At 70.6% G+C, this 115,343-nt stretch carries 100 protein-coding genes, 2 tRNA genes and 2 pseudogenes (2 of these 104 cut by a window edge); 51 read left to right on the top strand and 53 right to left on the bottom strand.

Annotation, left to right across the window (positions count from 1 at the left end; translation table 11 throughout):
* The 4 genes from ACTRO_RS28545 to ACTRO_RS48295 form a co-directional block, all read right to left on the bottom strand.
* Positions 1-1,626: the 5' portion of an LCP family protein gene (locus tag ACTRO_RS28545; protein ID WP_034267988.1), read on the bottom strand. The gene continues 192 nt to the left of window position 1, outside the view; 1,626 of the gene's 1,818 nt are visible here — the first part of the coding sequence; its start codon is at positions 1,624-1,626; its stop codon lies beyond the left edge, outside the window.
* Positions 1,623-2,312, bottom strand: a complete 690-nt coding sequence (nadD, locus tag ACTRO_RS28540; RefSeq protein ID WP_084316590.1) for a nicotinate-nucleotide adenylyltransferase — start codon at positions 2,310-2,312, stop codon at positions 1,623-1,625. The genes ACTRO_RS28545 and nadD overlap by 4 nt, the downstream gene beginning before the upstream one ends.
* A 91-nt stretch (positions 2,313-2,403) precedes the next feature.
* The gene (locus ACTRO_RS47555) at positions 2,404-2,550 is read right to left on the bottom strand and encodes a hypothetical protein (protein WP_157436505.1); all 147 of its coding nucleotides are present in this window, start codon (positions 2,548-2,550) and stop codon (positions 2,404-2,406) included.
* Positions 2,551-2,655: 105 nt separating this feature from the next.
* Positions 2,656-2,808 carry a hypothetical protein gene (locus ACTRO_RS48295; protein ID WP_169739956.1) on the bottom strand — a complete coding sequence of 51 codons (153 nt, stop codon included), beginning with the start codon at positions 2,806-2,808 and terminating at the stop codon, positions 2,656-2,658.
* Positions 2,809-2,938: 130 nt separating this feature from the next.
* On the opposite strand from ACTRO_RS48295, the gene ACTRO_RS28535 reads away from it, so the two are divergent.
* The 11 genes and pseudogenes from ACTRO_RS28535 to ACTRO_RS28485 all read left to right on the top strand — a co-directional run bounded on the left by ACTRO_RS28535 (position 2,939) and on the right by ACTRO_RS28485 (position 15,291).
* The gene (locus ACTRO_RS28535) at positions 2,939-4,018 is read left to right on the top strand and encodes a M48 family metallopeptidase (protein ID WP_034267985.1); all 1,080 of its coding nucleotides are present in this window, start codon (positions 2,939-2,941) and stop codon (positions 4,016-4,018) included.
* Positions 4,019-4,020: 2 nt separating this feature from the next.
* Positions 4,021-4,509, top strand: coding sequence for a glutathione peroxidase (locus tag ACTRO_RS28530; protein ID WP_034267982.1), 489 nt, complete (start codon positions 4,021-4,023; stop codon positions 4,507-4,509).
* Between the two features lie 206 nt (positions 4,510-4,715).
* On the top strand, positions 4,716-5,660 hold the full coding sequence (locus ACTRO_RS28525; protein WP_211244439.1) for an SDR family NAD(P)-dependent oxidoreductase: 945 nt from the start codon (positions 4,716-4,718) through the stop codon (positions 5,658-5,660).
* Between the two features lie 233 nt (positions 5,661-5,893).
* Entirely contained in the window at positions 5,894-6,700 is an 807-nt protein-coding gene (locus tag ACTRO_RS28520; protein ID WP_245594517.1) for a TIGR03936 family radical SAM-associated protein, read from the top strand.
* Between the two features lie 147 nt (positions 6,701-6,847).
* Positions 6,848-9,856 carry an Rne/Rng family ribonuclease gene (locus tag ACTRO_RS28515; RefSeq protein WP_051451528.1) on the top strand — a complete coding sequence of 1,003 codons (3,009 nt, stop codon included), beginning with the start codon at positions 6,848-6,850 and terminating at the stop codon, positions 9,854-9,856.
* A 305-nt stretch (positions 9,857-10,161) separates the two neighbouring features.
* Positions 10,162-10,479 (top strand): 50S ribosomal protein L21, encoded by a 318-nt coding sequence (rplU, locus tag ACTRO_RS28510; protein ID WP_034267977.1) that lies wholly within the window; start codon positions 10,162-10,164, stop codon positions 10,477-10,479.
* 5 nt (positions 10,480-10,484) lie between these two features.
* A complete protein-coding gene (rpmA, locus tag ACTRO_RS28505; protein ID WP_034267974.1) occupies positions 10,485-10,736 on the top strand; it encodes a 50S ribosomal protein L27 in 252 nt (83 codons plus the stop codon).
* Positions 10,737-10,861: 125 nt separating this feature from the next.
* Entirely contained in the window at positions 10,862-12,247 is a 1,386-nt protein-coding gene (gene obgE / locus ACTRO_RS28500; protein ID WP_084316589.1) for a GTPase ObgE, read from the top strand.
* 54 nt (positions 12,248-12,301) lie between these two features.
* The gene (proB, locus tag ACTRO_RS28495; RefSeq protein WP_051451527.1) at positions 12,302-13,417 is read left to right on the top strand and encodes a glutamate 5-kinase; all 1,116 of its coding nucleotides are present in this window, start codon (positions 12,302-12,304) and stop codon (positions 13,415-13,417) included.
* Between the two features lie 7 nt (positions 13,418-13,424).
* Positions 13,425-14,753: pseudogene (locus ACTRO_RS28490) on the top strand (glutamate-5-semialdehyde dehydrogenase); the annotation flags it as partial.
* A 139-nt stretch (positions 14,754-14,892) separates the two neighbouring features.
* Positions 14,893-15,291 (top strand): SCO2583/SCO2584 N-terminal domain-containing protein, encoded by a 399-nt coding sequence (locus tag ACTRO_RS28485; RefSeq protein WP_157436504.1) that lies wholly within the window; start codon positions 14,893-14,895, stop codon positions 15,289-15,291.
* A gap of 109 nt (positions 15,292-15,400) precedes the next feature.
* On the opposite strand, the gene ACTRO_RS28480 is transcribed toward ACTRO_RS28485, so the two are convergent.
* From ACTRO_RS28480 to ACTRO_RS50470, 5 genes are all read right to left on the bottom strand, one after another.
* Complete coding sequence (locus ACTRO_RS28480) at positions 15,401-17,092, bottom strand: glycerol-3-phosphate dehydrogenase/oxidase (protein ID WP_034267962.1); 1,692 nt, start codon at positions 17,090-17,092, stop codon at positions 15,401-15,403.
* Positions 17,093-17,208: 116 nt separating this feature from the next.
* On the bottom strand, positions 17,209-18,315 hold the full coding sequence (locus ACTRO_RS28475) for a GuaB3 family IMP dehydrogenase-related protein (RefSeq protein ID WP_034267960.1): 1,107 nt from the start codon (positions 18,313-18,315) through the stop codon (positions 17,209-17,211).
* 64 nt (positions 18,316-18,379) lie between these two features.
* The gene (gene guaB / locus ACTRO_RS28470) at positions 18,380-19,882 is read right to left on the bottom strand and encodes an IMP dehydrogenase (RefSeq protein ID WP_034267957.1); all 1,503 of its coding nucleotides are present in this window, start codon (positions 19,880-19,882) and stop codon (positions 18,380-18,382) included.
* A gap of 231 nt (positions 19,883-20,113) precedes the next feature.
* On the bottom strand, positions 20,114-20,725 hold the full coding sequence (locus tag ACTRO_RS28465; protein WP_034267954.1) for a response regulator transcription factor: 612 nt from the start codon (positions 20,723-20,725) through the stop codon (positions 20,114-20,116).
* Between the two features lie 266 nt (positions 20,726-20,991).
* Positions 20,992-21,360: a MerR family transcriptional regulator gene (locus tag ACTRO_RS50470; RefSeq protein ID WP_084316588.1), complete on the bottom strand. Its 369-nt coding sequence runs from the start codon at positions 21,358-21,360 to the stop codon at positions 20,992-20,994.
* A gap of 125 nt (positions 21,361-21,485) precedes the next feature.
* On the opposite strand from ACTRO_RS50470, the pseudogene ACTRO_RS51115 reads away from it, so the two are divergent.
* A pseudogene (locus ACTRO_RS51115) lies at positions 21,486-21,800 on the top strand (WhiB family transcriptional regulator); the annotation flags it as partial.
* A gap of 411 nt (positions 21,801-22,211) precedes the next feature.
* Here ACTRO_RS51115 and groL read toward each other — a convergent pair.
* Together groL and groES are read right to left on the bottom strand one after the other, a co-directional pair.
* The gene (gene groL, locus ACTRO_RS28450) at positions 22,212-23,834 is read right to left on the bottom strand and encodes a chaperonin GroEL (protein ID WP_034267949.1); all 1,623 of its coding nucleotides are present in this window, start codon (positions 23,832-23,834) and stop codon (positions 22,212-22,214) included.
* 130 nt (positions 23,835-23,964) lie between these two features.
* Positions 23,965-24,261 (bottom strand): co-chaperone GroES, encoded by a 297-nt coding sequence (gene groES / locus ACTRO_RS28445; protein ID WP_034267947.1) that lies wholly within the window; start codon positions 24,259-24,261, stop codon positions 23,965-23,967.
* A 343-nt stretch (positions 24,262-24,604) separates the two neighbouring features.
* Between groES and ACTRO_RS28440 the strand changes: the two genes are divergently transcribed.
* From ACTRO_RS28440 to ACTRO_RS28430, 3 genes are all read left to right on the top strand, one after another.
* Positions 24,605-25,612 carry a hypothetical protein gene (locus ACTRO_RS28440; RefSeq protein ID WP_034267944.1) on the top strand — a complete coding sequence of 336 codons (1,008 nt, stop codon included), beginning with the start codon at positions 24,605-24,607 and terminating at the stop codon, positions 25,610-25,612.
* A gap of 76 nt (positions 25,613-25,688) precedes the next feature.
* Positions 25,689-26,087: a globin gene (locus ACTRO_RS28435; protein WP_034267942.1), complete on the top strand. Its 399-nt coding sequence runs from the start codon at positions 25,689-25,691 to the stop codon at positions 26,085-26,087.
* A gap of 277 nt (positions 26,088-26,364) precedes the next feature.
* Positions 26,365-26,853 carry a GNAT family N-acetyltransferase gene (locus ACTRO_RS28430; RefSeq protein WP_051451526.1) on the top strand — a complete coding sequence of 163 codons (489 nt, stop codon included), beginning with the start codon at positions 26,365-26,367 and terminating at the stop codon, positions 26,851-26,853.
* 32 nt (positions 26,854-26,885) lie between these two features.
* On the opposite strand, the gene ACTRO_RS28425 is transcribed toward ACTRO_RS28430, so the two are convergent.
* The 6 genes from ACTRO_RS28425 to ACTRO_RS44045 form a co-directional block, all read right to left on the bottom strand.
* The gene (locus ACTRO_RS28425; protein ID WP_034267939.1) at positions 26,886-27,257 is read right to left on the bottom strand and encodes a cupin domain-containing protein; all 372 of its coding nucleotides are present in this window, start codon (positions 27,255-27,257) and stop codon (positions 26,886-26,888) included.
* Between the two features lie 127 nt (positions 27,258-27,384).
* On the bottom strand, positions 27,385-28,032 hold the full coding sequence (locus tag ACTRO_RS28420; RefSeq protein WP_034267936.1) for a DUF8185 domain-containing protein: 648 nt from the start codon (positions 28,030-28,032) through the stop codon (positions 27,385-27,387).
* On the bottom strand, positions 28,029-28,505 hold the full coding sequence (locus ACTRO_RS28415; protein WP_157436886.1) for a thioesterase family protein: 477 nt from the start codon (positions 28,503-28,505) through the stop codon (positions 28,029-28,031). The genes ACTRO_RS28420 and ACTRO_RS28415 overlap by 4 nt, the downstream gene beginning before the upstream one ends.
* Positions 28,506-28,524: 19 nt before the next feature.
* Positions 28,525-30,189, bottom strand: a complete 1,665-nt coding sequence (ettA, locus tag ACTRO_RS28410) for an energy-dependent translational throttle protein EttA (protein ID WP_034267934.1) — start codon at positions 30,187-30,189, stop codon at positions 28,525-28,527.
* A gap of 74 nt (positions 30,190-30,263) precedes the next feature.
* Positions 30,264-31,937 (bottom strand): GTPase, encoded by a 1,674-nt coding sequence (locus tag ACTRO_RS44050; RefSeq protein ID WP_051451525.1) that lies wholly within the window; start codon positions 31,935-31,937, stop codon positions 30,264-30,266.
* 58 nt (positions 31,938-31,995) lie between these two features.
* On the bottom strand, positions 31,996-33,669 hold the full coding sequence (locus tag ACTRO_RS44045; protein ID WP_051451524.1) for a P-loop NTPase family protein: 1,674 nt from the start codon (positions 33,667-33,669) through the stop codon (positions 31,996-31,998).
* A gap of 200 nt (positions 33,670-33,869) precedes the next feature.
* Here ACTRO_RS44045 and ACTRO_RS28395 point away from each other — a divergent pair.
* From ACTRO_RS28395 to ACTRO_RS28385, 3 genes are all read left to right on the top strand, one after another.
* Positions 33,870-33,942 (top strand) — tRNA-Arg (locus ACTRO_RS28395).
* 73 nt (positions 33,943-34,015) lie between these two features.
* The gene (locus ACTRO_RS28390; RefSeq protein ID WP_157436503.1) at positions 34,016-34,972 is read left to right on the top strand and encodes a hypothetical protein; all 957 of its coding nucleotides are present in this window, start codon (positions 34,016-34,018) and stop codon (positions 34,970-34,972) included.
* Positions 34,973-35,214: 242 nt separating this feature from the next.
* Positions 35,215-36,120 (top strand): M48 family metalloprotease, encoded by a 906-nt coding sequence (locus ACTRO_RS28385; RefSeq protein WP_425394864.1) that lies wholly within the window; start codon positions 35,215-35,217, stop codon positions 36,118-36,120.
* A 27-nt stretch (positions 36,121-36,147) separates the two neighbouring features.
* On the opposite strand, the gene ACTRO_RS28380 is transcribed toward ACTRO_RS28385, so the two are convergent.
* The 6 genes from ACTRO_RS28380 to ACTRO_RS28355 all read right to left on the bottom strand — a co-directional run bounded on the left by ACTRO_RS28380 (position 36,148) and on the right by ACTRO_RS28355 (position 42,962).
* Complete coding sequence (locus tag ACTRO_RS28380; RefSeq protein WP_211244436.1) at positions 36,148-37,140, bottom strand: ABC transporter permease; 993 nt, start codon at positions 37,138-37,140, stop codon at positions 36,148-36,150.
* A 31-nt stretch (positions 37,141-37,171) separates the two neighbouring features.
* Entirely contained in the window at positions 37,172-38,149 is a 978-nt protein-coding gene (locus ACTRO_RS28375; RefSeq protein ID WP_211244435.1) for an ABC transporter ATP-binding protein, read from the bottom strand.
* Positions 38,146-39,381, bottom strand: coding sequence for a LolA family protein (locus ACTRO_RS28370; RefSeq protein WP_034267928.1), 1,236 nt, complete (start codon positions 39,379-39,381; stop codon positions 38,146-38,148). Before ACTRO_RS28370 ends, ACTRO_RS28375 begins: the two co-directional genes overlap by 4 nt.
* Positions 39,382-39,480: 99 nt before the next feature.
* Positions 39,481-40,065 carry a DUF1990 domain-containing protein gene (locus tag ACTRO_RS28365; protein ID WP_034277120.1) on the bottom strand — a complete coding sequence of 195 codons (585 nt, stop codon included), beginning with the start codon at positions 40,063-40,065 and terminating at the stop codon, positions 39,481-39,483.
* A gap of 124 nt (positions 40,066-40,189) precedes the next feature.
* Positions 40,190-40,681 (bottom strand): YajQ family cyclic di-GMP-binding protein, encoded by a 492-nt coding sequence (locus tag ACTRO_RS28360; RefSeq protein ID WP_034267925.1) that lies wholly within the window; start codon positions 40,679-40,681, stop codon positions 40,190-40,192.
* A 112-nt stretch (positions 40,682-40,793) separates the two neighbouring features.
* Positions 40,794-42,962: a S53 family peptidase gene (locus ACTRO_RS28355; RefSeq protein ID WP_063628088.1), complete on the bottom strand. Its 2,169-nt coding sequence runs from the start codon at positions 42,960-42,962 to the stop codon at positions 40,794-40,796.
* A gap of 351 nt (positions 42,963-43,313) precedes the next feature.
* On the opposite strand from ACTRO_RS28355, the gene ACTRO_RS28350 reads away from it, so the two are divergent.
* Together ACTRO_RS28350 and ACTRO_RS46110 are read left to right on the top strand one after the other, a co-directional pair.
* A tRNA-Tyr gene (locus tag ACTRO_RS28350) sits at positions 43,314-43,394 on the top strand.
* A 133-nt stretch (positions 43,395-43,527) separates the two neighbouring features.
* On the top strand, positions 43,528-44,655 hold the full coding sequence (locus ACTRO_RS46110) for a ketopantoate reductase family protein (protein WP_084316584.1): 1,128 nt from the start codon (positions 43,528-43,530) through the stop codon (positions 44,653-44,655).
* 42 nt (positions 44,656-44,697) lie between these two features.
* Here ACTRO_RS46110 and ACTRO_RS28340 read toward each other — a convergent pair whose 3' ends face one another.
* Positions 44,698-45,066, bottom strand: coding sequence for a hypothetical protein (locus tag ACTRO_RS28340; RefSeq protein WP_051451520.1), 369 nt, complete (start codon positions 45,064-45,066; stop codon positions 44,698-44,700).
* A gap of 374 nt (positions 45,067-45,440) precedes the next feature.
* Positions 45,441-45,674, bottom strand: a complete 234-nt coding sequence (locus ACTRO_RS51505; protein ID WP_425394889.1) for an integrase core domain-containing protein — start codon at positions 45,672-45,674, stop codon at positions 45,441-45,443.
* 411 nt (positions 45,675-46,085) lie between these two features.
* On the opposite strand from ACTRO_RS51505, the gene ACTRO_RS28330 reads away from it, so the two are divergent.
* Positions 46,086-47,006, top strand: coding sequence for a phytanoyl-CoA dioxygenase family protein (locus ACTRO_RS28330; RefSeq protein ID WP_051451519.1), 921 nt, complete (start codon positions 46,086-46,088; stop codon positions 47,004-47,006).
* A 143-nt stretch (positions 47,007-47,149) separates the two neighbouring features.
* Entirely contained in the window at positions 47,150-48,637 is a 1,488-nt protein-coding gene (locus ACTRO_RS28325) for a GMC family oxidoreductase (RefSeq protein ID WP_051451518.1), read from the top strand.
* Positions 48,638-49,206: 569 nt separating this feature from the next.
* On the opposite strand, the gene ACTRO_RS28315 is transcribed toward ACTRO_RS28325, so the two are convergent.
* Positions 49,207-50,970, bottom strand: coding sequence for a glycoside hydrolase family 13 protein (locus ACTRO_RS28315; protein ID WP_084316582.1), 1,764 nt, complete (start codon positions 50,968-50,970; stop codon positions 49,207-49,209).
* A gap of 774 nt (positions 50,971-51,744) precedes the next feature.
* Here ACTRO_RS28315 and ACTRO_RS28310 point away from each other — a divergent pair.
* The 3 genes from ACTRO_RS28310 to ACTRO_RS28300 all read left to right on the top strand — a co-directional run bounded on the left by ACTRO_RS28310 (position 51,745) and on the right by ACTRO_RS28300 (position 54,935).
* Positions 51,745-52,950, top strand: a complete 1,206-nt coding sequence (locus ACTRO_RS28310; protein ID WP_051451517.1) for an ABC transporter substrate-binding protein — start codon at positions 51,745-51,747, stop codon at positions 52,948-52,950.
* A gap of 120 nt (positions 52,951-53,070) precedes the next feature.
* Entirely contained in the window at positions 53,071-54,039 is a 969-nt protein-coding gene (locus ACTRO_RS28305; RefSeq protein WP_034267918.1) for a carbohydrate ABC transporter permease, read from the top strand.
* Between the two features lie 2 nt (positions 54,040-54,041).
* Positions 54,042-54,935, top strand: coding sequence for a carbohydrate ABC transporter permease (locus ACTRO_RS28300; protein ID WP_034267915.1), 894 nt, complete (start codon positions 54,042-54,044; stop codon positions 54,933-54,935).
* Positions 54,936-55,090: 155 nt separating this feature from the next.
* On the opposite strand, the gene ACTRO_RS28295 is transcribed toward ACTRO_RS28300, so the two are convergent.
* The gene (locus ACTRO_RS28295) at positions 55,091-56,113 is read right to left on the bottom strand and encodes a LacI family DNA-binding transcriptional regulator (protein WP_034267913.1); all 1,023 of its coding nucleotides are present in this window, start codon (positions 56,111-56,113) and stop codon (positions 55,091-55,093) included.
* A gap of 264 nt (positions 56,114-56,377) precedes the next feature.
* Here ACTRO_RS28295 and ACTRO_RS28290 point away from each other — a divergent pair, with 264 nt between their 5' ends.
* The 7 genes from ACTRO_RS28290 to ACTRO_RS28260 all read left to right on the top strand — a co-directional run bounded on the left by ACTRO_RS28290 (position 56,378) and on the right by ACTRO_RS28260 (position 65,000).
* Positions 56,378-57,400: a LacI family DNA-binding transcriptional regulator gene (locus tag ACTRO_RS28290; RefSeq protein WP_034267910.1), complete on the top strand. Its 1,023-nt coding sequence runs from the start codon at positions 56,378-56,380 to the stop codon at positions 57,398-57,400.
* Positions 57,401-57,543: 143 nt separating this feature from the next.
* On the top strand, positions 57,544-59,229 hold the full coding sequence (locus ACTRO_RS28285) for an ABC transporter substrate-binding protein (RefSeq protein ID WP_034267908.1): 1,686 nt from the start codon (positions 57,544-57,546) through the stop codon (positions 59,227-59,229).
* 108 nt (positions 59,230-59,337) lie between these two features.
* On the top strand, positions 59,338-60,417 hold the full coding sequence (locus ACTRO_RS51500) for an ABC transporter ATP-binding protein (protein ID WP_034267906.1): 1,080 nt from the start codon (positions 59,338-59,340) through the stop codon (positions 60,415-60,417).
* A complete protein-coding gene (locus tag ACTRO_RS28275) occupies positions 60,414-61,394 on the top strand; it encodes an ABC transporter permease (protein ID WP_034267904.1) in 981 nt (326 codons plus the stop codon). The genes ACTRO_RS51500 and ACTRO_RS28275 overlap by 4 nt, the downstream gene beginning before the upstream one ends.
* Positions 61,395-61,397: 3 nt before the next feature.
* Complete coding sequence (locus ACTRO_RS28270) at positions 61,398-62,366, top strand: ABC transporter permease (protein ID WP_051451516.1); 969 nt, start codon at positions 61,398-61,400, stop codon at positions 62,364-62,366.
* Positions 62,367-62,446: 80 nt separating this feature from the next.
* Positions 62,447-63,478, top strand: coding sequence for an oligopeptide/dipeptide ABC transporter ATP-binding protein (locus ACTRO_RS28265; protein ID WP_034277105.1), 1,032 nt, complete (start codon positions 62,447-62,449; stop codon positions 63,476-63,478).
* A gap of 1 nt (position 63,479) precedes the next feature.
* Positions 63,480-65,000: a GH1 family beta-glucosidase gene (locus ACTRO_RS28260; RefSeq protein ID WP_084316581.1), complete on the top strand. Its 1,521-nt coding sequence runs from the start codon at positions 63,480-63,482 to the stop codon at positions 64,998-65,000.
* 223 nt (positions 65,001-65,223) lie between these two features.
* On the opposite strand, the gene ACTRO_RS28255 is transcribed toward ACTRO_RS28260, so the two are convergent.
* From ACTRO_RS28255 to ACTRO_RS28245, 3 genes are all read right to left on the bottom strand, one after another.
* Positions 65,224-65,439, bottom strand: coding sequence for a hypothetical protein (locus ACTRO_RS28255; protein WP_034267901.1), 216 nt, complete (start codon positions 65,437-65,439; stop codon positions 65,224-65,226).
* A gap of 183 nt (positions 65,440-65,622) precedes the next feature.
* Positions 65,623-66,117 (bottom strand): hypothetical protein, encoded by a 495-nt coding sequence (locus ACTRO_RS28250; RefSeq protein ID WP_034267898.1) that lies wholly within the window; start codon positions 66,115-66,117, stop codon positions 65,623-65,625.
* Between the two features lie 73 nt (positions 66,118-66,190).
* Complete coding sequence (locus tag ACTRO_RS28245) at positions 66,191-66,580, bottom strand: chorismate mutase (RefSeq protein ID WP_084316580.1); 390 nt, start codon at positions 66,578-66,580, stop codon at positions 66,191-66,193.
* Between the two features lie 176 nt (positions 66,581-66,756).
* On the opposite strand from ACTRO_RS28245, the gene ACTRO_RS28240 reads away from it, so the two are divergent.
* The 5 genes from ACTRO_RS28240 (at position 66,757) to ACTRO_RS28220 (ending at position 70,896) form a co-directional block, all read left to right on the top strand.
* On the top strand, positions 66,757-66,951 hold the full coding sequence (locus tag ACTRO_RS28240) for a hypothetical protein (RefSeq protein WP_084316579.1): 195 nt from the start codon (positions 66,757-66,759) through the stop codon (positions 66,949-66,951).
* Positions 66,952-67,086: 135 nt separating this feature from the next.
* On the top strand, positions 67,087-68,538 hold the full coding sequence (locus tag ACTRO_RS28235; protein ID WP_034267892.1) for an SPFH domain-containing protein: 1,452 nt from the start codon (positions 67,087-67,089) through the stop codon (positions 68,536-68,538).
* A 248-nt stretch (positions 68,539-68,786) separates the two neighbouring features.
* On the top strand, positions 68,787-69,245 hold the full coding sequence (locus tag ACTRO_RS28230; protein ID WP_034267890.1) for a hypothetical protein: 459 nt from the start codon (positions 68,787-68,789) through the stop codon (positions 69,243-69,245).
* Complete coding sequence (locus tag ACTRO_RS28225; protein ID WP_034267887.1) at positions 69,242-69,823, top strand: hypothetical protein; 582 nt, start codon at positions 69,242-69,244, stop codon at positions 69,821-69,823. The genes ACTRO_RS28230 and ACTRO_RS28225 overlap by 4 nt, the downstream gene beginning before the upstream one ends.
* Positions 69,824-69,879: 56 nt before the next feature.
* Positions 69,880-70,896, top strand: coding sequence for a DUF2804 domain-containing protein (locus ACTRO_RS28220; RefSeq protein WP_034267884.1), 1,017 nt, complete (start codon positions 69,880-69,882; stop codon positions 70,894-70,896).
* Position 70,897: 1 nt separating this feature from the next.
* Here ACTRO_RS28220 and ACTRO_RS28215 read toward each other — a convergent pair whose 3' ends face one another.
* From ACTRO_RS28215 to ACTRO_RS28195, 5 genes are all read right to left on the bottom strand, one after another.
* Positions 70,898-71,548, bottom strand: coding sequence for a response regulator (locus ACTRO_RS28215; RefSeq protein ID WP_034267881.1), 651 nt, complete (start codon positions 71,546-71,548; stop codon positions 70,898-70,900).
* Between the two features lie 61 nt (positions 71,549-71,609).
* The gene (locus ACTRO_RS46105; RefSeq protein WP_157436502.1) at positions 71,610-73,649 is read right to left on the bottom strand and encodes a sensor histidine kinase; all 2,040 of its coding nucleotides are present in this window, start codon (positions 73,647-73,649) and stop codon (positions 71,610-71,612) included.
* 8 nt (positions 73,650-73,657) lie between these two features.
* A complete protein-coding gene (locus ACTRO_RS28205) occupies positions 73,658-74,275 on the bottom strand; it encodes a M15 family metallopeptidase domain-containing protein (protein ID WP_084316577.1) in 618 nt (205 codons plus the stop codon).
* Positions 74,276-74,408: 133 nt separating this feature from the next.
* Positions 74,409-74,621, bottom strand: coding sequence for a hypothetical protein (locus tag ACTRO_RS28200; protein WP_034267878.1), 213 nt, complete (start codon positions 74,619-74,621; stop codon positions 74,409-74,411).
* 9 nt (positions 74,622-74,630) lie between these two features.
* Positions 74,631-75,086: a LytR C-terminal domain-containing protein gene (locus ACTRO_RS28195; RefSeq protein ID WP_169739955.1), complete on the bottom strand. Its 456-nt coding sequence runs from the start codon at positions 75,084-75,086 to the stop codon at positions 74,631-74,633.
* A 427-nt stretch (positions 75,087-75,513) separates the two neighbouring features.
* Between ACTRO_RS28195 and ACTRO_RS28190 the strand changes: the two genes are divergently transcribed.
* Positions 75,514-76,977: a hypothetical protein gene (locus tag ACTRO_RS28190; protein ID WP_157436501.1), complete on the top strand. Its 1,464-nt coding sequence runs from the start codon at positions 75,514-75,516 to the stop codon at positions 76,975-76,977.
* 14 nt (positions 76,978-76,991) lie between these two features.
* Here the strand turns inward: ACTRO_RS28190 and ACTRO_RS28185 are convergent, their stop codons facing one another.
* Positions 76,992-78,731, bottom strand: a complete 1,740-nt coding sequence (locus tag ACTRO_RS28185; protein WP_051451514.1) for a SpoIIE family protein phosphatase — start codon at positions 78,729-78,731, stop codon at positions 76,992-76,994.
* A gap of 216 nt (positions 78,732-78,947) precedes the next feature.
* Between ACTRO_RS28185 and ACTRO_RS28180 the strand changes: the two genes are divergently transcribed.
* Positions 78,948-79,631 carry an alpha/beta fold hydrolase gene (locus ACTRO_RS28180; RefSeq protein ID WP_169739954.1) on the top strand — a complete coding sequence of 228 codons (684 nt, stop codon included), beginning with the start codon at positions 78,948-78,950 and terminating at the stop codon, positions 79,629-79,631.
* A gap of 19 nt (positions 79,632-79,650) precedes the next feature.
* Here ACTRO_RS28180 and ACTRO_RS28175 read toward each other — a convergent pair whose 3' ends face one another.
* Complete coding sequence (locus ACTRO_RS28175; protein WP_051451513.1) at positions 79,651-81,147, bottom strand: DHA2 family efflux MFS transporter permease subunit; 1,497 nt, start codon at positions 81,145-81,147, stop codon at positions 79,651-79,653.
* Positions 81,148-81,204: 57 nt separating this feature from the next.
* On the opposite strand from ACTRO_RS28175, the gene ACTRO_RS28170 reads away from it, so the two are divergent.
* Entirely contained in the window at positions 81,205-81,654 is a 450-nt protein-coding gene (locus tag ACTRO_RS28170; protein ID WP_034267868.1) for a MarR family winged helix-turn-helix transcriptional regulator, read from the top strand.
* A gap of 28 nt (positions 81,655-81,682) precedes the next feature.
* On the opposite strand, the gene ACTRO_RS28165 is transcribed toward ACTRO_RS28170, so the two are convergent.
* Together ACTRO_RS28165 and ACTRO_RS28160 are read right to left on the bottom strand one after the other, a co-directional pair.
* Positions 81,683-82,705, bottom strand: a complete 1,023-nt coding sequence (locus ACTRO_RS28165) for a CU044_5270 family protein (RefSeq protein WP_034267865.1) — start codon at positions 82,703-82,705, stop codon at positions 81,683-81,685.
* A complete protein-coding gene (locus ACTRO_RS28160) occupies positions 82,702-83,313 on the bottom strand; it encodes an RNA polymerase sigma factor (RefSeq protein ID WP_051451512.1) in 612 nt (203 codons plus the stop codon). Before ACTRO_RS28160 ends, ACTRO_RS28165 begins: the two co-directional genes overlap by 4 nt.
* A gap of 200 nt (positions 83,314-83,513) precedes the next feature.
* On the opposite strand from ACTRO_RS28160, the gene ACTRO_RS28155 reads away from it, so the two are divergent.
* Complete coding sequence (locus ACTRO_RS28155) at positions 83,514-84,746, top strand: hypothetical protein (RefSeq protein WP_034267859.1); 1,233 nt, start codon at positions 83,514-83,516, stop codon at positions 84,744-84,746.
* Here the strand turns inward: ACTRO_RS28155 and ACTRO_RS28150 are convergent.
* From ACTRO_RS28150 to ACTRO_RS28130, 5 genes are read right to left on the bottom strand one after another with little or no spacing between them, the layout of a single operon-like run.
* Positions 84,743-86,437 (bottom strand): WD40 repeat domain-containing protein, encoded by a 1,695-nt coding sequence (locus ACTRO_RS28150; RefSeq protein WP_034267856.1) that lies wholly within the window; start codon positions 86,435-86,437, stop codon positions 84,743-84,745. The two genes, ACTRO_RS28155 and ACTRO_RS28150, sit on opposite strands and share 4 nt — an antisense overlap.
* Positions 86,438-86,483: 46 nt before the next feature.
* Positions 86,484-87,353: a nucleic acid/nucleotide deaminase domain-containing protein gene (locus ACTRO_RS28145; protein WP_034267854.1), complete on the bottom strand. Its 870-nt coding sequence runs from the start codon at positions 87,351-87,353 to the stop codon at positions 86,484-86,486.
* Complete coding sequence (locus ACTRO_RS28140; protein ID WP_034267852.1) at positions 87,350-88,078, bottom strand: SUKH-4 family immunity protein; 729 nt, start codon at positions 88,076-88,078, stop codon at positions 87,350-87,352. The genes ACTRO_RS28145 and ACTRO_RS28140 overlap by 4 nt, the downstream gene beginning before the upstream one ends.
* A 51-nt stretch (positions 88,079-88,129) precedes the next feature.
* The gene (locus ACTRO_RS28135; RefSeq protein ID WP_034267849.1) at positions 88,130-88,984 is read right to left on the bottom strand and encodes a nucleic acid/nucleotide deaminase domain-containing protein; all 855 of its coding nucleotides are present in this window, start codon (positions 88,982-88,984) and stop codon (positions 88,130-88,132) included.
* Positions 88,981-89,787 carry a WXG100-like domain-containing protein gene (locus tag ACTRO_RS28130; RefSeq protein WP_034267846.1) on the bottom strand — a complete coding sequence of 269 codons (807 nt, stop codon included), beginning with the start codon at positions 89,785-89,787 and terminating at the stop codon, positions 88,981-88,983. The genes ACTRO_RS28135 and ACTRO_RS28130 overlap by 4 nt, the downstream gene beginning before the upstream one ends.
* 321 nt (positions 89,788-90,108) lie before the next feature.
* On the opposite strand from ACTRO_RS28130, the gene ACTRO_RS28125 reads away from it, so the two are divergent.
* The gene (locus ACTRO_RS28125; RefSeq protein WP_051451511.1) at positions 90,109-91,080 is read left to right on the top strand and encodes a hypothetical protein; all 972 of its coding nucleotides are present in this window, start codon (positions 90,109-90,111) and stop codon (positions 91,078-91,080) included.
* 40 nt (positions 91,081-91,120) lie between these two features.
* On the opposite strand, the gene ACTRO_RS28120 is transcribed toward ACTRO_RS28125, so the two are convergent.
* The 7 genes from ACTRO_RS28120 to ACTRO_RS28090 form a co-directional block, all read right to left on the bottom strand.
* Positions 91,121-91,534: a hypothetical protein gene (locus ACTRO_RS28120; protein ID WP_034267840.1), complete on the bottom strand. Its 414-nt coding sequence runs from the start codon at positions 91,532-91,534 to the stop codon at positions 91,121-91,123.
* A 17-nt stretch (positions 91,535-91,551) separates the two neighbouring features.
* Complete coding sequence (locus ACTRO_RS28115; protein ID WP_157436500.1) at positions 91,552-92,997, bottom strand: hypothetical protein; 1,446 nt, start codon at positions 92,995-92,997, stop codon at positions 91,552-91,554.
* Between the two features lie 90 nt (positions 92,998-93,087).
* Positions 93,088-93,594, bottom strand: coding sequence for a sigma-70 family RNA polymerase sigma factor (locus ACTRO_RS28110; protein ID WP_157436499.1), 507 nt, complete (start codon positions 93,592-93,594; stop codon positions 93,088-93,090).
* A gap of 59 nt (positions 93,595-93,653) precedes the next feature.
* Positions 93,654-94,427, bottom strand: coding sequence for a hypothetical protein (locus ACTRO_RS28105; RefSeq protein WP_034267832.1), 774 nt, complete (start codon positions 94,425-94,427; stop codon positions 93,654-93,656).
* Between the two features lie 35 nt (positions 94,428-94,462).
* Positions 94,463-95,623 (bottom strand): hypothetical protein, encoded by a 1,161-nt coding sequence (locus ACTRO_RS28100; protein ID WP_034267830.1) that lies wholly within the window; start codon positions 95,621-95,623, stop codon positions 94,463-94,465.
* Positions 95,623-97,941 (bottom strand): hypothetical protein, encoded by a 2,319-nt coding sequence (locus ACTRO_RS49150; protein ID WP_034267827.1) that lies wholly within the window; start codon positions 97,939-97,941, stop codon positions 95,623-95,625. Before ACTRO_RS49150 ends, ACTRO_RS28100 begins: the two co-directional genes overlap by 1 nt.
* Positions 97,942-98,118: 177 nt before the next feature.
* Entirely contained in the window at positions 98,119-98,301 is a 183-nt protein-coding gene (locus tag ACTRO_RS28090; RefSeq protein ID WP_157436498.1) for a hypothetical protein, read from the bottom strand.
* Positions 98,302-98,570: 269 nt separating this feature from the next.
* Between ACTRO_RS28090 and ACTRO_RS28085 the strand changes: the two genes are divergently transcribed.
* From ACTRO_RS28085 to ACTRO_RS44030, 6 genes are all read left to right on the top strand, one after another.
* Positions 98,571-100,307, top strand: coding sequence for a hypothetical protein (locus ACTRO_RS28085; RefSeq protein ID WP_157436497.1), 1,737 nt, complete (start codon positions 98,571-98,573; stop codon positions 100,305-100,307).
* Positions 100,308-100,490: 183 nt separating this feature from the next.
* A complete protein-coding gene (locus tag ACTRO_RS28080) occupies positions 100,491-102,125 on the top strand; it encodes a TIGR02677 family protein (RefSeq protein ID WP_034267822.1) in 1,635 nt (544 codons plus the stop codon).
* The gene (locus ACTRO_RS28075) at positions 102,122-103,399 is read left to right on the top strand and encodes a TIGR02678 family protein (RefSeq protein ID WP_211244434.1); all 1,278 of its coding nucleotides are present in this window, start codon (positions 102,122-102,124) and stop codon (positions 103,397-103,399) included. Before ACTRO_RS28080 ends, ACTRO_RS28075 begins: the two co-directional genes overlap by 4 nt.
* Positions 103,396-107,526 (top strand): TIGR02680 family protein, encoded by a 4,131-nt coding sequence (locus tag ACTRO_RS28070; RefSeq protein WP_051451509.1) that lies wholly within the window; start codon positions 103,396-103,398, stop codon positions 107,524-107,526. The genes ACTRO_RS28075 and ACTRO_RS28070 overlap by 4 nt, the downstream gene beginning before the upstream one ends.
* Positions 107,523-108,851 carry a TIGR02679 family protein gene (locus tag ACTRO_RS28065; RefSeq protein WP_034267819.1) on the top strand — a complete coding sequence of 443 codons (1,329 nt, stop codon included), beginning with the start codon at positions 107,523-107,525 and terminating at the stop codon, positions 108,849-108,851. The genes ACTRO_RS28070 and ACTRO_RS28065 overlap by 4 nt, the downstream gene beginning before the upstream one ends.
* 103 nt (positions 108,852-108,954) lie before the next feature.
* On the top strand, positions 108,955-109,314 hold the full coding sequence (locus ACTRO_RS44030) for a hypothetical protein (protein WP_157436496.1): 360 nt from the start codon (positions 108,955-108,957) through the stop codon (positions 109,312-109,314).
* Between the two features lie 179 nt (positions 109,315-109,493).
* Here ACTRO_RS44030 and ACTRO_RS47550 read toward each other — a convergent pair whose 3' ends face one another.
* Together ACTRO_RS47550 and ACTRO_RS28050 are read right to left on the bottom strand one after the other, a co-directional pair.
* The gene (locus ACTRO_RS47550; RefSeq protein ID WP_051451507.1) at positions 109,494-110,078 is read right to left on the bottom strand and encodes a tetratricopeptide repeat protein; all 585 of its coding nucleotides are present in this window, start codon (positions 110,076-110,078) and stop codon (positions 109,494-109,496) included.
* 368 nt (positions 110,079-110,446) lie between these two features.
* Positions 110,447-113,518: a helix-turn-helix transcriptional regulator gene (locus ACTRO_RS28050; protein WP_034267816.1), complete on the bottom strand. Its 3,072-nt coding sequence runs from the start codon at positions 113,516-113,518 to the stop codon at positions 110,447-110,449.
* 120 nt (positions 113,519-113,638) lie between these two features.
* Between ACTRO_RS28050 and ACTRO_RS28045 the strand changes: the two genes are divergently transcribed.
* The 3 genes from ACTRO_RS28045 to ACTRO_RS28035 all read left to right on the top strand — a co-directional run.
* Positions 113,639-113,854: a hypothetical protein gene (locus ACTRO_RS28045; RefSeq protein WP_034267812.1), complete on the top strand. Its 216-nt coding sequence runs from the start codon at positions 113,639-113,641 to the stop codon at positions 113,852-113,854.
* A gap of 139 nt (positions 113,855-113,993) precedes the next feature.
* The gene (locus ACTRO_RS28040; RefSeq protein WP_157436494.1) at positions 113,994-115,016 is read left to right on the top strand and encodes a hypothetical protein; all 1,023 of its coding nucleotides are present in this window, start codon (positions 113,994-113,996) and stop codon (positions 115,014-115,016) included.
* 65 nt (positions 115,017-115,081) lie between these two features.
* Positions 115,082-115,343 carry the 5' end (the start) of an ABC transporter ATP-binding protein gene (locus ACTRO_RS28035; RefSeq protein ID WP_084316573.1) on the top strand. 1,760 nt of this gene lie beyond the right edge of the window, so 262 of the gene's 2,022 nt are visible here — the first part of the coding sequence; the start codon lies at positions 115,082-115,084; the stop codon falls past the right edge of the window.

Genomic DNA, 115,343 nt, shown 5'->3' with positions numbered 1-115,343 from the left:
GTCGCCGCCGTTGAACGTGTAGCCGCCGTTCTGCAGGTCGGCTTCGGCGGCGGAGATCAGCTGCTGCGCCTTCGGGCCGGTGGCGCCGGTGGCGTCCTCGACCAGCACGCGCGCGGCCTGGCCGGCTGACGCACCGGCCTTCATGGTGCCGCCGAGGAGCTTGGAGACGATCGGGGCTGCGGCCGTGTAGTTGAGCGTGTCGTTGCCGTCCTGGCTCAGCGGCAGCACGACCTCGGTGACCTTGCCGGCGGCCTGCTGCGCGGCGAGCGCCGCGAGAATCGGGCTGAGCTTGGTCAGCGGCATCGACGGCTTGGTGATCAGGCCGAGCTGGTTGAGCTGGGCGCTGACGGCGTTGCCGAAGGACGGCATCTTCGTCATCAGCGCGCTGACGACCTGGCCGAAGCGGACCGACTGGGCGCTGTCGGATTCTCCCTTGGCCTGGTACGTGGCGTAGGCGACGGCTTGGGCGCCGCTGAGGGTGACCGTGCCCTGCTTCACGCCCGACGGGTCGGCGGTGGTGGCGGGGATGTCGGTGTTGGTCGTCACGGTCAGGCCGCCGAGTTCGTCCACGAAGATGCCGAACGTGGTCTCGTTCATGGTCATGTCGCCGTCGGGGGTGACCCCCAGGGTGGCGGCGACCTCGGTGTCGTCGGCGGGCGGCTGGAGCGGGCTGCCGGTCATGTCGCCGCCGAACGGCTGGGTGCCGAAGTCGGACTGGATCTGCATCTTGGCCGGGATGACCACGATGGCGCCGGTGCCGCCCACGGCCGAGCCGTCCTGGGCTCCGCCGCGCTTGGTCACCATGAGCGCGTCGCCGATCGAGTTGCCGTCGGCGTCGTCGAGCTGGAACAGCAGCAGGGACTTGGTGGCGGCCGCGGCTGCGGGAGTGCTGCTCGAGCCGCCGAAGACGCTGTACGCGCCGAAGCCGGCACCGGCCAGCACGAGCACGGCCGCGAGCGCGGTCAGCCGGGTGCGCAGGCGGCGGGTGCGTTCGGCCCTGGAGTCGGCGCGGCTCTCGCTGAACTCCAGCCAGCCCTTGACCTCGGGGTCGTTGCCCTCGTCCACGAACGCGAAGTCGCCGGGACGGTAGCCGTCCTTGTCGGCGGGACGGCCGGCGGCGGGGCGGGGGCCGGTGGCGGACGCGGCGGAGGCGTCGTCCTCGTCGAGGTCGAAGTCGAAATTGAAGGCGTCGCCGGCGGGCTCGGGGCGCGGCTGCGGCCGGGTGCGCGGGGCCGGGGCGGCGGACGCGGCGGGGGCCGGCTCGGGCTGAGCGGCGGGCGGCGGTGCGGGTATCGGGTCCGGCTCGACGTACGCGGCGGGGGCGGGCTGCTCCCAGCGCGGCTGAGGGATCTGGTACTCCTGGTAAGGCTGCTGATACTGCGGCGGCCACTGCTCGGCGGCCGCGGGCGGCGGGGCAGCGGGGGCTGCGGGCGCGGCCGGCGGCTGGGCGGCCGATTCGGCGCCGCGCCAGTCGTAGTCGTACTGCGGCTCGGGCGCGGGGGCGTACGTCTGCCACTGCTGGCCGCCCTGCGGCTCCTGAGCCTCGAAGGCGCCGCGCTCGTACTGCGGCTCGCCTCCGCCTTCGCCTTCGACCGGCGGCTTGCGGCGTCGTCCCGTTCCGCTCATCTCGCCTCCTCGGCCGGCTGGTACAGCGAGCGCTTGTTGATGTACTGGACGATGCCGTCTGGAACCAGATACCACACCGGTTCGCCTCGGCGCACCCGCTCCCGGCACGCGGTCGAGGAGATGGCCAGCGCCGGGATCTCCACCAGCGAGGCCTTGCCGAGGGGCAGCCCGGGGTCGGTGAGCGTGTGGCCCGGCCGCGTACAGCCGACGAAGTGGGCCATCTCCACCAGTTCATCGGCGTCGCGCCAGGAGAAGATCTGGCCTAGCGCGTCGGCGCCGGTGATGAAGAAGAAGTCGACGTCGGGGCCGCGTTCGCTGCGCAGATCGCGCAGGGTGTCCACGGTGTACGTGGGTCCGCCGCGGTCGATGTCCACGCGGCTGACCGAGAAGCGGGGGTTGGAGGCCGTGGCGATGACCGTCATCAGATAGCGGTCCTCGGGCGAGCTGACCGAGCGGTCGGACTTCTGCCAGGGCTCGTTGGTGGGGACGAACACCACCTCGTCGAGCGAGAAGAGCGAGCCGACCTCGCTGGCGGCCACGAGGTGGCCGTGGTGGATCGGGTCGAAGGTGCCGCCCATCACGCCGAGGCGGACGCGGCGCCGATCACCTCGCGGCGTGCCCGCGGGATCGGGGGCGCCGACGGTGTGGCGCCTCTCGGTGCTCGGGGCAACGTTGGGGCCGTCCATGCGTCCCGACCCTACCGTCTCTCACCGGCCGGGCGCCCCACCGTGCGGCGGCGGGCGCCCGATCGGCCGGGACAGGCCGCGATCGTCCGGTCTACTTGTCCCGGTTGAGGCGGGTGACCAGGAAGAGCAGGATGAGGAACCCGGCCATCACGCAGGCAGCGTTGAGAGCAGGGTTGATGCCGGAATACCGGTTGGGGGCGGTCCCCTCGGCTACCACGGACAGCACATGTGCGTTCATCGAACCGCTCGATTCCTTCGTCGCGAGTCTTCGGCGCAGCTCGCGCTGCGCACTCGAATATAGGGCCAGGGCCCCGCGGAGTACGCGAGGGGGTGGCCCGGCGGCCTACTTGTGCTCGTCCTTGTCACCCGACTTGACGTATCCGCGCAGCACGAACCACGCGCACAGGCCGACGAAGGCCAGTCCGCCCAGGATGAACACGCGCAGGAAGATCCCGGGCGGGGCGCTGTCCGATGCGATGTCGGCGAGAATGCTCACGGTCGACCGTCCTTAGAAAAAGCGTTACTCGAAGAAAAAGAGTAGGCCTACCCCGCAGCGCACAACGCGCCGGGTCGGTATGTTCGACGTGGGTTTCCAACCAGCGACTCACCCGAGGGGGCTCGAAGCCATGCCCGTCGATACGCAAGACGCCGCGCCGGCTCGTGTACGCAAGACTTTTCCCGGCATCAGCTCACGTGCCTACGAGCACCCGGCGGACCGTGCGGCGCTGGTGGCGCTGCGCAAGCTGGCAGGCTTCGACGCGCTGCTCAAGCTGTTCAACTCGATCATGAACGAGCGCGAAGTGCGGCTGATGCTGCTGGGCAACGCGGTGCAGGTCTCGCGCCAGCAGTTCCCGCGGCTCGACATCCTGCTCGACGACGCCTGCCGGGTGCTCGACGTGCCGGAGAAGCCTGAGATGTTCGTCTCGCAGACCCCGACGGTGAACGCGATGACGATCGGCATGAACAAGCCGGTCATCGTCCTGAACACCGGACTGGTGGAGCTGCTGGACGAGGAGGAGCTGCGCTTCGTCATCGCGCACGAGCTCGGGCACGCCTTCTCCGGGCACGCGGTCTACCGCACGATGCTGCAGTGGCTGCTGGACCTGAGCCAGATCGCCTCGGTCCTGCCCGGCGGCCTGCTCGGCGTCATGGCCCTGATCAGGGCTCTGAAGGAGTGGTACCGGAAGGCGGAGATATCCTGCGACCGGGCCGGGCTGCTGGTCAGCCAGGACATCGAGGCCGGGATACGCACGCAGATGAAGCTCGCCGGCGGCGCGCACCTGCACGAGATGAACCCGATGGTCTTCATCGACCAGGGCCGCGAGTACGAGAGCACCGGGGACCTGCGCGACTCGCTGCTGCGCCTCTCGCTCGGGTCGAGGGGCACCCACCCGTTCCCCGCGGTGCGCGCCCTGGACCTCACCCGCTGGGTCGACTCCGGCGCCTACGCCCGGATCCTGACCGGCGACTACCCGCGCCGCGAGGACGACAACAGCGCCTCGGCGCGGCAGGCTTTCAAGGAAGCGGTGGATTCCTACTCCGAGGGAATCAAGAACAGCACCGATCCGCTCATGTCTAAAGTCCGGGACTTCATGCGTGAGGCGGGCGCGGTCGGCGACCGGCTCGGCGAGAAGATGTACCGGAAGTGGGGCCCGCAGTCCGACCAGGAGTCGGAGCAGGCCGAGCCGGAAGATTCGGAGGATTGATCATGAGCGTGAGCGGGATTCCGATCAAGTCGCTGCAGGGCGAGGACACCACGATCGGCGCGCATCTGGGCAAGGGCGCGCTAGTGGTGAACGTGGCGTCGAAGTGCGGGCTGACCCCGCAGTACACGGCGCTGGAGCAGCTGCAGAAGACCTACGGCGAGCGCGGGTTCACCGTGCTCGGCTTCCCGTGCAACCAGTTCGGCGGCCAGGAGCCGGGCTCGGCCGAGGAGATCGAGACCTTCTGCTCGACCACCTTCGGCGTGACCTTCCCGATGTTCGAGAAGGTCGAGGTCAACGGCCCGGGCCGGCACGCGGTGTTCACCGAGCTGACCGGGGTGCAGGAGCAGGAGAGCGGCGAGGCCGGCGACGTGGCGTGGAACTTCGCCAAGTGGCTGATCGACGCCGACGGCAAGCCGGTGGCGCGGTTCAGCCCGCGCACCACGCCGGATTCGCCGGAGGTCGTCGAGGCGATCGAGCGCCTGCTGGGTTAGCAGCGCCGTCTCCGGCGTCCGTGGGCGGGCGTCGGAGGGCGCGTCGGGGCGGCTGTCGCGGGCCGCTCCGACGGGCCGGGCACGGGAACGAACGGCACGACGCACTCAAGGACGCAGCAGCGCGGCTGCCCGGTGGCTCGGATGAGGGGACGCGATCCGTTCCCGGTCCGGACGGTCCGGCGCCGCCGACCTCGGTGGGGGCGAAGGTGGTGGACAACCTGTCCGGGCGCACGGTGCTGGTCACCGGCGCTTCGAGCGGGATAGGGCTGGCGGTGGCGCGGCAGCTGGCGGCGTCCGGCGCGCGGACCCTGTTGGCCTGCCGCAGCGACGAGCGGGCGCGGGCCGCGGTGGCGGCGATCCGGGCGGCGGTCCCGGCGGCGCGGGTCGAGTACGTCCGGGTGGACCTGGCGAGCCTGGAGTCGGTCGAGGAGGCCGCGGCCGAGATAGCGGACCGGGCCGGCGAGCTCGACGTCCTGGTCAACAACGCGGGCGTGATGACGCCGACGCCCGGGCACACGACGGACGGCTTCGAGCTGCAGATCGGCACGAACCATCTGGGGCACTTCGCCCTGACCGGCCATCTGCTGCCGTTGCTGCTCACCGCGGAGCAGCCGCGGGTGGTGACGGTCTCCTCGCTGGCGCATCGGGCCGCGATGCGCGCGGAGCTGACGGACTTCAAGATTCTCCCGAAGGGCTCGAGCTGGCTGGGCTACGCCCGGTCCAAGCTGGCCAATCTCCTGTTCGCCTTCGAGCTCGACCGTCGCGGGGGCGGGCGGCTCTTCTCGCTGGCGGCCCATCCCGGGGTCACCCGTTCGCAGCTGGCCACCCGCGCGCACGGCGGAAACCGGCGGCTGGTCGGGCCGGTGTTCCGGCGCGGAGCGTGGCTGATCTCACAGCCGACGGAGCACGGAGCCGGGCCGATCGTGTTCGCCGCGACGGCGCGGGCCGCGCTGGCCGCGGACCCGGCGCGACGCGGGCCGGAGCGCGACATGGTCGGGCGGCGGTATTTCGGGCCGCGTGGTCTCGGCGGGGTGCGCGGGGCTCCGGCGGAGGCCGAGCCGAGCGGATCGGCGTTGAGCCGCGAGCTGGCGCTTCGCCTGTGGGAGGCGTCCGTCGCGGCCACCGGCGTGCAGTTCGCGGAGCTCGGATAGACAGCGGCCGGCCGCCCCGGGCCCGGGCGACGAAACCGTTCCACGATGTTCCACGTGGAACATCATGCATCCGCACGCATAATGTTCCACGTGGAACATCGTCGATTCACCGTGGAACGAGCGTGGAACCCTGCCGCTGACCACGGCGCGGCCGGACGTTTTCGCCGGGCGGGGTCCTTCGTGAAAACCTAGGGGCGGGTGGGTCTTCGATAGAACCCGACAGACGGAAACAGGTGAGTTCGCTGGTCGCCAAGACACCCGACGGTCCCGCGCCCCCGCCGGTCGTGCAGCGCGTACGCGTCTGCTACGCCAAGCGCGGCAGGCTCAGGTTCACCAGCCATCGCGATATCCAGCGGGCCTTCGAGCGGGCGCTGCGGCGCGCCGAGGTCCCGATGGCGTACTCGGCCGGGTTCAGCCCGCATCCGAAGATCTCCTGGGCCGGAGCGGCGCCGACCGGCACCGCGAGCGAGGCCGAGTTCGTCGAGCTGGGGCTGGCCGAGAAGGTCGACCCGGAGCGGCTGCGGCGCGATCTGGACCTGGCGCTGCCGCCCGACCTGGACGTGCTCGAGGTGGTCGAGGCCGCCGGCGGCGCCCTGACGGACCAGCTCGAAGCCTCCGTTTGGCGGATCGAGCTGCCGGAAGTCGCGGACGCCGACGCGCGCGCCGCGGTCGACGCCTTCACCGCGGCCGAGCGGGTGGAGGTACGGCGGCTGACCAAGAACGGCGTACGTGTCTTCGACGCGCGCGAAGCCGTCCTCGACTTCTCGACTCTCGACGGGTCGACGTCCGCGTGTGCGATACTTCGAGTGGTTGTCCGGCATACCACCCCCGCGGTGCGTCCCGACGACGTACTGACCGGCCTCGGCGAGGTCGCGGGCCTGGTGCCTCCGGTTCCCCCCAGGGTGACCCGGCTGGCGCAGGGGCCGCTGGCCCAGCTGGCGGCGGACGTGCCGACAGCCCCGGAACGCGGCGCTTCGCCGGAGTCCGGGCCGACGGAGGTCGCGATCCCAGGTGTGGAGAACTCGACGCCCGGGGATTGACTATCCGACCGGCCCGGTGAGCGGACCACGCGTTCCGAGCCGCCACGACTTTTTGCGTACGACGAGCCCCTGCGCGGCGCCGACGCCCTCCCGATGACCGGGTAGGCGCCCCGAGCGCCCGGGGGCCATGACGGGAGAACCGCCCGAATGCTCGACCGTGAGCCTGAAGAGAACAACGAGAACGCCCCCGAAACCCGGGACGCGTCCACCGGGGCCGAGGCCCCGGCCACCCGACCCGCCGCCAAGCGGGTGCGCCGCCGTGCGGCCAGCCGACCGGCCGGATCGCCGGACGCGGCCGCGCCGGCGCCCGACGAGAGCTCCGCGCCGCCGGCCGTAGCCGAGAGCGCGGCCGAGGCGCCCGCCGCCGAAGCCGAGGCTCCTGCCCCGGCCAAGCGCGCCGCGCGCAAGCGGACGACGAAGAAGACCGCCGCCAAGGCGCAGACCCCGCCGTCCGACACCCCCGAAGCCGAGCCCGCCCCGGCCGAGCAGCCCGCCGCCCCCGCGGACGAGCAGCCGGCCGAGCAGCCCGCGAGTGCCGAGGCCGAGGAAGCCGCCAAGCCGGTGGCCAACGCCAAGCGCACCCGCAAGACCGGGGTCAAGCCGGCCAAGCGCGTCTCACGCGCCACCGCGGCTGCCGCCGCCCCGGCCGACGAGCCGCAGCAGCCCCACGCCGACGAGCCGGTCGACGAGGACGGGGCCGAGCGGCTGGTCGAAGCGCTCGCTCAGGCCGAGCCGGAGCCGGCCGAGGAGACCGAGGAGGAGGCCGCCCAGCCGGCCGCCACCACCTCGCCGTTCACCTCCGCCTGGTCCGGCAACCTGTTCCAGGCGCCGGTCGTCCCGATCGCGCCGTTCCGGCAGCCGGCCGCGCCGGCCCCCCGCCCGGAGGAGCCGGCCGAGGAGGAGACGGAGGAGGCCGAGGAGTCCTCGACCGCCGGCTCGCGCCGCCGTCGCCGTTCCCGCAGCCGCCGCCCCGAGTCCGCGGCGAACGCCGCGCCCGCCGAGGAGCAGTCCGAGGAGTCCGAGGAGTCCGGCGAGTCCGGCTCCGAGGAGGCCGAGCAGCCCAAGGAGCGCGCCGCGGCGCAGCACCCGGAGGCGCTCGACCTGCCCGAGGAGTCCAGCCGCCGCCGGCGTCGGCGCCGTCGCCGGCAGACCGCCGAGGACCTCGCCGCCGGTGGGGCGGAGAGCTCGGACGATCCCCCGAACACCGTGGTGAAGGTGCGCGAGCCGCGCCAGCGCCGCTCCTCCGGCGGCCCGGACACGGTCACCACCGAGGACGACGTGATGGGCCTGCGCGGCTCGGTGCGCCTGGTCGCCAAGCAGCAGCGCCGCCGCGAGGGCCGGGCCACCCGCTCCCGCCGCGCCCCGATCGTCACCGAGGCCGAGTTCCTGGCCCGGCGCGAGTCGGTCGAGCGGGTCATGGTGGTGCGCCAGTCCGCCGGCCGCACCCAGATCGGCGTGCTCGAGGACGGCGTGCTGGTGGAGCACTACGTCAACCGCGAGTCCTCGGTCTCGTACGTGGGCAACGTCTACCTCGGCAAGGTGCAGAACGTGCTGCCCTCGATGGAGGCGGCCTTCGTCGACATCAACAAGGGCCGCAACGCCGTGCTCTACGCCGGCGAGGTCAACTTCGACGCGGCGGGCCTGAGCGGCCAGCCGCGCCGGATCGAGGCCGCGCTCAAGAGCGGGCAGTCGGTGCTGGTGCAGGTCACCAAGGACCCGATCGGCCACAAGGGCGCCCGGCTGACCAGCCAGATCTCGCTGCCCGGCCGCTTCCTGGTCTACATCCCGGGCGGCTCGATGATGGGCATCAGCCGCAAGCTGCCGGACACCGAGCGGGCCCGGCTCAAGCAGATTCTGAAGAAGGTCGTGCCCGAGGACGGCGGCGTGATCGTGCGCACGGCCGCGGAGGGCGCGAGCGAGCAGGAGCTCTCGCAGGACGTCGCCCGGCTGGTGGCGCAGTGGGAGGAGATCGAGCGCAAGGCGAAGACCGCCTCGGCGCCGTCCCTGCTCTCCGGCGAGCCGGACCTGACCGTGCGGGTCGTGCGGGACATCTTCAACGAGGACTTCAGCAAGCTGATCGTCTCCGGCGACACGGCCTACAAGACGGTGCACGAGTACCTCACCGGGGTGGCGCCGGAGCTGGCCGAGCGGGTCGAGCACTGGACCGCCGAGACCGACGTGTTCTCGACCTACCGGATCGAGGAGCAGCTGGCCAAGGCGCTGGACCGGAAGGTCTGGCTGCCCAGCGGCGGCTCGCTGGTGATCGACCGCACCGAGGCGATGGTCGTCATCGACGTCAACACCGGGAAGTTCACCGGGCAGGGCTCCTCCTCACTGGAGGAGACCGTCACCCGCAACAACCTGGAGGCGGCCGAGGAGATCGTCCGGCAGCTGCGGCTGCGCGACCTCGGCGGCATCGTGGTGATCGACTTCATCGACATGGTGCTCGAGTCCAACCGGGACCTGGTGCTGCGGCGCCTGCTCGAGTGCCTGGGCCGGGACCGTACCAAGCACCAGGTGGCCGAGGTCACCTCGCTCGGTCTGGTGCAGATGACCCGCAAGCGGGTGGGCCAGGGCCTGCTCGAGGCCTTCTCCGAGCCCTGCGAGCACTGCAACGGCCGCGGCGTGATCGTGCACACCGATCCGGTGGAGCACCCGGGCAAGCGGCCGGAGCAGCAGTCCGGCAAGCAGGGCAAGGGGAGCCAGGGCGGCAACGCCGCCGCGGCCGACCACGACCACGAGCACACCGAGACCTCGGCCGAGGACTCGGGCGCGCGGACGCAGGACGGCGGCGGGGAGCGGCACGAGGAGACGGCGGGCGAGGGTCGGCGCAGCCGGCGCCGCCGCAAGGCCGCCCGGGCCGCCGGCGCGGCCGAGCACGCCGCCGACCAGACCTCGGACGAGCAGACCGAGACCGAGACCGAGACCGCGGAAGCGGTCGAGGCGACCGAGGTCGAGGCCGACGTCGAGGTCGAGCAGCCCGCGGACGAGGCCGCCGAGGCCGAGGCCGAGCCGGAAGACGAGCCCGAGCCGCTCAACCTGCGCGCGCACGCGGAGGACCCGGACTCGCTGGAGAACGCGCTGGCCGACTCGGGCCGCCCGCGGCGCCGGGCGCGCCGCGCGGCCTCCCGCCCGGCCGGCGCCCCGTCCGCCTGAGCCCCGCGCTCCGCCCGCACTGCGTGACCAGCGCGTGAGCGCACCCGCGACCCGGCTTCGGCCGGGTCGCGGCGCGCCGGGCCCGGTTTGCTCCGCGGTGGACCCGGCAGGTAATCTGGAGCGTCGGCGTGTCCTGGCCCTTCGCGGCCGAAGACCCGCCCTTTGTTGACCAGCCTCGCGTTGGCAGACTCCGTGCCCGGAATCCCGGCGGCGCCCCGTGCCCGCCCGCTCCGCGGCAGCCAGGAGATAGTTGCGCGCTGGCCAGATGAGACCCGTGCATCGACGCGGGCAGGAAGTGGTAAATCGTGTACGCGATCGTCCGCAGTGGCGGCAGGCAGCACAAGGTCGCCGTCGGCGACATCGTCGAGGTCGACCGGATCGTCGGCAAGCCCGGCACGGCCGTCGACTTCAAGACGCTGCTCGTGGTGGACGGTGACCAGGTCACCTCCGACCCGTGGGTGCTCGAGGGCGTGAAGGTCTCCGGCGAGATCGTCGCCGAGGTCAAGGCCGCCAAGATCGACATCATCAAGTACAAGAACAAGACCGGCTACCGGGTGCGGCAGGGTCACCGCCAGAAGTACACCCAGGTCAAGGTCACGTCCATCGAGACCGGGAAGAAGTAACCGACATGGCACACAAGAAGGGCGCCTCGTCCACCCGGAACGGGCGCGACTCCAACGCTCAGCGACTCGGCGTCAAGCGCTTCGGTGGCCAGGTCGTCAACGCCGGCGAGATCATCCTGCGCCAGCGCGGCACCCACTTCCACCCGGGCGTGAACGTCGGCCGCGGCAAGGACGACACCCTGTTCGCGCTGGCCGGCGGCGCCGTCCAGTTCGGCACCCACCGTGGCCGCAAGGTCATCAACGTGGTGTCCGCCTGAGCAAGGCGCACGTGAGCGCGTGACCACGGGTCGCGCGACGCGAGATCTTCGGTGAGCCGGGTCCGTCGGACCCGGCTTATCGTTTTTTCGAGAGCAACACCTCTTCATCGTCAGGAGAAGTACCGATGGCCAGCTTCGTAGACCGCGTGGTGCTCAGTGTCGCCGCCGGCAAGGGCGGCCACGGCTGCACCTCGGTGCACCGGGAGAAGTTCAAGCCGCTCGGCGGCCCGGACGGGGGCAACGGCGGCCGGGGCGGCGACGTGACGCTCGTGGTGGACGCCGGGGTCACCTCGCTGCTGGACTACCACTTCTCCCCGCACCGCAGCGCCGGCAACGGCCGCCCCGGCGCGGGCGGGCACCGGCAGGGCGCGAACGGCGCGGACGTCGTGCTGCCGGTCCCGAGCGGCACGGTGGTCAAGACTCGCGCCGGCGAGCTGGTGGCCGACCTGGTCGGCGCGGGTACGAAGCTGGTGCTGGCGCAGGGCGGCGTGGGCGGCCTGGGGAACGCGGCGCTGGCCTCGACCAAGCGCAAGGCGCCCGGCTTCAGCCTGCTCGGCGAGGAGGGCGAGGACGGCGAGTACGTGCTCGAACTCAAGTCGGTCGCGGACGTCGCGCTGATCGGCTACCCGAGCGCGGGCAAGAGCTCGCTGATCGCGGCGATGAGCGCGGCGAAGCCGAAGATCGCCGACTACCCGTTCACCACCCTGGTGCCGAACCTCGGCGTGGTGCAGTCCGCCGGGCACGTGTTCACCATGGCGGACGTGCCGGGCCTGATCCCGGGGGCGAGCCAGGGCAAGGGCCTTGGCCACGAGTTCCTGCGGCACATCGAGCGGTGCGCGGTGCTCGTGCACGTGCTCGACTGCGCCACGCTCGAGTCGGACCGCGACCCGGTCAGCGACCTCGACACGATCGAGGCCGAGCTGGCCGCGTACGAGGCGACCATCCCGGACGACCAGCACGGCGACTACGGCCGGCTCACCGAGCGGCCGCGGCTGGTGGTGCTCAACAAGACCGACATCCCGGACGGCAAGGATCTCGCGGACCTGGTCCGCGCCGAGCTCGAGGGCCGCGGCCTGCGCGTGTTCGAGGTCTCGGCGGTGAGCCACACCGGCCTGAAGGAGCTCGGCTACGCGCTGGCCGAGATCGTCGAGCAGGCGCGCGCCGCACGGCCCGAGGTGGTCGAGGAGCGGATCATCCTGCGGCCCCGGGCCGTCGACGAGGTGCCGTTCACACTGCGCTTCGAGGACGAGCACTATGTCGTGCTCAGCCACAAGGCAGAGCGCTGGATCAAGCAGACCGACTTCCAGAACGACGAGGCGGTCGGCTACCTGGCCGAGCGCCTGTACAAGCTGGGCATCGAGCAGGCGCTGCTGGAGATGGGCGCGCGCGAGGGCGACGAGGTCGTCATCGGCGGCGGCCCGGACGCGGTGGTCTTCGACTGGCGCCCGACCCTCTCCGGCGGCGCCGAGCACCTCGGCCCGCGCGGCTCGGACGATCGGCTTTACGGCTGACCACTCTGTGAAATCGGTTTTGGACCCCTCCCGCCCCGCGGGCACAATGGCCGGGTGAGCACGTTGCAGCAGGTCGTCGCCGCGCGGCGGATCGTGATCAAGGTGGGCTCGTCCTCGTTGACCACGACGGCGGGCGGGCTCGACGGCAGCCGCGTGGACGCGCTGGTGGACGCGCTGGCCGAGACGGTGCCGGGCGCCGAGATCGTGCTGGTCTCCTCGGGCGCCATCGCGGCCGGCCTGGCGCCGCTGGGGCTGACCAGGCGTCCGAAGGACCTGGCCACCCAGCAGGCGGCGGCGAGCGTCGGGCAGGGCCTGCTGATCGCGCGCTACACCCAGTCCTTCGCCCGGCACGGGCGGCGGGTCGGGCAGGTGCTGCTGACCGCGGACGACGTGACCCGCCGCTCGCACTACCGCAACGCGGTCAGCACCTTCAACAAGCTGCTCGAGCTGGGCGTGGTCCCGATCGTCAACGAGAACGACACGGTGGCCACCCAGGAGATCCGCTTCGGCGACAACGACCGGCTGGCCGCGCTGGTGGCGCATCTGGTCGACGCCGATCTGCTGCTGCTGCTCTCCGACGTGGACGCGCTCTACGACGGCGATCCGAGCCTGCCGGGCACCAGCCCGATCCGTGAGGTGCGCGGCCCGCAGGACCTGGCCGGGGTGGCGATCGGGTCGGTCGGGAAGGCCGGCGTGGGCACGGGCGGCATGGTCACGAAGGTGGACGCCGCGCGGATCGCCACCGGCGCCGGGATCCCGGTCATACTCACCACCGCCGCCTACGCCGCGCGAGCGCTGCGCGGGGAGGCGGTGGGCACGGTCTTCCACCGCACCGGAGAGCGCGGCGGCGCGCGGCGGCTGTGGCTGGCCCATGCGACGACCGCGCGGGGCGTGCTGACGCTCGATCAGGGCGCGGTGGCGGCGGTCACCGAGCGCGGGTCCTCGTTGCTGCCGGCCGGGATCACCGAGGTCTCCGGCAATTTCACGGCCGGCGAGCCGGTGGACCTGCGCGGGCCGGACGGCCGGCTGATCGGGCGCGGCCTGGTGAACTTCGACGCGGCCGAGCTGCCCGCGCTGCTCGGCCGCTCCACCCGCGAGCTGGCCGCCGAGCTCGGCCCGCACTACGAACGCGAGGTGGTCCACCGGGACGACCTCGTGGCCTTCCACTGAGGCCCGAAGACCGAAGACCGAAGACGATCGAGCACCGACCACTCCAAGCCAGCTGACTCAGGGATCGATGATGACGTACACGGTGACCGAGGCGGCCGAGGCCGCTCGCGAGGCGGCCGCTGACCTGGCCGTGCGTACCAGGGCGGAAAAGGACCGGGCGCTGCGGACGATGGCCGACGCGCTGGTCGAGCACGCGCCGCGGCTGCTGGAGGCGAACGCGGCCGACGTGGCCCGGGCCGAGGAGGCGGGCACCGATCCGGGGATCGTGGACCGGCTCCGGCTGACCCAGGCCAGGATCGCGGCCATCGCGGAGGCGCTGCGCGCGGTCACCGCGCTGCCCGACCCGGTCGGCGAGGTGGTGCGCGGCTCGACTCTGCCCAACGGGCTCGAGCTGCGGCAGCTGCGGGTGCCGTTCGGCGTGGTCGGGATCATCTACGAGGCGCGGCCGAACGTGACGGTGGACGCGGCCGGCCTGTGCCTGAAGTCCGGAAACGCGGTGCTGCTGCGGGGTTCCTCCTCGGCTAAGGACTCGAACACGGCGCTGGTCGCGGTGCTGCGCGAGGCTTTGACGGCCAGCGGTCTCCCCGCCGACGCGGTGCAGCTGGTGCCCGGCGACACGCACGACTCGGTGACCGAACTGCTGCGGGCGCGCGGCCTGGTGGACGTGGTGATCCCGCGCGGCGGCGCCGCACTGATCCGCAACGTGGTGCAGAACGCGATCGTGCCGGTGATCGAGACGGGCATCGGCAACTGCCACGTCTACATCGACGCCGACGCCGACCCCGACCTCGCGGTGGAACTGCTGGTGGACTCGAAGGCGCAGCGCACCAGCGTGTGCAACGCGGCCGAGACCTTCCTGGTGCACAAGGACATCGCCGACGTCTTCGTGCCGCGGGCCTTGGCCGCGCTCAAGGACGCGGGCGTGACAGTGCACGGAGACGAGCAGATCGCGGCGTACTCGGCCGACGTGGTGCCGGCGGGCGAATCCGACTTCGAGGACGAGTACCTCTCGCTCGACATCGCGGCGAAGGTGGTCGGATCGCTGGAGGAGGCGGTCGCGCACATCCGCAAGTACTCCAGCGGCCACACCGAGGCGATCGTGACCCGTTCCCAGGCCGCCGCAAGGGCTTTCACCGCGCGGGTGGACGCGGCGGCGGTGATGGTCAACGCCTCCACCAGGTTCACCGACGGCGGCGAGTTCGGCTTCGGCGCGGAGATCGGGATCTCCACGCAGAAGCTGCACGCGCGCGGCCCGATGGGCCTGCCTGAGCTCACTTCCACGAAGTACGTCGTGGTCGGCGACGGCCAGACCCGGGCCCGGCACGCCAACACCTGAGCCGACGGTCCGGTCAGCCGAGGTCCGATGAGTCGGCCGGGGCGTGGCGGGACGCGTGGGACGGTTGTATAGCGCAGGAAACACGCCATAACTTCACTGAACCCTACTGATCATGCAACAATTCGGTTACAGTGCGGCAATGGCCGATAGTGAGCTTTCAGGCAACGGTGCCTCGGAGCACGGCCGCATTCCCGGGCAGCGCAGCCGTCACTGCGGAGCCCCCGAAAGCGACGTGGAATGGGTGCCGGCGAACGCCAAGACCAAGGCGGACGCCTGTGTCGAAGAGATCGACTACGTGGAGTTGAACGAGGCTTTCGTGCGCGCGGCAAGGGTGCACGAGGCCTCCGCCGAGGCACGCTGGCTGGAGAGCTTCTTCCAGCGCGACGCCGCGCGACCACGCACCCCGGCCCCCGGGGTGACCTGGACCGTGCGTCCGTCCCGCCGTCTCAGAGCCCTGCGCCCCAGTTCGGTGTGGCTGCTGGTGGGCCTGTTCACCGCCACCGCCTCGCTGCTCGTCGGCCTCGGCACGGTGCGCTGAGCCCGGCCGCGGCCGAGATCACAGGGTCCTGAGCGCAGGACCCTGATCGAGCCGTCGGCCCGGACGGCCCGGCCGCCCGCACGACGCGGACGGCGCGTGCGCCGCGCCGTCAGCCGAGCGTGGCGACCGCCATCGCGGACTCGTCGTCCGGCTGGTCCTGCGCGGCCCGCTCGCCCGCGATCCGGGCCTCGTACGAGGCGACCTCGGCCTCGAGTCTGACCCCGTCCCAGCCGAGCGCCGCGGCCAGCAGCTCCGCCGCCGGACGGGCGGCCCGGACGCCGCGGTCGAAGGTCTCGAAGCAGATCCGGGTGCGGCGGGTGAGCACGTCCTCCACGTCCAGCGCACCCTCGTGCGTGGCCGCGTAGACCACTTCCGCGCGCAGGTAGTCGGCGGCGCCCTCGAGCGGCCGGCCGAGTTCGGGCTCCCGCCGCACCGACTCCAGCACCTCGGCCGCCGCCGTGCCGTAACGGCGCAGCAGGTGCTCGATCCACGCGACATGCAATCCGGCCGAGGCGGCGAGCTTGCCACGGGCGTTCCAGAGGGCTGGGAAGCCGTCTGCGCCGAGCAACGGGACGTTCTGGGTCACCGATGCAGGCACCCGCCGATCGAGGCCGTGTACGGCCGCGTCCACGGCGTCCTGGGCCATCACCCGGTACGTGGTGTACTTGCCGCCCGCGACGACCACGAGGCCCGGCACCGCGTGCGCCACCAGGTGCTCCCGGGAGAGCTTCGAGGTCTCGTCCGACTCGCCCGCCAGCAGAGGCCTGAGACCGGCGTAGACGCCTTCCACATCCGCGCGGCCGAGCGGCGTCTTGAGCACCCGGTTGACGTGCGCGAGCACGTAGTCGATGTCCGCCGCGGTGGCGGCCGGATTCTCTTTGTCCAGCTGCCAGGCGGTGTCGGTGGTGCCGATGATCCAGTGCCGGCCCCAGGGAATGATGAAGAGCACGGACTTCTCCGTACGCAGGATGATCCCGGAGTCGGACTGGATCCGGTCCCGCGGCACGACCAGGTGCACGCCCTTGGACGCGCGCACGTGGAACTTGCCGCGCTCCCCCACCATCTCCTGCACGTCGTCGGTCCACACGCCGGTCGCGTTGATGACCTGCTTGGCCCGGATGTGGTGCTCGGCCTTGGTCAATTCGTCGCGCACGATCGCGCCGGTGACCCGCTCGCCCTCGCGCAGGAACCCGACCACCCGGGCCCGGTTGGCGGCGTACGCGCCGTAGCCGGCGGCCGAACGCACCAGTGTGGCCACGAAACGGGCGTCGTCGACCTGCGCGTCGTAGTACTGGATCGCCCCGACCAGAGACTCCTTGCGCAGCGAGGGCGCGATCCGCAGCGCGTGGCGGCGGGTGAGGTGGCGATGCGCGGGCAGGCCGCGGCCCTGGCCGGAGGAGACGCTCATGCCGTCGTACAGGGCCACGCCGGAGCCCGCGTAGGCCCGCTCCCAGACGTGGCCGGTGAGCGGGTAGAGGAACGGCACCGGGCGCACCAGGTGCGGGGCGAGCCGGTCGAGCAGCAGGCCGCGCTCCTTCAGCGCCTCGCGTACCAGGCGGAAGTCGAGCATCTCCAGGTAGCGCAGGCCGCCGTGGATGAGTTTGGAGGACCGGCTCGAGGTGCCGCTGGCCCAGTCCCGGGCCTCGACCAGTCCGACGGACAGGCCCCGGGTGGCCGCGTCCAAGGCGCAGCCGGCGCCGACCACGCCGCCGCCGATCACCAGTACATCGAGTTCCGCTGCGCTCATCGCGGTCAACGCCGCGTTGCGCTCGTCCGGACCCAGCTTCGCGCTCTGCTGCATGGCGGCAGTTTATTACCCATCAGTAGGCAGTGCCGCCCACCGGCCCCGCGCTCAGCGCGGACCCCGGTGGGCGGCACTCCACTCAGGCGATCTCCGGCCGCGGCCGGACCGGCGCCTCAGCGCACGGTCAGCTCGCAGCGCTGGAACTCCTTGAGGTCCGAGTAGCCGGTGGTGGCCATGGCCCGGCGCAGCGAGCCGAACAGGTTCATCGTGCCGTCGGCCGTGTTCGAGGGGCCGATCAGGATCTGCTCGAGCGTGCCGACCGTGCCCAGGTGGGTGCGCATCCCGCGCGGGACCTCGCCGTGCCAGGCCTCCGCGCCCCAGTGGTAGCCCAGGCCCGGCGCGTCGATCGCGCGGGCCAGCGGGGAGCCGATCATCACGCCGTCGGCGCCGCACGCTATGGCCTTGGCGATCTCGCCGCTGCCGCCCATCGCGCCGTCCGCGATGACGTGCACGTACCGGCCGCCGGACTCGTCCATGTAGTCGCGGCGGGCCGCGGCCACGTCCGAGATCGCGCTGGCCATCGGGACCGCGATGCCCAGGACGTTCTTGGTGGTGTGCGAGGAGCCGCCGCCGAAGCCGACCAGCACGCCGGCCGCGCCCGAGCGCATCAGGTGCAGCGCGGCCTTGTAGGTGGCCACGCCGCCGGCCACCACCGGGACTTCGAGCTCATAGATGAACTGCTTGAGGTTGAGCGGCTCGCTGCGGCCGGAGACGTGCTCGGCCGAGACCGTGGTGCCGCGGATGACGAACAGGTCCACCCCGGCCGCCACCACGGCCTTCGCGTACTGGGCGGTGTGCTGCGGAGAGAGCGAGCCCGCGGTCACCACGCCGGCGGCGCGGATCTCCTTGATCCGCTGGACGATCAGCTCCTCCTGGATCGGCTGCGCGTAGAGCTCGCGCATCCGCCGCACCACCTGCTCGGCCGGCAGCTGGGCGATCTCGCCCAGCAGCGGGGCCGGGTCGGCGTACCGGGTCCACAGGCCCTCGAGGTCGAGCACGCCCACCCCGCCGAGCCGGCCGATGGCCACCGCGGTGGCCGGGGAGACCACCGAGTCCATCGGCGCCGCGAGGAACGGCAGGTCGAGCTCGTACGCGTCGATCTGCCAGGAGATCGAGACCTCCTCGGGGTCGCGGGTCCGGCGGGCCGGTACCAGTGCCACATCGTCCAGGCCGTACGCCTGCCGGGCCCGCTTGGCCCGCCCGATCTCCACCTCAGTCAACGCGGTTCCTCTTTCACGCTTCTGCTCATCGGCACTGTGCGGCTGATTCCCGAGGAAGTTTCTATCACCGGGAGTGGTAGTTGGGCGCTTCGACCGTCATCTGGATGTCGTGCGGGTGGCTCTCGGTCAGGCCGGCCGAGGTGATCCGCACGAACTGGGCCCGCTGCAGGTCCGCGATGGTGCGCGAGCCGGTGTAGTGCATGGCCTGGCCGACGCCGCCGATCAGCTGGTGCGCCACCGCGGCGACCGGGCCGCGGAAGGGCACCTGGCCCTCGACGCCCTCGGGGATCAGCTTGTCGTCCGAGCTCACCTCGTGCTGGGCGTAGCGGTCACGCGAGTAGGACTTGCCCTCGGGCTTGCCGCGCGAGGACATCGCCGCGAGCGAGCCCATGCCGCGGTACTGCTTGTACTGCTTGCCGTTGATGAAGATCAGCTCGCCGGGCGACTCCTCGCAGCCGGCCAGCAGCGAGCCGAGCATCACGGTGTCCGCGCCGGCCGCGATGGCCTTGGCGATGTCGCCGGAGTACTGCAGGCCGCCGTCGCCGATCACCGGCACGCCGGCCGGCCGGGCCGCCTTGGCCACCTCGTAGATCGCGGTGATCTGCGGCATGCCGACGCCCGCGACCACGCGCGTGGTGCAGATCGAGCCGGGGCCGACGCCCACCTTGACCGCGTCCGCGCCCGCGTCGATCAGCATCTGCGCGCCGGACGCCGTCACCACGTTGCCCGCGATCACGTCCACGTGCGCGTTCGCCTTGATCTTGGCGACGGTCTCGGCCAGCGAGCCGGTGTGGCCGTGCGCGACGTCCGAGACGATGAAGTCCACGCCGGCCTCGACCAGGGCCATCGCCCGGCGGAACGCGTCCTCGCCCACGCCGACCGCCGCGCCCACGACGAGGCGGCCCTCGGCGTCCTTGGTGGCGTTGGGGTACTGGTCGGACTTGGTGAAGTCCTTGACCGTGATCAGGCCGTGCAGCCGGCCCTCGGCGTCGACCAGCGGCAGCTTCTCGATCTTGTGCGCGCCCATGAGCTGCATGGCCTCGTCGCCGGTGGTGCCGACCTTGCCGGTCACCAGCGGGGCCTTCGTCATGACCTCGTGCACGCGCCGGCCGTGGTCGGTCTCGAAGCGCAGGTCGCGGTTGGTCACTATGCCGATCAGCAGGCCGGCCTCGTCGACCACCGGAAGGCCGCTGATGCGGTACTTGGCGCACAGCGCGTCCACCTCGGCGAGCGTGGCCTGCGGGCCGACCGTGACCGGCTGGGTGATCATGCCGGACTCGGAGCGCTTGACCATGTCGACGTGCGCGGCCTGGTCGGCCACGGAGAGGTTGCGGTGCAGCACGCCCGCGCCGCCCTGCCGGGCCATGGCGATGGCCATCCGCGCCTCGGTCACCGTGTCCATCGCCGCCGAGATGAGCGGGATGTTCACGGTGATGTTGCGGCTGAGCCGGGTGCGGGTGTGCGCCTCGCCCGGGGCAAGGTCCGAATACCCCGGCACCAACAGGACGTCGTCGAAGGTGAGCCCTTCGAGCGCGAACTTCTCGCTGAAGATGTCGGACGCGGACACGGATGCCTCCCAGGCGGCGAAAGAGTGGGATGCACTCCAGTCTAACCTGGGCGAGCAGTGCCCCAGGACGCTTTCGCCGTACCGGGAGATCGGGCCGGGCGCAACCCGCGCCCGCGGCGGGCGCGGGTCCTCGAACCCGTGCCGCCGCCGATTCGAGCGGTTCTCAGCGGACCAGGCCCCAGCGGAAGCCCCGGCCGCGGAGCGTCGCCCCGATGGCACAGAGGTCGCGCTCTACCTGACCAAGCCCCAACGGAAGCCCAGCGCGACCGCGTGAGCCCGATCGGACGCTCCGAGCTTCTTGAACAGCCGGCGCGCATGGGTCTTCACGGTGTCCTCGGACAGGAACAGGTCCCGGCCGATCTCCGCGTTCGACCGGCCGTGGCTCATGCCCTCGAGCACCTGGATCTCCCGGGCGGTCAGGGTGGGCGCGGAGCCCACCTCGGCCGGCCGCAGCCGGCGCGGGGCCAGCCGCCAGGTCGGGTCGGCCAGAGCCTGGGAGACGGTGGCGCGCAGCTCGGCGCGCGAGGCGTCCTTGTGCAGATACCCGCGGGCGCCCGAGGCGACGGCCAGAGCGACCCCGTCGAGGTCCTCGGCCATGGTCAACATGACCACGCGGGCGGTCGGATCGCTCGAGACGAGCCGTCGTACCGTCTCGACCCCGCCGAGGCCGGGCATCCGCACGTCCATGAGCACCAGATCGGCTCGGTCGGCGGTCCAGCGGCGCAACACCTCCTCCCCGCTGCTCGCGGTCGTGACCCGGTCGACGCCGGGCACGGTAGCCACCGCGCGGCGCAGGGTTTCACGGGCCAGGGGTGAGTCGTCGCAGACCAGAATGGATGTCATGGGGTGCCTCCACGCACTGCGGACCAGGATCCGTCAGACTCAACGAGCGTCACCCGAAAGCGTTACGCCCCGGCCGCGTTCTTCTCCGGTCCGCCCCTGCTCATGATCGATTTCGGCCCGTTCCGGTGATCACCTGATCGAGCGACGGCCGACCGTGCGCCCCAGCACGCCGCGCGACCGCGCGATCACCGCGAGCTGTACTCAATCTAGCCCGCGACAGGCGGCTTCGGACAGGTGACGGGGTTTTTCGCCACCTCGGGCCGGGGTCACCCGGCCACGCGCCCCCCGGCCGCCGCGAGTGCGTCCAGGCGTCGCGCGGCGTCCTCGGCGGACTGCCCGGCGCGCACCAGCCGGGCGAGCGCCTCCAGCCGGACGATGTCGTAGGGGGTGTAGCCGATGGCGCCGCTCGGCCCGGCCAGCCGCCGCCGCTCCCAACCGCGCAGGGTGCTCGGCGCCACCCCGGCCCGCCGGGCCGCCTCCGCCCTGCGGCAACCCCCGGCGGCTGCTAGCGGGCGCCTCGGCGCGGGCAGGACCTGGTCAGGACGCCGGGGGGCGGGTAGGACGATCGCGTGCGCCCCGGACCGGGCTGCGCCATTCGGAGGGTGCGGGCTCGGCCGTTCGAACTGCGTCGACATACCGGGTTCATACCGAAGCAAGCGATGGGTATAGAGCCCATACCGACAAATCCACTCGAACCGGGGAATAGCCGGTCACTGGACGTCCAATCACTGGAACACTCGAGATCATCCAAGGAGTGCTCATGGCGGACTACTCCCGACTGCCGGGTCCGAACGCGGATCTCTGGGACTGGCAGTTGCGCGGTCTGTGCCGCGGCAAGGACAGTTCGCTGTTCTTCCACCCCGAGGGCGAGCGGGGCGCGGCGCGCGCGGCCCGCGAGCAGTCGGCCAAGGAGATCTGCCTCAACTGCCCGGTGCAGAAACAGTGCTGCGAGCACGCGCTCCGGGTGCGCGAGCCCTACGGGGTGTGGGGCGGCATGACCGAAGAGGAGCGCGAGTCCCACTACCAGCGGCAGAAGGCGCTGGTCCGGGCGCGCGCGGTGCGGGAGAAGGCGGCGCTGGCCGAGAAGGCGAAGCTCAAGGAGAAGCTGCTGCGCGACCACGAGCGCGAGCTCGCGCGGCGCACCGGGCCGAGTACGGCCCTGCCCGAGCCGGTGGCCGAGCCGGTGCTCGAACCGGCGCCGGCCGTGGCCGGCGTGGTCGCCGCCGAGCCGACGGCGCCGACCATCCCGGCGCTGCCGGTCGCGCCGCCGAAGATGCTGCCGACCGTGGCCAAGCCGGTCGGGCCGCGCAAGCGCGCGGGTTCGGCCAAGCCGGGCGGCCCCAACCCCGCCCCCACGAAGAAGCGCACGCCGGCGAACGTCTGACGCCGAACGGGCGAACGCCCCCGGACCCGTCTCGTCGACGGATCCGGGGGCGTTCGAGCACTGACGACCGCCGCCTGGCGGCTCGCGGCCGTCGGCCGTCACCTAGTGGCTGTGGCCGTGTCCGTGGCCGTGGCCGGCGGCCTCCTCGGCCGGCTCGGGCTTCTCCACCACGAGGGCCTCGGTGGTCAGCAGCATCGAGGCGATCGACGCGGCGTTGGCCAGGGCCGAGCGGGTCACCTTGACCGGGTCGATGACGCCGGCCGCGACCAGGTCGACGTACTCGCCGGTGGCGGCGTTCAGGCCGTGGCCGTCCTCGAGCCGGGAGACCTTGTCGGTCACCACGTAGCCCTCGAGGCCGGCGTTCTCGGCGATCCAGCGCAGCGGCTCGACCATGGCCTTGCGGACGATCGAGACACCGGTGGCCTCGTCGCCGAGCAGGCCGAGGTTGTCGGACAGGGCCGCGGCGGCGTGCACCAGGGCCGAGCCGCCGCCGGAGACGATGCCCTCCTCGACCGCGGCGCGGGTGGCCGAGATCGCGTCCTCGAGACGGTGCTTCTTCTCCTTCAGCTCGACCTCGGTGGCCGCGCCGACACGGATGACGCACACGCCGCCGGCCAGCTTGGCCAGCCGCTCCTGCAGCTTCTCGCGGTCCCAGTCCGAGTCCGAGTTCTCGATCTCGGCCTTGATCTGCTTGATCCGGTCGGCCACGGCGCCGGCGTCGCCGGCGCCGTCCACGATCGTGGTGTCGTCCTTGGTGATGGTCACCCGGCGGGCGGTGCCGAGCACCTCGGTGCCGACCTGGTCCAGCTTCAGGCCGACCTCGGGCGAGACCACCTGGGCGCCGGTGAGGATCGCCATGTCCTGCAGCATCGCCTTGCGGCGGTCGCCGAAGCCGGGGGCCTTGACCGCGACCGAGTTGAAGGTGCCGCGGATCTTGTTGACCACCAGGGTGGACAGGGCCTCGCCGTCGACGTCCTCGGCGATGATCAGCAGCGGCTTGCGGGCCTGGGCGACCTTCTCCAGGATCGGCAGCAGGTCGGTGATCGCGGAGACCTTGCCCTGGTTGATCAGCACGTAGGCGTCCTCCAGGACGGCCTCCATGCGCTCCTGGTCGGTGACCATGTACGGGGACAGGTAGCCCTTGTCGAACTGCATGCCCTCGGTGAACTCCAGGTCGAGGCCCATGGTGTTGGACTCCTCGACGGTGATCACGCCGTCCTTGCCGACCTTGTCCATGGCCTCGGCGATCAGCTCGCCGATCGCCTTGTCCTGCGCGGAGAGCGAGCCGACCTGCGCGATGGCCTCCTTCGTCTCCACCGGCTTGGCGGAGGCGAGCAGGGCCTCGGAGACGGACTTGACCGCCGCGTCGATGCCGCGCTTGAGTGCGATCGGCTGGGCGCCGGCCGCCACGTTGCGCAGACCCTCGCGCACCATGGCCTGGGCCAGCACGGTCGCGGTGGTGGTGCCGTCGCCGGCGATGTCGTTGGTCTTGGTCGCCACTTCCTTGGCGAGCTGGGCGCCGAGGTTCTCGTACGGGTCCTCGAGCTCGACCTCGCGGGCGATGGTGACGCCGTCGTTGGTGATGGTCGGCGCGCCGAACTTCTTGTCGATCACGACGTTGCGGCCCTTGGGGCCGATGGTCACCTTGACCGCGTCGGCGAGGGCGTTGACGCCGCGCTCGAGCTTACGGCGGGCGTCCTCGTCGAACTGCAGCTGCTTGGCCATGCCTGCCAAGTCCCTTCTTGTCCTGGGGGTGCGATGCGTGGGGTCTGGCCGGCCAGCGGCGCGCGAAAGGCCGCGCCCCGCCGCTCTCTCAGCCGAGGCGGGACGGAACGCGGCCTACGCGGGCGCTAGCTCACTTCGAGACGACGGCGAGCAGGTCGCGCGCCGACAGGACGAGGTACTCCTCGCCGTTGTACTTGACCTCGGTGCCGCCGTACTTCGAGTACAGGACGACGTCGCCTTCCTTGACGTCCAGGGGCAGCCGGTTGCCGTTCTCGAAGCGGCCGGGGCCGACCGCCAGGACGGTGCCCTCCTGGGGCTTCTCCTTGGCGGTGTCCGGGATCACCAGGCCGGAGGCGGTGGTCTGCTCGGCGTCCAGCGGCTTGACGACCACACGGTCCTCGAGCGGCTTGATGGCAACGTTAGCCACAGTCGTGACCTCTCCTTCGGAGACGTTCGCATGTCTGGGAGCGAGTAGTCCGGGTCCTGTCGTCGCGGGTGCCAGGAACGGGTTCGCGTTTGGCACTCTCGGGCTGAGGGTGCCAGTCGGCAGATTATGCCGAGCGCTGGCACTCGGTCAACCCGAGTGCCAACCCCGGTGCGGGCGCGCAAGCCCAGCTCGCGGCGGACGCGGCCGACGTGCGCCGGCGGGGCGGCCCGGAGACGAGCGGGCAGTGGCCCAGACCGGCCGGAACCGGTCATGATAGGCGTCGATATGCTCGCTGCCAGGGCGACACGCCACACGACGAAACGAACCACTCGAAGGGAGTGACGTGCTCGGCATACTCGGCCTCGACGAGCTGACCGAGCGCGTCTACCGCGAGCTGATCCACCTGGGTCCGAGCAGCGTCGAGGCGCTCGCGCTGCGCCTGAGCCTGGACCGCGACCGGGTCCACCGGTCGGTCCAGATGCTCGAGGCCAAGGCCCTGGCCAGCCGCAACGCGGTCGGGCAGGTGCAGACGGCGCCGCCGCAGCTGGCCCTCGGCGCGCTGCTGACCGCGCAGCGGCACGCGCTCGGCCAGGCCGAGCTGACCGCGGCCGCGCTGGCCGAGGCCTACCACTCGGCCTCGACCCGCAGCATGCACGACCTGGTGGAGGTGGCCGTCGGCGCGGACCAGGTGCGCCAGCGCTTCGAGCACATCCAGCTGAGCGCCGAAACCGAGCTGCTCGCGCTGGTCCAGTCCACGCCCGAGGTGGTGGAGCCGGGCCAGAGCTTCGCCGAGGAGGAGGCGGTGCGCCGCGGCGTGCACTACCGGGTGGTGATCGAGCGGCCGATGCTCGAGGAGCCGGGTGCGATGGAGTCGGTCCTCGGCGAGGTCCTCGGGCCCGAGCGCATCCGCGTGGTCGAGTCGGTCTCCACCCGCGTGCTGATCGCGGACCGCGGGACGGTGATGCTGCCGCTGACCGAGAGCCCGCAGGTGGCGGAACGCGAGGGCCGCCGACTGGACGAGGTGGGCGAGCCGATGGCGCTGGTCTCCCGGGCTCCGGGCCTGGTCACGGCGATGCTGGGGCTGTTCGAGTACGTCTGGCAGCGGGCCGTGCCGGTACGCCTGGCCGATGACGGCCTGGACGCGGCCTCGGCCGACAGCGCGCCGACCACGCTGGACCTGCGGATCCTGTCGCTGCTGCTGGTGGGCTCGACCGACGCGGCGATCGCCAAGCAGCTCGGCCTCGGCCTGCGCACGGTGCAGCGGCGGGTGGCGCACATGATGGAGCTGGCCGGGGTGACGACGCGGCTGCAGCTGGGCTGGCAGGCGCACGAACGCGGCTGGCTCTCCTAGGCCCGCTCCCGGTCGGCGTCGGCACAGTGAGACAATGGGCGGGCAGGGTGAAGAACTTCGCAGTGGTGGAGGGCACGTGAGCGCGATCCCGAGTCCGGGCGAGGCGACGACCGAGTCGCTGTACGACCGGATCGGCGAGGAGCCGTTCCGGCGCATCGTGCACGGCTTCTACCAGGGCGTGGCCGAGGACCCTGAGCTGCGGGCGATGTACCCGGAGCAGGATCTGGAGCCGGCCGAGGAGCGGCTGCGGATGTTCCTGATCCAGTACTGGGGCGGCCCGCGCACCTACTCCGAGCAGCGCGGACACCCGCGGCTGCGGATGCGGCACGCCTCGTTCCACATCGACGTCGCGGCCAGGGACCGCTGGCTGCGGCACATGCGCGCGGCCGTGGACGCGCAGGACCTGGCGCCGGCGGACCGCGACGAACTGTGGGCGTACCTCGAGCACGCCGCCACCTTCATGCTCAACGCCTGAGCCGTTCGCGCCCCGGTACGGCCCGCCGGGGCCCGAGTATCAGCAGGCTGAAACCGGAGCGCGCGCCGGATTCCGCGCGCCCTCGGAAAGATCCGCGCCCGTTGCCGGGCACGGAGAAGCCTGATACCAATGAACCATGACGACGGACAGCGCCATAGCCATCGCGCTGGTCACCCGTGAGCACATCGATCTGTGCCGGGTGTGGTCCTCGTCGTGTCGCTGCTCCCTCTGACAGCCGCACGATTCCGCCGTCCCCCTTCTCAGAGGTGAGTCATCCATGCGCACCCTGCTCGCGCCCTCCCCTGCCCTGATCGATCCGCCCGACGTCCTGCTGCTCGAGTCCGCCGACGCGCTCGCGGTGGAGCTCGCGGCGTCCTTCCTGGCCGAGGAGTCGGCCCGCGGCGGCGCGGCCGCCGCCCGCTATCTGGAGTCTGATCCGCGTGAATACGAGACCTGGCTCGGCGGCGCCCTGATCGGCGTGCGCGGCGCGGACGGCTCGCCCGCGGCGGGCGGCGGATTCCGCCGCTACGACAACACCACCGCCGAGCTCGCCCAGCTCTGGACCCGGCCGGAACTGCGCCGCAACGGGCTGGCTCGGCGGGTGCTGCGCCACCTCGAACCGCTGGCCAGGCGGGCCGGATACTCGCGCCTGTACGCCGTGGCCGAGCCCGGCCACGAGACGCTGCGGCTCGCCCTCCGCGCCTGCGGCTACGAGCCGCTCGGGCAGCCGGGGCTGGAGTACCTGGGCTTCGTCAAGGCCCTGTGAGGTGGTGACGGTAAATCAGGCTCGGCCCGGCCTCAGTCGGCTGGGGGCTTCGCGTAGTCGGCGTAGCCCTGCCAGTCGATGACGACGCACGCCTCGTCACCCTCGACCCAGGCGTCGTGCCCGGGCGGGACGATCATGAAGTCGCCCGGCTCGTAGGTGTCCTTCTCGCCGCTGTCCATGGCGATCGTGATCCGGCCGGAGACGACGTATCCGGTGTGCGCCATCTCGCAGCTGTCGGTCTTGGCGATCGGCTTGACGTGCTCGGACCAGCGCCAGCCCGGCTCGAACACCGCGCGGCCCACCGGCGCGGCGCCGAGGTTGACCATGTCGAGGTGGCCCATGTCGTCTTCGAAGGGCCTCACCTCTTCCGGGCTGTCGAGGCTCTTGTGGATCATGACGGACATGGCCGCCTCCAGGGGTTTCGATGAGCACCGTCCGGTTGCTCGTCTCTCCAGCCAAGTCCCGCCTAGGGGCAGTGTCCACACAGCGTTGGGCCATGCGGGTGACGCCGCGCGGCAATCCAGGGCTGCGTCAGTCTCGCTGCAGGACGGTGCCGTACGGCGCGTCCAGACGCAGCCAGCGCCCGATCCGGGCCAGCGGCGCGAACTCCTCCGAGGCCTCCGGACCCGGCCCCAGGAAGCCCAGCGCGTGCGCGGCGTGGGCGGTCCGGAGCGTCAGCGTGCTCGCACCGTCCGCTCCGTCCACACTCTGCACGGCGCGCGACCAGATCTCCTCGCCCAACGCGTCCAGACCGGAGCGGTCCAGACCCAGCGCGCGGAAGCGGAAGTCGGAGTTGCCCTCGTTCGCGGCCTGCGCCAACGCGCGCACCGAGACCAGGCCCAGCCTGGTCCAGCCGGTGCGCGGCGGCAGCAGGCCCGCCCAGGACGGGCCGCCGGTCAGCGGCCGCGGCAGGGTCAGCGTCTGATCGTCCTCGGCCAAGCCCTCGAGCAGCGCGCCGGCCGCCACCGTGACGTCGAACGGCGGCGTGTCCGGCTTGAGCGCGGCCAGCCGCAGCGCCAGCACCGGCTGCCCGCCGAAGGGCGGTCCGGCGTAGGCCGCGAGCGCGTGGCCGACTCCGACCACGCGCACCGCCGCCGACTTGTCGAAGTGCAGCAGGCGCTGCAGGTACGCCCCGAGCGCCGCGCCGTCCCGGCCGCTGCCGAACTCGACCGCTGTCATGCCCGCCGTCCCGCCTCGGGCGCGGCCGGCTCCTGCAGATACTGGCGCAGGTAGAAGTTCTCCTCCGGCAGGATCCGGCGCGGCCGCTGCGCGGCCAGGTCGAACGGCACCAGCGTGGTCTGCGCCACCGCGTACAGCACGTCCTCGTCGCGCACCTCGTAGGCGCAGGTGAACGACGCCGCGTTGATCTTGGTCACCCAGATCTCCACCCGGACCGGAGCGGCCCGGTACACCAGCGGCCGCTTGTACTCGATCTCGTGGCGCGCGACCACCGTGCCGAGGCTGAACTGCTCCACCCCGGCCTCGCGCGCCGTCTCGAACATCCAGTCCACGCGGGCCTGCTCCAGGTAGCGCAGGTACTCCACGTTGTTCACGTGCCCGTACGAGTCCATGTCCGCCCACCGCAGCGGGCACAGGTAGACGTGCCTGCGGCCGGCCGAAGCGGCCGCGGGCTCTTCCTCGTCCCGGCGGATCGCGGTTATGGGCGCGGTATCAGTCACGGGTGAGCTTCCGGTAGGTGACCCGGTGCGGGCGGGCCGCCTCAGGGCCGAGCCGCTCGACCTTGTTCTTCTCGTAGGACTCGAAGTTGCCCTCGAACCAGAACCACTTCGAGTCGCCCTCGTAGGCCAGGATGTGCGTGGCCACCCGGTCCAGGAACCAGCGGTCGTGCGAGACGACCACCGCGCAGCCCGGGAAGTCGAGCAGCGCGTTCTCCAGCGAGGAGAGCGTCTCGACGTCGAGGTCGTTGGTCGGCTCGTCGAGCAGCAGCAGGTTGCCGCCCTGCTTGAGGGTCAGCGCCAGGTTCAGCCGGTTGCGCTCGCCGCCGGAGAGGATCCCGGCCGGCTTCTGCTGGTCCGGGCCCTTGAATCCGAACGCCGAGACGTAGGCGCGCGAGGGCATCTCGACCTGGCCGACGTGGATGTAGTCGAGCCCGTCGGAGACGACCTCCCACAGCGTCTTCTTCGGGTCGATGCCGCCGCGGCCCTGGTCCACGTACGAGATCTTGACCGTCTCGCCGATCTTGACCTTGCCCGCGTCCGCCTCCTCGAGGCCCACGATCGTCTTGAACAGCGTGGTCTTGCCCGCGCCGTTCGGCCCGACCACGCCGACGATGCCGTTGCGCGGCAGGGTGAAGCTGAGGCCGTCGATCAGCACCCGCTCGCCGAAGCCCTTGTTGAGCTCCTCCACCTCGACCACGACGCTGCCCAGGCGCGGGCCCGGCGGGATCTGGATCTCCTCGAAGTCCAGCTTCCGGGTCTTCTCCGCCTCGGCCGCCATCTCCTCGTACCGGGACAGGCGCGCCTTGGACTTGGCCTGGCGGCCCTTGGCGTTCGAGCGCACCCATTCGAGCTCTTCCTTGAGCCGCTTGGCGCGCTTGGCGTCCTTCTGCCCCTCCACCTTCAGCCGCGCGGCCTTGCTCTCGAGGTAGGTCGAGTAGTTGCCCTCGTAGGGGTAGGCGCGGCCACGGTCGAGCTCGAGGATCCACTGCGCGACGTTGTCCAGGAAGTACCGGTCGTGGGTGATCGCGACGACGGTGCCGGGGTACTTCGCGAGGTGCTGCTCGAGCCAGAGCACGGACTCGGCGTCCAGGTGGTTGGTGGGCTCGTCCAGCAGCAGCAGGTCGGGCGCCTCGAGCAGCAGCTTGCACAGCGCCACCCGGCGCTTCTCGCCACCGGACAGGACCTTGACATCGGCGTCGGGCGGCGGGCAGCGCAGCGCGTCCATGGCCTGCTCGAGCTGGGCGTCGAGGTCCCAGGCATCGCGGTGGTCGAGCTGCTCCTGCAGCGTGCCCATCTCGGCCAGCAGCTCGTCCGAGTAGTCGGTGGCCATCAGCTCGGCGACCTCGTTGAACCGGTCGAGCATCGCCTTGGTCTCGGCGACGCCCTCCTGGATGTTGCCGAGGACGTCCTTCTCCTCGTTGAGCACCGGCTCCTGCATCAGAATGCCGACCGAGTAGCCGGGGCTGAGCGTCGCGTCGCCGTTCGAGGGCTGCTCGAGCCCTGCCATGATCTTCAGCACGGTGGACTTGCCGGCGCCGTTCGGACCGACCACGCCGATCTTCGCACCCGGCAGGAAACTCAGCGTCACGTCGTCGAGGATGACCTTGTCGCCGTGGGCCTTACGGGCCTTGCGCAGGGTGTAGATGAACTCAGCCATGCAGGTAAGTCTATCGGCCCCTACGCCCGCTCCTCGCCGCCTTCACGGCTGTGGACGGCTCCGGGCCCGACCGGTCAGCGCGCGACCGTGCCGAAGGCCTCCAGCGCGCGCCGGTAGCGGTCCAGCTCCTCGGCGGCCGGGGCGAACATCGCGTCCTGGGCCACGGCGGCGAGCTCCACCGAGAGCGACCCGGCGGCCACCTGCCCCGACTTCGTCGCCCGGGCCCGGGCCGAGGCCCGCGCCCGCAGGTCGAGCAGGATCGAACCCGCCGCGCCGAGCGCCGCCACCGCGAAGCCCAAGCCGCCGAGCCCGCCGGGCAACGCGCCGGCCACGCCGCCGAGTCCGCTCACCAAGCCGAGGGCCCCGAGCACGAGCAGGATCACGTGTCCGGACCGCGCGGCGCCGGTGCCCGCGCTCGCGCCGTCCACCGCGGACAGCTCGCACTGGCTCAACGCGAGGTCGAGCTGCTCGGCCACCTCGCGCCGGGAGCCGGTGATCCGGGCGCGCACGGAGCGGCCCCACTCCTCCGGCAGCTGGTGCGTGGCCGAACGCGCGAACTGGCCGAGCACCTGGTCCAGGCCGCCGCGGTCCACCGGCACGGCCGCGGGTGCGTCCGGACCGACCACCGGCAGGCTGCGGGCCTGCCCGCCGCGCCAGATCCGGCCGAGGCCGCGCAACGGGCTCGAGACGGCGGTCAGCGTGCGGGCCACCGCCCGCGCGGCGACCGCGTCGGCCAGGCTGGCCACGCCGGCGGCCGCGCGCAGGCCGGACAGCGCCCGCTCCCGGTCACCGTCAGAGACCTGATCGACCGGCCGCGGCCCGGGCACGATCGTGCCGGTGTCGGTCGGGGCGGGCGCGGGTCCTCCCGCGGCGGGCGCGCCGAGCAGCGGAGAGAGGTCCGTCGCGACCCGGTCCACGTCCGCGCCCAGCCGATCGGCGGCGGCCCGGCGGCCGGTGACCACGTCGGCCAGCCGCGCACGCAGCTGCGCCAGGCCCTCGCCGGTGCGGGCGGAGACCGGAAGCACCTCGGCCTCGTGCAGGCCGTCGAGGTCGAGCAGCCGGCGCAGGTCGGCCACGCACTCGGGGCCCGAGCCGGCCGGCAGCTTGTCCATCTGGTTGAGCAGAACGAGGGTGACCCCGCTGTGCGAGGACAGCGGCTTGAGATAGTCGTCGTGCCAGGAGGCGTCGGCGTACTTCTGCGGATCGGTCACCCAGATCAACAGGTCGGCGAACTCGACCGCACGGTCCACCACGGCCCGGTGCTCGAGCCGGGTCGAGTCGTGGTCCGGCAGGTCCACCAGCACCAGCCCGGCCAGCGGATCGCGCGGCGGCGGGGCCTGGCCGGGCGAGCGCCGGCCCAGGTCGAGCGGCGACTCCCGGCACAGCTGCTTGCGCTGGTCCACCCCGAGCCGGTCGAGCAGCGGCCGCGCCTCCTCCAGCCGCTCGGCCTCCCAGACGCAGGCCAGCGGCTCCGAGGTGGTCGGGCGGCGCACCGCGACCGGCGAGAGGCCGATCCCGACCAGCGCGTTGAACAGCGAGGACTTGCCCACGCCGGTGGACCCGCCGAGCACCACCAGGGTGTGCTCGGCCGAGAGCGCGTACCGCTCGGCCGCGCGGGCCAGCAGCTCGCGGGCCGGGGCCAGCTCGGGGGCGGCCAGCCGGTCCTCGGCGAGCTCGACGACCCGGCCGAGCGCGTCCAGCCGGGCGCCGGTGCCGGCTCCCGGCGAAGTGGCCTGCGCCTGTGTCATCGCCTGTTTCTCCCGTCCGTGCCGCCCTCGACCGCCGTGCCCGTCCCCGCCGCGTGCCTCATCGCGCCCGCTGCACCGCGTAACCGGCCTCGAGCAGCGACTTGGCCGCGTCCGGATCCACGCCGAGCTCCGAGAGCACCCGCTGGTGCCGGTAGGCGTACCGGTCGAACAGCGCGCCGAGCGAGGCGTCGAGCGCGGCCGCGGCCTGCTCGGCCAGCCGCTCGGCCAGCCCGCCGGGGAAGACCTGGTCGGCCAGCCGCCGGGTGGCGGCCACGGCCGGGATCGGCGGCTCGGCCCGGCGCCGACGGCGCTGCCGGGGCAGCTCGCGGCCGCACAGCACCAGCGCGATCAGCACCGCGATCCGGAAGTCCGGCTCGGGCCGTCCCTCCTCGCTCTGCATCCGGGTGCGCGCGATCAGCTCGCCGAGCCGGTTCGCCCACTCCTCGAGCTCCGGCGCGACCGCGCCGGCCCGGGATCCGGCGGTGACCGCGAGCCGGTCCTCCTCCTCCACCGGCACCACGCCCCGCCAGGCCTGCGCCACCTGGTCGGAGGAGCGCGCGACCGCGGCGGCGACCTGGTCGGCCACCGCGGCCAGCAGCAGCCGGCGGGCCGTCCCGCCCGCGCCGGAGGAGGCGTCGAGCAGCCCCTCGACCCGGCCGGGTCCGATCATCGTCTGCCATTCCACCAGCGCGGCGCCGCCGATCAGCTCGCCCGCGGCCACCGCGTCGTGCAGGGCGGCGCGCTCGCCCGAGTAGGCCAGGTCGGCCTGCACCCGCAGCCGGTTGGCCTGCTCGACCTGCGCGGCCAGGGCCTCGTAGAGCGCGGCTATCTGCTGCGGCAGGTCGTCGAGCAGGCCGAGCACGGTGCGGCGCACCGCCGCCAGCCGCACCTGCGGATCCTGGCTGACCGCGTGCAGCCAGGTGGCCAGCTGGTCGAGCAGGTACTCCGGGATCAGCCCGGCGGTCAGCGTGGTCTCCGGCACTGTGAACACCGGGATCTCGGCCGCGGCCTGCGGCAGGTGTGCGTCGAGCATCTCCGCGAACGCCCCGGTGACGTCGGCGGCGGACTCGGCCGGCACCCGGTTGAGCACCACCGCGACGTTCATCCGGCGCCGCCAGGCCTCGTGCAGCAGCTGCCAGGGCACCGCGTCCGCGTAGCGCTCGGCCGAGCTCACCAGCAGCCAGCTGTCCGCGGCGCCCAGCAGCCGCCGCCCGGTCTCCCGGTTGCCCTGGGCGACCGAGTTGACGTCGGGCGCGTCGATCAGCGCGAGCCCGTACGGAATCGCCGGGTGCGCGGCCAGGGTGAACCCCTCCGGCCGGCCGCCGGTCAGCGGCGTGCCCGCGGCGACCCGGACCGCGCCGTCCCGGGAGAAGGCCGGCAGCAGCCGGTGCGGGCCGGTGGCGGCGGCCACGTCCGCCGGATTGACGCACAGCACCGCCCCGCGCGTGGTCGGCCGCAGCACTCCGGCCCTGGTCAGGTCGTACCGGACCAGGGAGTTGACCAGCGTGGACTTGCCGACGCCGGTGGAGCCGCCGATGACGAGGTGCAGCGGGCCGCCCGGCTCGCGCAGCCGCGGGATGAGGTAGTCGTCGATGCGGTTGAGCAGCTCGATCCTGGTTTCACGCACGTCCGCGACGCCTTCCGCGGCGAGCGGAAAGCGTGGAGCCGCGATGTGGTCGCGCAGTGCGCCTACGGCGCTGAGCAGGTCCGCGTCCGGGCCTGTGATCGTCACAGCGGTATCCTGGCCGCAGCCGTGGGGGCAAGGGAACCCCGGGCCGGGTTAGAACGGTAACTTCTGCGTTGCGAATTCGATGCGGAACGGCGCCAGAGCGCCCGGGCCCGGGCGGGGTGTCCCGGTCTGTCCGGTTGCGCACCTTCCGCTCCGCCGCGGCCCGGGGCGGGTCCGGTACCCTAAGCGGCGACGAACGAGAAGCCCCCGTAGCTCAGCGGATAGAGCAGGTGCCTTCTAAGCACTTGGCCGCAGGTTCGAGTCCTGCCGGGGGCGCAGCGGCTGCGGACGGCAAGACCCGCGGGATCGCCTGACGGCGGCCGCGGTGGAACGGAGATCAGGAGGCACGGTGGCGCGCGGACGTCGGGTGCGCACGGCGGCGACGGCCTTCGGCCGCGGGCCGCGCGCGGCGTTGGCCGCGGCGGCGGTGGCGGCCGGCCTGGTCCTGGCTGCGGCGGCCTGCGGCACCACCGTGCCGATGGGCGCCCCCACCCAGAGCCCCACCGCCACCACCAGCGCCAGCGTCCCGGCGGCGACCAGGACCGCCGAACTCAACGCCTCGACGGAACTGGAGCAGTGGCTGCTCAATCCGCAGAGCGGGACCATAACCTACAACACGATCCAGGTCACGAGCGGCGGCAGCGTCAACGTCATGACGATGCTGACCGGCCCGTTCGCCCCGTCCGGCGCCGCGAACCTGACCGGCACGATCGAGACCCTCGGCTCCGGCACCACCACCACCGACGACGCCTCCGCCGTCGAGACCCAGACGCGGCTCTACAGCACGATCCCGACCGCGCAGCAGACCGGCGACCTCGCGGACAAGCAGTGGAACACCACCCAGGTGAACGCCACCTGGCAGAACGACGCGATGCATTCCGGCTGGTGGCAGGTGCTCTTCCAGGCCCAGGACCTGAAAATGGAGGGCGTCACCGGGCTAGGCGGCGCCAGCGTCGACGTGTTCTCCCAGGTGATCGACCTGGCCCAGCTGCCCAACGTGCCGAGTTCGCTGCTCGACTCCGAGGCGCTGCGCAAGGCGGGCACGACCAAGGTCGAGGTCGACGTGGAGACGCTGACCGGCAGCGGGAAACTGGCCAAGGTGATCTACAAGCTGGGTCTGCCCGCGGCCATCGACATCTCGGCCACCGCCACGAGCACGGCCGGATACGAGGTGGACCTCTCGAACCTGGGAGGGCCCTCGCCCACCCCGTCGGCCAGCCCGACGCCCTCGGCCACCGCCCCGGCGCCGGAGACGATCGCCGACGGCGAGGGGGACGTGGACCTCGCCGCCATGCTGCTGTTCTGACCTTCCCGCGCCGTGCCGCCACCCCTTGGCGCCCGGCGCGACCTCACGACGCCCGGCCAGAGCTCCCGGCAAGCCGCGGGAACCGGTGGCCAGGGGTGATCGTTGGACTGGATGTCGGGCGGCACGGGCAGGGCGAAGCGAACTCGCGGAGCCTTGAAGCGGCACGCCGTCCGCAGACGGCATAGGTTTTCTTCGTAAGCACGGCTTTCGGGCAGCACTGGACTCGAGCGGACAGCGGGACGTTGAGGATGCGCAGAACTGGACTGGTGGGTTCGGCACGGACGAAGACCGTCGTGCTGATCTCAGTGTTCAGTCTGCTCGCCCTCGGCACGGGCGAGCTCTCCGGCGGGCGCGAGGGCCTGGTGGTGGCCGTCGTGGTGCTGGTCGTCGTGCTGGGCTACGCGTATCACAACGCCGACACCCTCGCTCTGCGCACCATGCACGCCCAGCCGATCGGCGAAGCCGGCGCGCCGGTGCTCTACCGGATCGTGCGGGAGCTCTCCTACCAGGCGCGGCGCCCGATGCCGCGGATCTACGTCTCCCCGACCGAATCCCCCAACGCATTCGCGGCCGGCCGCGACCCGCGCAACGCCTCGGTGTGCTGTACGGTCGGCCTGCTGCGCACCCTGGACGAGCACGAGCTGCGCGCGGTCATCGCGCACGAGCTCGCGCACGTCTACAACCGCGACGTCCTGGTCTCCTCGGTGGCCGGCGCCCTGGCCGGCGCGCTGGTCTGGTCGGCCAGCCTGCTCTGGCTGCTGCCGGGCCTCGGCGGCAGCGAGGACGACGAGGGCTGGGCCGACCTGCTGGTCACCTTCCTGCTCGGCCCGCTGGCGGCGGTCCTGGTGCGCACCGCGGTCGGCCGCTCCCGCGAGTACCAGGCGGACGCCTGCGCCGCGCGGCTGACCGGAGACCCGCTCTCGCTCGCCACCGCCCTGCGCAAGCTCGAAGCCGGCGTGCGCGCGAACCCGCTGCGCGGCGGCCCCGGACCGCTCTCCGGCATCGGCCACCTGATGATCGTGCACCCCTTCGGCGAGGCCAAGAGCCGCGGCGGCTTCCGCGGCCTGTGCTCGACCCACCCGCCGGTGGCCGAGCGCATCGCCCGCCTCGAGCGCCTCGCCGGCATCCGCACCACCGTGGAGAAGTGAGCCGGCCGCTCCCCCGGCCCCGGTCACTCAGCTGCTCACGTCACGCGTCGTCAGCCGCGCCCACGCCGCGAGCGTGAACACCACGACGTATCCGGCCTGGATCACCAGGTTGTGCTCGATGTCCGCGAGGTAGACCGGATCGCGCAGCACGTCCGCGTAGGACGGCCACTGGGCCGTGTAGAGCCACGGCTGGATCGACGAGAGCTGCGGGATCGCCTGGACGATTCCGCACACGATCGTCACTCCGGTCGCCACCGCCATGGCCGCGATCGGCGTGTCGGTCAGCGTGCTGACGAACAGGCCGAGGGCCGCCAGGCCGAGCAGCGAAGCGGCCACCAGCAGCGTGATCCACGCCGCCTTCACCGTCGCCGCGCCCATGCCGATCGAGTCGCCGGAGAGCAACGTCACCGGGCCGCTCGGGAACAGCGCCAGCCCCGTCGCCAGCGCCGCGAGCGCGACCACGGTCGTGGACACCAGGCAGAACACCGCCAGCGAGACGCCCTTGACCGCGAGCAGGCGCACCCGCCCGACCGGCGCGACCAGCAGGTACCGCAGCGTGCCCTGTGCCGCCTCGCCCGAGATCGAGTCGCCGGAGACGACGCCGAGCGCCATGGGCAGGAAGATCGGCAACGTGAGCGAGAGCGCGGCGAAGACGAGGAAGAGCCCGTTGTTCGACACCTGCGTCAGGAAACCGCCCGCGTCCTGACCACGACTGTGCTCGGTGACCTTGATCGCGATGCCGATGGCGACCGGGATCGCGGCGAGCGCGGCGAGCAGGACGAGATTCCGGTTGCGCCGGAACATCGTGCGCAGCTCATTCACCAGCAGCCAGCCGCCGAGGCGGGCGGTGACGGAGCGTCGCTTGTTCGTGGGGACAGTGGTGGCGGATGCGTCCGCTTCCGGCCCGGCCAGCGCGGCCAGTGCGGCCGGCGCCTTTGCGGCTGTTCCAGGTGGCGACGGTGCTGCCGGTGCCGTCGGCGCCGACGCGGTTGCCGCAGGTTCCGCCGTCTCCGTAGCCACGCCCGCTCCACTCCCCTGCCAGATCTGCGCGTCACCCTGCGACATCGAAACCTTCTCCGGTCAAAGCCACGAACGCGTCCTCCAACGACGGCCGCTCCACCCCGAAGGACAGCACCCGTACACCCGCGGCCACCAGCGCCGCGCACACCACGTCGGGCGCCAGATCCTCGCGTGCCGCGCAGTCCACCCGCTGGTCGACGACCTGGATGTCATCTCCACCCTGCTCCGCCAGCACACGCGCGGCGTCGGCCGGGTCGGGCGTCGTCACCGCCAGCCTCGCCCGCAGGCCGGCCCGCAGCTGCGTCACCGAGCCCTGGCTCACCAGGCGGCCGCGGCTCATGATCGCCACGTCCGTACACACCTGCTCGATCTCGTCGAGCAGGTGCGAGGAGAGGAAGACCGTCGTGCCCTGCCCGGCCAGCAGGGCGATGAGCGAGCGGATCTCGCGCATGCCCTGCGGGTCGAGGCCGTTGGTCGGCTCGTCGAGGATCAGCAGGTCGCGCGGCTGCAGCAGCGCGCTGGCGAGCCCGAGCCGCTGCTTCATGCCGAGCGAGTAGTTCTTCGCCTTCTTCCCCGCCGCGCTGCCCAGGCCGACCTGGTCGAGCGCGCGGTCGATCCGGGCCGCGCGGGTGGCCGGGTCGGCGGTGCGGTCGGCCGCGTCGTAGCGGGCCAGGTTCGCCCGGCCGCTCAGGTACGGGTAGTGCGCCGGACCCTCGATCAACGCGCCGACCCGGGTGAGTGTGCGGACGTTGCTCGCGTCCACGCTCTCGCCGAACAGCCGGCAGCCGCCCGCGGTCGGCGTGATCAAGCCGAGCAGCATCCGGATCGTGGTCGTCTTGCCCGAGCCGTTGGGGCCGAGGAAGCCGAACACCGCGCCCTGAGGCACGCTCAGATCCAGCGTGTCCACCGCCAACTGGCCGCCTCGGAAGCGTTTGGACAGCCCGCTGGTGGCGATCGCCGGCGCCTCTGCGGACGCCGTCGTTTCGGCCACCTCGACCCCGACGCTCACTTCGTGCCCTGCTTCGCCGCGTCCGCCTCGAGCACACTGGCGGTCACCGGGCCGAGGAAGACCCGGTCGTCGTCGGTGATCAGGACCGTGAGCACGTTGGTCGAGTACAGCTTCCCGGTGCCGAAGGCGCCGGTCACGCTCTTGCCGGAGCCGAGCAGCGTGCTGAGGTAGCCGTTGACGCCACCGCTGATCAGCTGCTGGCTGCCGCCGTCGGCCTCGGGCGAGGTAGCCGCCGAACCCTTGCCGGACTCGACCGCGCGACCGGTGGAGGACAGCGCCGCGTTGAGCTGGTCGAGGCTGATCCCGTGCAGCTCCACGGCGGTGAGCCAGCCGGTGCCGAGAGCCTGCGGATCGAGGGTGTCCGGCGTGATCCCGTCCGGCGTCTTCGTGCCGCCGGACTGGTCGAGCGGAGTGACCTTCGCGTTCTTCGGCGGAGTGAAGTCGAAGCGGGAGGACGGCGGGGCGGTCAGGTCCACCTTCGTGAAGGCGACGTCGAGGAACGGCGTGGCCGACCCGGTCGGGTAGAGCGCGACGCCCAGCGGCGCACCGGTGGCCGAGTCCACGGTGATCTCGACCTCGCCGATGAGCGAGCCCTGCTGCTTGGGCTTGAGCACCAGCAGGTACGCCGAGCGGCCGGCGACCGTGCGCGGCGAGCCGACGCTTACCTGCGTGGTCGGCGTGATCGCGGCCAGCAGCTGCTGCGCCGCGGCTTGCGGGGTGAGCGACGCGAGCGCGAGCTCCCGCTGCTTCTCGGCCTTCTCCTCGGCGGCACTGCCCGCGGCCTTCCCCGTCGCGTCGAGCGTGCCCTTGCCGACCTCGTTCGTCTCGCTGTCGTAGGTCCAGATCTGGCTGCCGTTGTGGATGACGTCGTATTCCGACAACTGATCCATCAACGCGATCCGCTGCTGTGCCGGACCGTTCGCGGAGACCTGGAGCAGGTGCGTCCCGGTGATCAGGGACAGCGGATTGGCGCTGCCGACGAAGTTCGGCAGCTCGGGCAGCCCCAGGTTCGCGGTGACGCTCACGGTGCCGGAGAACCCGTCCACGTGCGAGTCGGCGACCCGGGTCAGCAGCTGCTGCGCGGAGATCGCGGGCAGTGAAGGCGCCGCGCTCGCGAGGGTCGGCGCGAGAGCCGCGTAACCGGCGACCACGGCGACGACGGACAGCGGCACGAGGGCACGGACGGACCCACGGCGGTACCAGGTCTTGCTCGTCTTGCTCGTCTCGTTCATACCCACCATCACAGCACTGATCGGCGCTCGCGGGATCCGACCACGGGTCCTACTTCAGGTCATCCTGACGAAGGACCCGGACCGCCTCGTGATCCTTCGTTAAGCCGAACGAGTAAGCCGACGCAGCACTACGCCACAGGTGCGAGCATACGAATGCTGAAGAAGGGGGACTATCGGCCCGGCTGCCCGGCTGTACCACTTCGCCCCGACGCTGAAGGCCCTGACGGTCAACCAGACTGCCCCGGTCTCCGCCGCCCGCTCCGGGTCGGCCGCGCCCGCCGCCTCGGCGGAGTCCTCGGGCCCGTCCCACTCGACGATGAACGACTCCTCGCCCCGCTCCGGATGCCCCAGCAGCGTCCCGTACGCGAACCCGCGTCGGCGCGGCTCGTCCGCCGTCCAGACGACCTCGCAAGGCGCTGCTATACAGAGCCACGACGGCCGGTTGGGCCCGAGATGCACGGTGACCCGCGCCCCCGCCTCAGCCCGCGGCCGATCCGCCCGCGGCCGCACGTGCATCCCGGCATGCAGGCGCCAATCGAGCACCGCGTCGCCGGCGGTCGCGAAGTCCCGCGCCCCGGTTCCCACCCGCATCCGATGCTCCAGATACCGGTAGCCGCTCGGCAGCCGCCCGGCATCCTCGGTCGCACCGACCTCCGGATAGGTGAATCCCCCCACGTCGCTCATGCAGCCGAGCATAAAAGCAGCCTGGTCGGGCCGGGACGTCGCCCCGGCCCGACCAGGCCTGCCCTGCTTTGCACGCGTTCGCGCGGTCGCTCAGCGGTAGTGCGTGATCAGCGGTAGTCCGCGCTCAGCGGTAGTTCGTGAACTGCACCGCGAAGTCGAAGTCCTGCCCCTTGAGCAGCGCGATGACCTCCTGCAGGTCGTCGCGCGACTTCGAGGTCACCCGCAGCTCGTCGCCCTGAATCTGCGCCTTGATGCCCTTCGGCCCCTCATCGCGGATCAGCTTGGCCACCTTCTTGGCGTTCTCCTGGCTGATGCCCTCGGTCACCTCGGCGCTGATCTTGTACTCCTTGCCGGACGCGGCCGGCTCGCCCGCCTCCAGCGTCTTGAGCGAGATGCCGCGCTTGATCAGCTTGTCCTTGAACACGTCGAGCACGGCCTTGACCCGCTCCTCCGTGCCCGCCCGCATCTCGATCTTCTCGCCGCTCCAGGAGATGGACGCGCCGGTGTTCTTGAAGTCGAAGCGCTGCGTGAGCTCACGGCCTGTCTGGCCGAGCGCGTTGTCCACTTCCTGCCGGTCCACCTTGCTGACCACGTCGAAACTCGACTCGCTCGCCATCTGGGCCTCCTTAAGCCTCGGGCACACCCCGCACGTCACCGGTCCGTTATCCCTCGAACTCTATCGAGTCCGGCAGGCGGATCGGGCCGCGCGGGGTGCGGCGAGAGGCGCGTCAGCCCGCGGCCAGCTCCTCGATGAACAAGGGGCCCGGCGTGCCGATGCCGGTGGCGTCGTCGTAGCCGTAACCGGCGTGCAGGCTCAGGTCGTCGCCGAGGCCGGCCATCGCGGCAGGCTGCCCCTGGTACGGCGGGAAGACCTCGGCGATCGGCGTGGCCACTCCCGACGGCTTGTCCAGCACGTCGTGCAGCGCGTCCACGCTGCCGTGGTGCTCCGGCCCGATCCAGTAGAGCGTCGGGTTGATGAAGCCGAGCGGCGCGCCGCCGCGCTCCGTGATCGCGTCCGCCTCCAACCCGGCGAGCAGCGGGCTGGCCAGGCTGGTCCCGCCGATGGCGGCCTCGGCGTACCCGGTGGCGCCCGTGGGCAGCTGCTGGGTCTGGCCGACGAGCATGCCGGTGAAGGGATCCGCGTCGAGCGAGAGATCGGGTACGACGCGCCGCGCGCTGGGCGCGGTGCCGCCGGTCAGCAGCGACTTGGCCAGAGACGACGGCACGTCAGCCCGCTGGTAGTGCGGCTGCGGGAAGTCGGCCGAGGCGCCTCCGCCGCCTCCGAAGATCCAGCCCAGCGACTGCCACGTGGCGTTGGCGCCGTTGCCGGTCAGAAGCCACGCGTCGGTTCCCCAAGACGTGCTCCAAGCGAGCTTCCCGTGCGCGTTGACGGCAGCGGAGGTCCCGCCCACCGCGGTCACCCACGGATCCGAGGCCGGGAACGTGGTCTGCGCGTAGCTGGAGCCCTCCCCGCTACCGCACGAGGTGGCAGGGTCGTTGGCCCCGCAGTCGCCGGAGGAGAAGTTCACCGTGATTCCCTCGACGGCCGCGAGCTGGAACAGGTGCTCGTACTCGGCGATCGTCGACGCCGACTCGTCGCCGGCGGTGGAGTGCAGCGGACCGCCCCAGGAGTCGGAGATGACGTCGGCGCGGTGATGCGTGATCAGATCGGTCAGTGCCGCCAGGAGGTCAGAGTCCTGGCAGGAGTTGGCGCCGTAGTACAGGACCTTGGCGCTAGGGGCCATGGCGTGCACGGCCTCGACATCCAGCGACTCCTCGGCCGCCCACCCGGCCGTGCCGCCGCACTCATTCACGTTGTTCCATGCGGACTGCGTGACGACCTGCGTGTACTGCCCCGGAGCGAAGGCCGGGAGCTTGTTGTGTGACGACCAAGTGTCGGCGTCGGAAAGCATGGTGCCCGAGGCGTACGCGTCGACGATCGCGACCGTCGCATCACGACCCGAGTGTCCGACCGCGCCATAGGCCGAGCGGAGCTGCGAAGCCGAGTACCCGCAGACGGTGTAGGGCTCCTTGACGCCGGAGAACGCTGGGTCGGTGGTGTCGGCGACCTGTCCGTAGTAGTCCGAACAGGGAGTCGGGATCAGCGGCCCGGTGGGTGTCTTGCCGCCGCCGCGCCCCGTCCGCAGGTCCTGCGAGGCCGCCGCAGCCGTGACGTGCTGCGCGTACATGGGGAGCGAAGCGCTCGTCAGTCCCGTGATCGTGGCCACCGACGGAGCGAGTGAAGCAGGAATCTGCGGGTCGCGGTCCGGCGCCACCGCCGACCCGCCGCCCGGCAGCGCGTAGCTGCGCAGCGTGATGCCGTAAGCATGGTCGACGGCCGAGACGCTGCCGGTAGCGGACACGTATTGCCCGGTCACAGAGGTGACAGTGAGCCCCTGCTTGCGCAGCCAAGCAGACACGTCCGAAGCTTCGGCTGCGCTCGGCCCGTAGCGCTTGGCGGCAGCCGAGGTGCTCAGGTAGTGCCGGTACGAACTGCCCCCCGGCGTCGAGACGGCAGTCGCGTAAGCGGCCAGCCCCTTCGCGTCCGGCGTCCCGAGGAACACCCGCGTCGTCAACGCCCCTGAAGGCGCCGCCCCCTGCGCCGAAGCCGCCGTGGCCCAGCCCGGCCGCACCCCGGCCACGCTCACCAGCGCGCTGGCGGCGGTGCCGGAGCCGGCGGCGGTGGCGGTGGACGCGGAAGCTGCGGCGGAGGCGGCGGCCAGCGCGGAAAGAGGCGCGGCGGACGCGTCCCCCGACCCGAGCGTCAGCGACCCGGCCAGGCACAGCCCGGTCGCGGTGACCGTGATCCCGCACAGCGCACGGCGCGCCTTCCGGCGCGCCGATCGGGGCGGGGGCGGGGAGAATGGGGAGCGCGAAGAGAAACGTCGACGGGGCATGGGCAGCTTGGCCTTCCGAAGGTCCGAGTCCGAGGTCCGAGGGCGTGGCGTCTAAGGCTTGAGTTGTGGGCACGAGGCAGCGCGTTGCAGCGGCCGAGCCCGCCCATTGTGTGAGCGGCGGCGCAGATGACCTGCCCGGCCTAACGCCCCCCGAACAGACGCGCCCACGAACGAGCTAAATGTCCAATGACCCGCTGACCCGAACACCGCATCCCACCACCCACCGCGCCCAAGCCCCCACCCTCCGCGCCCACACCGGGCCCCGCCCCCGCCCCGCCAAAGCCGGTTGCGAAGCACCCCCCGCCATGAGGTAATCTTTCCGAGGTCGCCCCGCGAGGGGCCGATCACCCAGGCAGGTTGCCCGAGCGGCCAATGGGAGCGGACTGTAAATCCGTCGCGTAAGCTACGAAGGTTCGAATCCTTCACCTGCCACACCAGCGAGAATGAGCCCCTGAGCTGCGGAAACGCAGACCGGGGGCTGTTTGCTTTTCTCTCACTGGCACTCACTGAATCGCGCTGGCGATCAGCGTCGGTGCAACAGGCGTGATACGGGCTGGAGGGCCATATGACGCGGTACATCGTGATTGGCGCCGGCAGCGTCGGCGGCACGATCGGTGGCGCGCTCGCTGCGGCGGGGCATGATGTGGTCCTGGTGGCCCGGGGAGCTCACCTGGAGTCGCTGCAGGCGTCCGGGCTGACGCTCGTGACGCCGTCCCAGACGCTCAGGCCGTCTGTGCGAAGCGTCAGCGGACCCGAGGCGCTGACGTTCACTACGGACGATGTTCTGATCCTCGCAGTGAAGAGCCAGGACAGCTTGCCGCTGCTCCGGCAGTGGAGCTCGCAACCCACGAGCGTGCGGCTTCCGCTGATTTGCGCTCAGAACGGCGTGGCTAACGAGTTCACAGCGCTGAGGTACTTCGAGTGCGTCTATGGCGTGTGCGCATGGCTGCCCGCCACGCTGGCCGAGCCCGGCGTCATCGTGGCCGAGGGCGCACCCGGCTTCGGCATTCTCGATATCGGGAGGGTCGGGAACCCAGTTGATTGCGATGGCTCCACGCCTGACGCGGGTGCCCTCGCGTTCGCCGAGGACTTCAACGACGCGGGATTCGCCGCGTACGCCACCTCCGACATCATGTCTTGGAAGTACGGCAAGCTACTGCGCAACCTCTCGAACGCGATTCAAGCCGCGTGCGGGCGCACGTCGTCGCCTGCGGCGGCAGAGCTCACCCGCCTCGCTGAGGCCGAGGGTGAAGCCGTCCATCGCGCCGCTGGAATCACGCCCATCAATCTCAAGGCCGCCTACGCCGAGCGCGGCGACAACTTCCACGTTGCCGACATTCCGGGACGTCCACGCGGCGGCGGGTCGACGTGGCAGAGCCTCAAGCGGGGGCTCACGACCGTCGAGGTCGACTATCTGAACGGCGAGATCGTGGCCATGGGACGTCTGCACGGCATCCCCTGCCCGGTCAACGAGTTCCTTCGAAATGTGGTCAACAGCCTCGCGGGCTCTAGGTCTCAGCCTGGGGGCTTCCCACCCGAGCTCGTACTCAAGCTGGCGACGAAGGCTCATGGAACTGACAGAGAATCAGATGAGCCGCCTCTGTCGGGCCAACCCGCTCTGAGTTCAGCTCAATATGAAATCTATAGCCGGAATGTTCGGCCACGTCAGCTTCCGTCTGATCCCACGCCGTAAGCCGCGCCACCACATCGGAATCGCCGCGCGCCTCGCTTCTCTTCATAGCTGTCTCCCAGCCGCAAAAAGGCTCACGGTCAGCCACGGCCCAATCACCTGCACCGCACGGATGCCGTCGATCTGGCCCAGATGGAGAATAGGGATACGAGCCATCGAATTCAGGCGCTCGATCTCTGCTCGATCCACGATGTAGCGATTCCCGTATCGCTCGTTCTCATAGAGAATCTGGCCTTGTGCGGCAAGAGAGTTCGCTTCCGCCACCGTCACGTTCCGGTAGCCGGACTTCGGCACCGCCGACACCCTCAGCCGCTCGAAAAGCGTGAACCGCTCATCGAGCCCACTGAGCACAGCCGTAACCGTGCTCTTGCCACTCGCCGGCGGTCCGTAGAGCAGAACGCCCGAGTAGGTCATGCCCCACCGAGCCATATTTACCGAGCAATCTCACCAGCTCGGTCCGCCAGCGCCACAGCAGCGTTCATCGAGCTCTCTGCCACGTAGTGGTCGTACGCAACCTGCTCAACGAGGGCACGGGTCAGGATGTCCTTGTCGAAAATCGGCCACCCGGTAATCGAGGACAGGAAGTTGGCGAACTCGCTCTTGCCCGAACCGGCGTAGCCACCGATCAGCGTAAGGGAGAGCGGGTCGCGTCCGTCGCGCTGCCTGTGGAACGCCGACAGCGCGCGCTGTTCCAGCGGCGTGACGTCGTTCTCCCCGGCCCAGCTACGTCGTCGCCAGTGCTGGCGAGCGGTTCGAAGGCTTGGTGGATCATGTGAGCAGCGACCTCCTCACTGGCACTCGCTGAATCGCGCCGCCGGCGGCACGCCTGTCCTGCAGCCGAGCCCTGAGTGAAGGCGTTGGCGATTGAAGAACAGCTCGGTGTACGCGGCCCTGTCACGCTCCGCATGCTTCCTGGCCTGATACGAGGTCGGGTATATCAGCTCGTTCCTGATGGTGGCACTGAAGGACTCGGCCGTCGCATTGGCCCAGCACATGCCCCGTTTTCTCATGGATGGCGAGATGCCGTGACTGCTCAGTACCTTGCGGTACTCGGCCGATGAGTATTGACTAGCTTCGAGGCATCAATGCAACACATTGTCCTAGTTGAGGGCCGACGCCACGGCGTGGATCGTCACTGGCGTGCTGGGCGAGCTCTTTGCCGCGGTCCCAAGCCAGCGACCGCTGCCCCAGTAGGCAAGTACGGCTTCTCGCTCATCTGCGCTCGGACTTGCCTAGCCGACGAACTGGCGGCCCTGCCGGGGCCGTCCTGTGACGTCCGCGGAGCGACGCGCGACGTACCGTGACCGGCGCGGATCGCGTAGAGTCCGGGGGGTCGCTGCAACCGGAGCCGTGCCCGACGCGTCTCTAGGGCAGCCGGTTTCCCGCTCGCGGGTGGTACCCGGGAGAGTTCCTCGAGAAGGGGGTTGCGCACTATGTCCATGATGATGGGAGAGTCCATACCGGAGGCCGCCGGGAGCGAGCGTCCGACCGTGCCTTACGAGGGCATCCTGATCACGGACGAGCAGCGCTCCGCGTTCGACCGTGACGGTTTCTTCATCATCCGCGACGCGATACCGGCCGAGCTGATGGAACGGCTGATCGAGGCGCAGGACCGGGTCTACGCGAAGCAGAAGGCCGAGGGCCGGCTGGACAAGCGCGACCAGAGCATGCACCTGATGGGCTTCCTGCACCGGGACAAGGTCTTCCTCGAGCTGCTGGAACTGCCCACGGTCTTCCCGCTGGTGTGGGGCATCCTCGGCTGGAACATCCACGCCTACCACCACCACATCGACATCCACCCGGGCGTCCCGGCCGAGACCCGCAAGACCTGGCGCTGGCACCAGGACGGCGGCCGGCAGAACCTGGAGATCGAGACCGGGCCGGAACGTCCGCTGCTCTCGATCCGCACCGCGTTCTACCTCTCCGACCTGTCCGAGCCGGGGCGCGGCAACTTCATGTGCATCCCGGGCTCGCACAAGACCAGCCGGCTGGCCCGGCCGGAGGACCTGTCGCTGGACTTCGAGCAGCCCGAGGGCGCGATCGAGGTGTGCGCGAACAAGGGCGATGTGGTGCTCTTCGACCGCCGGATCTACCACGGCCGTTCGGACAACTACTCCGACATCGACCGGCGCTGCCTGTTCATCGGCTGGACCTACCGCTGGATCGCGCCGCACGAGGACCGGGTCATCACGCCCGAGCACCCGTGGTGGAACGAGCTGACCCCGATCCAGCAGCAGCTGCTCGGCGCGGGCAAGGACGCGCTGTCCTACTGGGGCATCGGCGACAGCTACCCGCTGCGCGAGTACCTGCGCGAGCGCAACCTGCTCGACATGAAGGTGAACAACAACCGCTGACCCACGGTATCCGCGGCGGCGCGCAGCGCTGGTTCCGCGCCCACCGCGCACTGTCTGCGGACGGCGCGCGGTGCGTACGCCGCGTCCGGAGCGGGTAGGAGTGCCCCCGATTCGCCGCCTTGAGCCGGATTGGGGGCACATTCATGTCCGACCAGCCCGTAGCGCAGGTCGATGTCGCGATCATCGGGGGCGGGGCGGCCGGCTGTGTGCTGGCCGCGCGCCTGACCGAGCAGCCGGACCGGACGGTGGCGCTGATCGAGGCGGGTCCGGACTACCCGGATCCCGAGGCGCTGCCTGAGGATCTGCGTTCCGGCTGGCGTTCGGCGGGCAGCCACGACTGGGGGCTGACGGACGAGCGGACCGGCACGCCGGTGGCCCGGGCGAAGGTGGTCGGCGGCTGCAGCGCGACGAACGGCACGGTCGCGTTGCGCGGAGCGAGCGCGGACTTCGACGGCTGGGCCCGGCTGGGCAATCCGGGCTGGTCCTTCGAGCAGGTGCTGCCGGCCTTCCGGCGACTCGAGACAGACCTCGACTTCACCGACGTCTGGCACGGGCAGCACGGTCCGGTGCCGATACGCCGCTACGGGCCCAAGGAACTGACCGCGGTGAACGCTGCGGCGTTCGAGGCCTTGATCGAGGCCGGGTTCCCGGAGGTCGACGACCACAACCGGCCGGGCGTCCTCGGCGTGGGACCGGCGCCGGTCAACACCATCGCCGGGGTGCGGATGAGCGCGGCAGCGACCTATCTGCGGCCGGCCCGGGATCGCGCGAATCTCAGGATCCTGGCGAACGCGCAGGCGGACCGGGTGCTGCTGGAACGCGGCAGAGTGACCGGAGTGCGGCTGGCGAACGGCCGGACCGTGCGCGCGGACCGGGTGGTGCTGGCCGCCGGGACGTACGGCTCACCGACGGTGCTGCTGCGCACGGGCATCGGACCGGCCCATGATCTGGCGGTGCTCGGGCTGCCGTGCCGCTCGGATCTGCCCGGGGTCGGCGCGAATCTGCAGGAGCATCCGGGGATCTCGGTGATCTGGCCACTGGCCGAGGAGATGCCGGACGGGCCGCGCTTCCAGGTCGTGGCGACGCAGGGATCGCCGGGTCATGCCGCGGGCGATGGACCGTGGCTGCAGCACATGCCCGCCTCCACCCCCACGATGTTCTGGGTTTCGGCGACGGTGATGAACCCGCGCTCGCGCGGCCGGGTGCGGCTCGCGACGCTGGATCCCCTGCGCCCGCCCCGGATCACGCTGAATCTGCTGGCCGAGGTCGAGGATCTGGCGGCGATGATCGAGGGCGTGCGCTCGGCCCGGCACGTCGGTACGCGCGGGCCGCTCAAGGACCTGGCCGGCGGGCCGGAGCAGTGGCTCGGCGCCGGAGCGGACGAACCGGCCGAACTCGCCGACGCGTTGCGCCGCGCGGTGTGGACCTATCACCACGCATGCGGAACCTGCGCCATGGGCCCGGATCCGCAGGCGGGCGGGGTCGTCGATCCGCAGGGCCGGGTCTACGGCGTCGACGGGCTCTGGGTCGCGGACGCGTCGATCATGCCGGTGATCCCGAGCGCGAATGTGCATCTGCCGACCCTGATGATCGCGGAGCGGATGGCCGGCGAGATCGCCGCCGCAGACTGAGGATCCACGCGGTTCGGAGCGTGGTCAGCGATGTTCCACGTGGAATATCATGCAGAGTAATGCATAGTGTTCCACGTGGAACATCGTCGCAAGCCGTGAGACGGAGAAAAGGGAGTGCCGGACCCGGCCGGCCAGAGTGCGGTCTGGCGAAGGGCCGGGTCCGGCACTCCCTGTCGAGCGCGTACCCTCAGTCAGCGCTCGATCTCGGACTCGCCCACGGATCTGCGGCGAGAAGTCGGTGAGCAGTGCCGGCAGACAGCATTGCCGGCGCGGTGATCGCGAAGTCGCCCGCGGACACCCGAAACACCTCGTGCGCGGCGTTCGCGGCGTAGTCGGCAGCCGCGAACGCCGCTGTAGAGCCGGCCGCTCCGGTCCGGTCGACTTCCCCACGCGGCACCGAGATCGTGTGCGCGAGCCGTCCGGTCGGCGCAGCCACCTGATAGACGTCCCGAGATCGCCGATGCGGGGCGGCGCAGGGGAGGCCGCGACGTAGACGTGCTCGAGGCACGGACTTCCCCCTCCATGAAATAAGGTCTCGCGCGCCCGGATGGACTGAGCAGTGAGATGGTTCAGACCAGCCGGAGCCAGACGGCGGTGTCCGCGGGCAGCAGGCCGTCTTCGGTCAGCGGACCGGAACTCAGCAGGATCGCGGAGTGGGCGGGCAGCGGAGCCGGCTCGGCGCCGAAGTTGACGACGGCGGCGAACCCGTCGCCGCGGCGGAAGGCGAGGACCTCGGGGTCCGAGTTCAGCCAGCGCAGCGACTCACGCTCGCTGCGCAGTCCCGGCTCGGCGCGGCGCACGCGCAGGGCTTCGCGGTAGAGCTCGAGCATCGAGCCCGGTTCGCCGGTCTGCGCCTGCACGGTCATCCGGCTCCAGGCCTCGGGCTGCTCCGGCAGCCAGGGCTGCGCGGTGGCGCCCTCGGGGCTGAAGCCGAACGGCGGCTCCTTGCCGGACCAGGGCAGCGGCACCCGGCAGCCGTCGCGGCCGGGGTCCTTCCCGTTGGTACGCGACCACATCTGGTCCTGCTTGTTCTCGTCCGGGATGTCCTCGACCTCCCACAGGCCGAGCTCCTCACCCTGATAGATATATGCCGACCCGGGCAACGAAAGGCTCAGCAGCGCGGCGGCCCTGGCGCGGCGGGTGCCGAGCTCGAGGTCGAGCGGGGTGTCGAAGCGGCGGGTGGCGAAATCGAAGCTGGTGTCGGCCCGGCCGTAGCGGCTCACGTGCCGGGTGACGTCGTGGTTCGAGAGCACCCAGGTGGCCGGGGCACCGACCGGCAGGTGCGCGGCGAGGGTGTCGTCGATCACCCGGCGCAGTTCGTTCGAGTCCCAGGGGCAGGAGAGGAACGAGAAGTTGAACGCGGTGTGGATCTCGTTGGGGCGCAGGTACATCGCGAACCGCTGCGGGTCCGGCAGCCAGACCTCGCCGATCAGGGCCCTGGGCTCGTCGTACGAGTCGGCCACCGCCCGCCATTCCCGGTAGATCTCGTGGATCCCGTCCCGGTCGCTGTAGGGGTGCGGGGCGTCGGCGGGGGCGTTCGGGTCCATGTCGGCCAGGAACGGGTCCTTGACCAGGATCGCGGCCGAGTCGATGCGGATTCCGTCGGCGCCGCGGTCGAACCAGAACCGCAGGATGTCCAGGTGCTCCTCGCGCACGGCGGGGTGCTCCCAGTTCAGGTCCGGCTGCTCGGCGGCGAAAAGGTGCAGGTACCACTGGCCCGGGGTGCCGTCCGGCTCCACGGTCCGGCTCCAGGCGGGGCCGCCGAAGTGCGAGACCCAGTTGTTCGGCGGCTCGTTGCCGCCGGGGCCGCGGCCGGGCCGGAACCAGAACCGGGCCCGCTCGTCCGAACGGGGCGTGGCGGTGAGCGCGGCCCGGAACCACGGATGCTGATCCGAGACGTGGTTCGGCACGACGTCGATGATGGTCCGGATCCCGAGCGCGTGCGCCTCGGCGATCAGTGCGTCGGCCTCGGCCAGGGTGCCGAACACGGGGTCGATGTCCCGGTAGTCGGAGACGTCGTAGCCGCCGTCGGCGAGCGGCGAGGGGTACCACGGGTTGAGCCAGATCGCGTCCACGCCCAGGTCGGCCAGGTAGGGCAGCCGGTCCCGGATTCCCTGCAGATCGCCCACGCCGTCGCCGTTCCCGTCGGCGAAGCTGCGCACGTACACCTGATAGGTGACCGCATCGCGCCACCAGGGCCCGCTGGCGAGGCCGCGGGTCGCCGCTTCCTGCGTGGCTGGCGCCACGAGGGTCGGGCGCTGCGCAGCGGTCTGATGGAGAGTCACGTCGGTCGGCTCCTTCTCTGTCACGTGCCGGTTGCGCACAACATACATAGCCGCACACAGCTACGCAAGAGATCTACGTTTCTTCTGCAAAAACTAGATCACTCATTGCCGGGTACGTGAGAGAAACGCGCTGGTGCCTTCACCGGCGCTACCGCCCGGACGCCCGACGGGCCCACGCCGGGCGAGGTGTCGAGCGCGGCCCGAGCGGGGATGGCCGGTTGAGCGAGGACATCCGGCGCCGGCCGGGTCGATCGGACGTCGCCTTCCGGTCACGAAAAGGTTGCAGCGCCCCGGAGTGCCGCGCACCTCGGCCGGGCCGTCCGGATCGGCGCGGAGCGAGCCGGTTGCGCGCGGCCGGCCGCGGCCCGGCCGCGGCCCGGCCGAGGTCAAGCCGCGCCGGAGAGCGCTCCCGGGGTCGGTACCAGGGAGGGGACTGACGCATGCCCGGTCAGAAAGAGTTGATTTTTTGCACAAGTTAGATCGACCTCTTGCTAAGTTCAGCTCGCGTCTGTATGTTTTCGGCAGCCGAAGTACCGGAAGCCCGTCCGGGCGCTGCGGCCAGCCCAGAGATCCGCTCAGTGCAGAGATCCGCTTATTGACCAGCGCATCCAGAGCGAATGAGCCCTGGTTCGCGGCACATTCCGGAAGGGATCCGTCGTTATGAAACATCGCAAGGCCGCAGTGGCCGCCGCCGTTGGTATGGCGTTGGCTGCAACCGGATGCTCCAGCAGTCACTCCGGTACGCCGACTGCCGCCAGTACCGGGCCGGTCACCATCACGGTGGGATGTGAACCGCCCACGACCCAGAAGGCGCAGCGCCAGATGTTCCTGGACGACATCGCGGCCTTCGAGAAGCTCAACCCGAACATCACGGTCAAGGGCGACGACGCGAACCCTTGCGACGATCCCGCGAAGTTCACGGCGCAGGTGGCCGCGGGCACCGAGGACAACGTCTTCTACACGTACTTCACCGACGCGCAGAACGTGATCTCGGCGGGGCAGGCCGCGAACATCCAGTCGTACGTGAGCCAGATCGCGAACTACAGCAGCATCCTGCCGGGCCTGCAGGCCGTGTACAAGAACAACGGGTCCGGCGACCTGTACGGCATCCCGGTGAACAACTACGACGAGGGCCTGGTCTACAACAAAACCCTGTTCCAGAAGGCCGGGATCACCTCGCCGCCCGCCACCTGGGACGACGTCGAGGCCGACGCCAAGAAGATCAGCGCGCTGGGCCCGGGCTACATCGGCTACGTGGACCTGAGCGCCCAGAACACCGGCGGCTGGCACTTCGCCGCCGAGGTGTTCTCGCGCGGCGGCCAGATGGTCACCGGCACCGGCAACAGCGCCAAGGCCGCCTTCGACGACAGCAACGGCCTGGCCGTGCTCCAGATGCTGCACCAGATGCGCTTCGTGGACAACGACATGGGCACCAAGCAGGGCCTGGCCTGGTCGGACCCGCAGCAGCTGATGAGCACCGGCAAGCTCGGCATCTACATGGGCGCGCCGGACACGGTCACCAACCTGCACTCGACGTACAACACGCCGTACGACAACATAGCCATGGCGCCGCTGCCCGGCGCCAGCTCGCCGACCGCGACCCTGCTCGGCGGCAACGGCTACATGTTCAACAAGAAGGACACGCCGGCGCAGATCCAGGCCGGCATCAAGTTCCTGAACTACGAGTTCCTCACCCCCGGCAAGGGCCAGTTCGACTACACCCGCACCGCGCAGCAGGGCCAGCCGGTCGGCCTGCCGGAGCCGGACCTGTTCACCGCGGGATCCGCCGCCGACCAGCAGGCGGCCACGGACGAGAGCTCCTCGGCCAACCTGCCGGTGGCGAACTTCAGCGCCTACACCCAGGCTCTGGGCTCGATGAAGCTGGAGATCGAACCGCCGCAGGCGCAGGCGATCTACGCCCAGGGCGACAAGATGATGTACGCCGTGCTGACCAACCCGAACGCGAACCTGCAGCAGCTGCTGGACACGTTCCAGAACGCGGCGAACGAGATCCTGCAGAACCAGTAAGAGCACTACCCGCGGCGCCGTTCCCGCCGGCCGATCCGGCGGGGACGGCGCCGCCGCCACCCCATCCCCCCCGAGCCGCCCACCGACGGGCATTTCGAAAAGAGCGGAAGTGTAGATCCGATGGCGACCATCAACGTTTCCCACGCCAGGGCGCGGGGACTGCCGAGGGAGGGCGGGCCGGCCCCGTCCGCGCGCCGCCGCAAAGCCCCGCTGGGCCGACGGGTGCGGCGCAATCTGGTGAGCTACGCCTTCCTCATCGGCGCGATCCTGTGCTTCCTGGTGTTCTCCTGGTACCCGATCGTGCACGAGTTCGTGCTCAGCTTCCAGCACCTGAACAAGTTCGGGCAGACCGAGGGCTGGCGCGGCTGGCGCAACTACCAGAACATGATCCACGACCCGAGCTTCTGGACCTCGGTCCGGGTGACGCTCGTGTTCACCGGGCTCGCGCTGATCTTCGGCTACGCGGTGCCCTTCCTGCTCGCGGTCGGCCTCAACGAGTTCCGGCACGCGCAGGGCTTCTTCCGGCTCCTGGTCTACCTACCCGTGATGCTGCCGCCCGTGGCCGCGGCGTTCCTGTGGCGGTGGTTCTACGCGCCGGACGGCTCCGGGTTCTTCAACACGGTCCTGCACTTCCTGCACCTGCCTACTTCGCAATGGCTGCAATCGCCGAACAACACCTTCGTCGTGCTCTGCATGGTGATCTTCTCCACCTGGTCCAACATGGGCAGCGGCGTGCTGATCTACCTGGCCTCGCTGCAGGGGATCCCGGGCGAGCTCTACGAGGCGGCCGAGCTCGACGGAGCCGGCATCTTCAAGCGGATCTGGCACGTGACCGTCCCGCAGACCCGGCTGATCCTGTCGCTGATGCTGCTGACCCAGATCGTGGCCACGATGCAGACCTTCACCGAGTCGCTGGCGTTGACCCGCGGCGAGCCGGGGACCGCGACGCTGGTCTACCAGGTGTATCAGGACGCGACCAACTTCGGGAACTTCGGCGGCTCCGCGGCGATCAGCTCGGTCCTGCTGATCGTGCTCGCGATCTTCTCCGGGGCCTACCTCTACGTGAGCCGTCGAGTGGCGGAGGAATAGAAATGACTGCTTTCGACACCCATACCCGGACGCTGATCTCGCGGACGCAACTCAACCGCCCGCTGGCGCGCCGGCTGTACTGGACCGCGCTGGTCGTCTCGATCGTCGTGTTCGCGTTCCTGTTCCTCTTCCCGCTCTACTGGCTCTTCTCCAGCGGCCTGAAGTCGGCCTCCGAGGTGGAGCAGATCCCGCAGACGCTGATCCCGCACTCCTGGCAGTGGAGCAACTTCTCCACCGCCTGGTCCAGCTACGACCTCGGCCGCTTCATCTTCAACACCGCTTATTACGCCTTCGGCGCGGTGGTGCTGCAGCTGGTCTTCGACGTGGCGGCCGCCTACGCGCTCTCGAAGCTGCGGCCGGTGCTGGGCAACGTGGTGCTGGGCCTGATGCTGGCCACGCTGATGATCCCGGCCACGGTCCTGGTGATCCCGAACTACCTGACCGCGGTGAACGTGCCGGTGCTGCACTGGAACCTGATCAACAACCCGATGGCCATCTGGCTGCCGTCGGTGGCCAACGGCTTCAACATCTTCCTGCTCAAGCGGTTCTTCGACTCCATCCCGGAGGAGCTGATGGCCGCGGCGGCGATCGACGGGGCCGGTCCGCTGCGCGCGCTGCGCTCGATCGTGCTGCCGATGTCGCGGCCGATCCTGGCGGTGGTCTCCATCTTCGCCATGGTCGCGGTGTGGAAGGACGTGCTCTGGCCGCTGCTGGTGATCAACGACACCTCGAAGATGACCATCAACGTCGGCCTGCTGAACCTGACCGGGGACGGGATTCCGCTGAACATCGAGATGGCCTCGCTGGCGGTGGCCGCGGTGCCCACGATCGTGTTCTTCCTGATCTTCCAGCGCAACATCATGGCCGGGTTGACCGCCGGCAGCCTCAAGGGCTGAGCACCCGGCTGCGACCGAGGTCGGCCCCCGGCTGGATCGGTTAAGTCAGCGCGGACAACGAATCGCCGCCGTCCTGCCCCGCGAGGGGGAGGGCGGCGGCGATCTCCGCTTGCGGGCTTTCTCAGCCCACTGGCACGCTCAGCCCACTGTCATGCTCAGCCGGCCGGCGGCGACGGCGGGGCCGGGGCGGTGGAGCCGCGCACCACGAGCTCGGGCTCGAACAGCAGCTCCTCGGCGGTGACCGGGAAGCCGTCGATCTGCCCGACCAGCATGGCCACCGCGGCCCGGCCGATCGCCTCGAGCGGCTGGCGCACGGTGGTCAGCGGCGGGTCGGTGCAGTTCATGAAGGCCGAGTCGTCGTAGCCGACCACGGAGACGTCCTGCGGCACCCGCAGCCCGGCCCGGCGCACCGCGCGCACGGCGCCGAGGGCTATCGGGTCGCTCGCGCACACGATCCCGGTCACCCCGGCCTTGAGCAGCCGGGAGGCGGCCACCTGGCCCCCCTCGGTGGAGAACATGGTGTGTTCCACGAACTCGGGCGGGGAGGTCAGCTGGGCCCGGGCGGCGGCGTTGAGGAAGGCCTCGTGCTTGCGCCGCGAGGGCATGTGGTCGGGCGGGCCGAGGATCAGGCCGATCCGCTCGTGGCCGAGCGAGACGAGGTGCCCGAAGGCCTGCTCCACGGCCACCGCGTCGTCCGTGGAGACGCGCGGGAAGTCGAGGTTCTCGCTGGCCGCGTTGACCAGCACCACCGGCAGCCGCAGTTCGAGCAGCCGCAGGTAGTGCCCGTGCGGGGCGTCCGCCTCGGCGTACTGGCCGCCGCCGAAGACCATGCCGGACACCTGCCGTTCCAGCAGCATGTCCACGTAGTCGGCCTCTGACATCCCGCTGGTGGTGCGGGTGCACAGGACCGCGGTGAAGCCGCGTTGCGCGAGCGCGCCGCCGACCACCTCGGCCAGGGCCGGGAAGATCGGGTTCTGCAGTTCGGGCAGGACGAGGCCGATCAGCCGGGCGCGCTCGCCCCGCAGCTGGGTGGGCCGTTCGTAGCCCATCACGTCGAGCGCGGTGAGCACCGCCGCGCGGGTGGCCGCCGAGATTCCCGGCTTGTCGTTGAGGACCCGGCTGACCGTGGCCTCGCTGACGCCGGCCTTCTTGGCCACATCGGAGAGTTTGCCTGGCATGCCTGCAAGTATACGGCATCTCGGTGCAAGAATGTTGCGGGATTTTCGATCTCTTGCGTTCCGCCGCGCGCGGGTTTGTTCCGGCACCCGGCGAAGAATTCGTCCGGATTGCCCGAGTACCGGAACATGATGGTTTCGTAACAGGGCCATGAGCAGGCATGTTCGTTTCGTTATACGGGGTTCATTGACGAGAATCCGGCCCCAGGCTTTACTTTCTCGCACGGTACCGGTTACGGAACCGGTACCGGAGGCGAGGAGGCAGCGTTGCCGATCACCATCACCGACGTAGCGACGCGCGCCGGCGTGAGTAAGACCACGGTCTCGCGCGTGCTCAACGGCAAGGGCGAGCTCGACGCCGCCACCGCCGCCCGAGTGCGCCAGGTGATCGCCGAGCTCGGCTACGTTCCGAAGGCCGGGGCGGTGGGCCTGGCCCGCGGCCGCACCCGCGTCATCGGCATGCTGGTGCCCTCACTCACCTGGCCGTGGATCGGCGAGGTGCTCCAAGGCACCGTGGACGTGGTCGAATCCGCCGGATACGGGCTGATGCTCTTCACCTGCAACCAGGGCGACCAGTCGATGCGCCAGTTCGCCGGCCAGGTCTCCGCGAAGTCCTTCGACGGACTGCTGGTGATCGAGCCCGAAGGCACCCTCGACTACATCAACTCCCTGCACGAGCAGGGGCTGCCGGTCATCCTGATCGACGACCGGGAGCACCGCCCGCGCTTCCCCTCGGTGGCCACCACCAACCGGATCGGCGGCGCCAGCGCGGCCGAGCACCTGCTCGCGCTCGGCCGCAGCCGGCCGGCCGTGATCACCGGCGAGGTGCGCTGGGGGTGCACCCGGGAGCGCCTGGCCGGCTTCCGGACCCGGCTGGCCGAGGCCGGCCACCCGCTCGATCCGCGGCTGGTGCAGGGCGGGGACTTCACCTTCGAGGGCGGTCTGCGCGCGACGGTCCGGCTGCTGCAGGCCGGGTTCGAGTTCGACTCCGTCTTCGCGCACAACGACCTCTCGGCCGCCGGCGTGCTCCAGGCGCTGGCCGAGGCCAAACTGCGGGTGCCGCAGGACGTCGCCGTGGTCGGCTTCGACGACGTTCCGCTGGCCGCCTACACCAATCCGCCGCTGAGCACCGTGCGCCAACCGATGCGCTCGATGGGCGAGGCGGCGGCCCGGCTGCTGATGACGCACCTCGACTCCGGCGACCAACTGCCGGACGAGCCGTTCATCGTCCCGACGGAGCTGGTGGTGCGGGGATCCTCGCATCCCCAGGCCCGCAGCGCGGAGAGCTGACCGGCCGCACCACACGCCCCCGACAACAGTCCGGCCCACCGCACGAAGAGGTGGGCCGGGTGGAACAAGGACCGGCCCACGTTCCCGCGTGTGCCGATCCACCGCACGTCATCCGCGAGTACGAACACTCAAGTGAGGGATACATGCGTACATCGAGAACTATAGCGGCCATAGCCTCCGCTATCCTGGCGGCCGGCGGCCTGACCGCCTGCGGCGGCTCCTCCGGTTCGTCGGCCAAGTCCGGCGCGTCCGGCGGCTCCTCCTCCGGCGTGCTGAACATAGGCATGCCGAACGGTCCGCAGAGTGACAACAACAACCCGTTCCTGAGCTCCGCCGCCGCCAACTCCCTCGGCTACAAGAACGTCATCTACGAACCCCTCGTGATGACCAACGTGGTGCAGCCGGCCCAGGCCGGCAAGCCGTGGCTGGCCACCGCGTGGACCTGGTCGAACAACTACCAGAAGCTCGTGCTGACCATCCGCAACGGCGTGACCTGGTCCGACGGCCAGCCGCTGACCGCCGCGGACGTGGCCTACACGTTCAACCTGATCAAGGGCAACGCCGCGCTGAACTCGTTCGCGATCCACTTCGGCGACATCACCACCAGCGGGAACACCGTCACGCTGACCTTCCCGTCGTCGCAGTACGTGTACCAGACGCACATCATCAGCCAGTTCATCGTGCCGCAGCACATCTGGTCGAAGATGTCGAACCCGGCCACCGACGCGGACACCAACCCGATCGGTTCGGGCCCGTACACGCTGACCCACTTCACCTCGCAGACGGTCACCCTCACCCGGCGCGCCAGCTACTGGCAGACCCTGCCGGCGCCGAAGACGCTGAACTACACCTCGTACTCGTCGAACACCACGCAGCTGAGCGCGATGACCGACGGGGACTCGGACTGGACCTTCGAGTTCATCCCGAACCCCTCGGTGACCTACACCGCGAAGGACGCGAAGCACCTGCAGCTGTGGTTCCCGGCGGTGCTCGGCATCCACGGCCTGTGGATCAACACCACGATCAAGCCGTTCGACAACGCCAACCTGCGCAAGGCGATCAACGACGTGATCAACCGTCAGACGATCGTGAAGACCGGTGAGGACGGCTACTTCTACCCGACCGTCGCCAGCAACACCGGCATCCCGACCCCGGCCGGCACCTCGTTCATCCAGGGCGCGTACACCAGCGCCAACGCGAACGTGGACGTCAACGCGGCCAAGGCGCTGATCAGCGGCACGGCCGGGTTCACCTACAGCGGCTCGAACCTGATGTACAACGGCAAGGCCGTCACGCTGAACCTGTCCGACCCGGCCGGCTGGTCCGACTACGACACCGACCTGACGCTGATCCAGAACGACCTGGCCCAGATCGGCATCAAGGCCACCGTCTCGCAGCCGAACGCCAACACCTGGACCACGGACGTGGCCAACGGCAACTTCCAGGCCGTGCTGCACTGGACCAACAGCGGCTCGACCCCGTACGACATCTACGAGTCGATCCTGGACGGCGCGCAGTACGCGCCGATCGGCAAGACCGCCAACGAGAACTTCGAGCGGTACAACAACCCGGCCGCCACCGCCGCGCTCAACGCCTACGCCTCCGCGGCCACGGACTCGGCGCGCAACACGGCGCTGAGCACGCTCGAGGGCATCATGGTCAACGACATGCCGATCATCCCGATCATGGCGGCCAACGCCGGCGGCGAGTTCAGCACCAAGGACTGGACCGGCTGGCCCTCGGACTCCAACCCGTACGCCCCGGCCCAGCCGACCCTGATCAACTCGCTCGACATCATCGAGCACCTGCAGCCGGCCTCCGGCTCGTAAACCCTTCGCCCTGAAGAACTCCGGGAGCCGGCCGGCCACGCGCCGCGCCGGCTTCCGGGGCCCGCCCCTCCTTCCCGCGGCGGGCCCTAGACCAGAAACGGAACGCATGTGGACGTGATTGCCGAGGATACGGCCGTCCTCGAGGCGGAGGGTCTCACCAAGCACTTCCCCCTGTCGGCCTCCGGCCGCGAACTGCTCGGCGGGCACGCCCGGGTGGTGCACGCCGTGGACGAGGTCACCCTGACCCTGCGGCGCGGCCGGGTGACCGCGCTCGTCGGCGAGTCCGGCTCGGGCAAGTCGACCGTGGCCCGGCTGCTCGCCCAGCTGCAGCACCGCTCCGGCGGATCGGTGCGGCTGCACGGACAGGAAGTGAAGGTGCGCGGCGGACGCAAGCTGCGCGCGTACTGCCGCCGGGTGCAGCTGATCTTCCAGGACCCCTTCGCTTCGCTCAACCCGGTGCACACGGTGCGCTACACCCTCTCCCGTGCGCTGAAGGTGCACGGGCACGCCGGTAAGTCACGGGCCGATCTCGAGCAGGCCCTCGTGGACCTGCTCGGCCGGGTGAGGCTCACCCCGGCCGAGCAGTACCTGGCCAAATACCCGCACGAGCTCTCCGGCGGCCAGCGCCAGCGCGTGGCGATCGCCCGCGCCCTCGCCGCCCAGCCCGAGGTGCTGCTCGCGGACGAGCCGGTCTCGATGCTGGACGTCTCGATCCGGCTCGGCGTGCTCAACCTGCTGCGCGACCTCAAGGAGCAGCTGCACCTGGCCGTGCTCTACATCACCCACGACATCGCCTCGGCCCGCTACTTCGCGGACGAGACCCTGGTGATGTACGCGGGCCGGATGGTCGAGGGCGGCGACAGCGAGACGGTCACCCAGCACCCCGCGCACCCGTACACCAGGCTGCTGATCAACTCGGCACCGGACCCGGAGCGGCTCGGCACCGGCTTCGGCGAGTACGACGAGAACGGCGAGCTGACCGAGGAGGAGGACCTGGGCGAGCCGCCCAGCCTGATCACCCCGCCCGAGGGCTGCCGCTTCCATCCGCGCTGCCCGCACGTGATGGAGCGCTGCAAGACCGAGCTTCCGCCGCGCTTCGAGGTGCCCGCGCCGGAAGGCGTTGAAGGCGGCACCGCGCAGTGGGCCGCGTGCTGGCTCTACGCCGCCGAGGAGGCGACCGCCGCATGAAACGCCTGCTGACCCGCCTCGGCTTCTACGTCTTCACCGCCTGGGCCGCGATCACGATCAACTTCTTCATCGCGCACACCCTGCCGGGCGACCCCGTCAGCGCCCTGCTCTCGAAGTACCAGGGGCAGATCAACTCCAGCGCCATCGCGTCGCTGACCGCGCTGTTCGGCCTGAACAAGCACCAGACCCTGTGGCAGTCCTACATGTCCTACTGGGGCCAGCTCGCGCACGGGAACCTCGGCATCTCCTTCACCCAGTTCCCCACTCCCGTCAGTACCCTGATCGGCCAGTACCTGCCCTGGACGCTGTTCCTGGTGGGCACGGCCACGGTGCTCAGCTTCGTGATCGGCACCGGCCTCGGCGTCTTCGCCGGCTGGCGGCGCGGATCGTGGACGGACGCGCTGCTGCCGGCCACCTCGTTCCTCTCCTCGATCCCGTACTTCTGGCTCGGCCTGATCGCGATCACCCTGTTCACCGGGCCCGGCAGCTGGCTGCCCGGCGCGTTCAGCTTCGACCAGGGGATGACCCCGGTGTGGACGCCCTCATTCGTGGGCAACGCGCTGCAGCACGCGATCCTGCCCGCCGCGACCATCGTGGTCTCCACCATGAGCGGCTGGCTGCTGAGCATGCGCAACATGATGGTGACGGTCACCTCGGAGGACTACATCACCGTGGCGCACGCCAAGGGCCTGTCCGAGCGGCGGGTCATGCTCAACTACGCCGCCCGCAACGCGCTGCTGCCGAACATCTCCGGCTTCGCGCTCTCGCTCGGCTTCATCGTCAGCGGCACCTTCCTGGTCGAGATCGTGTTCAACTACCAGGGCGTCGGCCTGCTGCTGATCCAGGCCATCGGCGCGGACGACTACCCGGTGATGCAGGGGATCTTCCTGGTCATCACGCTGGCGGTGCTGGCCGCGAACTTCGTGGCCGACCTGGTGTACCTGCTCCTCGACCCGCGCACCCGCAAGGAGGGCTGACCGATGCGCCTGACCCGAATCCGGCCGCCCCGCTTCCTGCGCAACCGCAAGGCCGCCGTGGGCGCCCTGATCCTGCTGTTCTTCATCGTGTTCGCGGTGATCGGACCCTGGATCGCGCCGTACAGCCCGGACGCGACCGGCGAACTGCCGGTGGCCGCGCCCTCGTCGGCGCACTGGTTCGGCACCGACCAGCTCGGCCGCGACATCTACAGCCAGCTGCTGGTCGGCACCCGCGGCGTGGTCGTCGTCGGCTTCCTGGCCGGCGCGATCGCCACCGCGCTCTCGCTGCTGATCGGCATCGCCTCCGGCTACCTGCCCGGACGCGGCGGAGAGAGCCTGTCCGTGCTCTCCAACGTGTTCCTGGTACTCCCGGCCCTGCCGCTGCTGATCATCATCACCTCGACCCAGCAGAACAACAGCGCCATCGTGGTGCTGGTGATCGGCCTGACCTCGTGGGCGTGGAACGCGCGGCTGATGCGGGCGCAGACCCTCTCGCTGCGCCGCCGCGACTACATCGAGGCCGCCCGGGCCACCGGCGAGTCCACCTGGCGGATCATCGTGTTCGAGATCCTGCCGAACCTGACCGCGATCATCGCCTCCGGCTTCGTCGGCACGGTGGTGTTCACCATCCTGACCGAGATCACCCTGGCGTTCGTCGGCATCAGCGTCTCGGAATGGAACTGGGGCACCGTGCTTTACTGGGCCGAGAGCCAGGACGCGCTGGCCCAGAACGCCTGGTGGTGGTTCGTCCCGGCCGGTCTGGCCATCGCGCTGCTCGGCTCCGGGCTCGCGCTGCTGAACTTCGGCATCGACGAGTTCGTCAACCCGCGGCTGCGCTCCAGCGGCCCGGCCCGGATCAAGACCGCCTCCGGCCGCCGGCTGCGGATGCGGGTCGGCTTCACCCCGGTCATCGGCGAGGCGGTCGAACTCGTCCCCGCTCTGGCCCAGGACCCTGAGGGAGAGACGCTGTGAGCACGATTGACGCGCCGAACCCGGCGGCGGCCGAGCAGGCCAGGCCGAGGCGGGAGCGCCGGCCCGGGTTCGGCGAGCCGGTGCTGGAGATCAGGAACCTGAGCGTCGACTACGGCACCGGCGACAAGGCCGTGCGGGCCGTGCGCGAGGTGGACCTGACCCTGCACCGCGGCGAGGTGCTCGGCCTGGCCGGGGAGTCCGGCAGCGGCAAGTCCACCCTCGCCTACGGGATGACCCGGCTGCTGCCCCCGCCCGGGGTGGTGGCCGGCGGCCAGGTGCTCTACCAGGCCCCGGACGCCGCGCCGGTGGACGTGCTGCGGCTGACCGACGCGGAGCTGCGCCGGTTCCGCTGGGCGCAGACCGCGATCGTGTTCCAGGGCGCGATGAACTCGCTCAACCCGGTGCACCGGATCCGCACCCAGCTGAACGACGTGATCAAGGCGCACGAGCCGGAGACCACGCCGGCCGAGCGCAAGGACCGCATCAGGGAACTGCTGGCGCTGGTCGGCATCCCGGAGGACCGGGCCGAGGCCTATCCGCACCAGCTGTCCGGCGGTATGCGCCAGCGGGTGATGATCGGCATGGCCATGGCCCTGCGTCCGCAGGTGGTGGTGATGGACGAGCCGACCACCGCGCTGGACGTGGTGATGCAGCGGCAGATCCTGAGCCGGCTGGTGCGGCTGCGCCGGCAGTTCGACTTCGCCGTGCTCTTCATCACGCACGACCTGTCGCTGCTGGCCGAGTTCGCCGACCGGATCGCCATCATGTACGGCGGCCGGATCGTGGAGTCCGCCGCGTCCGCGCAGATGTACAAGGACCCGAAGCACCCCTACAGCCAGGGCCTGCTCGGCTCCTTCCCGGCGCTGCGCGGGCCACGCCGGGAGCTGACCGGTATTCCCGGCTCGCCGCCGGACCTGCGCGCGATGCCGACCGGCTGCTCGTTCCACCCGCGCTGCCCGCACGCCTTCGAACCCTGCTCCGCGCGCCGGCCCGAGCTCGCCGCGCCGAGGCCGGAGGAAGCCTCCTCCCCTACCCTGTCCCGAATCGCCGATACCGCGCCCGGCCGCAGCGTCGCCTGCTGGCTGCATGCCACCCCCCACACAGAGGACTGACATGAACTTTCCCACGGCGTCCGAAAGCGCTGCCGCCGCCGGAACCGCTTCCGGTATCCACAAGGGCTCGCCCGGCGAGTCGGAGCCGGAGCTCGGCGAGTACGCGGCGCTCGCCGGGGTCTCTCCCGCCTCCGCGCGGCGGATCGCCCTGCTGCCCGCCGACTTCCGCTGGGGCGCGGCGACCTCCGCCTACCAGATCGAGGGGGCGGTGGCCGAGGACGGACGCACCCCGTCGGTCTGGGACACCTTCTGCCGCGTGCCCGGGGCGATCGACAACGGCGACTTCGGCGACCGGGCCTGCGACCACTACCACCGGCTGGACGAGGACCTGGCCCTGATCAAGGAGCTGGACCTCGACGTCTACCGCTTCTCGATCGCCTGGCCGCGGGTGCAGCCGCACGGCAGCGGTCCGGCCAACGCGGCCGGCCTGGACTTCTACGAGCGGCTGGTGGACGGGCTGCTCGAGGCCGGCGTCGACCCGTGGCCGACGCTGTTCCACTGGGACACGCCGCAGGAGCTCGAGGACGCCGGCGGCTGGGCCAACCGGGATACCGCTTACCGCTTCGCCGACTACGCCGAGCTGGTCTACAACCGGCTCGGCGACCGCGTGCGCACCTGGACCACGCTCAACGAGCCCTCCGTGGTCACCACGCACGGCTACCTCGGCGGCGTGCACGCGCCGGGCCGCAAGTCGCTGGCCGACGCGGCCGCCGCGGCGCACCACCAGCTGCTCGGCCACGGCCTGGCCGGTCAGCGGATGCGCGAGCTCGCGGCTGGCGCGGGCAACGACTTCTCCCTCGCCATCGTGCTCAACCTGGGCCCGGCGACCCCGGAGAACGACACGCACGAGGACCACGAGGCGGTGCGCCGCGCCGACGCCATGAACAACCGGATGTACCTGGATCCGCTGTGGCACAAGCGCTATCCGGAGGACCTGGTGGCCGACCTGGCCGCCGAGGGCGTGGAGATCCCGGTGCAGGACGGGGACCTGGAGGCGATCGGGCAGCCGATCGACGCGCTCGGGGTGAACTTCTACTTCGGCCAGCAGCTCAGCGGCCGCACCGAGGACGGCGCCACCCGGGACGGGCAGGGCCGCCCGGTCTCCCGGCACGTGCTGCAGGGTCTGCCGCAGACGTACATGGGCTGGGAGATCATGCCGCACGACTTCACGTCGCTGCTGGTCCGGGTCAGCCGCGAGTACCCGGGCGTGCCGGTGTACATCACCGAGAACGGGGCCGCCTTCGGCGACAAGCCGGACGAGACCGGCTACGTCCACGACGCGGACCGGGTGGGCTACATCGCCGAGCACCTCGCCGCCGTCGCCGACGCGCGCGAGCAGGGGGCTGACATCCGCGGCTACTACGTCTGGTCGCTGCTGGACAACTTCGAGTGGGCCTTCGGCTTCGACAAGCGGTTCGGCATCGTCCGGGTGGACTTCGAGACCCTCAAGCGCACCCCGAAGCTCAGTGCCCGGTGGTTCACCGAGACCATCCGGCAGGTGCGCGGGGCCAAGGAGTCCTGACGCACCCGGCCCGCGGGCCGGTGATCGCGCCCCCGCCCACCGTACGCACGGGGATCTGATCCGCAGGCGGGCGGCTCCGCCGCCCGGGCGCCGCACTCGCCCGGGCGGCGGATGAAACGAGAAGGTCCCGGCCGACGCCTTCGCGTCGGCCGGGACCAGCGCCGGGTAGCGCTACCGCGCAGCGGTCGCAATCCGCTCGCGCCGATCGTCAAGCGGCAAGCGGCTAGCTCTTCTTGAACAGGCCCTTCACCTTGTTGACGGCGTCTCCGGCGGACTTCTTGGCCTCGTCGGAGTCCACCTTGCCGTCCTGGTCGGTGTCCATTCTCTTCTTGGCCTGGTCCATCATCTTGTCCTTCGAGGACGGGGACTGACCGGCCTGGCCCTGGTCCTGCTGGTCGGAATCCATGGCCTGGTTCTTCGACTCGTCGAGATCGGGCATGGGGTTCACTTCCTTCCGGTGACGGGCGTGCGCGACGGCCGCGCGGCTGCACGGCCTGAGACCGGCCACGCTAATTCACCCCTGAACCCTATGCACCTTTTGTTCTGGTTTTCGGCGAACGGCCTGGTCAGTCGCCTCACCCGATCGGCCGAGAGCCGCGCGCGTGCGCCGCGCGGCGCACGCTCAGCCGGCTCCGCCCCAGTCCTCCCAGTTCCGGTGCCGGTCCAGGCCCAGCACCAGGAACTCGTCGCGCTCCGGGGCCGTCCCGACGACCCCGAGCCCGGCCAGCGCCTGCGAGATCGCGGTCTGGCCCGGGCCGTGCCCGCTGGCCGAGAGCCGGCCCGTGGTCACCGGTCCGAACGCGATCGCGCCGCCCTTCCAGAGCACTGCCTTCTGGTCTCCGGCACCGCCGAAATACTCCGCCTCCACGTACACCAGAGGCGAGTCCCGAGAAGCCGCCGCGCACAGTTCGGCGAGAGATTCGCCCAACCACCAGAACGGCTTCATCCGTTCCGACGCCCGCCCCGCCGCGACGAACGCGTCGTACACGGCAGTGGTGTACGGAACCAATGCGAACCCCTGCTCGAGCGGCACCACCGAGGCCACGGACCCGAGCTCAGCCGCCACGCCTTGCGCGGCCGATATACGGCCGATCACCCCGCGCAACTGGTAAGCCATGGCTGAATGATGCCAGGGCCGGGTGTCCTTATGGAATAACGGAATCCGCCGAATGGCGAAGTGCCGCGAAGAATCAGTCGGCAGGCCCCTGCGGGGAAGCGGCGGCGGCGATCAACTTGTGATGGCGCACCACTTCTTCGACGATGAAGTTCAGGAACTTCTCGGCGAACTGCGGCTCGAGCTGCGACTCCTCGGCCAGCCGGCGCAGTCTCCTGATCTGCTGCGCCTCCCGCTCCGGGTCGGCCGGCGGCAGCTCGTGCCGGGCCTTGAGCTGCCCGACCTTCTGGGTGCACTTGAACCGCTCGGCGAGCACGAAGACCAGCGCGGCGTCGAGGTTGTCGATGCTGTCGCGCAGCAGCCGCAGCTCCCCGGCGACCCCCTCCGGCGCCTGGCGCTCGTGCCCGACCCCGGCCCGCGGCTGTCCGGAACGATCGTCCTCGGTCGGCTCGCTCTGCTCGCTCATCGTCTCTCCTGCCCCTCGGCGGCGGTAGGCGGCGGGTGCCACGGGTGACGAAAACCCTAGCGGTTCCCCTCCTCGCGGCCCCGTCCGTCTCACTGGGCGAGCGGCGCCCGCGCGCGTCGCCGACCGGCGCGCCGGGTGTGTAATGGCCCCTGTCAGCACTCATGCGGAGGTCGTCGGTGGTCGGATTGCAGGGGCGGGTGACCGGGCGGATCGCACCCGGTCTGGTCGGCGAGGTGATGGTGCGGGTGCGCGGCGGGGCCGAGGCGTTCATGGCCTACGCGGCCGATCCCGGGGAGGAGATAGCGGTGGGCACGATCGTGGTGGTGATGGACTACCACGCCCCGCGCACCGTCTACGTTTCAGCGTTCTGACGGTGTGACGCAGGACACTTCCCCGGCTCTCGCGTCCGGTTCGCGCCGGGTGTACACCAGTGGATGGGCTCGCGGCATCGGGCCACGAGTTCCATCACATGCAGGGGGAAGTGACCTCAAGTGCCTCTGGCACTGATGACCGCGGTCATCGCGGTGGGCGGGGTGTTGATCCTCGTCGCCGTCTTCAAAGCGATGTGGCGGGTGGCGGAGCCGAACCAGGCTCTGCTGATCTCCGGAGCGAAGCACCGCGCCGACGGGGTGGAGGAGGGGATGGGGTTCCGGATCGTGACCGGTCGCGGCACCTTCGTCATCCCGGGCGTGCAGGCGGTGCGCAAGCTCTCGCTGGACCTGAACGAAGCCGACCTGGCGGTGGACTGCGTGACCGCGCAGGGCATCCCGGTGCACGTCAAGGGTGTGGTGATCTTCAAGGTGGGCGACGACCGGGTGTCGATCGCCAACGCGGCCCGGCGGTTCCTGGACCAGCAGCAGCACATGAACACCCGGGTGGACAACATCCTGGCCGGCCACCTGCGCTCGATCGTGGGCAGCCTGACCGTGGAGGAGATGATCCGCGACCGGGAACGGCTGACCGAGCAGACCCGGGCCACCAGCGGACACGAGATGGAGAAGCTGGGGTTGACCATCGACTCCCTGCAGATCCAGGAGATCGACGACCCCACGGGGTACATCAAGGCCCTGGCCGCGCCGCACACCGCGGCCGTGCAGCGGGACGCGCGCATCGCCCAGGCCGAGGCCGAGCGGGTGGCGACCGAGGCGGAGGCCGAGGCCAACGCGCGCAAGGCCGAGGCGATCCGCAACGCCAACATCCAGCAGGCCGGTTACCAGGCCGAGGTGGACAACGCCCAGGCCCGCTCCAAGATGGCCGGTCCGCTGGCCGAGGCGAACGCGCGGCAGGAAGTCGTCGTGCAGGAGACCAAGGTCGCCGAACTCGAGGCGTACAAGCGCGAGCAGCAGCTCCAGGTCGACGTGCGCAAGCCCGCCGACGCCGAGGCGTACAAGACCGTCACCATCGCTCAGGCGCAGCGCGAGTCGAAGGTGCACGAGGCCGAGGCCGCTGCGAAGGAGACGGAGCTGCGGGCCGTCGCCGACGCGATGCGGGTGAAGGCCGCGGCCGAAGCCGAGGCCGCCGCCACCCGCGCCCGCGGTCTGGCCCAGGCCGAGGCCACCCGGGCGACCGGTGAAGCCGAGGCGGCCGCGGCGCAGGCCAGGGGTCTGGCCGAGGCCGAGGCCGCCCGCGCGCTCGGTCTGGCCGAGGCCGAGTCGATCAAGGCCAGGGCCGCGGCGCTGGCCGAGAACCAGGAAGCGGTCATCGCCCAGCAGCTCGCGGAGAACTGGCCGGCGATCGTCAAGGCGGGGGCCGAGGCCTTCGCCGGCGTGGACCACATGGTCGTGCTCAACGGCGCCGAGGGCGTCAACGACATGCTGGCCAAGGCCCTGACGATGGGCGGCACCGGGCTGGGCCTGGCCCGCAACCTGCTCGCCTCGATGAAGCAGGACGGCACCGCCGTCGAAGCCGGAGCCGAGGCGACGGACAACCACCGGGCGCACCAGGTCCCGATCGGCTGACGGGTGACGCAGTACACGAAGTAGCGCAGGACGAGCGCGCGTGCGGTAACAAGCACTGACGCGGTAACGAGCACAGCGACGTCGCCGGTTCCGGTACGGCATCGGGGCACCCGGTCCCGGCGACGCCTGCTCGCTACGTCCTCTTTCTTTCTTTTGGCTAGACGGCAAGCGGGTCCGGCGATGCGGCCGCCCGCCCCGCCGTCGTGCCCTCACGCCCTCTCGATTTCACTCATTCCTGGAGCATCGACATGCCGTCTTCCGGCGATTCCAAACGAAGAACACTGCGCGACGACTACCGCACCGCCGGCCGCGGGGTCGCGCTGACCACGCCGCTGCTGTTCATCGGCCTGTTCCTGATCGCCGCGCTGATCGCGGTCGCGGCCTGGCTGTGGACCGCCACTTCCGGACCCCGCGGCGACGCCTCGGTGACCCGGCAGCACAATTCCGGCCAGAACCAGGTGGCGCAGAACACGAAGCTGCTCGGCGACCAGGCCACGGTGGTCTCCGACCAGCAGAAGATCCAGGTGCTCGCGGCGGACCAGAGCACCCAGCAGGACAAGCTCGACCTGCAGGGCCTGGAGCTCAACTGCGCGTCCGACGTCGCCGCGTACAACGCGGACGTGCGCACCATCATGGCCTCCGGATACCTCCCGAGCGGCCTGCCCTCCTCCTACCCGACCACCGTCTGCGAGGTCTCCAAGTCATGACGCCCAAACAGCCCCGGGCGCACCGGCGCCGCATCCGCGTCTTCGCCCTGAGCATCGTCGCGGGCGCGATCTGCCTGGTCACGCTGGCCGCCTGCACCGGAGGTTCGGGCAACCAGGTCTCCGGCGGCAACACCCAGTCGGAGAACACGTACAAGGAGTTCAACCTCGCGGTCCCCTACCCGTACACCGCCGCCGCGCCGTCCGACCCGCTGGAGCGGCAGAACCTGGCCGCGCGGCTGAAGATGTACAACTCGGCCGGCGACACCAACTACGTCTACATCTTCGCCTGGGGCTCCCCGACGCCGATCGGCTACTACGTCATCAAGGGCAAGGTCTCCTCGACCGGCTCCCAGATGACCGCCACCCAGATCACCTCCGACTGCGGCAACCAGGGCGGATGCGTGCTCGACGCGATCGGCGACGACGGCTCCTACGGCCCGGAGGAGGGCGGCGAGAACGGCGTGTTCTTCTTCACCGCCTCCGGCACGCTGGTGGAGACAGACCAGCCGTTCGTGGTCTCCTCGCAGCCGATCAAGCTCTACGTCCACGTCCCCCAACTCGACGCGTCGGCGAGTTAGCACACCGCTGGATAGAAACCGTTGACGTGCGCGGGCGCGATCACTACGGTCCTGCCATGTCGAATCCGAACAGCCTCGTCGAGGGCTGGGCCCGGCGCTACGGTCGCCTTGAGGCCCGGCCCTCGAACGTCAACCCGCTGGACGAGTTCTCCGGTCTGTCCCGGCGGCTGCGCGGGCTCAGGCTCAAGGAGTGGATCGGCTTCACCCTGCTGCACCCGGACTGGTACTCCTCGCTGATCATCCAGGACGCGCACTACCTGGCCAGCTCGGAGATCTACGCCTACGATCGCGCCGCCGCGGCGCTGCACCAGCACGCGGTCACCATGCGCAGCGGCTCCATGCCCATGCCCTCCGCGCTGTTCGGCCACCGCTACACCGCCCACCGCGGCGACTACTCGATCGAGTACGAGTTCGACGACACCGACGGCCGGCACGTGCTGGCCATCGACATCGCCGAGACCGCGACGGCGCCCGCGATCAGCGGCGAGCTGCACCTCGACGCCGCGCACGCCGGGCGGCCGCTCTCGGTCAGCTCCCGCCTGCCCGGCCGCCGCAGCCGGATGTACACGCACAAGGCGATCTTCCCGGCCGGCGGGGTGCTGCGCGTCGGCGACCGGGAGATCGTCTACCGGCCGGAGCGGGACCTGGCCATCCTGGACGAGCACCGCTCTCTGCTGCCCTATCGCACCACCTGGCTGTGGGGCACCTTCGCGATGCGCGCCGAGGGCGGAGTGGTCGGCGCGAACTTCGTGGACCGCCCCGAGATCACCGGGGAGGCCGAGGAATCCTGCGTGTGGACGCCGACGGCGTGCGAGCCGCTCGACGACGTCGTCTTCGAGCCGGCGGAGCCGGCCGACCCGGACGCGCCCTGGCGCATGCATTCGGCGGACGGCCGCCTCGAGGTCGAGTTCACGCCCGAGGGGCGCAAGGAGGTCAAGCGCCAGCTCGGCCTGTTCGCGATCGACTACTTCCAGATGTTCGGCACCTACCGCGGCGTCGTGCGCGGAGCCGAGGGCAGCTACGAGGTGCAGGGCGTGCACGGCGTCTGCGAGAGCATGCGGGCGCGCCTGTGACTCAGGCGTCCTGGTCGAGGCCCTGCTCGATCGCGTACCGGGTCAGTTCGACCCGGTTGTGCAGCTGCAGCTTGCCGAGCGTGTTCTGGACGTGGTTCTGCACGGTCCGGTGCGAGACGACCAGCCGCTCGGCGATCTGCCGGTAGGTCAGCCCCTTGGCCACGAGCCGCAGCACCTCGGTCTCCCGGCCGGTCAGGCTCGGGGTGTCGGCGGGCGCCGCCGGCACCGCGGCCAGCCGGCGGTACTCGCTGAGCACCAGCCCGGCCAGGCCCGGCGTGAAGACCGCGTCCCCCGCGTGGGTGCGGGCCACCGCGTCGAGCAGTTCCGCGCGGCCGGCCGACTTCAGCAGGTAGCCCAGGGCGCCGGCCTTCACCGCGTCGAGCACGTCCTGCTGCTCGCCGCTGGCCGAAAGCATCAGAACCCTGATCGACGGGTCGATCGCGATCAGCCGGCGCACGACCTCCACCCCGGACAGGTCGGGCAGCTGCAGGTCGAGCACCACGACCTCGGGCCGCGCGGCCGGCGCCACCCGTACCGCCTGACCGCCCTCCCCGACCGCCGCCGTGACCTCGTAGCCCGCGTCGTTCAGGTCCCGGGCCACCGCGTCACGCCAGATCGGGTGGTCGTCCACCACCATGACGCGCACCGACATGCCACCACCTTATCCCCAGGAGGGAATAAGGGTTATGGCACGGTCGGGTCTCGAGCCAGGCCTACCGCTTGCCGGAGCGTTCCCGCGGCACCCAGAACTCCACCTCGGTGCCCTCGCCGGGCCGGCTCTCGATCGTCGTGTCGCCGCCGAGATCGGCGATCCGGCCCCGCATCGACTGGGTGATCCCGAGCCGTCCGGCCTCGGCCGCCTCGGCCGGCCGCTGCGGCGGGAACCCGACCCCGTCGTCGCGCACCGTCACCCGCACCCCGTCCGGCTCTTCCTCCAGCAGGATCCACGTCCTGGCCTCGGCTCCGGCGTGCTGGCGGACGTTGTCCAGCGCGGCCCGCACCGCGGCCAGCAGCTCTGCCGCAGCGTCGGCCGGCCACGCCACGGCCTGCACCGGCGTGACCACGTCGACGACCGAGGTGGCCAGCGCCTGCAGCGGCGTGCGCAGATCCACGGCACCCGCACGGACGTTGCTCTTCCCCCCGGCCAGCAGGCTGCGCAGCGCCACTTCCTGCTCCCCGGCGAGCGCCGCCAGCTCGCTGCCCTGGCCGCCGAGCTCGGAGCCGTGCCGTTGCACCAGCGCCAGCACCTGCAGCACCCCGTCGTGGATCGGCCGGGCCAGCCGGTCCCGCTCGGCGGCTGCCGCCTCGAGCCGGATCTGCTCGGCATGCTTGCGCTCCGCCCGCCGCGTGGCCAGCAGCTGCGCGAAGCCCAGCCCGCTGACGGCCGCGCCGGAGAGCAGCAGCAGGACGACCGCGATGATCATCTTCTCCGTCGTGACGTAAGAACCCGACACGCCGTTGGCCGCCGCCGTCGTGTCCAGCGCGCCCACGGCCATGAACTCGGCCAGCGGCCCGAGCACGATCGGCAGCGTGCCGCGCGAACCGAGCACCGGAGCTATCGCACCCGTGATCGCACCGGCGGACGCGACGCAGAGCACCAGGATCAGTACCGCCGGGATCACCGTGTGCTGCTGTGCCAGCTTCTCCGGATCGCCAGTGGTCGCGCCGTACGCGATGAACAGCGTGACCACCGCCAGCAGGGTCAGCGACGCGGCCAGGTGGAAGCGCCACCGGCTGGCCGCGGCCAGTGCACCGAGCGCGGCTCCCCCGAGGGCCGCGGCCCACCGCACCGGGTTGTCGGACACCAGCGCCGAGGCGGCGAGCAGCATCGGCGCCGCGATCGCGACCTGGATCACCGCGGCGGTCAGCGCCCCGCCGAGCGACCAGAGGCCTGCGATACCGGCGAGCACGGCCACTGTCAGCAGGATGAAAAGGCCGATGATCGCCGTCTGAGCGTCGCTGTGCCGGAAGACCGCCGACTCGGAGACCCCGAGCAGCGCGGCCACCCGGTCGGTCGTCAGGAACGCCACGGGAATGGGCATGCATGCGGCCAACACGCCCGCGACCAGAACGCGCCCCCGCCGCCACGACCATCCGCCCACGACCGAGGCGACGGCGGGATCACCCCGTCGGTATCGCCACACCGCCGGAATCAACGCGGCGGCGGCCAGTCCCACCAGCACGACGTGCCAGACGAGCGTCGATCTCGAGGAGTAGAGCCAATTGCCGTACTGATCGGTCAGGCTGCCGGCCATGCGGGAACCCAGCGCCAGCGCCGCGATGACGGCTCCCCAAGCCCGCATCGTGCCGACCAGACCCTGCGCGCAGCCGAGCAGCGCGACGATCGCGAGGTAGTAACCCCCGTACTGGAGCACGACTACGGCATAGGGGTCGTGGAGGATCGAGATCTGGAAGTCTTCCAGCATGGTCGGGACGAGCATGACCACGGCGGCCATGAGCAGGTAGGGCCACCAGCGCAGGAGGCAGAGCCCCAGCGCGATCGCCACCGCCGGCGCGATGAGCAGCGGCCAGTGCAGATTCCCGGGATCGGAGACGCTGCCGAACCCGGGCAGGTCGAGATAGCCCGAGGGCGATCCATAGGACGCGAACGACGTGGCCACCATGAGGAACACGGCACCGGCCAGCCCGCCCAGGATCGCCGGTGAGAGCCGCCGCGCGCCGGATCCGGTTTCGGGCACGGGTGCGGGCGACGGCTCGGGCCCGGCGGGTATCGGGCCGCTGAACATGTTCATGCCCGGAATCATGGCTGATCCTCGGGCATCCCGCAGGCGCTCGACGGGAGGGAGGCGCCGGGATGGGAGAAGCGGGGCGGCCGGCCGTCCGGCCGGTACTCGAAATGCCACCATTCGTTCTCGTAGACCCGATAGAGGTGGTAGCGCGCTCCGTGCCGCTCGAGCCAGCGGGCGCCTTCGGCCGGCCGCACGTCGAAAGCGGTTCCCGTGACGTGACGCGACTCGTGCGGCGGCAGGATCCACTCGAGCGCGAGCCGCGCGGAACCGGTCCGGCGCACCGCCTCGGCGAAGAGCCGGGCCTGCACGTGTGCGTCGCGGTGCCCGTCGGTCAGCCCGATCAGCTCGCCGTGGTGCCACAGCGCTTCCGTCCGCGCCGCCTCGAACGAGGCTTTGGCGGCCGGACTCAACCCGTCGAAATTCTCCGCCGGGAATCGGGCCGAGAGCGCCCAGTGGCACGCCAGGTGCCGTGCTCGACGTGGCGCCGCCGCGAAGGCCACCGGCAGCAGTGCGACCGAGAGCAGCCGCGTGGCCGCACGGTACACGCCGTCGCGCCGACGCGTCGCGGGAGTGAGGGACACGCTCTCACGCGATATCGCCGGCGCGGTCAGCGTCAGAACAGGAAGCATGAGAACAAGATCGCGCAGTCGCGACGCCCCGGGCCTGAGTATGTGTACTCATCTTGAGTGGGTGGGTGCACAGGGCCCGAGTCCGATGGCGGACTCGGGGCCCCGCGTAGTGGCGCTCGCAACAGCGCGTTCGTCATCCGGCAGCGGAGAAGTCGTACCGTTCGAGGCCCGGATGCTCCGCATCGGGATGGCCGCTCGGCCGGTAGGCGTCTCCATCGCCGTTGTAGTGCTCGATGTGGAGGAAGGCCGGACGCCGCTCTCGCACGACCACCGCGTCAAGCGGCCCGCCACGCAGCACGTAGCCCTTCGCCGGCCGTGCGGTCGGCTCCTGCGGTGAAGTCGTCATGGAACTCCATCAGCACGCTTCGGAAGGCTTGGCGAGCGCGGTGAAGCCGGCTCCGAGGATCAGATCGACACTCGGATCCGTCCGGTTGTCGGTCATGATCTGGGCTCCGGGCACCTCGGCGGCGACCGTGCGCAGCTCGCTCATGTCCTCCTTCGCGCCCCAGACCTGCGCCGGGATGGTGAGATTGGACTTGAGCGGGTCGTTGGACACCATGTCGATGACGAAGCCGCGCGACTGCAGCTGCGCCGCCGTCCGGGCCGCCAACGAGGACCTGTCCGTCGAGTTGAAGACGTTGAGGTTGAAGTTGGTGGGCCCGTGCGCGATCGCCATGGTCCCCGAGGCGTCGCCGTCCGCGCTCGCGTCGCACACCGAGGCGACCGTGTCGCGGTCCGGCGAGCTGGTCGTGAGGCTGTAGACGCTCACCGAGAGCGCCACCGTCCACCCGGCCACCATCGCGATCAACATGTTCTTATGTCTCTTGCGATGACTGGGCCGGATGAACGCATTGTCGAAGCGCACCCGGAACCTCTTGCCCCCGATCTCCCCGCCGCCGTTTCGCACGGTGTCCTGAGCGGGTCCGGCAGGCCGGCCGTCTGCTATCTGACTGGGCTTCTGGAACCTTGAGATCATGGTCCAGTGGTACCCAGGGGATTGCCGGACATATTCGTACTAAGATCGCAAGTAGCACATATGGAGCACGGCGGCCCTCACTCGAACTGACGCAGCATCAGAAACGCGCAGCACATCGCCTCCGTATGCTGACTCTCCGTCGCCTCGCCTTCGCTCGATCGGCGGAGCGGTCACTCGATCGGCTCACCCGGCTTGCCGTTGCAACCATATTGATAACGCCGCACCGTTGTCGTAGCGGCCTCGGCTCACCTTCAATCTAGATGTGTCCATATCCGTGCCTGCCGGCATGCCCGACCCGCGCATGACCCGCGGACAATTGCTGCGCCTGCGCCTACGCGCATGGAATCGGCTCACGTGCGTGGCCTGGCTGGTCATCTTCGCGATCGGAGAAGCACGCGGCGCCGCACAAGCCGCGGCCGACCACTCGTGGGTTCCCGCCCTGATCGCACCGGCCGCTTTCATCGTCGTCGCCATCCTGGCGGCTCTGGTACCGGCGATCAAAGAAAACAGGGCTCTGCGGCTGGAGAGCGTCAGTCCCGAGGCGGTACGCGCGATCCGGGACGGGCTGGCGGCGGCGGGGCTGCCGATCCCGGACCAGATCCGACTCGCCGGGCGAGGAGTCACCGCCTCGCGCTTCTCCTCGTTTCCCCGGCGTCGCGTGCGGCTCTACGTCGCGCTGCCGCAACTACTCGCCGTCCCCAGCGGCCACCTGCCCGTCCTCGCCGCCAACGCCCTGGCCGTCGGTCAGGTCACCGCGTATCCGGTGTCGGCGCAGAAACTGTGGAAAAAGCGAGGCGCGCTCGAAGACCGCGACGCGACCCTCCGGGCCCGCGGCAGGTCCTCGTCCCGCGAGGCCCGGCGGATCCGCGCCTTCCTGGCCGCGACCGAGCCTTTCGCCGAGAACGTGCGCCGGCACTCGGACCAGGCAGCGATGACGGCGGCCGGTTCAGCCGACGCGGCGGCCCGCGCGCTCTACGACGAACTGACCGTCAGCCTCGACTTCTTCCGGTACATCGCGCGATTCCACGACCTCATCGCGCGTAAGAGGCGGGTACCCGGCTCCATCCACGCAGGCTGGCTCACTCAGTGGACGGCCGACCCGGAATGGGTGCAGTACCTCACCCGTTACCCGGTCGAAGCCTTCCGCTACGAGCACGGTGCGCTCGGAGCGTTCGATACAGACGGACTCCCGGCGCATATCAGCCGCCTGCGGAGAGGGCAGGAGGGCATGGCGGCCGCCGCCGTCGTCAGCCCCGACCTGGCCAAGCGCCTCGCGAAGGAGGTCGCCAAGCGGATGTCCCCGTCCACCAAGGTCATCCGCGCCGTCGAGGGCAGCGCCATCGACGTCACGTGCGTCTACGAGCAAGCCGTCAGCGACGAAACGGCCGTCATCCGCGCCGCGTCCACGCTCCTTGAGCGTCCGGCGGACCGCGTCGAGGTGGTCGACCTGTTCCAGCAGGGCCGCGGTTGGGAGTTGGCCGAATTCATGCTCGATGAGAGCGAGATGGACGATGAGACTCCGGACGGCGGCCTCATCCGCGGCGCGATATTCGCTGCGCTCCTCATCGCCGCCATCGAGGGGCGGGACATGCACCAGCTGGACCCCTATCGCGAGTGGATCTTCACCGGACCCGACGGCGAGCTGCTCGATGTCGCCGAGGTCGTGGCGCAGGCTGTCTCCGCACAGGGCGACACCGAGCGTCTTCGTTCCCTGCTACGGGGATAGCTCCGGCAAGCCCGTCAGAGCCCGGCGTATTTCGCCCGCGCCAACTCCGAGACCAACTCCGCGTCCGGATCGGGCTCGGCCGGCACGCGGACGGCGAGGAGAGCCACGTCGTCCTCGTTGCGGACCGGGCGCGCACGCTCCAGCAGCAGATCGGCGAACGGCTCGAGCGGGCGCCGGGCCAGGGAAGCCGCGTGCCGGCGCAGGTTCTCCAAGCCCTCGTCGATCGACTGGCCGGGGGCCTCGACCAGGCCGTCGGTGTACAGCACGAGCGTCGAGCCACGCGGCAGCGTCGCCGTCGCGTCGTAGCGCACCCGGCCCGTGCCGAGCCCCAGCAGAATGCCGTGGCCCTCGGTCAGGTAGCGGGCCACGCCGTCGTGCGTGACGAGCAGCGGCGGCGGGTGGCCGGCGTTGGTCCAGCACAGCTCCCACTCGTCTTCCCGGGCGGTGAGCTGGCCGAAGATCAGCGTGGCCATGGAGGCCTCTGCGATCGCGCGGGAAGCCCGGTCGAGCCGGTCGACGACCTCGCTGGGCGCCGACTCCTCCTGCACCCAGGCGTAAGCCCGCAGCATGTTGCGCAGCTGCGCCATACCTGCCGCGGCCTCCAGATCGTGGCCGACCACGTCCCCGATGACGAGGGCCGTGCCGCCGTCTCTCAGCATGAACACGTCGTACCAGTCGCCGCCGACCTGCGAGGCGTCCGGGGCGGGCAGATAGCGCGAGGTCATCGCCAAGCCCTTGATCCGGGGCAGGCGGGGCAGCAGGTGCCGCTGCATCGTCTCGGCGACCTTGCGCTGGCGGTCGTAGAGCAGCGCGTTGTCGACGGCCAGCCCCGCACGCCGCGTGATGTCCTCCAGCAGCGCGAGGTCGGCCGCGGTGAACCGTTCCGGCTGTTCGGAGCGGCCCAGAGTCAGCGCTCCCAGGGTTCTGCGATGACTGCGGATCGGGGCGATGATGGCCGAGTGCATGCCGGTCGCGTTGAACAACCGGCGTTGCTCGACGGCGATCCCCGCGTCCGGCGGCCCCTGATACGTCTCGGGCCCCGCCAACGTCGCCGCCGCACCGCGCAGCGCCCGCGAAAGCGGCATGGGCGACTCCTCCGTCACCGGCGGCATCGGCCCCTCCAGGTCGTCCCGATGCACCAGCTTGCCGCCCTCGGCGTGCGCGACGGCGAAACGCCAGACCTCGTCGCGCTCGGTGATCAGGTCGACCACCGCCCAGTCCGCGAGCCGCGGCACCACCAGTTTCACCAGGCTGTGCAGCGCCTCCTCCATGTCCAGCGTGGAGCTGAGCCGGGTGGTCGTCTCGGCCAGCAGTGCCAGGCGCTCGAGTTCGGTGAGCGAGGACATGAGCTGTCTCGGCCACGCCCCCGGCAGCTCCGGTGCGTGATGAGACCAGAAGATCACCAACGTCCCCAGGTGCGGCGCACCGTAGTCGAACGGCGTGGACAGCCACGACACCGGCTGCAGCGCGCCGTCGCCGCGCTCCAGCCACTGGTCCGTCCCCTGCGCCGTACGCCGGCTCAGGATGGCCTCGCGGAACGGGCAGACGGTTCGCGGCAGCGGCGCGCCGTACCGGTTGCGGTGCAACATCTCGTGCGCGTCCTGACCGAGCAGCTCCGCCGTCGGCCAGCCCAGCAGTTCCTCGGCCGGCGCGTTGACGGTCACGATGCAACCCCGGTCGTCCACCAGGTACGCGGCGGCCTGAAGCGCAGCCACCACGGCCCGTCCTGTGTCCGGCGTCTCCTCGCCCATCATGCGCCCGCCTTCCATGACAACCGGACGCACACTGCCGACCGACGTCTCGCGATGCCCATTCGGGTCTGGTAACCGCTGAACGCGAACTGATGCCCTGGACTTCACCGACAGCCCTGCCACCTGCGGCGCAGCCGAGTGTGACGATGCACACGCCCCTCATCTCGGATGTCGCGAGCCGCCGTCCCGGCCGACGCCGCCGCGTGCGAGACTGAGGCTGTGACGGGGAGTCTCCACACCGAGGTTCACGGCGATCCGGGCCGTCCCGCTTTGATTCTGCTGCACGGGGGCGGCGCTGCGTCGCGCACCTGGAAGCAGCAGTTCTCCGGCCTCGCCGACCGGTACCACCTGCTCGCCCCGGACCTGCCCGGCTTCGGGCGATCGCCGGGCCCGGTCAGCCTCGACGCCGCGACGGAAGCCGTCGCGGCGCTCGTGGAACGCGTCGGTCCAGCCCACTTGTGCGGCTATTCGATGGGCGCGTTCGTCGCCGCGAGGGTCGCCGCTGACCGCCCCGAGAGCATCAGGCGCCTGATCCTCTGCGCGGGGAACGTCAAGCCGGCCGAGTCCGGACGCCGCCAGATGGCCTTCTACCGCTCCCGGCGCGGATGGTGGCTGATGAAGGTGTTCTCCGACCTGCCGAACAGGTCCGCGCTGCTGCGGATGGTCGACGAGGTCGAGCGGACGGACCTGACCGACGTCCTCCCCCGCATCCAGGCGCCCACGCTCGTGCTCTGCGGCCGACGCGACCGCGGCTGCCTCGCCGACACCCAGCCGATCGCCGACGCGATCGCGAACTCCACGCCGCTGATCGTGCCGCACGTGGGCCACTCGTTCCCGGTCACCCAGCCCAAGGTGTTCAACACGATCGTGCACGGCTTCCTCGCCGGCGTGCCAGAACCGTGACAGGCCCCTCAGGCCAATATCAGCAAGCCGTCGACGCCGGCCTCGACCTCCCCCTGGCCGGCGGCGCGGCCTTCCGACCGGGGATCTCGGCCTCCGGCATCTGGCGCGTGCGACCCAGGGTGAACGAGTAGAGCGAAGCGAACAGCGCGATCGCGAAGAGGACGAGGAACGCGTCATGGTAGGCGGATGCCGGCGGCAGCGCGCCGGCGGTCGTGTTGCGTCGGTGGCTGGAGCCGAGGACCAGAGCCGCGCCCACCACGGTCGGCGCGAGCGCGTTGCCGGTCTGCCGGACGACCGAGCCGAGCGTCGCGGCCTGGGCCGAGTCGGCGCGGTCGATCGTGGTGATCGAGGCGGCGCCGACCGGCATGAAGAACGCCCCCATCATCACGCCGAGCAGGAACATGTAGAGCCGTATCGTCCACAGCCCGGTGTGCGCGTCGCAGGTCGCGAACAGCAGCTCGACGAAGGCCACGCCGAGCAGCCCGGTCCCGACGATCGGTCCGGGGCCGACCCGGTGGTAGAGGACGCCGACCAGCTGCATCGTCAGCAGCACGCCGAAGGCCTCGGTGAAGGTCGTACTGCCGGAGACGAAGGCGTCGCGCCCCTGCAACTGCTGCAGGAACAGCGGAACCAGGAACATCGTGCCCATCGTCGGGGTCAGCCCGACGAGGTTGGCCAGGCAGGCCTTACGGAAAAGCCGGTCGGTGAAGAGCCGGAGCCGGAGAGCGGGCTGGTCCGTGCGCAACTGGTGCAGGATGGCGAAGGCGAGCAGCACGACGCCGGACAGCAAAGAGACGAGAACGAGCGGCGTCGCCCACCCTCGATCCGGTCCGGCGCAGACCCCGTACATCAGTGAACCCATCCCGGCGGCGCTGAGTACCAGCCCGACGACGTCCAGCCGGGTGTCGCGATGCTCGCGGTGCTCGCCGAGGAAGACCAGTCCGAACGCGACGGCAGCGAGACCGACGGGCACGTTCACGTAGAAGACCCAGCGCCAGTCGAACGCCACGACGAGCGAACCGCCGACGAGCGGCGCGACGGCCGGGGCGAGCTGCTGGGGGATGATCATGATCCGGGACAGCCGTATCTGCTCGCGCTGCGTGAAGGTCCGGAGCATGAGCCCCTGCGAGACCGGGGTCAGCGCCCCGGCCGCCAGGCCTTGCAGCGCGCGGAAGGCGACCAGCTGCGGGAGGTTCTCGGCGGCACCGCACAACCCGGAAGCGAGGGTGAACACGGCCAGGCCGAGCAGGAGCACGCGTCGCCCGTCATGGCGTTCGAGCAGCCAGGCCGAAGCCGGGATGACCATGCCCAGGCAGACGGGGTAGACCACGACGACGCTGTCCAGGGCGGCGGCGGACAGGTGGAACTGGCGGCCGAGCGACGGCAGCGCCACGGTGGTGATCGCACCGTCCACGATCACCATGAAGACGGTGAAGACCGCCATGATCGGGACGACGACGCGTTGGTTGCGGAGCGGACTGGGCGCGCGGGATGACAAAGTGTCACGGACGGACATGGTTACTGAGTATACTCACTATGAGCGAGCTCAGAAAATGGATTAAGGAGCGACCTGATGTCACGGCAGCGTCACGGGAGCAGCGACGCCCTGGTGGACGAACTCTTCGACACGACGATCGTGTTGCGTTCCTTCGCGGAGAGCAGGCTGCGCCCGATCAGCGCCTCGGTGGCCCGCCTGCGCGCCCTGCGCATGCTCGCCCGCGAGGGCGTCCCCCTGCGCATGCGCGACCTGAGCGAGCTGCTCGGCGTCGCCGCCCGGACCACCACGACGGTCGTCGACAGCCTCGAACAGGACGGCCTGGTGGAGCGCGTCCGCCACACCGACGACCGCCGGGCGTTCCTGCTGACCCTCACCGACGCCGGCCGCGCGCACTACGAACAGGCCGAGGCGATCGACACCCGGGCTCTCGCCGAGGCCACCGGCACTCTCAGCACCGAAGAGCGCCGGCAGCTGCGCGAACTGCTGGGGAAGGTCCGCAAGGCGGTCGAGCAGGCAGAGGCCTGATTCAGCCGGACTCAGCCGGACACGCGGCTCACTTCCGCCCCGGCTCGGAGACCATGGTGACCTGCGTCCACGCCAGCGACTCGCGCACCGTGGCCTCGTCCGGCCCGTTGGCGTCCCCCTTCGGGACCTGACTCAGTACCCGCATGCCGACCACCTGGTACGTCGTCGGGTCGAGCAGAAGCTCGTCGGTCCCGCCGTTGTTCGACACGCCCACCGAAGGCCGCCCCACGACGTCCTTCACCCCCTGCTCGACGGTGATCCCGGGGATGGCGGCCATCGTCTTGAACACCGCGGCCAGCGCACTGCCGGGCGCGGCCGCGTACGCGTTCCAGATCAGCTGGGAGAGGTAGTCGAACTCCTCGATGTGTTCCTTGGCCGTCGCGGAGCCGGAGCCGTCCAGCTCTGCCGTGTCCGGACCGAGCTTCGTCAGCCACGGACGGATGTCGGCGAGTATCGCTTCAGGATCCGAAGGCAGTGACGCCAGCGCGTTGTAGGCGGTCTCCAGGGTGGTGTTTTGCTCGTACAGGCCCAGTGGTGAGGTGTCGCTGCCCGGAGGCAGTGCAGGGGACGTGTGCAGCGTCAACTTGCCGTCGACCAGGTATGCGCTCTGGCTGCCGTCGAAGGTGATCCACTCGTCGTCCGTCACGGTCGGCTGCCCCTGCTCCGCGTCGACGGACCGGCTGTAGATCCACTGGTGATTCCCCGGCTCCCTGCCCGTATGCGCGGCCACGGTCACCGAGGCGGCCTCCAGCAGCTGCACCGCGGCGGCCTCTTGCATCGGCGGAGTGTCCGGGCCCTTCGACGCTTCGTGCACCGGCGGAGCGGGCGGAGCCTTCGCCGGCTCCGCCAGCACGGCCGCCACCGCCGCGGTCGCGAGCAGCCCCACGCCGACCTTCAGGAACAGCCGCTGCCTGCCGGCCGTCCGCCGGACACTGCGGCCCGCCTCCTCGGCGATGGCCGCCGACAGCCGGGCACGCCCGGCGGCCAGTCGTTCCGGACCGGACAGCCCGGACTCGGCGCGCAGTTCGCGCACCACATCGATCTCACTCATCGGGAGAGCTCCTCACGCAGGGAAGTGGGGTCTTGGCCGCCGAGTTCGGCACGCACCTTGCGCCGGGCGCGGTTGAGTCGGGATCGCACCGTCCCCACCGGTATCCGCAGCGCCGTCGCGGTCTCCTCGTAGGAGAGGTCGGCCCAGGCGATCAGCAGAAGCACGTCGCGGTCGCCCGCGGACAGCCGGGCGAGGGCCGCCGCCAGCTCCCGGCGGACCGCGCCCGCGGCCACCCGGCTATCGGCCCGCTCGGCGTGGCCCTCGGTGACCGGATCCACCCCGGTCCGGGCCAGGGCCCGGAGCATCCGGACCTCGGCCCGGCGGTGCTTGCCGACGAGGTTGGCGGCGATCCCGTAGAGCCAGGGGCGCGCGTCGCTCCGGCTCGGGTCGTAGCTGCGGCGTCGGCGGAAGGCGGCCAGGAAGGTCTCGGCGACGAGGTCGTCCGCCGGTTCCATCCCGAGCCTTCGGGCGATGTAGCGGTGGATGTGCGCGGCATGCCGGTCGTAGAGCCCTGCGAACGCCTCGGCGTCCCGCCAGGACCGCTCGATCAGAGCCGCGTCATCCACCTCGTGTTCCGCGTCCACACTGCCCCGTGGTGGTGCTGTCATTCCGGCTCCATTCGAACAGGGGGGTTGACGACCTGGTCATCCGGTATCACCCGCATCGCGGATCCGGGTTCACGGCCGAAGTTCCGCAGGGTGCTGCGAGCGGCCCGGCGGACCGCTGCATGAATGCCCTGCGAACCTTCTGCGGGACTTCGGGTGATGAGGAGCGGAAGGTCCACCGTACTGAACGGAAGGAATCACCCGTGTTCACCAGGCGAATCTTCACCCTACGCAGGTCCGTCGCGGCGAGCGTGCTCTCCTGCCTGGCCCTCGCGGCCGGACCGCTGGCCGCCACGGCCGCCACGGCCGCCACCACGTCGGATCCGGCCGCCGGCTCCTCGGCATGGAAGCTCTACGACGCCGGCGTCTCCGGGCCGGCCGTCCTCGACGCCGTCGTGGCCCCCGCCCGCGACGACGCGTGGGCCGCCGGTTTCACCATCGACTTCGGCAACTCCCCCAGCGCATCGAGCGACTGCATCAACGTCGGGACGCTCGACGCCCTGATGCTGCACTGGGACGGCAACGCCTGGCATCAGGTGACCGTGCCCGACCTCGGCCGCATCAACGCGATGTCCGCTTCGAGCCCGGCGGACGTCTGGGCCTCCGCCGACTGCGGGCTGATCCACTGGGACGGCACGCGCTGGACGATCGTGTCCTACGCCGTCCCGGCGAACTCCCAGCAGCCGCAGAACGGCGCCGTCGTGGCCGACCGGCCGAACGACGCCTGGATGGCCGGCTCCACCTACGACGCGGCCACCGGGGACATGCGCGCGTTCATCGACCACTGGAACGGCCGGCGGTGGACCAGGGTGCCCACTCCCGACCTCGGCGCCCAGTACTCACTCGACGCCGTGGACGCGCAGGGCCCGGACGACGTCTGGGTGGCCGGCACGGACTACACCGGCGACCTCGCGGACTCCCCGCAGCCCGAGCAGCTCATCCTGCTGCACTGGGACGGGACGTCCTGGACCCGCACCACCCAGCCCGCGACCGGAGACGCCACCAACCGCGTCACCGGTCTGCAGATCCAAGGCCAGGACAGCGTCTGGGTGGTCGGCTGGGGCAAGGCGAGTGACGACCCCGACCAGAACCGGCTTCCCCTGGCCCTGCACTGGAACGGCCACACGTGGACGAGCACCGCCGTGCCCGCCGGCCCGGGCGAACTCATGGGGCTGACGACCACGGCCGACCAAGACCAGTGGGCCGTCGGCGACACCTACTCCCCGGCCCAGCCCACCTACACGATGGACCTGCTGCGCCGTACTCCCACGGGCTGGGTGAACGCCCCGGTCCCGGTAAGCGCCGAAGGCAGCAGCCTCGACGCCGCAGCAGCGATCCCCGGCGGCGGGTTCTGGGTCGTCGGCAACACCGCGGGCACGCCCGCTCCGTCAGGCGCGTCCACCTTCCTCCCCCTGATCGCTCGGCACGGGCTTTAAGCCGGCAGCCTCGGCAGATCAAGACAGAGCAAGCCCATCGGCCCGCCGACGATGATCGCCCCGTCCCCGGTGACGAGTACGCAGGTGGGTGCCCAGCCGAGTGGGATGGCGGCGAGCTGTCGGCGAGTGGTGAGCGAGTGAAGCAGGATCATGCCATCGGCCCAGGCCGAGGCGACGACCGGTCCGTAAGCGGACTCCGACGCACTGACAGCAGTCACCGGTGTGCCCCGCTGCGCGACCGTGCCACCACCCGGCCCGGCGCCGAACGTGCTCAGCTCCAAGCGGCCGTCCCGCGCGCCGGAGATGATGGCGAGGTCGCCGGTGTCCGCCATACGGATCGCGCTCACCGTGGTGACCGGTCCGACGTGCCGCTGCAGCAGCTGTGACGTGAATCGGCGGCTGGCGAGGTCGAACACGTGAATGCCTCCGGCGGCATCCCCCACGACCAGGGTGTTGCCGTCGGAGGTTGCGGCCAGAGAGGTGGCCGATGTGGTGATCTGCTCCCTCGGCGCCGTCACCGCAGTGCGGATGTGGGCGGCCGGCGAGCGGTCGGGGGCGAGGATGTCGGCGATCCGGCCCTCGTCCTCGGCTGCTGCGGTCTGCTCGTGAAGGATCACGGCCCCGTCCGGACTCACCGCGAGCAGGGCTCCCGTGTCCATGCAGACGAGCGCGCCACTCGACTGGGACGGAGCCTCGTGGACACCGTTTTCGCTGCCGGTCGCCGAATCCAGAGCATGCATGCGGCCGAGAGCGTCGGCGGCAAGGACTTGGCCGTCATCGGAACGGCGGGGTGCCGCGAGTGCGAGGACCGGTCCGATCCAACCTGATCCGGCATCGAGTTCGGCTGGGGCCTCGGTGGGCCGCCAGCGTGCCCACCGAGCGGTGAACGTCGCACCCGTCAGGTACGGGGAAAGGGCGGTGGCGAGCGCGTCGTCGCCGGTGGCGACCGCTGCGGCGTGCCAGAGAGCGGCGCGCTCGGGCTGGGTGAGGCTAGCCACCGTGACGGCTTGGCCGAAACTCGTCCACTGCATCCGGCTTGCCGGCGCCAGATCCGGCCAGGCGAGCTCCGCCGCGACGGCGAGATCGACCGGCGGCGCGGTCAGTAGCATCCGCGGATCCGACGCGACTCCGTCGAGCGCCCGACGTCGCTCCGGCTGAGATTGCTCAGCGGCGCTGGCGTTGGGGTCGGGGTCCGGCTCCGGCTCGACGGCCAGGATGGTCGCCGGTACGTCTTCGGGCGCGACGTCTGCCACGTTGCCGGTGGCCAGAATGAGCCGCACGTGCTCGAGGCTGAGCAGTGGGCGAAGAACCTCGTCGAGGAGCGCGTCCCGGCCGAAACCGTCGTGGCCGGGGACGGCGGCGTCGAGTTCGGCTATCAGCAGCGTGACCGGCCGACGGTCGGCCGCCAGTTGCCGTGCGAGGTCACCTGGTTCGGCAACGCACCGGCCGAGCTGCGCTGCCAGCACCCAGGCCAGAACACGCGGGGTCAGGCCGCGCGCGGAGGCCTGGGCATGGATCCGGGCGTCGGCGGGCAGTTCGGCGGCGGCCGTTACCAGTACCGCGGCCAAGAGCGTCGGGGCGCTCTGTTCAGGCCCGGTCAACAGCAGGAGCCGGGAGCTGCGGCGGTCGCGAAGCCACGCGATCGCGTGTCCGCCTGCCGTATCCACGTCAACTGTTTCGGTGCCGGTCATCAACATGTTCCCTCCCCTCTGTGCGACAACGGGCCGTCCGGCGAGGCTACCGATCGCCGGCTTCCGCGGCGGTGGCGGCAGTGGCAGCTGTGGCGGCGGCCAGGGCTGCGGCGTTCACTGATTCCTGACGCTCCTGGGCGTCCTCCCCGTAAGGGAAGGCGTAGGTGTATTGCGCGCGCGGGAACGCCACGGCCGCCCGCAGCCCGCAGTAGTGCCCGGGCATCCGACAGGCCTGGAGTTCCGTGTAGAGCTCAGTGACGGAGGACCGGTCCACCCCGAGCTCTGCGAGGCGTCGGGCGAGCTGCAGCTCGGGATGCGGCAGTCCGAGAACGGCGCTCGCCGTCAACACCTGGGGTTCCTGCCCGTCTCGCACGAACTTCGCGGCGGCGCTGAAGGGGAAGCTGACGACGTGCCGGATGTCCTCGAGCACCAGCGCCCACCAGCATTCCGGATCAGCCTGCGCGTCCGGATCGATGTAGGCCAGGGCACTGCGAAGCTTGTTCCACAGCGGGCCGATCTGCTCGCTCTGCGCCGCGGCGGCGAGCAGGGGCAGGTAGCGGTCGAGCATCGCCAGGCTTGCCGCCAGCTGCTCGATGCTCCGGTTCACCGGCCGTGACCGCCCCCAGGACGGCCGGAGCAGAGCATGGACGGCACCGTCGAGATCCGCCGCCAGGCTCGCGCCCTGATCGCCCCCGAGCAGAAGCCACGCCGGCTGTCCGTCCTCCGCGACAATCCTCAGAGGGCCACCCGGGCCGGCAGCCGTGAAGTACGTTCCGACCCTGGCGGGGAGCCCGGTGACGGACAGAAGCTCGGCCGCGCTCGCGGAAACGGTGAGGCCGTCCAGTCGCCCGGCATCGAATGTACGCAGCCCGGCCGCCCCGAACTGCGCGGCGAGGGCTTCGGCGAGCGAGGTCACGCCTCGGCCCCGCCGTCTGCCGCGGGCCAGCCGTTCATCCGCCGCGGCAATGGCCGGCTCGGTTCACGCACGGTCGGGTCGATTCCGCGGCTGAGGAAGTACTCGACCGCGTAGTGGTCCCAAGCCCAATCCTGGAACAGGCCGATAGCGAAGCCGTCGTCCATCCAGACCGGCCAGATGTTCTCATCCGCATCCGCGAACGCGGCGGGATCGACGCCCATCAGATGCGCGGCGACGACCGCGGCTGCCTCATAACCCTCCTCCGTCTCCAGATCGTCGAGCAGGACACCGTTCGCTCGGCGGTGCGTCTCGACGTAGGCGAGGAAGTAGGCGAACTCGGCGATTCCGCCGTTGACCACGAACGGAGGGTCCGACCAGCTGACGAAGCTGAGCACCCGACCGGTCGCCGGATCGAGGAAGGCGCCCAGATCCGGCAGGCTGCCCAGGTAGATCAGCTGGCCGTACGCGTCCAGGATCGTCGTGCTGACACCGGCGGACGGAGGTAGGTCGGAAAGGCGGTCCGCCAAGGTGACCGGAGCCTCGCCGAACGCCGGATCAAGGCTGAACAGGTTCAGAGCCTGCACAGGCAGACCGACGTCCGTGAGGAAGCCGCGCGCATCCGCATCGGCGACCGCGCGCGTCGCCCAGGCCGGCTCGGAGCGTCGGATCGTCCACTCCCCGAAAGCCCGGAACAGCAGATCGCGAACCTCGTCATGACTCGGCATTTGCGCTCCAGCCCTGGTCGTCGACGGCGGCAGACACCATCATACGATCGGTCACTCCTTGCTCCCGGCAAGCAAACCCCTGGCCCGCTCGGTGATCGACTTCGTCGCCGGATAGTTGTCCTTCGTCGTCTCGTACGGCTCGCTGTACGTCACATTCGGCGCTTGGCCGTTGTTGGAGGTCCCGAAGTACTTCTGCAGCCAGGTCGCGCAGAAGCTCGAGTTGCGATCGCAGGGCTGGCGCTCGGAGTAGATGTCCGTGACGTTGACGTCGCTGCCGATCAGCGGGATGCCGACCACCCTCTCCGAGTGCATGCCCGCACTCGGACCCGCCAGCACGAAGGTGTTCCCCTGGGCGTCGACGCACTTGAACGCCGCGTAGTTCACGCCACTGGTGTCGCCGTTCGCCGCGCGCGCCTTGGCCACGGCTCGACCGAGCTCCGTGTCGGTCGGATCGCCCTCGAGCTTGGTTCCGAACAGACCCGGATTGTCGTCGCTCGACTTGCCCGCCCCGGGGTACTTGTCGGAGAGCGCAGTCTGCAGATCGGCCTGCTTGCCGACCACCACGACCGGATAGTCGTTGGGAAACTCGTCGTGCAGCTTCTGCATCTCGGTCGCGAGCGTGGTGTCGGTCTCGATCACGCGCGCCGCATGATTGCCGATGTTGACGGCCGTGCCGGCCAGCGCCTGGCCGGCCGCGCTGCCCGCCTTCACGGTCGTGTCGTTGACGGGGTCGTACACCGCCTTGAACACCTGCCCGTACTGATCATTGGACAGGAAGTCGCCGAGGCTCTGGAGACGCGACATGTGCTGGCTCACCGCCTCGCCCGCGTCCGCCGAAGCGCCGCCGATCGTCGAGGCGTTCTGGATCATGTTCTCGGTGTCGGTGGCCGAGACCTCGCCGCTCACTCGCCCTCACCCGCACTCGCGCTCGCGGTCGCACTCGGCGTCTCCTCGGATCCGCCGCCGCCGACCTTGCTGCGGACTCCGCCGACGGCCGAGGAGGCGAGCATCCCCGCGGCATCCTCGGCCAGGAACGTCGGATCCGTGTAAGCCGCCGCGAGACCCTTCGCGTTGTCGACGCCCGCCTGCCAACCCGCGCTCGCGGCCGCCCCGACGCTGAAGCCGTGGCTCACCCCGAGCGCGTCGCCGAGCCCCTGGTCGATGATGTTCGAGGCGACGGCCTCGAGGACCGAGAGGACCTCCTGCTCCGCCACCATCTTCGCCTGCTGGATGAGCGCGTGCTCCAGATCCTTGAGCGCGACGCGAATGAGCTCCTTGATGCCCTGCGTCACCGCGAGATCGGCGAGCCCCGAAAGCCCCAGCGTGAAGATCGCCGTCGCCGCCGCCTCAGCGAAAGCCGCGGCCGCGATCAGCACCTGGGCGAGGATGATCCCCTTGGCCACCTCCACGGCGACCGCGACCCCCTCGAGCACGTCGACGAACACGTCGCAGGCCGTGATCAGATCCTTGACGTGCGAGTTCGAAAGCTTCTCCCACGCCGCGCCGAAGGCGTCGACCGCCTCCCCCTTGTTGACCTCGATGAGCGACTGCGCCCCCGAGTCCCCGCGCGCCTTGGCCGCGGAGAGGTCCGAACTCAGCGTCCGATACGACTGCGCCGCCGAACGGACCTTGTCCTCGTCGATGTTCACCCACTGGAACCCGAGGACGCCGAGGACCCATACGACATCGCCCGGAAGTTCTATACTCACCCGTTTCTCCCCCTCGGCTGCGCCCTGACCCCTGTCCGACGTAGCGAATCAGAAGTTTTTCACGCATGCGAGAGCACGGCAAGAGGGGCCCGTGGCGTCGTCGCTTTCGTGGCAGTGCCGCTCGCCGACGGCAACCGCGTGTCGTGCTTCCGACGTCTGGCAAACGACTGGCACGAGTAGCGGCGGTCGGGCCGGCCTGAAGCCACGGCAGATCGACCGCGGCAGTGTCATCGCCATCGTCTGTACGACGATTGACTTCGGGAGGGACTCATGCGGCGGTCGCTGCGAACAGTCGTCGCCGGTGCGGCAGCCTCGGCAGCCTTGGCCTGCACCGTACCCGCAGGCGCCGCCGCCGCGGCCACACCCACGGCCGGTTCGAGCACGAGCACGACCTGCGGCCCCGACGGTCAGATCTCGATGACCCAGAACACCAACCTGTTCTACAGCCAGACCCCCACGCCCGGCCACACGGTGTACTCGACGACCGTGATCACGAACAAAGTCGGCGTCATACCCCGCGCCGAGATCCGCACGCAGATCATCCCGGAGATGCAGGGAGCGACGAAACAGCCGCCGCTGCCGAACATCGAATGGAGCCTCGACGGCGGCGCTTGGCACAATCCCCAGGTGTCATGGACCACTCCCGCAAGCGGCGATCCGTATTGGCTGGGACCCGACCTGGCCGCCGGGACGCTGACGACCGGCACCCACAAGATCGAGGTCAGCTTCACCTTCGCCAAGGGTGACCTCTACGGCGCTTACGGCGCCGATGTCTATGTCGATGCCGACAGGTGCTCGCTGGGCGGCGAACTCAGCTCGTACGGCGACGGCTACGTAGACGCAGCCTTTGACGGCCCATCCTCGGTAGCCGGCTCCAGCGGCAGCGGCGGTTCGTCGAGCAGCAGCTCGAGCGGCAAGTCGGGCAGCACGTCGGGCAGCAGCTCGAGCTCGGTCAAGGGAGCCACGACACACAGCAGCACGTCGGCCAAGTCGACCCCGAGCAGCAGCACGCCCAAGCCGACCCCCAGCGCAGCCGCGTCGGCATCCGAGCCGAGCACGGCCGTCGTGGCAGCCGGCCCAAGCCCCAGCAGCGCGGTCGGGGCTCAGGACGTCGCCGTGCGGAACACGGCCGCAGCCTCCGGGTTCAGCACGTCCGCCACGCTGGGCCTGATCCTGCTCGCCGTGCTCGCACTGGGCGGCTTCATCGCGCTCGGCCGACGCCACCGCGTCAGCGCTGCCACCGCCGACAGCACCGGCTCCGGCTCGGACGAAAGCGTCGACAGCGAGGGTTGATAAGGGTCGTTCCCGCCGGCGCCGGGCACCCCGCGTCTCGCTACTCGGCGCGGAAGTATCGCTCGTGCAGGCGGGAGACCGTCTTTCCGACGACTGCCTCGGCCAACCGCGGATCGACACCCTCCGCCACGGCCATGGCCACCACTTCCCGGTGCAACGCCGAGAGGTCGACGGCCTCGTGTGCGGTTGCCACGGGTGCGCCGTCAAGCTCCGCGATGGCAGCGTCGATGTCCCGGCGGGTGCGAAGTTCGCGGTACTTCGCACCGGCCGCCTTGCCCATCAGTCCGGTGAACACCGGGAGGATGAGCTTGCTCGCGACCAGAATCAGGATCGTCTCGGCACCCGGAATACCAAGATCTTGACCATCATCGTCCAGGTCGTCGTCCTCGCTCAATGCGGCGGCGACGGTGGCGATTTCATCCTCGATCGCGGCGCGGTCAAGCAGTTGAGACATGGTGACCCTCTTCTCTCTCAGACGCCCGGCGTGGCAGGGTCCGTGGTCGCGATGCGGAACTCGTTCGCTTCGAGCATGCCGCGCACGTGGCAGCCGGGGAGCGGCGGCAGTTGCCGCAGGTCGGTGATCTTCCGGCAGCGGTCCTGGGCGGAGCGGCAGAATCCAGTCAGGCCGAGCGGGCAACGAAAGCGACCGGTCTCCACCATGGCGCCGACGAGCTCTGCCAGAGTGGAGTCGTAGAGGCTGTCGGCGAGGACGGCGCTCTGCCGCTCCGAGTCCGCGAGCATCTCGCCGTGCCACGTCTGATGCGGGCCCTGCCGGTCGAACATCATCAGCGGCAGCTGGGCGGTGATCATGCGCATCGGCGTCTTCGTCGGCAGGATCGGATTCCCGTCGGCGCGACGGCGGGCGCTGTCTCGGCGCACGGTGAGTACGGGCTCGCCGACCGACTCGGTACGGATCTTCCGGTCGAACCAATCCGCCCAGCCGGCATAGACCTTCCGCGCCGTTGGGTACCGGAACGGCATCGCGTCCAGCAGGATCCGCTCCACTGCCTCCGCATCATCCACGACGCGCTCGATCGCTCGGGCGTTTCCAGTGATCGCACGGGTCAGGCGGAGGAACTTCACCCCGGGCTCGAAGTGTGTGCGCTCCACCCGGGGGTGTCGCGCGAGCCAGTCCGGGTCCGGGTACGCACAGGCGAGGTCGATGAGCGTGGTGAACCAGTCGAATGCGGTCTCCGCCCGCCACTCGGGGTCTTCAGGCAGGGCGTCGAAGGCGGAGAGGAACAGCCGGAAGGAAGCCTGGTAGGACTCGGGCTGCCGGTAGAAGTCCCACAGGTTCGCGACGTCGTCGAGGGCGCCCCTGCGACTGGTGTCGATCTTCCCTTTGAGCATCAGGCTCTGGACCGTGGCGGCCGCCTCGCCCTCGAACAACGCCTCCGGCCGGAGGCTGAGCGTCTGATCCGGAGTGTGGTCGGTGCCGAGATCCCGGTTGACCATGTCGGCGATGGCTTGGGCGCGTGCGGCCGGAAACGATTTGTCTCTCCGGAAGATCTGTTGGTCGCCGATGAATGCTTCATGGATCGTCCGGGTGTACGACACGTCCCCCGTCAGCTGCTCGTCATCGTCGTAGTCTTCGGCGAACGGCAGGGCCGGTCTCGGGTGGGAGCCGGGCCCGCGCAGGTTGACCAGGCATTCGGGCAACCAGCGCCGCCTCAGCTGGTCGTCCCAGTGCCCGACACCTGTGGTCAGGTCCTGCGCATAGTGGACGAGCTCATGGAGAAAGGCGACGACCTCCGCGGCTTCGGTGGTGTTCTCGACGGTGTAGTCGAGATCCTGCTCACGCCCTGCCGCGTCGACGAGGGCCCGGTTGCGGATGCGCGTGCGGTCGAAAGATACGGCCAGCGAGCCCCAACGGTAGTGGGCGACGGTACTCAGAGCGAGATCGAAGTCTGCGGTCACGGGCATCCTCGTGTTCTCGAAGGCGATAACCGTTGAGTACGGGGCTCGGCCCCGGATCGCCTCCCCCCACTGCTCGGGTTGAAAGCGACTTCATCGGCCTAGTACGTCGAGTGCTCGCGTCAGCGCCGGGTCCTCTCTGACAAGCCAATCGAGCCGGCGGAAGTGGTCGATCAGGCGACGGCGGACCTGCGGGTTCCGGAACTCGCCGAATCGCTCGAGGAGCGTTCCCCGGGCGAGATTTCGCACGGCCGCCTCCGCCAGATCGAGCCGCCCGAGATCGATGTACGCCGCCGCCGCGTCGGCCCATTCGGATGGCGAGCGCCCCGAGCCGCCCTGCGAGCGCCGGTCCAGATCGCTGAGGCGTCTCCACGCGGAGAGCGTCGCCTGCTCGATCAACGGCCACACCGCCGCCGTGTCCATCACACTCTTCTGGACTTCGTTTTCTCCCAGCCGCCAGCGCACCCGCGTCTTCAAGGGGACGTACCCGGAAGCCCGACAGCTCGGCAGCGCCGGCACGGCGTAATAACCGGTGAGGAGTTCCTGGTCGCCTGTGTCCGCCACGACCCGTCCGAACAGCAGCGGCGGGTCGAGATACACCGTGCCGGACCAGTGGCGTTCACGAGCGGTCAGCCTGACCTCGGCCGAGCCAAGGCTGGTCAGGCCCGACGTACCCACCAGATAATCAACAGCAGCACTATCAGGCCACAGAGCGCCAAGCCCAGGATCCCGACTCGACTGATCGGGGCCGGCTTCTCGATGTCCGCCGACCCCTCCGCTTTTCCCAGGGGCTTGATTCCTTCGAACGGCGCGTCCGCGACCAGCAGGACGAGGTCCGGCCCGAACTGCTGTGCCACCTGCCGGGCACGGTCGAGGCTCTGTACCGCGTGGGAGGTGAAGGCCAGACCCTTTCCGCCATGCGCCACTTCGGCGACGTAGCCGAGGAAGGCGTCGACGCTGGTCTCATCCTCCGCCGAGCCCGCCCATGGAGACCCGGGAACACCACCGCGTGCCGTGTTCGACTCCGCCGCCGCCGCTCTGTTCACGATCTCGGCGACCGCCTCGCCCGCGCGGTCGAGCAGAACCTCATCCCCGGCGGTTTGCGCGCTCAGGATCCGGTCGACCGTCTCTGCGTCGAACAACTCGTCCAGGCCGGCTCCCAGATCCGCACGACTCGCGTCGCCGAGCGCACACCGGACCAAGGGCGCCGCGAGGGAGCTGTCGGCGATGCCCAATTCCAGCAACAGCGTGTAGCGGATCGCGGTGCCCACGGCGTCCCGCCGTTTCGACGGCACACCGCAAATCATCACCTCGCAGCCGTCGCCTGCGCCCTTCACCGCCACTTCGAGGCCGTCGGTGAAGATCACGCTGGCGTCGGCCAGCCGGTCCCACCACTGATCCTTCGGTCGACGCACCAGGAAGGCATAGTCCATGCGCCGGGCGGTGCCTCGCGTCTGTACGTAAGCCCTCATCGCCCCGTCCAATCCTGGGTGCGTGCGTCGTCGGCCAACTGCGCGAGCCGGGCGATGTCCGAGTGCATCCGATAACGTCGCCGCTGGGCCGTGCCGATGGCAGAACGCGCGCCCTGCATCCCGGCCGCGTTCTCGCCCGCCTCGCCGCTGATATAGAACGTGATCGTTCCCCAGAACCCCTTCGCCTCGGCGCGGCGGGCCGCCAACCGGTCGTGATCCTCCTGATGCGCGGCCTGAGCCAGCCGCTCCAGGTTCTCCTGGCCGGCCAGGACGCAACGGCACAGCTCCTGCATCACGACGCCCGCCGCACGGACCTGGACCGTCGGCGGGTTGCCCCGGAAGTGGTAGTACCCGGTGAAATCGAGTTGCCCCGCCGCCGCGTCACCGGCCTGCTTCCAGAGCCCCTCGTACAGCTCCACGCAGCCGTAAGTATCCACTGGGTTATATACGACTCGCACGGACCGTTGAGTGGCTTCCTTCCGCACGATCTCGGTGACGGTGCCGTAGGCCTCCTTCACGCGCGCGGTCAGCGCGGCCGCGTCGGAGTCCGCCGGGCGGTGCGGGTCGAAGTACTTCTCGCACTTGAGCGGAACGAACATGAGCACTGCGGGCTCGTCGCAGTTCTCTTCCAGATTGCGGGACCTCACCCACATCCGCACGACCTTCTCGACGTCGACGATGCCGAGCAGGTTCAGCGCGGCGGCGCGCTGTGACGGGGTCCGGGCCTCCATCAGAACGGCGGCGTCGATCGGGATCAGCAGCATGATGCTGCCGCGGATGTGGCTCTCACACTGGCGCCAGCGCTCCGGGGCGACGTTGTTCGCCGCCCGGTTCTGCGGGTCCAGCCAGCCGCCGGGGTAGTCCTGCAGGTCGAACGGCACGACCAGGTCCGGATCGTCCACGGAGCGCAGCGCGATCTGGTAGTTCTCAATGGTGTTCGTCCCGGCGAGGGCCGCCGCGCTGAACTCCTTCGCCTCGATCGCCGAACGCAGCTCCTTGTTGTGCTTGTTCACCCGTCGTTCCGTCACTTCGTCGAGCACGACCTCGAGCGAGGTGCCGGCGAGTTTGAGCTCGGTGTCGGCGAACACGGCGGTCAACAGGCTGGTCTTGCCCACCCGGGAGGGGCCGACGACCGAGACTTTGAACGCGGGCGTCATCACGCGCCCCCTTCCCAGCCCGCTCGGGGCGTCGATGCGGCGGATACGGCGGGTATGGCGGATACGGCGGCGGACGATGTCGGAGCGGAGGCGAGGGCGGCCTTGACGTCGGCCAACGACTTGCGCACGCGTTGAATGCGCATGTTGGCCAGGCCGCCGCCGGGCGTGCTGTCCTGCCGGCTCCACAGCTGATCGCGGAAGGCCTCCGCGACCCGGCGGAACTCCGCCTCGGCCGCCTTCGAGCGGATGAAGGAGTCCTCGAACTGCTCGCCGTAGGCGAAGAGGACCTGAGCGATGATGGCGGGTTCGTCGACCAGGATGCCGCTGGCATCGTGGACCGTCTGCCGGGCCAACTGCGCCATCCTCCGGTGCAGCTCCTCGGCCCCCGCCTGAGTGCGGGCGACCGGCAGCAGCCGGGCCAGCGCGCCTTCGTCACCCGATGCGGACTCGGCCTGCAGGGGGTAGAGCGACTGCCGCAACCGGGGAAGCGTGCGGGTCCGGTAGTCCAGCCGCACGTCCAGGATGAACTCGAGCGCCCGGCGCAGCGTCGGGCACGGGTCCTCGGCGTCGCCGAGCAGGTCGGCGAGCCGCTGCAGCGCCTCCCCGGGCGTGCCACCTTCGGGCAGCAGCGGGGCCAGCCGGCTTGCCAGCGCGTCCGCCAGCCCCTGCCAGAACTCGTCCCGCCGGGCCATGAGCACGGTGTCGATGCCGGCGAACTGCTCGGCGATCTCGACGCGCACGGAGTTGAGCGACTGCACGGCGAACGGAGCGGCGCTCGCGTCGATGTTCATCCTGTCCAGAGCGCGATTCGCCCAGCTCTCGACTCCCTCGCCGAAGCCCGCGATGACCCAATCGCGGATACCGTCGCGGATCTCTTCGGCTCGGGCGAGGAACTCGTGGTCTTCGTACGTGCTGTCGGCTGCGGCACGAGCGGCCAAGCCGTCAACCCACCGCCGCAGCGCCCCGGCCAGATCCGTGCGCAGCCCGTCGGCGCGCGCGACCAGGAGTTCGGTGGGGGTAGCCGTGATCACCGAGCGCAGCACGGACAGCGCCGTGCCGACCTCGACCCGCACCAGGTCGGCGTTCGCGGCGCACACCGCGCGAGCCTGCTCCAGCGCGGCGGCATCCATCCGCGGCAGGGCCTCGGCGAGGTGGGCGAGCAGCACTTCGAGTACGTCGACCCGCACCTGCTCCCGGTCGGCCGCGTCCGCCCGGATCACCCGGTAGACCGAGTCCGCCTGGCCGTCGTTGAGCCGGTGCAGGACATCGTCCTCGACCGCCTTGAGATTCTCCGACGTGCACAAGCCGGTGTTGATCAGGATCGCGGCGAAGTCCCGCACTCCGGCGGCTCCCCGAGCCTGCCCGATCAACTCCAGCGAACGAGCGTCCGCCTGCGACCACAGGGTGTTGGTCTCGCGGGGCCACTTGACCACGAGCACGAAGTCGACGTCGTTCTGCAGGCCGGACAGATGCCGCTGCTCCGCGCTGGGCAGCAGCTCACCGAGCCCCGGCAGATCGATCAGGCCCAAGTGCACCACCTCCTCGAGCGGGAAGAGGCAGGAGATCACCGCGTCGCGCACGGCGAGGTAGCGGCGGTCCGCGTCGGGGGTGCTCTCCGGCGGATAGGCGACCCAGGGGTAGAGCTCGTCCAGGTCTATCCGCCGGGTCTCGCCGGTCAACAGCGGGCGGAAGCCGCTGACCGCGGACGCCATCTCCTGGACCCGCTTGAGCATCGGGCCGAGCACCGGGAAGTCCTCCCGCTGCCGGATCACCGCGAGATGGTCGGCGTACCGGAACCCCGCCAAGCTGTCGAGCGTGTCCAGCCGGCCCTCCAGCCCGAGCGCCGCGGCATACGGCGCCAAGACCTCGGTGCAGAAGGACGCCTCGGTGTGCATCGTCAACAGCGCCTCGCGCTGCGTCGCCGAATGCAGAATCCGGCTGCGCACCGCCGTCACCGCGCCACCGCCGCGCGCCGGAATCTGCTCGTTGCCCAGCCCGGACAAGGCCTGCAAGAGCGTGCTCTTGCCGTTGCGGGCTTGCCCGCTGACGCCGATGTTGACGGTGCGCCGGCTCACCCGCGCCCGCACCGACGCCAGCGCGGCGATCGAGTCCGCGGCGAGTCGGGCGAGACGGTCCACATCGAAGTCGGCCAGCCCGGCCAGCTCCACCTCGGAGGACTGCGCCGCCGCGAGCGCGGTGCGCACGGCGCCCAGACTGTCTTGAATGCGCTCCCACATGGCCAGTTCGGCGTCGATGAGCGGCTGTACGATGCGCCGGTTTGCCAAGACCGCGTTGATGCGGTCTGAGATGCCCTCCACGGGCGCCCCTCCCCAGGACGTGCGCAGATGCGAATACCGTGGGACTGTTTCCACGGATGCTGATTCCCGCGGCGAGTATGACACACCGTAGCCGCTTACGCACCCGATTCGTAGATATCGGTCAGCAACGGCCAACGAAGACCCGCGGCGAAGCCTGCGGTGGCTGTCAGGTGACTGTCAGGAGGCTGCAGGCAACCGCTTCCACCAGGTGATCGGCCCGACCACGGCGTCGCGCCCGCCCGAGCAGCCCAGCGACGAAAGAAGCGTGCGCAACTCAAGCGGGGCGGGGCGGTTCTGTACGCGCCCGCTCTCGGTGTGCACCTCGATCGCATAAGCATCCGGCTGATCTTGCGGGTCCACGACAGCCATCCCCGAGGGCGGGAGTCCGTGGGGCTTCCGGGGGCTGTGCCGCGAAGGCGATGGTCCGGGCGCCGGCGCGCTGAGCAAATTTCCGAGAATCGCCCCAGTATCGTCATGGTTACGCAACGATGGCCTCAGGGGCCGTGGCGGGCTTACCGCTCTGCCGCTTCTCTCATATCCTCTTCTCGCATCTCATAAGAAAACTGAGACGACTCCGCCAAGATCCGGGCCACTAGCATCCTTGGCGTCAAGACCGGGGGGCTCATCCCATGGTGCCTGCTCAGACTGCCGTCGCCCCGGACACGTCCGAGCGGCCCGAGAGCCTGTCCCCGTCACGCCGGACCGTGCTCGACCGGGTGCTGCGCAACTGGCCGGAGAAGGCCGCGGTACTGGCCGGCACGGCGGCCGTGGCGCTTCAGGCATCCCGGCTCGGCCGTTGGATCGTCGACGACGCCGGGGTCACATTCGCCTACGCCCGCAGTGTCGCGACAGGGCACGGGCCCGTGCAGCAGCCCGGCGCGACGCCGGTGGAGGGTTATTCCGACCCGAGCTGGCTGGCGCTGCTGGTGATCGGGCGCTGGCTCGGGGTATTCGACCACGGGTCCTGGTTCGGCATCGCCGACGTCGTGCTTTATCCGAAGCTGCTGGCGCTCGCGTGCGTCTTCGGGATGCTCGTCGCGGTCAACCTCGCGGCACGGGCCGTGCTGCCCCGGCGGGCCTGGGCCGTGACCGCGCTCGTCGGCGGCCTCTTCGCGGTCAACATGTCCCTGGTCGCCTGGTGCTTCTCGGGGCTGGAGAACCCGCTCTACGGGCTCACGCTCGCCGCGCTGGCCAGCCTCATGGTCTGCGCCACGGCCTCCGGCACGCTGACCACGCGCCGCACCGCGAGCTGCGCGGGACTGCTGGCCCTGCTCGCCGCTCTCACCCGACCGGACGGGCTGATCTATCTCGCCGTCTTCCCGGTAACCGTGGTCTTCCTCACCGAGCGGACGCGATGGCGGGAGTCGGTCAAAGCCGTCGCCATTTCGTGTCTCACGTTCGCCGTGCCGTTCGGTGCGTTCCTGCTCTGGCGGCACGCCGAGTTCGGCGGATGGGTCTCGAACACCGCCGTCGCCAAGAGCCAGAGCACTCCCACGGTGCTCGACCTCAATCACGGGCAGGACCTGCTGCACTTCATCGGCTGGCCGGCCGCACTGGTGTGCACCGCGTGCATCGGCATGGCCTGCGGTCTCGGCGAGCGCCAACGGCGGGCCCTGGTTCCGGTGCTCGTCCCACTCGGGCTGGCCATCGTCGCCTTCGCGGTGCTCATCCCGGACTGGATGCCGCTCTACCGCTTCGCCACGCCCGTATGGGTCCTCGGTTCCTTCGCCCTGGCGCTCTCGGTCGTCTCGCTCTGGGAGTGCTCGCGTATCCGCATGCGCGGAGTCATCGCCTGCGCGCTGGCGCTGTCGCTCGCCTTCGGGTATCTCGCCGATCGCAAGCAGTTCCACCGGTTCCTGAGGTATCCGACCGTACCGCTGTGCGAGGTCGTCGCCATCGACGGCCCCCCGTTCAACCAGTATGCCCGGATACTGCGGGTCACCGACGGCAGCCTGCTGACTCCCGATCTCGGCGGCACGCTGCTCACCAGCGACCTGCGCGTGTACGATCTGGCCGGCCTGACCGACCCCGCGATCGCCGACGACTACGAGCACGGCAAACCCGCCGCCCTGCGCACCTACGTATTCACCGTGGCCCGCCCGACGTTCATCCACGTCGCCGGCTCGTGGATCGATACCAGTGGCCTGCGATCATCAGTGCTGCTCGCCAACGGCTACCTCCCGCTCGACAACGACGGCGGTGCCAGCGGCAACTGGGTCCGCGCAGCCGACGTGACCGACCCCGGGCTACTCGCCCAAGCGCGGGCCTTGACGGCCTCGACGATCCTGCCGGCCGAGACCTGGCAACAGGACCACGGCCGCAGCGGCTGCGGCGCGACGCTCTCACCCGGCCTGACGCTTCCGTAGCGCGGGGGAAGGTACGTTCAGGGCCGGCCTGTGGCGCTGGAGAAGTGAATCGAGCTTGATCCGCTCGGCTGCGAGTCGTGGACACACCCGTGCTGGTCGAATCCCGCCCCGTTCCACAGCGCCTCGGCGCCGATCTGCGGAATACGGCATGCCAGGCGCGTCGATACGGAAGAATGTGACAATATGAGCCGCGCCTCATCCCGTCTTTCGTCGGCCGCAACAGCTGAGCCACAGCCGTTCGCCTACCTCAGCACCCCGAATGCCGCTCTCTACAGCCAGGTGCTGCGTGTCTTCGCCCAGGCGAGGGCGCGGTTCACCGTGCATCTGCGGCCGGAGGACGTGCTCGCCGAGCTGCGCCGGGACGCGGGCATCGCGGCAGTCGCGATCGAGCCGGTTTCAGGCGCTCTCGAGCAGTTGGAGGCGTGGGGCAATCTGCGCGCTGACGCGGACACGGGGCGGGTCACGACGGTCGAGGATTTCCATCGCGCCCGCTATCTCTACCAGCTCACCCGGCACGGGCAGGCCGCGGTGGCGGCGATCGTGGCGTACGAGCAGGCACTGGGCCATCGCGGCCAGTTGCAGGCGGTGGCGTTGGAGGACATCGTCGAGCAGCTCGCCGCTCTGCTCGTGCTTTCGCTGAACCCGGACCCGGACCCGGCGAAAGCGCACCTCGCGTTGCTCGGGCTCGTCGACAGGTTCACCTCGCTGGCCGACAATGCGGAGGCGTTCATGGCCTCGCTGCGGCGGACCATCGACTTCCAGGACGGGGATGAGGACGGGTTCATCGCGTACAAGGACCGGCTGATCGGCTACATCGAGCGGTTCATCGCCGATCTCGCCAACCGCGGGGCGCAGATCGCGGAGCTGCTCGGTCAGTTGAATTCATCCGGTGTATCGCGCTTGCTCGCCCTCGCCGCGCAGCGCGAAGCCGCCGACGCGGTCCCGGATGGTGAAGGGTCCGGCGCGCAGGACGCAGAAGCAGCCTCCGGCGCGGGAGCTGCTCCGGCCACGGCCGCGCCCGCTGCCGTACTCGCGGGATGGGAGAACCGTTGGCGGGGCCTGACGGACTGGTTCGTCTCCCGCGACGCGCACCATCCTTCACAGGCCAAGCTGTTGCGTGCGAGCGCGGTGAGCGCGATCACGAATCTGGTGAACACGGTCTCGGCGCTCAACGAGCGTCGCGGCGGGCGGGTGGACCGGTCCGCGGATTTCCGCGCATTGGCGCGATTCTTCGCCGAGGCCCCCTCCGACGAGGACGCCCATCGGCTGTGGCGGGCCGCGTTCGCGCTCACCCCGGCGCGGCATCTGAGCGTGGACGCGGAGACGGAGGAACTGTGGTCGCAGCAGCCGCCTTCGCCGGGCACGCCGTGGGAGCAGGCGCCGCCGTTGCTGATCAGCCCTCGGTTGCGGGAGACCGGCTCGTATGAGCGGCGCGGCTCCCCGAACAAGGTCGCGGACCGGTCCGCGGCGCGGGTCTTGCTGGCCGAGCAGGCCGAGGCCGAGGCGGCGCAGACGGCCTCGGCCAGGTCGCGGCTGGCCACCGACGGGCCGACGCTGTTGTCCGAGCTCGGCGGGCCGGAAGGGCTGGATCGGCAGGCGTTTCGGCTGTTCCTGGCCGTGCTCGGGGACGCTCTGGCGGCGCGGATACCCGGTGAGGCGGAGTGCTCGGCCACCACCGGAGACGGCACCATGGAGGTGCGCCTGAAGCTCGTGGACGCCTCGACGATCGTCGAGATCCCGACGCAGGACGGGGTTCTGTCGGGGCCAGAGCACATCATCGAGATCGTGGACCTGGCCCGCGCCGGAGGTGTCCGGTGACGATCGACGATCTGACGGGCGACGGCCTCCTCGAAGCCGATACCGATGTCGATCCGAGGGCTGCCTCGCTCCTCGCCGATGCCCAGGCCGAGCGCGCTACGGCGGCACGCGCGCTGCTGGCTCGGCCTCTGCTCAGGCCCGGGGGCGAGGAGTTCCGCCTGGCACGCAAGTATGCTGCGGAACTGACGGCGTGGTTCGCCGCGGAGACGGGCTGGCGGCTGGTCGTGGACGTGCAGAGCGCGCGCCTGCTCAAGACCCCGGCGCGGCTGGACGACGCGACCAGGCCCGCGGTAGCCCCGAAGACGAAGGCTCCGTTCACCCGCCGTCGCTACGTTCTGCTGTGCCTGGCGCTCGCGGTGCTGGAACGGGCGGACAGCCAGATCACCTTGGGCCGGCTCGCCGACGGGGTGATCACGGGCGTGGCGGATCCGGCACTGGCCGACGCGGGTGTCGAGTTCCGGTTGGAGCGCCGGGAGGAGCGCTCCGACCTTGTCGCCGTCGTGCGGTTGCTGCTGGAGTTCGGTGTGCTCGATCGGGTTCACGGCGACGAGGAGGGGTTCGTCGCGCAGGCCGAGAACGACGTGCTCTACGACGTCAAGCGCAAGCTGCTCTCCGGCCTGCTGGCTACGACGCGAAGCCCGTCGAGCGTCTCGGCCGCCGGCTTCGAGCGACGCCTGGCCGAGCTCACGTTCGAGCCGCGTCCGGACACCGACGAGTCTCGGTTGCGCGGATTGCGGCATCGGCTCACGCGGCGCCTGCTCGATGATCCCGTCGTCTACTACGCCGAACTGGACGAGGACGAACGCGACTATCTGGTTCGCCAGCGCCAAGCCATCGCGGCTCGTATCCATGCCCTGACCGGGCTGGTGCCCGAACTGCGGGCCGAGGGCGTGGCGATGGTCGATCCGCAGGACGAGCTGACCGATGTGCGGATGCCGGAACAGGGCACCGAGGGGCATGTCACGCTGCTGATCGCCGCGCACCTGGCCGGGAGCGCGCGACCGCTCGCGCGCCTCGAGGCGGCACGCCTGGTGCGCTCGCTGGCCGGCGAACACGGGAAGTACTGGCGCAAGTCCGCCACGGACCCGGCCGCCTCGGGCGATCTGGCGGATGCCGCATTGCGGCGGCTGGTCGCACTGGACCTCGTCGAGGTATCAGGTGAGGGTGAAAGCGAGCTGTTCGCCGCGAAGCCCGCAATCCACCGCTACGCCCTGGCCGCACCGCGCGTCGTGAGATCCGGTTCCAAGACCATGCGCAAGGACGCTTCCCGATGATCGCTTCGCACTCTGATCTGCCCCGTCCGATCCGTCCGCGCTGGCAACCGCTTCGCACCGGACTGGTGGACATCTTCTACTACGACGACGAGGAGTTCCGCTTCCACGACGGACGGTTGTTGCTGCGGGGCAACAACGGCACCGGGAAGTCGAAGGTGCTCGCGCTGACCCTGCCGTTCCTGCTCGACGGCGAGCTCACGCCGAGCCGGGTCGAGCCGGACGGGGACCGGGCGAAGCGGATGGAGTGGAACCTGCTGCTCGGCGGCAGGCACCCGCACGACGAGCGGACCGGATACGCCTGGCTGGAATTCGGCCGCATCGACGAGGACGGCCGGGAGCTGTACTGCACCGTTGGCTGCGGTCTCAAGGCGGTCAAGGGCAAAGGCATCGCGCGGCACTGGTTCTTCGTCACCGACCGCCGCGTCGGCCCGGAGTTGGCGCTGATGTCCGCCACCCGTATCCCGTCCACTCGCGAGCGCCTCAAGGACGCGCTCGGCGACCGCGGCCTGGTCTACGACACCGCGACCGAGTACCGGCGTGCTGTGGACGAGGCGATGTTCGGCCTCGGCCGAGAACGCTATGAAGCCCTGGTGGGGCTGCTGATCCAGCTGCGCCAGCCGCAGCTGTCCAAGAGGCCTGACGAGAAGCTGCTTTCCAAGGCGCTCACCGAGGCCCTGCCGCCGCTCGACCAGGGGCTGATCACCGAGGTCGCCGAGGCTTTCCGCGGTCTGGACGAGGAGCGCGAGGCGCTGCTCGGGCTGCAGGAGACGGCCCGCGCGGCAGAACTCTTCCTTCGCCACTACCGCCGCTACGCGCGTACCGCCGCGAAGCGGCAGGCGGCCGTGCTGCGCCTGGCGCACAGCAAGTACGAGCACCTCGGCCGTGATCTCGGTGACGAGGACACCGCCTTCGAGGCGGCGACCGAACGGCTGGCAGTGGCGAAGTCCCGGCTCGGCGAACTGGCCTCCGAGCGAGAACGGCTGTCCGCCGCCCACGACGCCCTCAACCGCAGCCCCGAGATGGACGCGGCGCGCGGCCTCGAGGAGGCGGGCGGAATCGCGCGTACTCTCGCCGAGGTCGCCGCCGACCGCACAGCGGCGCGGGATCGTGCTCGTATCCAAGGGGAGAACTGGAATCGCCGGGTCGCGGCCGCGCACATCCGGCGGGAGCGTGACGCCACGGCTCTCGAGGACGCCGACGCGAGGGCGCAGGATTCCGCCGGGCGCTCAGGGATCGACCACGACGCCGTTCGGATCGAAGCCGACCGGGAGGCCGCGCCCTACCCGCAGGCTCAGCGTGCCGGGGAGCGCGCTGTGGCACGCCGCACCCAGGCGATCTCCGGCCTCGAAGCCCTGCTCGACGAGGCCGATCGGGCGCACGAGCGCGCCAGGGCCGCCAAAGGTGAGGCTTCCCGCGCGGCCGAGGAACGCGTCGCCGGCCAAGAACGGGCCGCCGCCGCTCAAGCCCTGATCCTCGAAGCCGGCGCGGAGCTGGTCGAGGACTACCGCGTGTGGTTCGATGCCCATCCGGCGACGCGCCGGCCCGAGCCGGAAGCTCTCCTCGCCCGCCTGGAACTGTGGACTGAGACGCTCGACGGCGCCGACCCGGCCGCGACCACGGCCCGCGAGGCCTGTCAGCGGGCTGCGGCCGAGCTGACCAGGCGGGAGAGCGGTCTCGAGCGTCGGCGCGCCGCCGCTTCCGAGCAGCTCGCACAGATCACCGCTGACATCGCGCGGCTCGAGGCGGGCGGCCACCAGGCTCCCGCACCGTCCCATACCCGCGATCCGCTGGCCCGTGTGGACCGACCGGGCGCGGCGTTCTGGCACGCGGTCGACTTCGCCGCCGATGTGAGTGAGGCGGACCGCGCCGGGCTGGAAGCGGCGCTCGAGGCCGCAGGCATCCTCGATGCCTGGCTCAGCCCCGACGGCACGCTGTACGGCCTCGGAACCGGTGACACTCTGGTGACCGCCACTGCCGCTCCCGCGCCGAACGGAGGTCTGACCGGGCTGCTGCGCCCCGTGATCGATCGTGACGACCAGGCGGCCGCAGCGCTGACCGACGAAGCGGTGACGTACCTGCTCGCCTGTATCGGCGTGGACGAGTCGGATCACCCCGCCTGGGTCGGCGTCGACGGGCACTACCGCCTCGGTGTGCTGCGGGGCCGATGGAGCAAGGAAGCCGCATGCCACATCGGAGAGGGCGCGCGCGAGGCGGCCCGCCGCGCCAAACTGGCCGAACTCGCAGGCCTGCGCTGGGAGATCCAAGCCGAGCTCGACGAGTCGGCGCGCGACATCGAGCACGTACAATCGCTCGTCAGGGCTCTCACCGAGCATCTGCATGCCCAGCCTTCCGACCTGGCCCTGCGCGACGCGCACTCACGCCTGACGGTGCGCAACGAACTGCTGCGCACCTTGATCGAGCGCGCGGGGGAGACGCAATGCGCCGCGGCCGAACGCCAGCGGACCGCCGAAGCCGCCGAGGCCGAGGCGGAGCAGTTCGCACGGGACACGGCACTGCCGACGCAGCGCGGCGTCCTCGCCGACGTGCGGGAAGCGGTACACGACTACCGCACGGCGCTCGCAGCGTTCTGGCCTGCCTCGCGGGCCGCGGCCGAGGCAGCCGGTGAGCTCCACGACGCGCAGACGGAGGCGCAGGCGGCAGCCGAAGTCCTCGTCACCGCGACGGATGAGGCCGATCGCGCCGCACGTGAGGCGGCGGGAGCCGAAGAACGCCGCCGAGTGCTCCAAGAAACCATCGGTGCCAGTGTGGAGGAACTCTTCCGCCGCCTGCGCGAGGCCGAGGTGGCGGGAGCGGAGCGAGACCGAGCTGAGGAGGAGACCCGCGACACGTATGACCAGGCGATGCGCGAGCGCGAGCGCGCCGACGGACGCCGCGAACTGCTGCGCGGGCAGATCGGGGCCGCGGTCGACGAGCGCGATGCGGCGGTGCGCGCCCTGCGCGATTTCACCCGTACCGGGTTGCTCGCCACCGCGCTGCCCGATCTCGAACATCCCGCCGCGGATGCGGAGTGGCTGCCCACGCCGGCGGTCGCCCTGGCCCGTTCCATCAACCAGGAACTCGACGAGACCGACGAAGGCGAGCGCGCCTGGGAACTGATCCAGCAGCGCGTCGCCCAGGAGATCAAGACCCTGACCGACGCGCTCGGACGCCATGGACACAGCGTCGGGATGACCCCGCATGCCGGGCTCATGCACGTCGACGTGGTCTACCAAGGCCGCTCACGGGACGTACCCGCTCTCGCGGCCTCGCTCACCGAAGACGTCGAGCAGCGCGGCCGGCTGCTGACGGCCAGAGAGCGCGAGCTGCTCGAGAACCATCTCGTCGGCGAAGTGGCCGGGGCGCTGCAAGAGCTGATCGCGGCCGCGGAAGAGCAGGTGCTCGAGATGAACAAGGATCTCGAACAGCGCCCCACCTCGACCGGAATGCTTCTGCGGTTCCAGTGGAACCCCGCCAAGGCCGCGCCCGAAGGGCTCGAAGCGGTGCGCGGCAGGCTGCTGCGCACATCCGCAGACGTCTGGAGTCCGGCCGACCGCGCCCTGGTCGGGCAGTTCCTTCAGGCGCGCATCGCCGCCGACCGCGAGGAGCACCCCGGCGACTCGTGGGCGGACCAGCTCTCCCGGGCCTTGGACTACCGGGCCTGGCACGAGTTCGCCATCCAGCGCCGCCAGGACGGCCAGTGGCGCCCAGCCACCGGACCGGCCTCCGGCGGCGAGAGAGTCCTCGCGGTATCCATCCCGCTGTTCGCCGCGGCGTCCTCGCACTACTCCTCCGGGCGCGCCAGCGCGCCGCGCCTGATCGCACTCGACGAGGCGTTCGCAGGAGTCGATGACGACTCGCGGGCCAAGTGCCTGGGCCTGCTCGCCTCCTTCGACCTCGACGTCGTGATGACCAGCGAGCGCGAATGGGCCTGCTACCCGACCGTGCCCGGCATCGCCATCGCCCAGCTCTCGCGCCGCGAAGGCATCGACGCCGTTCTCGTGACCCCGTGGATCTGGGACGGGCGCGAACGCCGCCGCGCACCGCGTGGTGGCGCGTTCGCCAGTGCGGCCGAGCCTGACTCAGCCGGCGGCGCACCGAACCACACGCAGGAGACCCTTGTCTCATGACCTCCGACCATACGGACGCAACACGCCTCACCCGCGTTCTGGGTACCCCGGAGACAGCGTGGTTCATCGAGCGAGTGCGCAAGCGCGCGGCCGAAGGACGACCGCTCATCGGCAGTCTCACGCTGGCTTCCGCCACGCCCGCGCAGCGCCGCGCCATCGACGCACTGCTCGGCCGGGCCCCCAGCCGGGGCACCTCGCTCAGCGTGCGCATGGAGGAACTCGACGCCCTCCTGCGCACCGCGGGCATCCACCCCGACGGCCTACGCGCCGCAGTGGAGGAACTCACCGGCCCCGTACCGGACAACAGGGCGAAGGCGCTCGCCGACGCGCAGGCGTGGCAGTACGCGAATGAGCCGTTGGAGGCAGCTACCTGCGCCAACGCCTACCTCGAGAGCTGGTGGAGGCGGCCCCACGCGCGTGCCACGCTCAAACGGCTGGCCGGCGGCGACCCGTCCGCCGCGCGGTCGCTCGCCGAGCAGACCGCCGCAGTCCTCGCCTACCTCCCGTCCGACGGCCTATCACTGCCCATCCTCGCCGCCCGCGCCACCGGAGACGCTCACGCGCTGGACACCGACCAGCCACTGGGCAGACTCGTCCTCGCCGCCACCGAGCACTGGGCCCGCTCACTCTCACCCAACCCCGAGGCGCTCGTTCTGCCCAAGGCCGAACAGCGCCGCGCACAATGGGCGGAGCTCGGCGTCAGCCTCGACGAACTCTCCTCGCGGGTCCTCACTCTCGGCCTACCCGGCAACGGAAGCAGCCCGGGTAGCCTCGGACCGCTCCTCGCGATCGCCCATGAACACGGCGAACCCCTCGCTCTCACCCTGCGCCAGATCCGCCAAGGTGCCGCAGACGCAGACTCGGACGTGTACGGTGTCGGCGCGGGAGAGGTGTTCGTCTGCGAGAACCCCGCCGTCCTCGAGGCAGCCGCCCAGCGGATGGGGCCGGACTGCCCGGCGCTGGTCTGCGTCGAAGGCCACCTCTCCGTCGCCGCGCGAGCCCTCCTGCGCGCCCTGTGCGAGCACGGCGCGTGCCTGCGTTACCACGGGGACTTCGACTGGGGCGGCCTGCGCATCGCGAATTCCGTCTTCGCCCTCATCGACGCCGCACCCTGGCGCTTCTCGCACCACGACTACCTCAAGGCGATCGGGCGCGGCCACGGCAGCCGGCTGGACACCGGCGCGCCATGCGACGCCTCATGGGATTCGCAGTTGCGCGAAGCGATCTCCACCCACGCCGTCCGGGTCGAGGAAGAGCACGTCATCGAGGACCTGCTCGCAGACCTCGACGGCTCCACATACCGGCCGTCGAGAGCGAGTGCCTAAGCCGGCGCCATGCGGAGCGCCGGGACCACTGCGGCCGAACTAGAATCCGCCTCCAACCTGCGATTGCCGATAATGGCATCCATGCAGGTCAGCTACATGGGAGGTGGCGACCCAGGTATCGACTCCGCGAAGATCATCGGCTCTGTGCCTGCGCCTTCTGTTCCTTCTGGCCCTGCGTGTGCCGACGTGGTTGAGGCTGTCGCGGCGGTCCATGGCGTGCAAGGACGCCGAGATCCTTCTGCTGCGCCACCATGTCGCGCTGCTCGAACGCCGCAGCACCACCCGTCCGAAGCTGGACTGGGCTGACCGCGCCTTGATCGCGGCGCTGCTGGCGGTGATACCACGAGCACAGCATGCCGGGCTGAGTCTTCCGGTGATGCCCGCGACGTTCGCGGCGCTCGCCCGAAGCAGGGCGGCGGCCCGCACCCGCTCTCCGGCACAGGTCATGCCCGGATCAGCCTGATCAGCACGTCACGGGAGCACGGCATGGCGAGCTTTCTCGTCAGACGCGATCCGGGACGACAGGCCGGAGACAGAGCGATCTCGACCAGCGCATCAGTCAGCGCCGGGGTCCGGCGGGCCACCTGTAGGCGGACACGAGTTTCGGTTCCGGCGCTGATCTTGTTGCGGGTCCCCCCGGCGTCAGAGCTCGTCGGTGTTCTCGATGATTGCTGCGATGAGGTTGTCGATGTGGTCGGGGGCGAGTTCGGCGTTGCGGCGGGCGCGTAGGCGGTCGGCGGCCATGATCTGGCCGTCCGGGTCGTCTTCGAGGTCGTCTACGGTGATCTCGGCGAGGTCGCCGTAGTAGCGGACCAGGCCGGTGGTCAGCCAGCGGGCGGCCTGCTCGTGGTGGCCGTGCTCGTCGAGGGTCTCGCCGATGATGACGAACACGTCTGGGTCATCGGGGCGCGCTTTGCGCGCGGTCTCGATCAGGGCGAGCGCCTCGTCGGGCCGATCGCGGGTGAAGAGGAAGTCGGCGTAGTAGCCATGGAGGCTGCCTGCGACGCGGCCGCCGTCGGCCAGGGCTGCGCGGAACAGGTTCTCGGCCGTCTCGTGGTCTCCCGCGAAAGCGTAGTATTCGGCGGCCTCGGCAAAGTCCTGGGCGCGATGGTCCGGGTGATCTTGGCCGTGTCGGCGCAGAGCGTCGGCGTGCGCGACCTGCTCGGCGGCGCTGGTGGGGACGTATTCGATATCGCCGGGGGCGATCCGGGATGCGCGGCGGGCCATGAGGGTGAGCCTACCGGCGGCGCGGGGCCGGGCCGGGGTCATTCACCACGACGCGGCGAGCAGCCCGAGGGCCGCTCCACAGGGCAACGAACCGAACCCGGCGTACGCCACTGTTGTCTGCACGACGAGCGCGAACAGGCCCTGTCGACGTCACCTCGTCCGGCACCGCCGCCGCACCCATCGTGTTCCAGGTCACGGGCGCAGGTCCCGTGGACATCACGTCCCCGAGAGGCCAGACCGGCTCGGCTCTCGGCCTCACCGGGGCCTCGTACGTCCAGATCGAAGTGCTTCTGGGCAGCGGGCCCACCCGGCGCTTCAATTCCCGCCGCTAGAGACACAACGCACCCGCAACCTGACCGGTCGCTCACTCAAACCGAACCAGCCCCGTCGGCGAAGGCCTCCGATATCCCTGGGTCTCCCGCGAGCATCGCGGCCGCCTGGGCACGGTTGGCCGCGCCGAGTTTGCGACGAGCGTTCGTGATCAGCGTCTCCACCGTGCGCGCGGACACCCCCAGCTGCGCGCCGATCGCCGCGTCGGACAAACCGCGGCCGGCGCAGCGCAGCGCTTCCCGCTCACGCGAGGTGAGCGTGGAGGCCGCAGCGGAATCAGATGATCGTGTGCCCGGAGCCGCGTCGACGAAGGGCGGCTGCTGCTCGCGCGGAACGCGCGGTGCGCTGCGGCGGACGCCCGCGGAGCGCAGCGACCGGGCGATGTGGCCGCACAGCGGAATCATGCTGCGTTCGCGGGCCCGGTCCTCGACCGAGAGCAGGCGCTCCTTCGCCTCTGCGGTATCGCCCGCCCTCAGCAGGGCGTCTGCGGCGGCCCAAAGGCAGCGGAGCTCGCCTCGGCGGTGGTAGGGGGCCCAGCACTTGGCGGCGGCATCGAAGCAGGCCGCGGCGGCACGGTAAGCAGAGACGACGTCGGTGGCAGCGGGCGCGGCCGTGGCGGCACGGTCGGAATCGGAGCCAAACCCGGACCCGGAGTCGGACGTCCCGCCGGAGCCGGCGGCGACGTCGAGCCCCGCTGCTTGGCGTAACGCACTGATCCCGGCCAATTCGTGCGGGACTGCCTGCAACATCGTGGCCCCGGTGTCCAGCAGTCCGAGCTCGGGCAACGGCCGCCGAGCGCGTAAAGCGGCCCACGCGATCAGCGGAGCGGTGAAGGCGAGACGGGCGCCGTCACCTTGCACGCTGTCCAGGAAGATGCGCGTCTCCGCCAACACCGCGGCGGGCAGTCCGGCTTCGCCGAGCACTGCGATCCGGGCCAGGCTGACGAGCCCGACGCCGAAGCGGTCGCGCGCGATCCCCGCCGGGACGGTGTCGAGCAGGTGCAGTGCCTCGTCCGCGCGGCCCACGTCGGCCAGGGAGACGGTGATCGTGGTGAGGATCTGCTCGCGGTTGCGCAGCTGGTCGAACGGGTCCGCCAGCAGCCTCGGAGCGGCGTCGAGTACGGCCTCGTAGTCTCCGGCGTGCATGGCGAGGTTCAGCACCAACGCCTCGAACTGCCGAGACCACTCGAACATGCGCAGCCGCTGGGTGCGCATCATCATCTGCTCGCCGATCCGGCGTGCGACGGCCGGGTCTCCGCAGCTCTCGTGTGCCGAGACGAGATTGTTGGCAGCCCTGCACTCGGTGTCCACATCGGCGCCGGCGCGTGCCTTGCGCATCGCCTCGGTCAGGTGCGGCTCCCACTGCGGGTCGTTCAGGATCCACTCGACCGAGCCGAGGACGTACAGCGCTCTGGCCTCATACATCTCGGCACCCCGGGTGAGGGCGAGCGCGGCTCGGGCCAGCGGCAGCGCGGCTTGCGCGTCGCCGTGGACGAAGAGCCGGTTGCGTGCGTGCTCGACGCGGAGCGCGACCTCGACGGGCGAAGGGGCGAAGTCGGGATCGTCGTCGAAGTCGGTGATCGCTCCTGAGCGATCGGCTGCGATCGTGCCGGGCCTGAGCCACTCCAACCCATCGAGTACCGCGCGGTCGCATGCCTCGGGGTCGTTGGTCTCCCACAGCGCCCGGGACAGCACCAGTGCCGCCCGGGCTTGGAGCTGTGGCTGCGCGGGCATGTCCGTGAGCAGCTCGGCCACCGCGGCGTGCCGGCCCGCGGCGGCCAGCTGTTCTGCCGCGTGCAACCGCAGGTCCGCCTCGCCCGGCCCGTCGGCGCAGCGCGCGGCGAGCAACAAGTGGTCAGCCCGTTCTCCAGGGGTGGTCGCTTGTGCCGCTGCGGCGCTGGCGGCGCGGAACGCCGCGGCCCGGTCTCCGGCGGCCAGCCGGTGACGGGCGGCCTCGGCGGGCCCGGCGGCGCGGTCGGCCAGCCGCCCGTGCAGCGCCCGCCGGTCCGCCGGATCGAGCAGCTCGGCGGCGACCTCGCCGAGCAGAGCGTGCCGGACCGACATGCCGTCGGCTCCGGCCACGACCAATCCGGCTGCGGCCAGCTCCACGTCGGCGCCGCCGAGTTCGGCTGCCGGCAGCGCGTGACCGGCCAGAGCGAGCAGCGCCATGGCTTCGCGTGCCGACGCGCTCAGCGTCCGCAGGCGCGCGGTGACGGCGCGCCGGAGACTGCCGCCCAAGGGAGGCGTATCCCCCGGGTGGGCCAGGGGGGCCGGATGAGTCGAGCCGTCGCCGATGCGACGGTCGTCGCCGCTCGATCGGACGGAGCCGGCCACGTGAGCGTCCGGATATATCGCGCCGGTCGAGTCCGCCGAGCCTGTCGATTCGCCCGTCCCCGGTACGCCGCCGTGGCCGACACTCGCCACCAATTCCTCGATCAGCAGAGGGTTGCCGCCGCTGCGCACGACGATGCTGCGGGCCGAATGCCGCGTCAGGTCCGCACGCAGACGCAGCGCCAGCGCCTCGGCGTCACCGGCCGAAAGCGGCGCCAGATCGAGCTGGTCGAACCCGGCGCCGGCCAACCGCTCGAGCACCGGCGCGCCCGCGCCACCGCGCCGCACCGCCGTCAGCATCCGTATCCGCCCGACCAGGGAAGGCAGGACCTCGAGCGTCGCGGGATCGGCCCAGTGGACATCGTCGAGGACCAGCAGCCCCGCGCCGACCATGTCGCAGACCCGGTGCGCCACGAAGACCGCGTCGCCGTCGAAGTCGTCTGCCTCTGACACCGCGGTGCCCGCCATGCCTGGTGTGCCTGCCACGCCCCGTTTCACTCCCGCGCCCCGGCTGAGCGCACGGCGCAACGGCAGCAGCGGCATCCACGCCAGCGTCGAGAAGGCGCCCCCGACGAACACCGGTTCCGTCACCGTTCGCGCGGCCTGCGCCAGCAGCGCGGTCTTGCCGACACCCGGTTCGCCGTAGAGCACGACGGCGCACGGCAGCCTGCCGCTCAACGCCTGATCCAACCGGGCGAGCTCGGCATGCCGGCCGACGAGTGTCATCGATCGCTCACCGGGGCTGCTGTGCGGGCTGCCGCGGCCGGCCGTGGCCGACATGGCGCAAATCCCGGATGTCGCGCCACGGACGCCGCCCTATTTTCGTCATCGGGGGAGGGAACTCGTTCTCCCGCCGGGGGCCGGAACACCGGGCCCCGAAGCCTTCGAGAGGAGTCCGATATGACACAGGGCACTACCATACGCCCGGCGGTGTTCGCCGCCCAGCCCGCCGAGTACCAGGCCGGGGAGGCCGCCGACCTCGTCGCGTGGGAGCGCGAGCTGGTCGCCTCGCTCAACCTCGACCTCGAGCCGACCGCCGAGGCCAAGCAGTGGGTCCGCGGCGAGACGATCAGCGGCAGCGGCAACGGCTGGGACGACAGCGACTTCATCGGCTGATTATGCCGCCGTGCCTCGCGCGCAACAAGACGCGAGCCGGCGAGGAACGGCCGTCACCGACCCCTGCGATGGACGAACGGCATCGCAGGGGTCGGTGATCGGCGAAAGACAGGTCACTGAGATGAAGGAGGTCGCGTTCATGAGCAGCACGTCCAGGGCGACCCAGGTCGCGGTCATCACCCACGAGCACGATCTCCACGCGTACGCGGTACGCCGCGATCTGGCCCGGCGGCACGGCATCGCCTGCCGTATCGTCGAGGCGGACCGGCTCAACCGGGGTACCGGGATGATCTGGGCCGGCGGCGGGTCACCCGAGCTCGACGGACCGGCCGGCTTCGCGCCGGCCGCGTCGGTCCCGGACTGTGACGGTGAGTCGGTCCCGGTGGCCGACCTGGCCGCGGTCTGGTTCCGGCGGCTCAACTGCCCGAAGAAGGCCGACTATCCGGGCGTCACCGAGGCGGCCCACCTCGACCTGATCCGCAACGACAGTCGCGACGCCCTGCTCGGCACGATGCAGGCGCGTTTCACCGGCACGTGGGTGGACCGGCCCGAGGCGTCGCGGACAGCGGAGAACAAGGTCAGGCAACTGCAGGCCGCCGCGGGCGCTGGACTCGCCGTACCGCGCACACTGGTGTCCAACGATCCATCGACGATCCGCGCGTTCTGCGCCGGGCTGGACGGCCGAGTGATCATCAAACCGGTGCGCGGCACCGGGATGGCGCCGATGATCACCGCGAAGGTGACGCCCGAGCTGTTGGCGAACGACGCGTCGCTGCGGCTCTCGCCCGCGATCTATCAGGAACTCATCCCGGGCAGCCGCCACATCCGGGCGCACGTGTTCGGCGAGCACGACGCTGCAGCCCTGCTGGAGTCCGGCGACCTGGACTGGCGGCCGAACCTGGGCATCCCGGCGACCGCGCACACGCTACCCGCGGAGACGCTCGCCGCGATGCGCCGGCTGCTGGACGCTCTCGAACTGAGCATGGGCGTGTTCGACCTCAAGCTGACCGCCACAGGCTACGTCTTCCTGGAGGTCAACCCGCAGGGCCAGTTCCTGTTCATCGAGGGCATGTGCGGACTGCCACTCACCGCGATGATGGCCGACTTCCTTGCCGAGGCGGCTCTCGTCCGGGGCCCGGCAGCGGGGGCGCCCCGGCCGTAGCGGGGACGCGAGAAGACGGGGCGACATGCACGAACCGGAACCGATACAGCTGAGGGGGTGCCGTGATGCCTTCGACCCGTGCGTCACGGATGGCGAACACGACCAGTGCGACGACGACCACTGTGACAACGACGACCGGCCCGGCGGCAGGCGCCGCGGCACAAGCCTGCGATGTGCAGCCTTCCGGCGCGCCTGCGGACCGTTCCGCCCGCCGCGCGCTGCGTCTGCTGCGCCCGCATCGCCGGGCCATCCTGGGCACCGCGGCGGTGATCGTCGTCTCAGGCGGTCTCGGCACGCTCGTCCCGCTCCTGGTGCGAGACCTGTTCG

This window comes from Actinospica robiniae DSM 44927 (genome assembly GCF_000504285.1).
Lineage (GTDB): Bacteria > Actinomycetota > Actinomycetes > Streptomycetales > Catenulisporaceae > Actinospica > Actinospica robiniae.
The sequence above is the reverse complement of the archived record's forward strand: the minus strand, read 5'-3'. Positions and strand labels throughout refer to the sequence as shown.

Bases quoted from the DNA above. Each gene is read 5' to 3' on its own strand.
- ACTRO_RS28255 (WP_034267901.1), bottom strand. From the start codon at position 65,439: ATGCCCGATCTCGACGAGTCGAAGAACCAGGCCATGGATTCCGACCAG.
- ACTRO_RS28120 (WP_034267840.1), bottom strand. From the start codon at position 91,534: ATGTCTCAACTGCTTGACCGCGCCGCGATCGAGGATGAAATCGCCACC.
- ACTRO_RS28295 (WP_034267913.1), bottom strand. From the start codon at position 56,113: ATGCCAGGCAAACTCTCCGATGTGGCCAAGAAGGCCGGCGTCAGCGAG.
- ACTRO_RS28465 (WP_034267954.1), bottom strand. From the start codon at position 20,725: ATGACATCCATTCTGGTCTGCGACGACTCACCCCTGGCCCGTGAAACC.
- ACTRO_RS28205 (WP_084316577.1), bottom strand. From the start codon at position 74,275: ATGCTTCCTGTTCTGACGCTGACCGCGCCGGCGATATCGCGTGAGAGC.
- ACTRO_RS28480 (WP_034267962.1), bottom strand. From the start codon at position 17,092: ATGCAGCAGAGCGCGAAGCTGGGTCCGGACGAGCGCAACGCGGCGTTG.
- ACTRO_RS28140 (WP_034267852.1), bottom strand. From the start codon at position 88,078: ATGCCGAGTCATGACGAGGTTCGCGATCTGCTGTTCCGGGCTTTCGGG.
- ACTRO_RS46105 (WP_157436502.1), bottom strand. From the start codon at position 73,649: ATGAACATGTTCAGCGGCCCGATACCCGCCGGGCCCGAGCCGTCGCCC.
- ACTRO_RS28515 (WP_051451528.1), top strand. From the start codon at position 6,848: ATGCTCGACCGTGAGCCTGAAGAGAACAACGAGAACGCCCCCGAAACC.
- ACTRO_RS28045 (WP_034267812.1), top strand. From the start codon at position 113,639: ATGACACAGGGCACTACCATACGCCCGGCGGTGTTCGCCGCCCAGCCC.
- ACTRO_RS28100 (WP_034267830.1), bottom strand. From the start codon at position 95,623: ATGACGCCCGCGTTCAAAGTCTCGGTCGTCGGCCCCTCCCGGGTGGGC.
- ACTRO_RS44050 (WP_051451525.1), bottom strand. From the start codon at position 31,937: ATGACACAGGCGCAGGCCACTTCGCCGGGAGCCGGCACCGGCGCCCGG.
- ACTRO_RS50470 (WP_084316588.1), bottom strand. From the start codon at position 21,360: ATGTCGACGCAGTTCGAACGGCCGAGCCCGCACCCTCCGAATGGCGCA.
- ACTRO_RS28040 (WP_157436494.1), top strand. From the start codon at position 113,994: ATGAGCAGCACGTCCAGGGCGACCCAGGTCGCGGTCATCACCCACGAG.
- ACTRO_RS28175 (WP_051451513.1), bottom strand. From the start codon at position 81,147: ATGTCCGTCCGTGACACTTTGTCATCCCGCGCGCCCAGTCCGCTCCGC.
- ACTRO_RS28250 (WP_034267898.1), bottom strand. From the start codon at position 66,117: ATGGCTTACCAGTTGCGCGGGGTGATCGGCCGTATATCGGCCGCGCAA.
- ACTRO_RS28420 (WP_034267936.1), bottom strand. From the start codon at position 28,032: ATGACAGCGGTCGAGTTCGGCAGCGGCCGGGACGGCGCGGCGCTCGGG.
- ACTRO_RS28315 (WP_084316582.1), bottom strand. From the start codon at position 50,970: ATGTATGTTGTGCGCAACCGGCACGTGACAGAGAAGGAGCCGACCGAC.
- ACTRO_RS28195 (WP_169739955.1), bottom strand. From the start codon at position 75,086: ATGTTGATCGCGATGGTGGCCGGGTGGACGGTGGCGCTCTCGGTGAGC.
- ACTRO_RS28080 (WP_034267822.1), top strand. From the start codon at position 100,491: ATGAGCCGCGCCTCATCCCGTCTTTCGTCGGCCGCAACAGCTGAGCCA.
- ACTRO_RS28200 (WP_034267878.1), bottom strand. From the start codon at position 74,621: ATGACGACTTCACCGCAGGAGCCGACCGCACGGCCGGCGAAGGGCTAC.
- ACTRO_RS28310 (WP_051451517.1), top strand. From the start codon at position 51,745: ATGTTCCTGGACGACATCGCGGCCTTCGAGAAGCTCAACCCGAACATC.
- ACTRO_RS28340 (WP_051451520.1), bottom strand. From the start codon at position 45,066: ATGACCTACTCGGGCGTTCTGCTCTACGGACCGCCGGCGAGTGGCAAG.
- ACTRO_RS28165 (WP_034267865.1), bottom strand. From the start codon at position 82,705: ATGAGTGAGATCGATGTGGTGCGCGAACTGCGCGCCGAGTCCGGGCTG.
- obgE (WP_084316589.1), top strand. From the start codon at position 10,862: ATGGCCAGCTTCGTAGACCGCGTGGTGCTCAGTGTCGCCGCCGGCAAG.
- ACTRO_RS28215 (WP_034267881.1), bottom strand. From the start codon at position 71,548: ATGTCGGTGCGCGTCATGGTGGTGGACGACCACCCGATCTGGCGTGAC.
- ACTRO_RS28355 (WP_063628088.1), bottom strand. From the start codon at position 42,962: ATGCCCCGTCGACGTTTCTCTTCGCGCTCCCCATTCTCCCCGCCCCCG.
- ACTRO_RS28105 (WP_034267832.1), bottom strand. From the start codon at position 94,427: ATGGACTATGCCTTCCTGGTGCGTCGACCGAAGGATCAGTGGTGGGAC.
- ACTRO_RS28070 (WP_051451509.1), top strand. From the start codon at position 103,396: ATGATCGCTTCGCACTCTGATCTGCCCCGTCCGATCCGTCCGCGCTGG.
- ACTRO_RS28535 (WP_034267985.1), top strand. From the start codon at position 2,939: ATGCCCGTCGATACGCAAGACGCCGCGCCGGCTCGTGTACGCAAGACT.
- ACTRO_RS28360 (WP_034267925.1), bottom strand. From the start codon at position 40,681: ATGGCGAGCGAGTCGAGTTTCGACGTGGTCAGCAAGGTGGACCGGCAG.
- ettA (WP_034267934.1), bottom strand. From the start codon at position 30,189: ATGGCTGAGTTCATCTACACCCTGCGCAAGGCCCGTAAGGCCCACGGC.
- ACTRO_RS28270 (WP_051451516.1), top strand. From the start codon at position 61,398: ATGCGCCTGACCCGAATCCGGCCGCCCCGCTTCCTGCGCAACCGCAAG.
- ACTRO_RS28300 (WP_034267915.1), top strand. From the start codon at position 54,042: ATGACTGCTTTCGACACCCATACCCGGACGCTGATCTCGCGGACGCAA.
- nadD (WP_084316590.1), bottom strand. From the start codon at position 2,312: ATGGACGGCCCCAACGTTGCCCCGAGCACCGAGAGGCGCCACACCGTC.
- rpmA (WP_034267974.1), top strand. From the start codon at position 10,485: ATGGCACACAAGAAGGGCGCCTCGTCCACCCGGAACGGGCGCGACTCC.
- ACTRO_RS28285 (WP_034267908.1), top strand. From the start codon at position 57,544: ATGCGTACATCGAGAACTATAGCGGCCATAGCCTCCGCTATCCTGGCG.
- ACTRO_RS28370 (WP_034267928.1), bottom strand. From the start codon at position 39,381: ATGAACGAGACGAGCAAGACGAGCAAGACCTGGTACCGCCGTGGGTCC.
- ACTRO_RS47555 (WP_157436505.1), bottom strand. From the start codon at position 2,550: ATGAACGCACATGTGCTGTCCGTGGTAGCCGAGGGGACCGCCCCCAAC.
- ACTRO_RS28185 (WP_051451514.1), bottom strand. From the start codon at position 78,731: ATGATGGGCGAGGAGACGCCGGACACAGGACGGGCCGTGGTGGCTGCG.
- ACTRO_RS47550 (WP_051451507.1), bottom strand. From the start codon at position 110,078: ATGGCCCGCCGCGCATCCCGGATCGCCCCCGGCGATATCGAATACGTC.
- ACTRO_RS28305 (WP_034267918.1), top strand. From the start codon at position 53,071: ATGGCGACCATCAACGTTTCCCACGCCAGGGCGCGGGGACTGCCGAGG.
- ACTRO_RS28230 (WP_034267890.1), top strand. From the start codon at position 68,787: ATGCCGTCTTCCGGCGATTCCAAACGAAGAACACTGCGCGACGACTAC.
- ACTRO_RS28365 (WP_034277120.1), bottom strand. From the start codon at position 40,065: ATGAGCGACGTGGGGGGATTCACCTATCCGGAGGTCGGTGCGACCGAG.
- ACTRO_RS28325 (WP_051451518.1), top strand. From the start codon at position 47,150: ATGTCCGACCAGCCCGTAGCGCAGGTCGATGTCGCGATCATCGGGGGC.
- ACTRO_RS28485 (WP_157436504.1), top strand. From the start codon at position 14,893: ATGGCCGATAGTGAGCTTTCAGGCAACGGTGCCTCGGAGCACGGCCGC.
- ACTRO_RS28170 (WP_034267868.1), top strand. From the start codon at position 81,205: ATGTCACGGCAGCGTCACGGGAGCAGCGACGCCCTGGTGGACGAACTC.
- ACTRO_RS28530 (WP_034267982.1), top strand. From the start codon at position 4,021: ATGAGCGTGAGCGGGATTCCGATCAAGTCGCTGCAGGGCGAGGACACC.
- ACTRO_RS28085 (WP_157436497.1), top strand. From the start codon at position 98,571: ATGGTGCCTGCTCAGACTGCCGTCGCCCCGGACACGTCCGAGCGGCCC.
- ACTRO_RS28245 (WP_084316580.1), bottom strand. From the start codon at position 66,580: ATGAGCGAGCAGAGCGAGCCGACCGAGGACGATCGTTCCGGACAGCCG.
- ACTRO_RS28430 (WP_051451526.1), top strand. From the start codon at position 26,365: ATGCGCACCCTGCTCGCGCCCTCCCCTGCCCTGATCGATCCGCCCGAC.
- ACTRO_RS28235 (WP_034267892.1), top strand. From the start codon at position 67,087: ATGACCGCGGTCATCGCGGTGGGCGGGGTGTTGATCCTCGTCGCCGTC.
- ACTRO_RS46110 (WP_084316584.1), top strand. From the start codon at position 43,528: ATGACGCGGTACATCGTGATTGGCGCCGGCAGCGTCGGCGGCACGATC.
- ACTRO_RS28425 (WP_034267939.1), bottom strand. From the start codon at position 27,257: ATGTCCGTCATGATCCACAAGAGCCTCGACAGCCCGGAAGAGGTGAGG.
- ACTRO_RS28065 (WP_034267819.1), top strand. From the start codon at position 107,523: ATGACCTCCGACCATACGGACGCAACACGCCTCACCCGCGTTCTGGGT.
- ACTRO_RS28275 (WP_034267904.1), top strand. From the start codon at position 60,414: ATGAAACGCCTGCTGACCCGCCTCGGCTTCTACGTCTTCACCGCCTGG.
- ACTRO_RS28220 (WP_034267884.1), top strand. From the start codon at position 69,880: ATGTCGAATCCGAACAGCCTCGTCGAGGGCTGGGCCCGGCGCTACGGT.
- ACTRO_RS28050 (WP_034267816.1), bottom strand. From the start codon at position 113,518: ATGTCGGCCACGGCCGGCCGCGGCAGCCCGCACAGCAGCCCCGGTGAG.
- ACTRO_RS28160 (WP_051451512.1), bottom strand. From the start codon at position 83,313: ATGACAGCACCACCACGGGGCAGTGTGGACGCGGAACACGAGGTGGAT.
- ACTRO_RS28330 (WP_051451519.1), top strand. From the start codon at position 46,086: ATGTCCATGATGATGGGAGAGTCCATACCGGAGGCCGCCGGGAGCGAG.
- ACTRO_RS28150 (WP_034267856.1), bottom strand. From the start codon at position 86,437: ATGACCGGCACCGAAACAGTTGACGTGGATACGGCAGGCGGACACGCG.
- ACTRO_RS28225 (WP_034267887.1), top strand. From the start codon at position 69,242: ATGACGCCCAAACAGCCCCGGGCGCACCGGCGCCGCATCCGCGTCTTC.
- ACTRO_RS28260 (WP_084316581.1), top strand. From the start codon at position 63,480: ATGAACTTTCCCACGGCGTCCGAAAGCGCTGCCGCCGCCGGAACCGCT.
- groL (WP_034267949.1), bottom strand. From the start codon at position 23,834: ATGGCCAAGCAGCTGCAGTTCGACGAGGACGCCCGCCGTAAGCTCGAG.